Source organism: Streptomyces sp. NPDC051776, from assembly GCF_040681345.1.
Classification (GTDB): domain Bacteria; phylum Actinomycetota; class Actinomycetes; order Streptomycetales; family Streptomycetaceae; genus Streptomyces.
Map to the genome: position 1 here is coordinate 57,672 of NZ_JBFAYQ010000007.1, position 113,587 is coordinate 171,258.

Annotated in this window: 98 protein-coding genes and 8 pseudogenes (2 of these 106 only partly in view); 48 read left to right on the plus strand and 58 right to left on the minus strand. The window is 71.6% G+C overall.

Annotation, left to right across the window (positions count from 1 at the left end; all coding sequences use genetic code 11):
• Nucleotides 1-508: the 3' end of an MFS transporter gene (locus AB0M26_RS08360; protein WP_365256534.1), read on the plus strand. 878 nt of this gene lie to the left of the window's left edge; only the last 508 of its 1,386 coding nucleotides appear in the window; its start codon lies beyond the left edge, outside the window; the stop codon is at nt 506-508.
• Nucleotides 509-596: 88 nt separating this feature from the next.
• Here the strand turns inward: AB0M26_RS08360 and AB0M26_RS08365 are convergent, their stop codons facing one another.
• The 4 genes from AB0M26_RS08365 to AB0M26_RS08380 all read right to left on the minus strand — a co-directional run bounded on the left by AB0M26_RS08365 (nt 597) and on the right by AB0M26_RS08380 (nt 4,899).
• Nucleotides 597-1,325 (minus strand): CsbD family protein, encoded by a 729-nt coding sequence (locus AB0M26_RS08365; protein WP_365256537.1) that lies wholly within the window; start codon nt 1,323-1,325, stop codon nt 597-599.
• 91 nt (nt 1,326-1,416) lie between these two features.
• Nucleotides 1,417-3,330 (minus strand): helix-turn-helix domain-containing protein, encoded by a 1,914-nt coding sequence (locus tag AB0M26_RS08370; protein ID WP_365256540.1) that lies wholly within the window; start codon nt 3,328-3,330, stop codon nt 1,417-1,419.
• A gap of 188 nt (nt 3,331-3,518) precedes the next feature.
• The gene (locus AB0M26_RS08375) at nt 3,519-4,364 is read right to left on the minus strand and encodes a 3-hydroxybutyrate dehydrogenase (RefSeq protein ID WP_365256543.1); all 846 of its coding nucleotides are present in this window, start codon (nt 4,362-4,364) and stop codon (nt 3,519-3,521) included.
• Between the two features lie 55 nt (nt 4,365-4,419).
• Nucleotides 4,420-4,899, minus strand: coding sequence for an NUDIX domain-containing protein (locus tag AB0M26_RS08380; protein WP_365256546.1), 480 nt, complete (start codon nt 4,897-4,899; stop codon nt 4,420-4,422).
• 186 nt (nt 4,900-5,085) lie between these two features.
• Here AB0M26_RS08380 and AB0M26_RS08385 point away from each other — a divergent pair, with 186 nt between their 5' ends.
• Nucleotides 5,086-6,291, plus strand: a complete 1,206-nt coding sequence (locus AB0M26_RS08385) for an O-antigen ligase family protein (RefSeq protein ID WP_365256549.1) — start codon at nt 5,086-5,088, stop codon at nt 6,289-6,291.
• A 4-nt stretch (nt 6,292-6,295) separates the two neighbouring features.
• Here the strand turns inward: AB0M26_RS08385 and AB0M26_RS08390 are convergent, their stop codons facing one another.
• Both AB0M26_RS08390 and AB0M26_RS08395 read right to left on the minus strand, forming a co-directional pair.
• Nucleotides 6,296-6,859, minus strand: coding sequence for a hypothetical protein (locus tag AB0M26_RS08390; protein ID WP_365256552.1), 564 nt, complete (start codon nt 6,857-6,859; stop codon nt 6,296-6,298).
• 124 nt (nt 6,860-6,983) lie between these two features.
• On the minus strand, nt 6,984-7,772 hold the full coding sequence (locus tag AB0M26_RS08395) for an aspartate/glutamate racemase family protein (RefSeq protein ID WP_365256555.1): 789 nt from the start codon (nt 7,770-7,772) through the stop codon (nt 6,984-6,986).
• A gap of 457 nt (nt 7,773-8,229) precedes the next feature.
• On the opposite strand from AB0M26_RS08395, the gene AB0M26_RS08400 reads away from it, so the two are divergent.
• A complete protein-coding gene (locus tag AB0M26_RS08400; RefSeq protein WP_365256558.1) occupies nt 8,230-9,495 on the plus strand; it encodes a glycosyltransferase in 1,266 nt (421 codons plus the stop codon).
• A 96-nt stretch (nt 9,496-9,591) separates the two neighbouring features.
• Here AB0M26_RS08400 and AB0M26_RS08405 read toward each other — a convergent pair whose 3' ends face one another.
• Nucleotides 9,592-10,926, minus strand: coding sequence for a TerD family protein (locus AB0M26_RS08405; RefSeq protein WP_365256561.1), 1,335 nt, complete (start codon nt 10,924-10,926; stop codon nt 9,592-9,594).
• A 314-nt stretch (nt 10,927-11,240) separates the two neighbouring features.
• Between AB0M26_RS08405 and AB0M26_RS08410 the strand changes: the two genes are divergently transcribed.
• The 4 genes from AB0M26_RS08410 to AB0M26_RS08425 all read left to right on the plus strand — a co-directional run bounded on the left by AB0M26_RS08410 (nt 11,241) and on the right by AB0M26_RS08425 (nt 15,955).
• Nucleotides 11,241-11,747 carry a DUF6643 family protein gene (locus AB0M26_RS08410; protein WP_365256564.1) on the plus strand — a complete coding sequence of 169 codons (507 nt, stop codon included), beginning with the start codon at nt 11,241-11,243 and terminating at the stop codon, nt 11,745-11,747.
• A 130-nt stretch (nt 11,748-11,877) separates the two neighbouring features.
• Nucleotides 11,878-12,702, plus strand: coding sequence for an MOSC N-terminal beta barrel domain-containing protein (locus AB0M26_RS08415; RefSeq protein WP_365256567.1), 825 nt, complete (start codon nt 11,878-11,880; stop codon nt 12,700-12,702).
• A 143-nt stretch (nt 12,703-12,845) separates the two neighbouring features.
• Nucleotides 12,846-13,439 (plus strand): hypothetical protein, encoded by a 594-nt coding sequence (locus tag AB0M26_RS08420; RefSeq protein ID WP_365256570.1) that lies wholly within the window; start codon nt 12,846-12,848, stop codon nt 13,437-13,439.
• Nucleotides 13,440-13,534: 95 nt separating this feature from the next.
• Nucleotides 13,535-15,955, plus strand: coding sequence for a right-handed parallel beta-helix repeat-containing protein (locus AB0M26_RS08425; protein WP_365256573.1), 2,421 nt, complete (start codon nt 13,535-13,537; stop codon nt 15,953-15,955).
• Here AB0M26_RS08425 and AB0M26_RS08430 read toward each other — a convergent pair.
• Nucleotides 15,925-18,342, minus strand: coding sequence for a hypothetical protein (locus tag AB0M26_RS08430; protein ID WP_365256852.1), 2,418 nt, complete (start codon nt 18,340-18,342; stop codon nt 15,925-15,927). The genes AB0M26_RS08425 and AB0M26_RS08430 overlap by 31 nt on opposite strands.
• A 172-nt stretch (nt 18,343-18,514) precedes the next feature.
• Between AB0M26_RS08430 and AB0M26_RS08435 the strand changes: the two genes are divergently transcribed.
• Together AB0M26_RS08435 and AB0M26_RS08440 are read left to right on the plus strand one after the other, a co-directional pair.
• A complete protein-coding gene (locus AB0M26_RS08435) occupies nt 18,515-19,360 on the plus strand; it encodes a DeoR/GlpR family DNA-binding transcription regulator (RefSeq protein ID WP_365256576.1) in 846 nt (281 codons plus the stop codon).
• A gap of 61 nt (nt 19,361-19,421) precedes the next feature.
• Nucleotides 19,422-19,892 carry an SRPBCC family protein gene (locus tag AB0M26_RS08440; RefSeq protein WP_365256579.1) on the plus strand — a complete coding sequence of 157 codons (471 nt, stop codon included), beginning with the start codon at nt 19,422-19,424 and terminating at the stop codon, nt 19,890-19,892.
• Between the two features lie 83 nt (nt 19,893-19,975).
• Here AB0M26_RS08440 and AB0M26_RS08445 read toward each other — a convergent pair whose 3' ends face one another.
• From AB0M26_RS08445 to AB0M26_RS08480, 8 genes are all read right to left on the minus strand, one after another.
• Entirely contained in the window at nt 19,976-20,689 is a 714-nt protein-coding gene (locus tag AB0M26_RS08445; protein WP_365256582.1) for a GntR family transcriptional regulator, read from the minus strand.
• Between the two features lie 66 nt (nt 20,690-20,755).
• Nucleotides 20,756-21,430: a hypothetical protein gene (locus AB0M26_RS08450; protein ID WP_365256585.1), complete on the minus strand. Its 675-nt coding sequence runs from the start codon at nt 21,428-21,430 to the stop codon at nt 20,756-20,758.
• A gap of 66 nt (nt 21,431-21,496) precedes the next feature.
• Entirely contained in the window at nt 21,497-22,309 is an 813-nt protein-coding gene (locus AB0M26_RS08455; protein ID WP_365256588.1) for an HAD-IIA family hydrolase, read from the minus strand.
• A complete protein-coding gene (locus tag AB0M26_RS08460) occupies nt 22,306-23,712 on the minus strand; it encodes an iron-containing alcohol dehydrogenase (RefSeq protein ID WP_365256591.1) in 1,407 nt (468 codons plus the stop codon). The genes AB0M26_RS08455 and AB0M26_RS08460 overlap by 4 nt, the downstream gene beginning before the upstream one ends.
• Nucleotides 23,709-25,175: an FGGY family carbohydrate kinase gene (locus AB0M26_RS08465; RefSeq protein ID WP_365256594.1), complete on the minus strand. Its 1,467-nt coding sequence runs from the start codon at nt 25,173-25,175 to the stop codon at nt 23,709-23,711. Before AB0M26_RS08465 ends, AB0M26_RS08460 begins: the two co-directional genes overlap by 4 nt.
• Before the next feature lie 86 nt (nt 25,176-25,261).
• A complete protein-coding gene (locus AB0M26_RS08470; protein ID WP_365256855.1) occupies nt 25,262-26,806 on the minus strand; it encodes an APC family permease in 1,545 nt (514 codons plus the stop codon).
• A gap of 220 nt (nt 26,807-27,026) precedes the next feature.
• Nucleotides 27,027-27,245, minus strand: a complete 219-nt coding sequence (locus AB0M26_RS08475) for a hypothetical protein (protein WP_365256597.1) — start codon at nt 27,243-27,245, stop codon at nt 27,027-27,029.
• Nucleotides 27,246-27,289: 44 nt separating this feature from the next.
• Nucleotides 27,290-28,423, minus strand: a complete 1,134-nt coding sequence (locus tag AB0M26_RS08480) for a PLP-dependent cysteine synthase family protein (RefSeq protein WP_365256600.1) — start codon at nt 28,421-28,423, stop codon at nt 27,290-27,292.
• Between the two features lie 231 nt (nt 28,424-28,654).
• On the opposite strand from AB0M26_RS08480, the gene AB0M26_RS08485 reads away from it, so the two are divergent.
• Together AB0M26_RS08485 and AB0M26_RS08490 are read left to right on the plus strand one after the other, a co-directional pair.
• Complete coding sequence (locus tag AB0M26_RS08485) at nt 28,655-28,984, plus strand: hypothetical protein (RefSeq protein WP_365256603.1); 330 nt, start codon at nt 28,655-28,657, stop codon at nt 28,982-28,984.
• Between the two features lie 294 nt (nt 28,985-29,278).
• Nucleotides 29,279-29,860, plus strand: coding sequence for an ATP-binding protein (locus AB0M26_RS08490; RefSeq protein WP_365256606.1), 582 nt, complete (start codon nt 29,279-29,281; stop codon nt 29,858-29,860).
• A gap of 302 nt (nt 29,861-30,162) precedes the next feature.
• Here AB0M26_RS08490 and AB0M26_RS08495 read toward each other — a convergent pair.
• Nucleotides 30,163-30,305 (minus strand): annotated as a pseudogene (locus AB0M26_RS08495) (ATP-binding cassette domain-containing protein); the annotation flags it as partial.
• A gap of 66 nt (nt 30,306-30,371) precedes the next feature.
• Nucleotides 30,372-30,653 (minus strand): SHOCT domain-containing protein, encoded by a 282-nt coding sequence (locus tag AB0M26_RS08500; RefSeq protein ID WP_365256609.1) that lies wholly within the window; start codon nt 30,651-30,653, stop codon nt 30,372-30,374.
• 226 nt (nt 30,654-30,879) lie between these two features.
• Between AB0M26_RS08500 and AB0M26_RS08505 the strand changes: the two genes are divergently transcribed.
• From AB0M26_RS08505 to AB0M26_RS08525, 5 genes are all read left to right on the plus strand, one after another.
• On the plus strand, nt 30,880-31,902 hold the full coding sequence (locus tag AB0M26_RS08505; protein ID WP_365256612.1) for a LacI family DNA-binding transcriptional regulator: 1,023 nt from the start codon (nt 30,880-30,882) through the stop codon (nt 31,900-31,902).
• A gap of 259 nt (nt 31,903-32,161) precedes the next feature.
• Entirely contained in the window at nt 32,162-33,460 is a 1,299-nt protein-coding gene (locus tag AB0M26_RS08510; RefSeq protein ID WP_365256615.1) for an ABC transporter substrate-binding protein, read from the plus strand.
• A gap of 305 nt (nt 33,461-33,765) precedes the next feature.
• On the plus strand, nt 33,766-34,689 hold the full coding sequence (locus AB0M26_RS08515; RefSeq protein ID WP_365256618.1) for a sugar ABC transporter permease: 924 nt from the start codon (nt 33,766-33,768) through the stop codon (nt 34,687-34,689).
• On the plus strand, nt 34,686-35,549 hold the full coding sequence (locus tag AB0M26_RS08520) for a carbohydrate ABC transporter permease (protein WP_365256621.1): 864 nt from the start codon (nt 34,686-34,688) through the stop codon (nt 35,547-35,549). The genes AB0M26_RS08515 and AB0M26_RS08520 overlap by 4 nt, the downstream gene beginning before the upstream one ends.
• Nucleotides 35,550-35,566: 17 nt before the next feature.
• Nucleotides 35,567-37,252, plus strand: coding sequence for a glycoside hydrolase family 13 protein (locus AB0M26_RS08525; protein WP_365256858.1), 1,686 nt, complete (start codon nt 35,567-35,569; stop codon nt 37,250-37,252).
• 326 nt (nt 37,253-37,578) lie between these two features.
• On the opposite strand, the gene AB0M26_RS08530 is transcribed toward AB0M26_RS08525, so the two are convergent.
• Entirely contained in the window at nt 37,579-38,805 is a 1,227-nt protein-coding gene (locus AB0M26_RS08530; RefSeq protein ID WP_365256624.1) for an ROK family protein, read from the minus strand.
• Between the two features lie 260 nt (nt 38,806-39,065).
• Between AB0M26_RS08530 and AB0M26_RS08535 the strand changes: the two genes are divergently transcribed.
• Nucleotides 39,066-39,863 carry a maleylpyruvate isomerase family mycothiol-dependent enzyme gene (locus AB0M26_RS08535; protein ID WP_365256627.1) on the plus strand — a complete coding sequence of 266 codons (798 nt, stop codon included), beginning with the start codon at nt 39,066-39,068 and terminating at the stop codon, nt 39,861-39,863.
• 121 nt (nt 39,864-39,984) lie between these two features.
• A complete protein-coding gene (locus AB0M26_RS08540; RefSeq protein WP_365256630.1) occupies nt 39,985-40,467 on the plus strand; it encodes a DUF4442 domain-containing protein in 483 nt (160 codons plus the stop codon).
• Nucleotides 40,468-40,527: 60 nt separating this feature from the next.
• On the opposite strand, the gene AB0M26_RS08545 is transcribed toward AB0M26_RS08540, so the two are convergent.
• The 3 genes from AB0M26_RS08545 to AB0M26_RS08555 form a co-directional block, all read right to left on the minus strand.
• Nucleotides 40,528-41,193 (minus strand): response regulator transcription factor, encoded by a 666-nt coding sequence (locus AB0M26_RS08545; protein WP_365256633.1) that lies wholly within the window; start codon nt 41,191-41,193, stop codon nt 40,528-40,530.
• On the minus strand, nt 41,190-42,434 hold the full coding sequence (locus tag AB0M26_RS08550) for a sensor histidine kinase (RefSeq protein WP_365256636.1): 1,245 nt from the start codon (nt 42,432-42,434) through the stop codon (nt 41,190-41,192). The genes AB0M26_RS08545 and AB0M26_RS08550 overlap by 4 nt, the downstream gene beginning before the upstream one ends.
• A gap of 887 nt (nt 42,435-43,321) precedes the next feature.
• A complete protein-coding gene (locus AB0M26_RS08555) occupies nt 43,322-44,527 on the minus strand; it encodes a geranylgeranyl reductase family protein (RefSeq protein ID WP_365256639.1) in 1,206 nt (401 codons plus the stop codon).
• A 275-nt stretch (nt 44,528-44,802) separates the two neighbouring features.
• Here AB0M26_RS08555 and AB0M26_RS08560 point away from each other — a divergent pair, with 275 nt between their 5' ends.
• A complete protein-coding gene (locus AB0M26_RS08560) occupies nt 44,803-46,176 on the plus strand; it encodes a dipeptidase (protein WP_365256642.1) in 1,374 nt (457 codons plus the stop codon).
• Nucleotides 46,177-46,251: 75 nt separating this feature from the next.
• On the opposite strand, the gene AB0M26_RS08565 is transcribed toward AB0M26_RS08560, so the two are convergent.
• The 7 genes and pseudogenes from AB0M26_RS08565 to AB0M26_RS08595 all read right to left on the minus strand — a co-directional run bounded on the left by AB0M26_RS08565 (nt 46,252) and on the right by AB0M26_RS08595 (nt 52,830).
• Nucleotides 46,252-47,286, minus strand: coding sequence for an NUDIX domain-containing protein (locus AB0M26_RS08565; RefSeq protein WP_365256645.1), 1,035 nt, complete (start codon nt 47,284-47,286; stop codon nt 46,252-46,254).
• A 101-nt stretch (nt 47,287-47,387) separates the two neighbouring features.
• Nucleotides 47,388-47,643: pseudogene (locus AB0M26_RS08570) on the minus strand (carbohydrate ABC transporter permease); the annotation flags it as partial.
• Between the two features lie 28 nt (nt 47,644-47,671).
• Nucleotides 47,672-48,343, minus strand: coding sequence for a response regulator transcription factor (locus tag AB0M26_RS08575; RefSeq protein WP_365256861.1), 672 nt, complete (start codon nt 48,341-48,343; stop codon nt 47,672-47,674).
• Complete coding sequence (locus AB0M26_RS08580) at nt 48,340-49,515, minus strand: sensor histidine kinase (protein ID WP_365256648.1); 1,176 nt, start codon at nt 49,513-49,515, stop codon at nt 48,340-48,342. Before AB0M26_RS08580 ends, AB0M26_RS08575 begins: the two co-directional genes overlap by 4 nt.
• A 39-nt stretch (nt 49,516-49,554) precedes the next feature.
• Nucleotides 49,555-50,397, minus strand: a complete 843-nt coding sequence (locus AB0M26_RS08585; protein ID WP_365256651.1) for an ABC transporter permease — start codon at nt 50,395-50,397, stop codon at nt 49,555-49,557.
• Nucleotides 50,394-51,260, minus strand: coding sequence for an ABC transporter ATP-binding protein (locus AB0M26_RS08590; protein WP_365256864.1), 867 nt, complete (start codon nt 51,258-51,260; stop codon nt 50,394-50,396). The genes AB0M26_RS08585 and AB0M26_RS08590 overlap by 4 nt, the downstream gene beginning before the upstream one ends.
• Before the next feature lie 604 nt (nt 51,261-51,864).
• Complete coding sequence (locus AB0M26_RS08595) at nt 51,865-52,830, minus strand: ROK family protein (RefSeq protein ID WP_365256654.1); 966 nt, start codon at nt 52,828-52,830, stop codon at nt 51,865-51,867.
• A 139-nt stretch (nt 52,831-52,969) separates the two neighbouring features.
• On the opposite strand from AB0M26_RS08595, the gene AB0M26_RS08600 reads away from it, so the two are divergent.
• Nucleotides 52,970-54,022, plus strand: coding sequence for a LacI family DNA-binding transcriptional regulator (locus AB0M26_RS08600; RefSeq protein WP_365256657.1), 1,053 nt, complete (start codon nt 52,970-52,972; stop codon nt 54,020-54,022).
• A 222-nt stretch (nt 54,023-54,244) separates the two neighbouring features.
• Here the strand turns inward: AB0M26_RS08600 and AB0M26_RS08605 are convergent.
• The 6 genes and pseudogenes from AB0M26_RS08605 to AB0M26_RS08630 form a co-directional block, all read right to left on the minus strand.
• Nucleotides 54,245-54,571, minus strand: a pseudogene (locus AB0M26_RS08605) (serine/threonine protein kinase); the annotation flags it as partial.
• 232 nt (nt 54,572-54,803) lie between these two features.
• The gene (locus tag AB0M26_RS08610; protein WP_365256660.1) at nt 54,804-56,132 is read right to left on the minus strand and encodes an aldolase/citrate lyase family protein; all 1,329 of its coding nucleotides are present in this window, start codon (nt 56,130-56,132) and stop codon (nt 54,804-54,806) included.
• 171 nt (nt 56,133-56,303) lie between these two features.
• A complete protein-coding gene (locus AB0M26_RS08615; RefSeq protein ID WP_365256663.1) occupies nt 56,304-57,266 on the minus strand; it encodes an electron transfer flavoprotein subunit alpha/FixB family protein in 963 nt (320 codons plus the stop codon).
• A gap of 61 nt (nt 57,267-57,327) precedes the next feature.
• On the minus strand, nt 57,328-58,113 hold the full coding sequence (locus AB0M26_RS08620) for an electron transfer flavoprotein subunit beta/FixA family protein (protein ID WP_365256665.1): 786 nt from the start codon (nt 58,111-58,113) through the stop codon (nt 57,328-57,330).
• Between the two features lie 245 nt (nt 58,114-58,358).
• A complete protein-coding gene (locus tag AB0M26_RS08625; protein ID WP_365256668.1) occupies nt 58,359-58,880 on the minus strand; it encodes a flavin reductase family protein in 522 nt (173 codons plus the stop codon).
• Between the two features lie 230 nt (nt 58,881-59,110).
• Nucleotides 59,111-59,488, minus strand: a complete 378-nt coding sequence (locus AB0M26_RS08630; protein ID WP_365256671.1) for a thioredoxin family protein — start codon at nt 59,486-59,488, stop codon at nt 59,111-59,113.
• Between the two features lie 557 nt (nt 59,489-60,045).
• On the opposite strand from AB0M26_RS08630, the gene AB0M26_RS08635 reads away from it, so the two are divergent.
• Nucleotides 60,046-60,774: a lysophospholipid acyltransferase family protein gene (locus tag AB0M26_RS08635; RefSeq protein WP_365256674.1), complete on the plus strand. Its 729-nt coding sequence runs from the start codon at nt 60,046-60,048 to the stop codon at nt 60,772-60,774.
• A 405-nt stretch (nt 60,775-61,179) separates the two neighbouring features.
• Here the strand turns inward: AB0M26_RS08635 and AB0M26_RS08640 are convergent, their stop codons facing one another.
• Genes AB0M26_RS08640 through AB0M26_RS08650 form a run of 3 tightly spaced genes read right to left on the minus strand, consistent with a single transcriptional unit; the run spans nt 61,180 to nt 64,423 of the window.
• Entirely contained in the window at nt 61,180-62,268 is a 1,089-nt protein-coding gene (locus AB0M26_RS08640; protein ID WP_365256677.1) for a low specificity L-threonine aldolase, read from the minus strand.
• Entirely contained in the window at nt 62,247-63,002 is a 756-nt protein-coding gene (locus AB0M26_RS08645) for an SDR family NAD(P)-dependent oxidoreductase (protein ID WP_365256680.1), read from the minus strand. Before AB0M26_RS08645 ends, AB0M26_RS08640 begins: the two co-directional genes overlap by 22 nt.
• A 23-nt stretch (nt 63,003-63,025) precedes the next feature.
• Nucleotides 63,026-64,423, minus strand: a complete 1,398-nt coding sequence (locus AB0M26_RS08650) for a DUF6421 family protein (protein WP_365256683.1) — start codon at nt 64,421-64,423, stop codon at nt 63,026-63,028.
• Nucleotides 64,424-64,635: 212 nt separating this feature from the next.
• Here AB0M26_RS08650 and AB0M26_RS08655 point away from each other — a divergent pair, with 212 nt between their 5' ends.
• Nucleotides 64,636-65,319, plus strand: a complete 684-nt coding sequence (locus AB0M26_RS08655) for a glycerophosphodiester phosphodiesterase family protein (protein WP_365256686.1) — start codon at nt 64,636-64,638, stop codon at nt 65,317-65,319.
• A 103-nt stretch (nt 65,320-65,422) separates the two neighbouring features.
• On the opposite strand, the pseudogene AB0M26_RS08660 reads toward AB0M26_RS08655, so the two are convergent.
• Nucleotides 65,423-65,896 (minus strand): annotated as a pseudogene (locus tag AB0M26_RS08660) (GNAT family N-acetyltransferase); the annotation flags it as partial.
• A gap of 244 nt (nt 65,897-66,140) precedes the next feature.
• On the opposite strand from AB0M26_RS08660, the gene AB0M26_RS08665 reads away from it, so the two are divergent.
• The 6 genes from AB0M26_RS08665 to AB0M26_RS08690 all read left to right on the plus strand — a co-directional run bounded on the left by AB0M26_RS08665 (nt 66,141) and on the right by AB0M26_RS08690 (nt 70,971).
• Entirely contained in the window at nt 66,141-66,527 is a 387-nt protein-coding gene (locus AB0M26_RS08665) for a VOC family protein (RefSeq protein WP_365256688.1), read from the plus strand.
• Nucleotides 66,528-66,677: 150 nt separating this feature from the next.
• Nucleotides 66,678-67,328, plus strand: coding sequence for a DUF5134 domain-containing protein (locus tag AB0M26_RS08670; protein WP_365256691.1), 651 nt, complete (start codon nt 66,678-66,680; stop codon nt 67,326-67,328).
• Between the two features lie 204 nt (nt 67,329-67,532).
• Nucleotides 67,533-68,468 (plus strand): M56 family metallopeptidase, encoded by a 936-nt coding sequence (locus AB0M26_RS08675; protein ID WP_365256694.1) that lies wholly within the window; start codon nt 67,533-67,535, stop codon nt 68,466-68,468.
• A 165-nt stretch (nt 68,469-68,633) separates the two neighbouring features.
• A complete protein-coding gene (locus tag AB0M26_RS08680) occupies nt 68,634-69,371 on the plus strand; it encodes a phosphatase PAP2 family protein (protein WP_365256697.1) in 738 nt (245 codons plus the stop codon).
• Between the two features lie 40 nt (nt 69,372-69,411).
• Nucleotides 69,412-70,116, plus strand: coding sequence for an HAD-IA family hydrolase (locus tag AB0M26_RS08685; RefSeq protein ID WP_365256700.1), 705 nt, complete (start codon nt 69,412-69,414; stop codon nt 70,114-70,116).
• 171 nt (nt 70,117-70,287) lie between these two features.
• On the plus strand, nt 70,288-70,971 hold the full coding sequence (locus AB0M26_RS08690; protein WP_365256703.1) for a TetR family transcriptional regulator: 684 nt from the start codon (nt 70,288-70,290) through the stop codon (nt 70,969-70,971).
• Between the two features lie 209 nt (nt 70,972-71,180).
• On the opposite strand, the gene AB0M26_RS08695 is transcribed toward AB0M26_RS08690, so the two are convergent.
• Entirely contained in the window at nt 71,181-72,662 is a 1,482-nt protein-coding gene (locus AB0M26_RS08695) for a hypothetical protein (protein WP_365256706.1), read from the minus strand.
• A gap of 180 nt (nt 72,663-72,842) precedes the next feature.
• Between AB0M26_RS08695 and AB0M26_RS08700 the strand changes: the two genes are divergently transcribed.
• A complete protein-coding gene (locus AB0M26_RS08700; protein WP_365256709.1) occupies nt 72,843-73,574 on the plus strand; it encodes a DUF305 domain-containing protein in 732 nt (243 codons plus the stop codon).
• Between the two features lie 44 nt (nt 73,575-73,618).
• On the plus strand, nt 73,619-75,127 hold the full coding sequence (locus tag AB0M26_RS08705) for an FAD-dependent oxidoreductase (protein ID WP_365256712.1): 1,509 nt from the start codon (nt 73,619-73,621) through the stop codon (nt 75,125-75,127).
• 64 nt (nt 75,128-75,191) lie between these two features.
• Here AB0M26_RS08705 and AB0M26_RS08710 read toward each other — a convergent pair whose 3' ends face one another.
• The gene (locus tag AB0M26_RS08710) at nt 75,192-75,548 is read right to left on the minus strand and encodes a helix-turn-helix transcriptional regulator (RefSeq protein ID WP_365256715.1); all 357 of its coding nucleotides are present in this window, start codon (nt 75,546-75,548) and stop codon (nt 75,192-75,194) included.
• Between the two features lie 126 nt (nt 75,549-75,674).
• Between AB0M26_RS08710 and AB0M26_RS08715 the strand changes: the two genes are divergently transcribed.
• The 5 genes from AB0M26_RS08715 to AB0M26_RS08735 all read left to right on the plus strand — a co-directional run bounded on the left by AB0M26_RS08715 (nt 75,675) and on the right by AB0M26_RS08735 (nt 81,300).
• Nucleotides 75,675-76,772, plus strand: a complete 1,098-nt coding sequence (locus tag AB0M26_RS08715; RefSeq protein ID WP_365256718.1) for an NADH:flavin oxidoreductase/NADH oxidase — start codon at nt 75,675-75,677, stop codon at nt 76,770-76,772.
• A gap of 145 nt (nt 76,773-76,917) precedes the next feature.
• Nucleotides 76,918-78,003, plus strand: coding sequence for an exo-alpha-sialidase (locus tag AB0M26_RS08720; RefSeq protein ID WP_365256721.1), 1,086 nt, complete (start codon nt 76,918-76,920; stop codon nt 78,001-78,003).
• A 264-nt stretch (nt 78,004-78,267) separates the two neighbouring features.
• Nucleotides 78,268-78,948, plus strand: coding sequence for a uracil-DNA glycosylase (locus AB0M26_RS08725; protein WP_365256722.1), 681 nt, complete (start codon nt 78,268-78,270; stop codon nt 78,946-78,948).
• 148 nt (nt 78,949-79,096) lie between these two features.
• On the plus strand, nt 79,097-80,149 hold the full coding sequence (locus AB0M26_RS08730; RefSeq protein WP_365256725.1) for a BadF/BadG/BcrA/BcrD ATPase family protein: 1,053 nt from the start codon (nt 79,097-79,099) through the stop codon (nt 80,147-80,149).
• Between the two features lie 191 nt (nt 80,150-80,340).
• On the plus strand, nt 80,341-81,300 hold the full coding sequence (locus AB0M26_RS08735) for a hypothetical protein (protein WP_365256728.1): 960 nt from the start codon (nt 80,341-80,343) through the stop codon (nt 81,298-81,300).
• A 156-nt stretch (nt 81,301-81,456) separates the two neighbouring features.
• On the opposite strand, the gene AB0M26_RS08740 is transcribed toward AB0M26_RS08735, so the two are convergent.
• Together AB0M26_RS08740 and AB0M26_RS08745 are read right to left on the minus strand one after the other, a co-directional pair.
• Nucleotides 81,457-82,533, minus strand: coding sequence for a lactonase family protein (locus AB0M26_RS08740; protein WP_365256731.1), 1,077 nt, complete (start codon nt 82,531-82,533; stop codon nt 81,457-81,459).
• A 165-nt stretch (nt 82,534-82,698) separates the two neighbouring features.
• Nucleotides 82,699-84,210, minus strand: a complete 1,512-nt coding sequence (locus AB0M26_RS08745) for an FUSC family protein (RefSeq protein ID WP_365256734.1) — start codon at nt 84,208-84,210, stop codon at nt 82,699-82,701.
• A gap of 326 nt (nt 84,211-84,536) precedes the next feature.
• Between AB0M26_RS08745 and AB0M26_RS08750 the strand changes: the two genes are divergently transcribed.
• The 3 genes from AB0M26_RS08750 to AB0M26_RS08760 all read left to right on the plus strand — a co-directional run bounded on the left by AB0M26_RS08750 (nt 84,537) and on the right by AB0M26_RS08760 (nt 86,791).
• Nucleotides 84,537-85,016 carry an Lrp/AsnC family transcriptional regulator gene (locus AB0M26_RS08750; RefSeq protein WP_365256737.1) on the plus strand — a complete coding sequence of 160 codons (480 nt, stop codon included), beginning with the start codon at nt 84,537-84,539 and terminating at the stop codon, nt 85,014-85,016.
• Nucleotides 85,017-85,077: 61 nt separating this feature from the next.
• Entirely contained in the window at nt 85,078-85,773 is a 696-nt protein-coding gene (locus AB0M26_RS08755) for an HAD family phosphatase (protein WP_365256740.1), read from the plus strand.
• 97 nt (nt 85,774-85,870) lie between these two features.
• Nucleotides 85,871-86,791: a serine hydrolase gene (locus AB0M26_RS08760; protein ID WP_365256743.1), complete on the plus strand. Its 921-nt coding sequence runs from the start codon at nt 85,871-85,873 to the stop codon at nt 86,789-86,791.
• 28 nt (nt 86,792-86,819) lie between these two features.
• On the opposite strand, the gene AB0M26_RS08765 is transcribed toward AB0M26_RS08760, so the two are convergent.
• Nucleotides 86,820-87,242, minus strand: a complete 423-nt coding sequence (locus AB0M26_RS08765; RefSeq protein WP_365256746.1) for a secondary thiamine-phosphate synthase enzyme YjbQ — start codon at nt 87,240-87,242, stop codon at nt 86,820-86,822.
• A gap of 121 nt (nt 87,243-87,363) precedes the next feature.
• Entirely contained in the window at nt 87,364-87,492 is a 129-nt protein-coding gene (locus tag AB0M26_RS08770; RefSeq protein WP_365256749.1) for a hypothetical protein, read from the minus strand.
• Nucleotides 87,493-87,799: 307 nt separating this feature from the next.
• Here AB0M26_RS08770 and AB0M26_RS08775 point away from each other — a divergent pair, with 307 nt between their 5' ends.
• On the plus strand, nt 87,800-88,903 hold the full coding sequence (locus AB0M26_RS08775; protein ID WP_365256752.1) for an NAD(P)-binding domain-containing protein: 1,104 nt from the start codon (nt 87,800-87,802) through the stop codon (nt 88,901-88,903).
• A 288-nt stretch (nt 88,904-89,191) separates the two neighbouring features.
• Here the strand turns inward: AB0M26_RS08775 and AB0M26_RS08780 are convergent.
• A pseudogene (locus AB0M26_RS08780) lies at nt 89,192-89,730 on the minus strand (transposase); the annotation flags it as partial.
• A gap of 335 nt (nt 89,731-90,065) precedes the next feature.
• Between AB0M26_RS08780 and AB0M26_RS08785 the strand changes: the two are divergent.
• Nucleotides 90,066-90,362: a hypothetical protein gene (locus AB0M26_RS08785; protein WP_365256754.1), complete on the plus strand. Its 297-nt coding sequence runs from the start codon at nt 90,066-90,068 to the stop codon at nt 90,360-90,362.
• Nucleotides 90,363-91,029: 667 nt separating this feature from the next.
• Complete coding sequence (locus AB0M26_RS08790) at nt 91,030-91,302, plus strand: hypothetical protein (protein ID WP_365256757.1); 273 nt, start codon at nt 91,030-91,032, stop codon at nt 91,300-91,302.
• Between the two features lie 621 nt (nt 91,303-91,923).
• Here the strand turns inward: AB0M26_RS08790 and AB0M26_RS08795 are convergent.
• A pseudogene (locus AB0M26_RS08795) lies at nt 91,924-92,238 on the minus strand (zinc ribbon domain-containing protein); the annotation flags it as partial.
• 47 nt (nt 92,239-92,285) lie between these two features.
• Nucleotides 92,286-93,020 carry a L,D-transpeptidase family protein gene (locus AB0M26_RS08800; protein ID WP_365256760.1) on the minus strand — a complete coding sequence of 245 codons (735 nt, stop codon included), beginning with the start codon at nt 93,018-93,020 and terminating at the stop codon, nt 92,286-92,288.
• A gap of 146 nt (nt 93,021-93,166) precedes the next feature.
• On the opposite strand from AB0M26_RS08800, the gene AB0M26_RS08805 reads away from it, so the two are divergent.
• Nucleotides 93,167-95,068 (plus strand): ABC transporter ATP-binding protein, encoded by a 1,902-nt coding sequence (locus tag AB0M26_RS08805; RefSeq protein WP_365256867.1) that lies wholly within the window; start codon nt 93,167-93,169, stop codon nt 95,066-95,068.
• Entirely contained in the window at nt 95,065-96,846 is a 1,782-nt protein-coding gene (locus AB0M26_RS08810; RefSeq protein WP_365256763.1) for an ABC transporter ATP-binding protein, read from the plus strand. The genes AB0M26_RS08805 and AB0M26_RS08810 overlap by 4 nt, the downstream gene beginning before the upstream one ends.
• Nucleotides 96,847-96,958: 112 nt before the next feature.
• Here AB0M26_RS08810 and AB0M26_RS08815 read toward each other — a convergent pair.
• Nucleotides 96,959-98,024: pseudogene (locus AB0M26_RS08815) on the minus strand (MFS transporter); the annotation flags it as partial.
• 30 nt (nt 98,025-98,054) lie between these two features.
• Nucleotides 98,055-98,846, minus strand: coding sequence for a metal-dependent hydrolase (locus tag AB0M26_RS08820; RefSeq protein WP_365256766.1), 792 nt, complete (start codon nt 98,844-98,846; stop codon nt 98,055-98,057).
• Between the two features lie 168 nt (nt 98,847-99,014).
• Between AB0M26_RS08820 and AB0M26_RS08825 the strand changes: the two genes are divergently transcribed.
• Nucleotides 99,015-101,528, plus strand: a complete 2,514-nt coding sequence (locus tag AB0M26_RS08825) for a DUF3516 domain-containing protein (RefSeq protein ID WP_365256767.1) — start codon at nt 99,015-99,017, stop codon at nt 101,526-101,528.
• A 237-nt stretch (nt 101,529-101,765) separates the two neighbouring features.
• Here AB0M26_RS08825 and AB0M26_RS08830 read toward each other — a convergent pair.
• Nucleotides 101,766-102,518: pseudogene (locus AB0M26_RS08830) on the minus strand (DUF817 domain-containing protein); the annotation flags it as partial.
• Nucleotides 102,519-102,751: 233 nt separating this feature from the next.
• Between AB0M26_RS08830 and AB0M26_RS08835 the strand changes: the two are divergent.
• On the plus strand, nt 102,752-103,618 hold the full coding sequence (locus tag AB0M26_RS08835) for an acyl-CoA thioesterase II (protein ID WP_365256770.1): 867 nt from the start codon (nt 102,752-102,754) through the stop codon (nt 103,616-103,618).
• Nucleotides 103,619-103,785: 167 nt separating this feature from the next.
• Here AB0M26_RS08835 and AB0M26_RS08840 read toward each other — a convergent pair whose 3' ends face one another.
• Together AB0M26_RS08840 and AB0M26_RS08845 are read right to left on the minus strand one after the other, a co-directional pair.
• Complete coding sequence (locus AB0M26_RS08840) at nt 103,786-105,096, minus strand: DUF6397 family protein (RefSeq protein WP_365256773.1); 1,311 nt, start codon at nt 105,094-105,096, stop codon at nt 103,786-103,788.
• A gap of 161 nt (nt 105,097-105,257) precedes the next feature.
• Nucleotides 105,258-105,698, minus strand: a complete 441-nt coding sequence (locus AB0M26_RS08845) for a roadblock/LC7 domain-containing protein (RefSeq protein WP_365256776.1) — start codon at nt 105,696-105,698, stop codon at nt 105,258-105,260.
• Nucleotides 105,699-105,837: 139 nt separating this feature from the next.
• On the opposite strand from AB0M26_RS08845, the gene AB0M26_RS08850 reads away from it, so the two are divergent.
• Entirely contained in the window at nt 105,838-106,266 is a 429-nt protein-coding gene (locus AB0M26_RS08850) for a PPOX class F420-dependent oxidoreductase (RefSeq protein ID WP_365256779.1), read from the plus strand.
• A gap of 31 nt (nt 106,267-106,297) precedes the next feature.
• On the opposite strand, the gene AB0M26_RS08855 is transcribed toward AB0M26_RS08850, so the two are convergent.
• From AB0M26_RS08855 to AB0M26_RS08875, 5 genes are all read right to left on the minus strand, one after another.
• Nucleotides 106,298-106,918, minus strand: coding sequence for an ATP/GTP-binding protein (locus tag AB0M26_RS08855; RefSeq protein WP_365256782.1), 621 nt, complete (start codon nt 106,916-106,918; stop codon nt 106,298-106,300).
• Nucleotides 106,899-107,327, minus strand: a complete 429-nt coding sequence (locus tag AB0M26_RS08860; protein WP_365256785.1) for a DUF742 domain-containing protein — start codon at nt 107,325-107,327, stop codon at nt 106,899-106,901. Before AB0M26_RS08860 ends, AB0M26_RS08855 begins: the two co-directional genes overlap by 20 nt.
• A gap of 15 nt (nt 107,328-107,342) precedes the next feature.
• Complete coding sequence (locus AB0M26_RS08865; protein ID WP_365256788.1) at nt 107,343-107,783, minus strand: roadblock/LC7 domain-containing protein; 441 nt, start codon at nt 107,781-107,783, stop codon at nt 107,343-107,345.
• Nucleotides 107,780-110,650 carry a nitrate- and nitrite sensing domain-containing protein gene (locus tag AB0M26_RS08870; RefSeq protein ID WP_365256791.1) on the minus strand — a complete coding sequence of 957 codons (2,871 nt, stop codon included), beginning with the start codon at nt 110,648-110,650 and terminating at the stop codon, nt 107,780-107,782. Before AB0M26_RS08870 ends, AB0M26_RS08865 begins: the two co-directional genes overlap by 4 nt.
• 162 nt (nt 110,651-110,812) lie before the next feature.
• Entirely contained in the window at nt 110,813-111,583 is a 771-nt protein-coding gene (locus tag AB0M26_RS08875) for an MHYT domain-containing protein (RefSeq protein WP_365256794.1), read from the minus strand.
• 292 nt (nt 111,584-111,875) lie between these two features.
• On the opposite strand from AB0M26_RS08875, the gene AB0M26_RS08880 reads away from it, so the two are divergent.
• Entirely contained in the window at nt 111,876-112,481 is a 606-nt protein-coding gene (locus tag AB0M26_RS08880) for a class I SAM-dependent methyltransferase (protein WP_365256797.1), read from the plus strand.
• A 228-nt stretch (nt 112,482-112,709) separates the two neighbouring features.
• Nucleotides 112,710-113,587, plus strand: the 5' portion of a protein-coding gene (locus AB0M26_RS08885; protein ID WP_365256800.1) for a hypothetical protein. Its footprint extends 268 nt past the window's final position; only the first 878 of its 1,146 coding nucleotides appear in the window; the start codon lies at nt 112,710-112,712; its stop codon lies beyond the right edge, outside the window.

Consider the following 113,587-nt stretch of genomic DNA (forward strand, 5'->3'; position numbering starts at 1 on the left):
CCTCATCGCGTCCGCCGTGCACTTCGCGGTGATCCCGCTCTGGGGCGCACTGTCCGACCGGCTGGGACGGCGCCCCGTCTATCTGCTGGGTGCGGCGGGCGTGGGCCTATGGGCCTTCCCGTTCTTCGCGCTCATCGACACGCAGAGCTTCGGCGGTCTGCTGCTCGCGGTGACGGTGGGGCTGGTCTTCCACGGTGCGATGTACGCGCCGCAGGCGGCGTTCTTCTCGGAGATGTTCGCAACGCGGATGCGGTACTCGGGGGCCTCGATCGGCGCGCAGTTCTCCTCGGTCGCGGCCGGAGCCCCGGCCCCGCTGATCGCCACTGCCCTGCTGGCCGACTACGGCAGCGCGACGCCGATCGCGCTCTACGTCATCGCGGCTGCGCTGCTCACACTGGTCGCGGTGGGAACGGCGCGGGAGACATGGCAACGCGACCTGGCGGCGATCGAGCCCGAGGCAGCGGCCGGTGGCGTCAAGGCGGCCGTCCCACCGGCCCGTACGGTCTGAGACCGCGGCCCCCCTGCCCCCACGTTCGACGGCTGCGCGGCCGGCTCCCCGCCGGGCCGCGCAGCCGCGCATCCGCGACCGCCGGCGGTCAGCGCTTGGGGCCGCTCCGGCTCGTGCTCTGCGCCTTGCTCTTCACGGCGCTCCTGGCGCCGGAGATGCTGCGCCTGGCCTGACCGGCCGCTTGCTTGGCCTGGCCCACCGCCTGCTTGGCCTTCCCCTTGGCCTGGCCGGCCATGCCGCGGGCACGCATGCTGTCGTCCCTGGTGACCTTGCCGGCCACGCCCCGGGCCCTGCCCTTCATCTTGTCGGCGGCGCCGCTGATCTTCCGCGCGGTGCCACTGGCCTTGCTCGCGGAGCTGCGGGCGCTCCCGCTCCGGCTCGAAGAAGTCGACCGGCTCGAGGAACTCGTCCGGCTTGAGGCGGTGGGCTTCTTGCTCGAGGCGGTGGGCTTCTTGCTCGAGGCGCTGCGTGCCGTGCCCGCAGAGCTCGACCGGCTCGCCGTGCTCCGCGTCTTGGAGGCCGTACTCGACCGGCTCGCCGTACTCCGGGTCTTGGACGCCGTACTCGACCGGCTCGCCGTACTCCGTGCCTTGGACGCCGTACTCGACCGGCTCGCCGTACTCCGCGCCTTGGACGCCGTACTCGACCGGCTCGCCGTACTCCGCGCCTTGGACGCCGTACTCGACCGGCTCGCCGTACTCCGCGCCTTGGACGCCGTGCCGGTCCTGCGTGCGGTGCCGTTGGACCTTCCCACCGTGCTGCCGGCCTTGCCGGCCGGGCTCTTCCGGTTACCGCTCTGGCCTCGCATGGAGCTCATGGAGCTGCCTCCTGTCGCGTTGAATTGGGACGGATTCGTCCGCAGTCCACGCTGCCGCAGGGTGTCCGGGCACGCACGCCGGGCGACGCCGTCAGCGGTCGACGGCGGTCGCCAGCCGGTGCAGCTTGAGGGCGAGCTGCACCTCCAGGGCGCGGGCGGGGGCTTGCCAGTCGGGGCCCAAGAGCCGTCCTATGCGTTCCAGCCGCTGGGCGACGGTGTTGACGTGCACGTGGAGTTCGTCCTTCGTACGGGCCGGGCTCATGCCGCAGGCGAAGTACGCCTCCAGGGTGAGGACGAGCTCGGTGCCCCGGCGCTCGTCGTACTCGGTGACGGCGCCGATGGTGCGCTGGACGAAGGCGCCCACATCGCGGCTGTCGGCGAGCAGCAGGCCGAGAAACCCGAAGTCCTCGGCGGCGGCGCCCTGTCCCGTCCGGCCGAGCAGGCGCAGCGCCTCCAGGCAGCGCCGGGATTCCGCGTATCCGGCGGCGACGGACCCCGGCCGGGTGACGGGCTCGGGCACCGGCGCGGACGCGCCGACCGTGACGGCATGGTGCACGGCGGTGCCGAGCTGCCGGGCGGCCTGCCGCGCGGTCGCGGCCGCGCTGCCGCCCTCCCGCAGCGGCAGCAGAAGGACGATGCCGCCGTCGCGCGCCGCGGCCAGCCCGTGCCGGGTGGCGGCCAGATGGGAGGCCGCGGACCACAGGCGTCGGCGGTCGGCGGTCTCCTGGCCGGCGGGCGTCGTCTCCGACGCCTCGGCGCGGGCGGAGAGGACCACGTGCTGCACGTCCAGGTCGGCGTCGAGCCGAGCGGCGCGCTCGCGCAGCAGCCGCGGGTCGCGATCGGCCGCGTCCAGCAGGTCGTCGAGGAGTTCACCGCGCACTCGCTGCTCGGCCTCACCGGCGGAGCGGCGGGCCAGCAGCAGCAGCGAGGTGACCATCGCGGCGCGCTCCAGTGTGCGCTGGTCGACCGGGTCGAGGCCGGGGTGCCCGTGGAGCACGAGGGCGCCGAGGAGTTCACCGCCCGCGGAGACGGCGGCCACCCGGTCGTCGCGATGGCGCACGGCGTGGCCGTCGGCGCGCGAGCGGTCGACGGCCTGCGCGGGCGCGGCGCCCGCCTCGGCGAACTCGACGGCGCCGTCCAGGACTTCGGCCACCGCATCGGCGACGTCCTCCACTCCCCCGCCGCGCAGTACGAGTTCGGTGAGCCGGTCGTGCACGCCGGATGCTCGCTCGATGACGCCGCTGCGGTCCCGGATGATCTCGTTGGCGGCCTCGAGTTCGGCGAGCGCGGAGCGGGTCTCGCCGAGCAGGTTCGCGGTGTCGATGGCGACGGCTGCGTGGGCGGCGAAGGACGCGAGCAGAGCGACCTGTTCGCGCTCGAATACACGGGCGCGCCGGTCGGCCGCGAAGAGCACGCCGATGACGCCGCTGCCGAGGACCAGCGGTACGCCGAGAATCGCCACCAGTCCCTCGTCCGCCACGCCCGCGTCGATGGTCCGGGTGTGCCGGAACCGCTCGTCGTCGAAGTAGCTGTCCGTCACGTACGGGCGTGAGGTCTGGGCGACGAGTCCGCCGAGCCCGTCCCCCATGCCGAGCCGCAATTGCTGGAAGCGGGCGGAGACCGACCCGTCGGTGACCCGCATATAGGTATCACCGGCCACGGGGTCGTTCAGGGTCATATACGCGACCTCGGTTCCCAGCAGCAAACGCGCGCGCTGCACGATCGCCTGCAGCACGGCATCGAGGTCCCGCAGCCCCGCGAGATCGTGTGCCGTCTCGTACAGCGCGGACAGTTCGGCCTCGCGGCGCCGCCGCCCCTCCAGTTCGCCCCGTACCCGCAGCGCGAGCAGTTTCCCGCTCTCCAGGGCGGCCACCTTCTCGGCAGGCGCCCCGTCGGCCCGGGCCCGCAGGACGGGGTGCTCGTACTCCTCCGCCGGGGCGCCGCGGGCGAGAAGCTCCAGGTATGGGGCTTCGGCTGCAGAGTGCTGCGTGCGGGGGCGGGCCATGGTCCCAGAGATACCTGCCGGGCCGCCGGATGTGCCAGTGGCCTGCGGCGGGTGCGCCATGGAGCCGTCCGCGTGACGCGCCTGCGCGGGGCTCCCGTCCGTATGGCTCCTGTCCGTACGGCTCCCGTCCGCACCGCTCCCTTCCGCGGGTTTTGCGCGGGGCCCGGCGCCGCCCCTCCCCGAGGGGGTCAGCGCGCGGTCCATCCGCCGTCGAGCGGGATCGAGGTGCCGGTGATGAACGAAGCCTGCGGCGAGCAGAGGTACGCGACCGCCTCGGCGACCTCCTCCGTCTCCACCAGCCGCTTCATCGCCGAGCAGGCGAGCAGCACCTCGGAGACGACGCGGTCCGCGGGAATGCCGTGCGCGGCGGCCTGGTCGGCGATCTGCCGCTCGACGAGCGGGGTGCGGACGTAACCGGGGCTGACGCAGTTGGATGTGACGCCATGGGGCGCGCCTTCGAGAGCGGCCACCTTGGAGAGCCCTTCGAGGCCGTGCTTGGCGGCGACATAGGCGGACTTGAAGGCGGAGGCGCGCAGTCCGTGCACGGACGAGATGTTGACGATCCGGCCCCACCCCCGCGCGTACATGTGCGGCAGCGCGCCGCGTACGAGCCGGAATGGCGCCTCCAGCATCACCTTCAGGACCGTGGAGAACGCCTCGGGAGGGAACTCCTCGATGGGGCTGACGAGTTGGAGACCCGCGTTGTTCACGAGGACGTCGGTGCCGGCCGCGGCCTGTTCCGCGGCGTCGAGATCGGTGAGGTCCAGGGTGTGCGGTTCGAGAGCTCCGGCCAGCCCGGCCGCCCCATCTGCGAGGGCGGCGAGCCCGTCGGCGTCCCGGTCCACGGCGCGTACTTCTGCCCCGGCTGCCGCCAGGCGCAGCGCGCAGGCGCTGCCGATGCCGCTTGCGGCACCGGTGACGAGCGCGGTACGGCCGACGAGGTCGAGGCCGACGGTGCGATGGTCCGGGCCGGGGGCGGGCCCTGGGTCAAGGTCTGGAGCAAGCCCGGGGCCGGGCGGGGAGGGCGCGGTCATGTGCGGAATCCTAGGGAGCGGGCGCGTCACCACCGATGTGGCGTTTGCACACAGTTCAGTGCGCGATGGTGGGGTCGAACCACGCGGGGCCGTCCTCCAGGGCCTGCTTGATCCGCATGCGGGCGAAGTCCTCGAGGTCGGGCAGCGCGTCCAGCGGGAACCACCGCACGTCCAGCGACTCCTCGTCGTTGACGCGCGCCTCGCCGCCGACGGCGCGGCAGCGGAACGTGATGTCCATGAATTGGCAGACGTCGCCATTGGGATAGCACATGGGCTCCAGCGCCTGGACGAGGACCACCCGCTCGGGCACGCAGTGCACCGCCGTCTCCTCCAGGACCTCGCGGACGGCGGTCCGTGCGGGCTGCTCGCCGGGTTCGCCGATGCCTCCGATGATCGACCACCGGCCCGTGTCCGCGCGGCGGCCGAGCAGCACGCGGCCGTCGTCGTCGAAGACGATGGCGCTGACGCCGGGGAGCCAGAGGAGCTGGTGGCCGGCCTTCGCACGCAGCTCACGGATGAAGTCGGGTGTCGCCATACCCCGAGCGTATCCGTAAGGCGCATTCCGTCCCTGCCGTCCCGCCTCTCTCACATACCGCACGGTTTCTTCGCAATGGCTCCACACGCCCGTGCCGCAGCCGTTACGGTGTGGCCAACCACGTGCCCGCGGGCGGCGTTTCCCCCCACCGCCGCGAGCGGCGCCCGTCTCAGGGGGGTTGACGGGATGGCGTCTGCCGCGAGGCCCGCCGTAGGGGAAGCCGCAGGCGAGAGGGGGAGCACGGGCGCCGCCGACGTGACGGGCGTGCTCGTCCTCGGCTGCTGCGCCGGCTGGGCGCTGATCACCGCTGCGGGCCGGGAGGCCCGTCCCGAGGGGGTGCTCCTCGCTCTGCTCGCGGTCGCCGCGGGGTATGCCTGCGGACGGATCGGCGGAGCGGTGCTGCCGGTCGCCGTACCGGCATGCGCGGCGATCACCGGAGCGGCCCTGGCGTACGCCGCTCCGTACGGGCTTCCCGGCGTCGCCGTCGATCCACCGCCCGGGCACACCGGCGCGCACGCGGCCCTGTTCGCCCTCGCCTCCGGTGCCGCGTGCTGCTCGGCCTGGGCCGCCAGGTCCCCCGCGGCGCGGTTGTGTCTACGGCTGCCGGCCGTCGCCATCGCCGGTGCCGCCCTGGCCGCGGGCTCGCCCGCCGGGTGCGTCGCCGCGGCTGTCGTCCTGCTGTGTTCGCTGGCCGCCGCGCCGATGCGCAGGCACCGGGCGACCGGACTGGCCGGGCTCGCCCTCGCCGGGACGGTCGTCGCGGGAGTGGCCTGGGCCGTCGCACAGGACGTGCTGCCAACGGGACTCGCGGTGTCGCTGGAGGGACAGCTCACCGAGCGGCGGGTCCTGCTCTGGCACGACGCGGCAGCCCTGGCCGCGGGGAATCCGGTGCTGGGCACCGGTCCCGACCGGTTCGGGGATCTGAGCCCCGCGGCGCAGGGCATCACGAGTTCGGGCGGCAAACCGCACTCGGCCGTACTGCAGCTCGCCGCCGAACAGGGGCTGCCGGGCTTGCTCCTCCTGAGCGCGGCTTCACTGTGGCTGCTGCACTCGCTGTGGCGCTCTCCGCGGTCGACGCAGGTGGTGCTCACGGCGGGCGCGGCGTTGACGGTCGTGGCCGCAGTGGCGAGCGTCGGCAACGCGTTGAGCTTTGCGCCGGTGACGGCCGGCGCGGGATTCCTCGCGGGTCTGGCCACGGCCCGCCCGCTCGGCGCCGCCCATGGGCCCACCGATGCCGAACCCGGCGCGGACACGGAGTCGGCCGCCGGACCCGACGCAGAGCCCCGGGTCACGGCGGGGCCGTTGCATGCGGCCCCTTCGTCGCTGCCGGGCAGCAACCCCCTGAGCAGGGGGCACGTGGATTGGGAGCCTGCAGGTTCCCTGGATCCGTAAGACGTCAGGCCTGAGCCGTTGGGCGCGTCTGGGCCATTCGGACGATGCGGTCCCGGATCACGCGCACCGCGTCCTCGGCGTCGTCGACGGTCACCGTGAAGATGCGGCCGTCCCCCAGCCGTACGACCAGGCCCTCGCCACGGCGTACGACCACGGCCGTGCCCTTCTCCGGGCGCCAGCGGTAGCCCCAGCCGCCCCATTCGTGGGGAGTGACGCGGGGCGCGAAGTAGGCGCCGACCACGTTCTCCATCGGGATCCGGCGGCGCGGCAGACCGACGTGGCCGCAGCGCACCTCGACCGCATCCGCGTCGACTCGCACATGGACGTGCACAAAGGCGAGCGTTCCGAACAGGATCAGCAGGCCGGTCGCCACGCACCCGATGACGGACATCAGAAGCGGGGCGATGCTCGACGTCCAGGGGGAGTCCACGGCGAGCTCGATCCCGAGGGCCATGCAGGCGGCGCCGAGAGCGGCGAGAGGCCACTGCGCGCGGTTGATCGCACGCCCGGTCCAGACCTCCGGGACGCCCTCTGCCGCGCGGGATGCGCCGTGACGGTGGTCCCTCATGGACGTGAGAGTACCTGTGATCGCCGGGGGGAGCAGGGTGTCGTCACCGACGACTTTCCGTGCCCGGCCCTGTGCGATCAAGGTGCGGCGGCCTCTGGTCCCGGGACCCCGCGGCGCGCTCGATCTACCGGGGTGCGGGGCTCGCGGCTGTCAGCGCGCGCCCCTCGGCGTACGCCAGGGCGGCGCTGGGGAGAACGGCTTCGTCGCCGCTGAGGATCACCGTCAGCCCCTCAGAGGGTGCGGCGGCGGGGGCGGGCTCCGCGCCGATCCGGCGGAGCGCCTGTGCGGCCACGGCCCCGGCGGAGCCGTGCAGCGCGACCGTGTGCCGCCCCGGCTGCTGTACGGCGGCACGGATCCGTTCGGCGACCAGCTCGTAGTGGGTGCAGCCCAGCACCAGGGCTTGGATCCCCCCGGGCGTGCCGTCGGCGGCCGCGGCGATCGCCGCGGCGATCGCCCGCTCGTCCGCGCGCTCCACGGCGTCGGCGAGCCCGGGGCACGCGACCTCCGTGGTCACCACCCCTTCGGCGAAGTCCGCGATCAGCCCGCGCTGATAGGCGCTGCCGGTGGTCGCGGGCGTGGCCCAGATGGCGACGGGCCCTCCTGTCGCGGTCGCCGGCTTGATCGCCGGGACCGTACCGATCACCGGCAGGGCGGGCTCGAACTCCGCGCGCAGCGCGGGCAGGGCGTGCACCGAGGCGGTGTTGCAGGCGACGATCAGCGCGTCCGGCCGGTGCCCGGCCGCGGCACGCGCGCAGGCGAGCGCGTGGGCGGTGACGTCCTCTGGGGTACGCGGCCCCCACGGCATGCTGCGCGGGTCCGAGCTGAGGATCAGAGAGGCATCGGGGCGCAGCCGCCGGACAGCGGCGGCAGCAGGCAGAAGTCCGAGCCCGGAGTCAATCAGCGCGATCTTCACCCGGCAAACCCTATGCGATCGGGTCTCAGCCCCACCCCGCGGGCCGGGAACCGCCGGGATTTCCGCGATCGATTCGGACGGCGACGGGTCGACCGTTCAGGCCCGTGACCACGCAACTGTTTCAGCAGGTGCGCCGACGACCGCTGAACCGGCGACCGTACGAGGCCCTGGCGGGTGCCGGGGCTGCCACCACTGCGGGTGGCGGGGAGCCGTTCACTGCGGGTGGCCGGGGGGGCCGTTTTCGGACCGTGACCAGGCAGCCGCTCCGGCGGGGCGGCCCTTTCGGGCCCGCGCGGGGGAACCGCTCCCCCTCATCGGCCCGGGGGCCTGGCGCGCGCCCCGGTCCTGCCGCGTCGCGGCGGTGGGTGCGGGCCGACCGGGGGCCGCCGTCGTCGTTGCCCGCGAAACGCCCCTGCACAGCGGGGGCGTGGCCGGTGCCGTCCGGCAGACTGCCCGCGTGAGCGCATGGACGTGGATCGCTGCCGGATCGTTCGGCGTGTGGGTGTGGCTGCTGCTCGGGCACGGGGGCTTCTGGCGGACCGGGCTGCGCCTGCCGGAGGGGCCCACGGAGGGCGTTGCGGATGCATGGCCGTACGTCGCCGTGGTCGTACCCGCACGGGACGAGGCCGAGGTGCTCCCCCGCAGCCTGGGCTCCCTGCTCGCCCAGGACTACCCGGGCCGCGCCGCGGTGTTCCTCGTCGACGACGGCAGCACCGACGGCACCGGGCGCATCGCACGCGAACTGGCCGCCGCGTCGGGCGGTCTGCCGCTGACGGTGTCCTCCCCGGGCGAACCGGAGCCCGGCTGGACCGGCAAGCTGTGGGCCGTGCGGCACGGCATCGCGCTCGCCCGCGCACAGGACGCCGCCCCCGGCTATCTGCTGCTCACGGACGCGGACATCGCCCATGCCCCGGACAGCCTGCGGGAGTTGGTGCGTGCGGCGCGTGCGGGGGACCTCGATCTGGTGTCGCAGATGGCGCGGTTGCGCGTCGCGACCGCCTGGGAGCGGCTGATCGTCCCGGCGTTCGTGTACTTCTTCGCCCAGCTCTATCCCTTCCGGCGGGTGAACCGGCCCGGGGCGCGGACGGCCGCGGCGGCGGGCGGTTGCGTTCTGCTGCGCAACGACACGGCGGCCCGTGTCGGCGTTCCGGCGTGCATCCGTCAGGCGGTGATCGACGACGTGGCGCTTGCGCGTGCGGTCAAGCGCGGCGGCGGTCGGATCTGGCTGGGGCTGGCGGACCGGGTGGACAGCGTGCGGCCCTATCCACGGCTGGGCGAGCTGTGGCGCATGGTGTCGCGCAGCGCGTACACCCAACTCCGCCACAGTCCCCTGCTCCTGGCGGGGACCGTGGCGGGTCTGTCGCTGGTCTATCTGGCGCCCCCGGTCGCTCTGGTGGGCGGCGCACTGCACGGGAGGCCGGTCGCGGCGGTGACGGCCGGTGCGGCGTGGGCGGTGATGAGCGGCACGTATCTGCCGATGCTGCGCTACTACGGGCAGCCATGGTGGTCCGCGCCCCTGCTGCCCTTCGTCGCCGGCCTCTATCTCCTGATGGCACTCGACTCGGCCCGGCAGCACTACCGTGGCCGGGGCGCCGCCTGGAAAGGGCGGACCTACCCCCGCCCGGAGCGGCGGGGGCAGCCCGTACCGCACGAGCGGACACCAGCGGCCCGGCGTTCGCTCCGCGCCGCGGACGGCACCGCGGACGAGGGCCGGGCCCACTGATCCGTCATGGGCCGAGCGCCCCGAGCCGCCGGATCCCGAGCGGACCGCCGCAAGCCGCTGGATCCCGACCCGGCGGAGGGTGAGTGGACGGGCCCGTCACTTACGGCCGGGAGTCCAGTTCATGCCCCAGCCGTAGGCGTAGTCGACGGTCCGCTGCGGGCTGACGCCGCGCTCGGGGACCAGATAACGAGCCTCCCGCTGGACCACGAGGTCCCCGCCCCCGGCGTTGGTGATGAGCGCGAGCGCGCACACGGTGGAGGGGACCGTGCACTCGTCAAGGGAGAAGTCGACCGGTGCGCCGTGCTCGGGCTGCAGCGTGACGGTGGCGTGCAGGTCGGCGAAGCTGCGGGCGCCCTCGTAGATCGTGACGAAGATCAGGATGCGCCGGAACCAGTCCTTGTGGTCGAGGTTCACCGTGAGGTTTTCACCGGAGGCCATGGCTCCGGTGCGGTCGTCGCCGTCGAGGTGGATGAACGGCGGCTGGTGCAGGGACCCGAACGCGTTGCCGAGAGCCTGTACGACACCCTTGCTGCCGTCGGACAGCTCGTACAGCGCGCAGAGGTCGAGATCGAGGTCGGAGTGCATGGCCATGGCCCGGCCGAGCTTGCTCCCCCAGCCCTTGAACTGCTTGTGCACCTGCCAGTTGAGGTTGACGCGCAGCGCACCGGACGTGCCGCCCTGCTTGGTGAGGGACACCGACGGCGCCTGCTTGGTGAGGGTGACTTTCGACAGGCTCACCGGGGCCGCGGCGGTCGGCGGGGCCGGCGGCCGCGCGGGCACCGGGGGCTGGACGGCCGGAGCGGGAGCTGGTGCAGGTGCAGGAGCCGGTGCAGGTTCCCGTACGGTCCGCGCCGCGGGGGGCGGGGCGGTGGCCGGAGCGGGAGCAGGTGCCGGAGCGGTCTGCGGTTCGTCGACCGTGATCCCGAAGTCCGTGGCCAGCCCGGCCAGTCCGGTGTCGTACCCCTGCCCGACCGCACGGAACTTCCACGCTCCCTGCCGGCGGTACAGCTCCCCCAGCACGAAGGCCGTCTCGACCGTCGCGTCATCGCTGTCGAAGCGCGCCAGCTCCGCGCCGCCGGCCGCGTCCAGCACCCGGATGGAGAGGCCGGGCACCTGCCCGAACGTGCCCCCGTCCGCGGACGCGGCCAGGACGACCCTGTCCACCGCAGGCTCGACCCTGGCGAGGTCCACCGACAGGGTGTCCGTGACGCCGCCGCTGCCCGAGCTCTTGCCCTCGTGGCGCACGGCCCCCGACGAGTGCGCCGGCTGGTTGTAGAAGACGAAGTCCGCGTCCGAGCGGACCTTTCCGGACGCCTGGAGGAGCAGGGCGGAGGCATCGGCGTCCGGGACCCCGGCGCCGGTGTGCCAGCCCAGCTCGACGCGCACCGAAGCTGCCGGAATCGGAACGTTGGTGCCCTTGCGCATCGCCATGCTCTTCCCCCTCGCCGTCCGCCGGAAGCGGTGTCAGGTCCGCCCGGAAGTCCCGGGGCTCGATATGTCCGGGACCAACCTAGAGCCCTGCACCCGCCGTGCGGTACGGAGAGAGCGCGCGCCAAAGGGGGTGCGCCCCCCTTGCCAACCCCGGGTAACCTGCGCGGAACTCGGCCTTTACGCAATTTCCCCGCGGCGAGAAGCCCTATTTCCCCGTCTTCGTTCGCATTGGCGCGCCACCGCCACTCCGAACCCGAGAATCAACCCTCTTATCGGTCTCCCCAACCAGCACATCGTGGGCTTAACTTTGGGGCATGACCTCCCCGCGCTCCACCTATGGCGGCGGTTACTACTCCGCGCCCCCCTTCCCGGACACGCCGATCTACGACAGCCTCGTCGCCGAGCGCGGCACGCCGCAGATCGCCCCGATCCGGGTGCCGTCCGCGTACGAGACCGGCAGTCACCTGCCGGCGCTCCCGTCGGCGCTGCCTGCCCTCCCGGCCGGCCCCTCCCAGCACCCCCAGTCCTCGTACGGCTATCCGCAGGCCATGCCGCAGCCCACCCCGCTGCAGCACGCCCCGGCGCCGTACATCCCCCAGCAGGCCACGGGCCCGCGCGGGTACCCGGGGCCGCAGCAGCACCCCATACCCCCCGGCGGCACGGGCTACGACCACATGCGTCCGGCCACGCCGCGCCCCGCCCCCGTCCGTCCCGCGCCCGCGCAGCGGCCGCCGCAGGCCCAGCGTCCGGCACCGGCCGCGTACGACGACCCGTACGGGCGGCAGTACCAGAGCCGTCCCTATCCGCCCCGGGGTTACTGACCCGGTCGGCAAGGGCCGCGAACCGCGCGAACGGTCGTGAGCCGGGCCTGACGCCTGCCCGCGTCTCCCCCGGTTCGCCGAAGAGCCGTCCGCCGGTCCGGCTGTCCGACCGGACTGGCAAACTGGGTCCATGCCGAACACAGTGCTCAGCTCGGTCCATCTCTATCCGGTCAAGTCGGTGGCGGGGTGCGCCCGGAGCGAGGCGGTCGTGGAGCCGTGGGGGCTCGCCGGGGACCGCCGTTGGCTGCTGGTCGAGCCCGACGGACGGTTCGTGACCCAACGGGAGCATCCGCGGCTGGCGTTGGCCTCGGCCACGCCGCTGCCCGATGGCGGAATCGAGGTCGCCGCACCGGGCAGGGAGCCGCTGGCCGTTGACGTGCCGGAGCCCTCCGCCACCACGGTCGTGGAGATCTGGCGCGACAAGGTCGAGGCGGTGCCGGCCGGTCCGGCGGCGGGCGCGTGGTTCAGCGACTGGCTCGGCACCGAGGTGCGGCTGGTGCATCTCGACGAACCCGCGCGCCGGCGGCCGGTCGATCCGCAGTACGGGCGCCCCGGCGAGACGGTGTCGTTCGCTGACGGCTTTCCCCTGCTGGTCACCACCGCGGCGTCCCTCGACGCCCTCAATTCCCTCATAGCGCAGGGCGACCACGCCGACGAGGGCCCGCTGCCGATGAACCGATTCCGTCCCAGTGTCGTCCTTGATGGTGCGACCCCTTGGGCCGAGGACGGCTGGATCCGGCTGCGCATCGGTGAGATCTCCTTCCGGGTCGTGAAGCCCTGTGGCCGCTGCGTCATCACCACCACCGACCAGCGCACCGCCGAGCGCGGCAAGGAGCCCCTGCGGACCCTCGCCCGCCACCGGCGGTTCGACGACAAACTGGTCTTCGGTCAGAACCTGATCCCGGAAGGTACCGGTACGATCCGGGTGGGCGACCCGGTCGAGATCGAGGGCTGACCTGCAAGCCGGGTGCGGACCAGGGGGCACGGGGCGAACCGGGGACACAGGGTGACGTTGCTCTCTCATGGCGCGTTCCGGGCATGTACCGCGCTCCATGCGGTAGTCGGTCAGTCGGAAGGGGGTGCGTGACCATGCGAGCGATGGCCGGAGTCTGGCGTTGGTGGCGCAACCCCCTGCGTCGGCGGACCGACCTGTTCGAGTCCTGGGTCGCGCTCCTCGCCGCCCTGTTCATCGCCGTTGGCGCTCCGGCGGCCGTTCTGACCGTGGCCTCCCTGGTCCAGGACTCGTTGGCGCAGACCGTCCGCGCGCAGAACGAGCATCGTCATCTCGTCCCGGCGACGGTGGTCCGGCTGCTGAAGCAGCCGCCCGTCGACCCCGACCCCGAGACCTCGTCGGCCCGCGACGCCCGGCACCGCGTGGTCGCCGCCTGGACCGCACCCGACGGGAGCGTGAACACCCGCCCGGTCGGGGCCCCTCGCGCGGTGACGCCCGGCGACCGGTTCCGCATCTGGATCGACGACCACGGCCGCCCGGTGAACCGCCCCATGGACGAGTCCGCCGCCGCCTCGCACGCCGCGCTCGCCGGTGTCGGGGCCGGTGCCCTGACCGCGGGCCTGGTGGAGGGCGCGCGTCGGCTGGCCGTCTGGCGCATCCTGCACCGGCGTTACGCGGAGTGGGACCGCGCCTGGGAGCGAGCCGGTCAGGACTGGGGCAGGACGGGCACAGGCAGCTGACCCGGCAACTCTTCCCCGTCACGCGCGCTACGGTGGAGCGCCGGTACAAGCCGTACCCGGTCGACACTCGCACGAGGTGGGGGCACAGCAGCAGCATGGCACCACAGGGCACGGTCCAGGTGACGCACACCGGCACGTCGCGGTGGCGGCGCCGTACAGGCGAGTACGCCTCCCTCGCCGCGGCCCTGGAGGCCGCCGGGGACGGTGATGTGCTCACCGTCGCCCCCGGCACGTACCGCGAGAATCTGGTGATCCAGCGGGCGGTGACCCTTCGGGGCACGGACGGCACCCGCGGAGCGGTGCGCATCGCCCCTGCCGACGGCGTGGCCCTGACCGTCCGCGCCTCGGCCACCGTCCAGAGCCTGCACCTGGAGGGGCAGGACTCGGCCGCGCCCGCGCTGCTGATCGAGGACGGGACACCGGAGTTGGCGGATCTGCGGGTGGCCACGCGTTCGGCCGCCGGCATCGAGGTCCGCGGCGGCGCCCGGCCCATCGTGCGCCGCGCTTCCGTCGACAACCCCGGCGGGATCGGCATCGCCGTCGTCGACGGCTCGGGCGGTGTCTTCGAGGAGTGCGAGGTGGTCTGCGCCGGCCAGTCCGGTGTGGCCGTGCGCGGCGGCGCGCACCCGCGCCTCGAGCGCTGCCGGATCCACCACACCTCCGGTGCCGGGCTGGCGCTGACGGGCGAGGGCAGTTCGCTGGAGGCCATCGGCTGCGAGGTGTACGAGATCAAGGGCGCGGGAGTGCAGCTCGCCTCGCGGGCGGCCGGGCACCTCACCGACTGTACGGTGCACCGGACTTCGGCCGACGGCCTCACCCTCGACACCGACGCCGTGCTCACCCTCTCCGACTGCGAGATCCACGACATCCCGGAGAACGCGGTCGATCTGCGTTCCCGCTCGGTGCTCACGCTGACCCGCAGCACCGTGCGCCGTTTCGGGCGCAACGGCCTGTCCGTCTGGGACCCGGGTACGCGGGTGGACGCCAACCAGTGCGAGATACACGACAGTACGGGCGACTACCCGGCCGTCTGGGTCAGTGACGGCGCGGTCGCGGTGCTCGACAACTGCCGGGTGCACGACGTACCGGACGCGTTGTTCGTCCTCGACCGCGGCTCCCGCGCCGACGTTGTCGACAGCGACATCTCGCAGGTCCGCAACACCGCGGTGTCCGTGAGCGACGGGGCCACCGCCCAGCTCGACGACTGCCGGATCCGGGACGTGACGACCGGCGCCTGGTTCCGCGACCACGGCAGCGGCGGCACCCTCGCCGCCTGCACGATCGACGGCGCGGCCACCGGCGTCGTCGTCACCAAGGGCGCCGACCCGACGATCGAGCGCTGCACGGTCACTTCCCCGGCCGAGGCGGGCTTCTACGTCTCCGCGGGAGGCCGGGGCACCTTCCACGGCTGCCGGGTGACGGGCAGTTCGGGCTACGGCTTCCACATCATCGACGGCTGCCGCACGACGCTGGCCCGCTGCCGTACCGAGCGGTGCGCCCGCGGCGGCTACGAGTTCGCCGAGGACGGCCCGCTCCGCGATGGCTGCACGAGCGACGAGAGCACCCAGCTCACCACCACGCCGCCGGTTCCCGCTGCCGCGCCCGCCGAGACGCGTACGGCCGGGCTGCTCTCCGCGGTGCCCGAGCAGTCCGCCGCGCCCGGGGACCCCTCCGCGCGAGCCGGCGGTGAATCCGCCTCCGAGGTGCGGGAGTCGGCCGCGGTACTGACCGAACTCGACGGTCTGGTGGGCTTGGAGAGCGTCAAGCGCGAGGTCCGGGCGCTCACGGACATGATCGAGGTCGGGCGGAGGCGGCAGCGCGCGGGCCTCAAGGCGGCTTCCGTGAAGCGCCACTTGGTCTTCACCGGCTCCCCGGGCACCGGCAAGACCACGGTGGCCCGGCTCTACGGCGAGATCCTGGCCTCCCTCGGCGTGCTGGAGCGGGGGCATCTCGTCGAGGTGTCGCGTGTCGACCTGGTGGGCGAGCACATCGGTTCCACCGCGATCCGCACCCAGGAGGCGTTCGACCGGGCGCGTGGCGGGGTGCTGTTCATCGACGAGGCGTACGCCCTCTCCCCCGAGGACTCCGGACGGGACTTCGGCCGGGAGGCCATCGACACGCTGGTGAAGCTGATGGAGGACCACCGGGACTCGGTCGTGGTGATCGTCGCCGGCTACACCTCCGAGATGGAGCGTTTCCTGTCGGTCAACCCCGGTGTGGCATCCCGCTTCTCACGCACCATCAGGTTTGGGGACTACTCCCCCGAAGAGCTGCTGCACATCGTGGAGCAGCAGGCGGAGGAGCACGAGTACCGCATCGCCGAGGGTGCGGCGGAAGCGCTGCTCAAGTACTTCACGGTGCTTCCCAAGGGGCCGGCGTTCGGCAACGGCAGGACTGCCCGCCAGACCTTCGAGGCCATGGTCGAGCGACATGCCGGCCGGGTCGCCCAGGTCGTCGACCCCAGCACGGACGACCTGACGCTCCTCTACTCCGAGGACCTCCCGGAGACGTCCTGATCCGGCGCCGGCGCCGGCGGCTCGGCGGGCAGTGACGGGGAGGCCCCTGCTGCCTGCCCGGCCGGGGCGCCGGCGTCGGCCGCGGTCCCGCGCTGCTGCGGCACTTCCGGCAGCCGGGCGAGGAGCCCCGCGCGCTCCTCTCCGAAAACCGGGTCCGCCTGGTACTCGCCGTGCCCCAGGATCGGTGCGGGGAGCGGGTGCTGGGCCGTCCGGCCGTAGGCGAGCGGGTCGCGCAGCGGGCCGCGGTCCACCTGCGGCTCCTCTTCCGCCCGGGGCAGGACGGCCCCGCCGATGGGGTCGGTACGGCGCCACAGGTTGCGCCAGCAGTGCACCTCGCGGTGGAGCGCGCGCAGGGGCCGGGGGCCGAAGTAGGCCGGGAACCAGCGTCCGTAGAGCCGCTCCAGTGGCGAACCGTAGGTCAGCAGGGCGACACGGCGCCGGGTGCGCCGGTCGAGCTGCCAGACCGCCGCCGCGGCGAGGACGCTGCCCTGGGAGTGCCCGGAGATCACCAGCCGGCCGCCCGTGCTCTCGGTCCAGGTGGACATCCGCCACGAGAGATCCGGGACGGCCCGCTCGGCGTAGCAGGGAGGCGCGAACGGGTGCGCCGCGCGCGGCCAGAACGTGCCGACGTCCCAGAGGATGCCGATGGTGCGGCGGGCGCCCTGGTCGCGGTAGGCGCGCCGGCCCAGCGCGATGAGCAGTATGAACACCAGGCCCACCAGCCAGGAGCCGAGCGCCTGGGCCGTCTGGGCGGTCGCGGCGATCAGACCGGGCGCCCCCTCCCCGGCTTCCCCCGGCACCTCCCCGGTCGTCCATGCGCCGAGGACGGCGCCACCGCCGAGGACGAGCGTGATGACGGCGGTGATTCCGACGAACCAGGGCGCGCAGTCGGTGAGTTCGGCCGCGGCGAGGGTGCCGGCGATCCTGCGGCTGCGCGAGGTGTCCTCCGGTTCGCCCGGGTGACTCGCGCGGACACCGGGGAGCTCCCGCCGGGCACCCCGCCAGGTGCGTCGTACGAAGAGACCGGCCAGGACGAGCAGGGCGAGGAGAAGCACCGGGATGACGGCGGCCTGCCAGGACAGTACGACCGGCGGACCGTCGATGGGCCCGTCACCCATGCCCGGGGTGCCGTTGTCGTCCAGCCAGTCCGCGACCCGCTGGGCCACGCCCCCGGACATCAGGCTGCCGAGTGCGCAGGCGAGCATCGCGACCGCCGCGCCGCCGAGGCCGCGCAGCGCGGCCCGGTCGTCGGGGGCGCCGGACCGCAGCCGCCAGGCGGTGGCGGCGATGGCGAGGACGAGGGTGCCTTGTACGAGGGCGATGACGCCGAAGGTCTCGTCTCCCGGCAGCAGCCCGTTCGAGGTCCAGCCGGGGCGCGACCATGCGGCGTGCACGACCGCGACGCCGAGCACGCCGAGCGCGGCGCCGGGGAGGTAGCGCACGACGGCCCGGTCCAGCCGGTCGTCCGGATCGGTCTCGCTGCGCCCTCTGCTGCACACCACCCAGACGACGAAGGCCCCGGACCCGACCAGCGTGATCTCCAGGGCCCAGCCGACGGCGTCCAGCGCCGCGCTGCCGCCGGGCTTGCGGTCGAACCGGGTCGCAGCCGCGGCGAGGGCCGCGGCGACGGTCAGGAATCCGGCGGCGGTGTGGGCGGCGCGCAGCCGGGCCACGAGGCGCCGGCCGTACCAGAAACCGGGAAGGCACAGGGCCGGCCGGGCGCCGGCTTCGGGGTCGTCCTCGCGTACGGGGCGGCGCACCGGCGGCTGGGACTCGTACGCGCTCCAGGTGCGGTGCGAGAGCCACCACAGCAGCCCGGTGAGAGCGGTGGGCACGAGCGCGGCGAGTGCCAGTCTGCGGCCCGGCGCACTCCACCAGCCGCCGTGGCCGGCGGAGAGGAAGCCGAGCCAGGACTTGTCGCGCGCGCAGTCCGCGGCTCCGGCGCACTGCCAGGCGACCAGGTCGAGCGCGACCTCGCAGGCGGCCGCGACCAGCAGAACGGTGAGGCTGAGGGAGACCAGCCGGACCAGCACCCCGTAGGTGCGTAAGGAGGCGCTGCGGCCGGTGGCGGCGGGCCGCATCCAGTGGGCGAGATTGGCGACCATGAAGGGCAGCAGGACCAGCCAGAGGGCTCGGGCGCTGTTGCCGGAGGTCAGATTGCACCAGGAGTACGCCTCGGCGACCGGCCGGTCCTGGTACTCGGCGGGGCGTGCCTCGGCGTCGGCGTCCTCGCGGCGCCGGTAGATGCCGGCCGTCTCGTCGCCGGTGACCCGGACGACACTGGGGTCGTCGAGCATTTCCTGCGGCGTGGTGCCGCCGACGCCGTGAACCAGGAGTTCGAGGGCCAGCGGCGGCCCGGCTCCGCGCTGTGCAACGGCCTTGCCCATCGCCTCGGCTGTGCCCGGCTCCATGGCCGCCGCCATTGCGCCCCCCGATCGTTCCGTGTCCCCCAAGGATCCTGCCAGCGCTGCCGGATGCGCGCCAGGCCACTCGTCACCTGTGCGTGGGAGGATGAAGGCGGACGGCCTGAGGGATCGGTCGGCGAAGGGACGGGCCGGGGTGGACGACAACCAGAACCTCCTCGCGGAGCAGCGGCGGGCCCTGATCGTGGAAGAGGTCCGGCGTCGTGGCGGGGTGCGGGTCAATGAGCTGACCCGCAGGCTGCGGGTGTCGGACATGACGGTCCGTCGGGATCTGGACGCCCTGGCGCGCCAGGGCCTGATCGAGAAGGTGCACGGCGGTGCGGTCCCGGTCGCGGAGGCGAGCACCCACGAGCCGGGGTTCGAGGCGAAGTCCACGCTGGAGTTGACGGCCAAGGAGGACATCGCGCGGGCCGCGGCGCCGATGGTGGCGCCGGGCAGCGCGATCGCCCTCTCGGGCGGCACGACGACCTTCGCGCTGGCGCACCATCTGCTCGATGTGCCGGATCTGACGGTGGTGACCAACTCCGTCCGGGTGGCGGACGTCTTCCACGCGGCTCAGGGGCCGGCCGGGCGGACGGGCAAAGGACTGCGCCCCGGCCCGCCGGTGGTGGTGTTGACGGGCGGGGTGCGGACGCCGTCGGACTCCCTGGTGGGGCCGGTGGCGGACCAGGCGATCCGCTCGCTCCACTTCGACCTCCTCTTCCTCGGGGTGCACGGCATATCGGTGGAGGCCGGGCTGTCCACGCCCAACCTCGCCGAGGCGGAGACCAATCGGCGGCTGGTGCGGTCGACGCGGCGGGTGGTGGTGGTCGCGGACCACACCAAGTGGGGGACGGTGGGGCTGAGTTCGTTCGCCTCACTGGGCGAGGTGGACACGCTGGTGACGGACCGCGGGCTCCCCGACGAGGCCCGGGAAGAGGTCAAGGAGCACCTGGCGCAGCTGGTGATCGCCGGTGAATACGGACCCGGCGACGACATCTGACTTTACGTCAGCTACCGTTGGTCCGCGCACCGCGGCCTGACCCCGAGGAGGTATCGGACCCATGGCGCATCCGCTGCGCGCCGTCACACTCGACTTCGTCGACTCCGCTCCGCTGAGGCTGGTCTTCACCACGGAGGCCGTCTCACCTCCGGAGGCCGTCTTCCGCGGGCTGGCCGACATCCCGGGCTGGCCGGACTGGTTCGACGCGGTGGCGTACGCCCGGCCGACGGACGACGGTGCGGGCAGGGAGATCCGTCTCAAGGGCGGGGTCCGGTTCCTGGAGACGATCATGGCGGAGGATCGCGCGGAGCGCTACGCGTACCGCATCGACCGGTCCAACGCCCCGGGGCTGCATGCCCTGTTGGAGGAGTGGCGGCTCTCACCGTCCGGCACGGGCACGCGCGTGCGGTACACCTTCGCCGTGGACGGCACGGCCGTGCTGCGGACGGCCCTACGGCTCGGCCGCCCGGGGCTCGGGCATGCGTTCCGCCGTGCGGTCCGCGCCCTCGACCGGCGGCTTCAGGCGGGCTGACGCCCGCCCCGCCTTCACGGTCCCGCCGGCCCCCCGTCCGGGCCGCGGCGCCCCACGCCGTGGCACCTGCGGCCCGGTGGGCGTCAGGCCCGCCGGTTGATGCGCAGCTCGAAGACATCCGGTACGTGCCACTCCGCGGAGACCATCGCCGGCCGCCCGGTGGCGTCGACATCGGTCTGGTCGATGTGCTGGAGCGGTGCACCCCGCCGTACGCGGAGGATGCGGGCGAGACGGGTGTCGGCCACCACCGGCAGGAGCCGCGCCGTCGCCTGGCGCACGGTGTGGCCGTGGGCGGCGAGCATGGCGTGCAGAGACGGTTCGATGCGGTCGAGTTCCACGTCCGGCACGAAGGCGCGCGGGATCTGGTCGACCGAGTAGACGACGGGGCGGTCGTCTGCGGTGCGGACCCGCTCCACCCGCAGGACCTCCAGGCTCTCCGAGCCGGAGACCAACCGCTCCGCGATGTCCGCGGGGGCCGTGCAGAAGCGGGCGTCGAGGATCCGTACCCCCGGCTCGGCACCCGCCGCGGCGATCATCCGGGTGTAACTGAGACTGGCGTCCAGAGCGTGCTCCCGGCGCGGCACTCGGGTCACATACGTACCCGAGCCGTGCACCCGGCTCACATATCCGCTCTCGACGAGCACCCGGACCGCTTCACGGACCGTGGCCCGTGACACGTCGAAGCGGTCGGCGAGCGCGTCCTCGTTGGGCAGTTTGTCGCCCGGTACGAGCTTGCCGGTGGAGAGCTCGTGCAGGAGCTCGTCGCGTACCTGTTCCACCAGGGTCGTCCGCGACATGCGGCCTCCTGCGTCCGTCTGTGTCCATCGGTGCGGATGTGCGTGCGGTCTCCTGTGCCGGCCCGGTCACGCGCCGGCAGCCGTGGCGAGCACGGCCCGGACCTGTCCGGCGATGGTGTCACCGCCCGGCAGCCTGCGTTCGAAGATCGCTCCGCCGATGGTAAAGCCCCAGGCGCCGGCGCGGCAGAGAAGGGCGATCTGCTCTTCGGTCACGACTGATCCGGCGACGATGACCGGCCCGTACGTCGCCGTGACAACGGCCCGGGTGAGCTCCTCGGGGTCGGCGTCCGCGTGCCGGTAGGTGAGCAGATCGACGCCGTGCACCCCCTCCATCGCCGTCAACTCCTTGGCGTGGCCTGCGATCAGTTCCGGCGTCCCGGACAGCTCGCTCGGGTGCCCGGAGACCACGCCGGGGAACGGACAGTAGCGGATGCCCGAACCGGCGAGGATGTCCCGGCCCGCCTCGGGCGTGGTTCCCCCCAGCACCCAGTCGACGCCGGCGACGCGGGCGGCCACCAGCGAGGCGGTCTCGTCCTCCGGGGAGGTGGAGACGACCTCCAGCATCACCTCCATGCCCATGTCGTGGGCCGCCTCGGTGAGTTCGCGCTGGCGCTGCGGCGAGGCGCCGACGTCCTTGAGGCCGACGTAGCGCAGTCCGCTGCCGCGCAGGGACCGTAGGACCTCGGGGGCGTCATCGACGGTGCGGTCGTTGTGGGTGAGCATGAAGATGAACTCGATCATGGCTCTGCGCTTTCGCTCGGAGGGTTGGGGAGTGGGTGCGGTGGGGGCGTTTTTTGAGCCGGAGGGTCACAGGAGGTCCTTCAGCGACGACACGACGGTCTGCGGCCGGATGCCGGAGGCGGCCAGGTCGGCCGCAGAGGTGGCGCCGGTCAGCACCAGGACCCCCGCCATGCCTGCCGTCCTGGCCATGGCGACATCGGTGGCGAGCCGGTCCCCGACCATGGCGGCCTCACGCGCCGGCACACCGAGCCGGCCGAGGCAGGCCCTTGCCATGTGCCGGCTCGGCTTGCCGACGACCGCCTCGGCGCGGACCTCGGTGCACGCCTCGATGGCGGCCGTCATGGCCGCGCAGTCCGGGAGGCCGCCGTCGGCGGTGGGGCAGTACGGGTCCGCGTTCGTCGCGACGATCACCGCACCGCCGCGCACGGCGGTATAGGCCCCGTGCAGCTTCGCGTAGTCGAAGGTCCGGTCGAAGGAGACGACGACGACATCGGCCTCCGCCGGTGCCCCCACCACCGTGAACCCGGCTTCGGTGAGGACGGATTCGGCCAGCGGCTCGGCCACGGTGAGCAGCCGCGCCCCCGGGTGGCGCTCCCGCAGATAGAGCACTAGCGCGTCGAGGGCGGTGACGACGTCGTCCGCGGTCGCCGGGACGCCGAGCCGGGTGAGCTTCTCGGCGTATTCGGCGGCGCTCTCCAGCGGCTTGTTGGTGACGAACACCACGCGGGCCCCGTCGCGGCGCAGCTGGGCGATCGTCTCGTCCGCGCCGGGCAGCAGCTCGTCACCGAGGTAGACCGTGCCGTCGAGGTCCAGGGCGTATCCCGCGTAGCGGCGGGCGGCGGGACGCGGCGCGGTGCCGGGGGCACAGGTGTCGTTCATCGCCCGGCACCCAGTGCGTCGAGCTCGTCGAGGACGCTCTCCACGTCCTCGTCCCGCCACAGTCCGAGGAGTTCGGCGAGGTCGGTCACGGTGACCCGGTCGCGCATCCGGTGCCCGTTGGCGACCGCCCAGGTCACCGTCTCCCGGTCGTACTCCCGGCCCAGTTCGCTGAAGCGGACCGGCGCCCCGGCGCGGCGCATGGCGTCCACCATCTCGGCGGGACCGGCGAGCAGGCCGTCCAGCCCGGCTTGCAGCCGGGGCCACTCGGTGCGCAGCCGGGCGATCCGCAACGGGTCGGAGAGAGCGGCCAGTTTGCCGGAGTACGACCGCCAGCACTCCCTGGCCGTCGAGGCTCCCAGCGGTGCGAACGCGTCCATGGTCCGGCGCTGTGCGCAGTCCTCGTCGGGCAGTTGCAGCTGCGGCAGCGGTCCCCGGCCCGCGGCGGCGCGTACCCGGTGCCACACGGCCGCGGCCACCAGGGTGGCGATGCCCACCTGTTCGCCGTGCCAGGCCGGTGCTTGGCCGCGGGCGGTGAGCCGCATGTCGAGCAGATGGGAGATCACGTGCTCGGCCCCGGACGAGGGCGCGGTGCCGCCGGTCAGCCCCATGGTCATGCCGCTGACCGTCAGCAGCCGGGCCAGGTCGGCGAGGTCGTCGGGGTTCCGGTCGTCGAGCCGGGCCGCGATCTCCAGCAGCAGCGGGCCGTGCGGGCGCACCAGGCCGACGATGGCGGCGTCGTACCTGCGGCCGAGACCGAGAGTGTCGGCGAGCAGCCAGTCGGCCGGGGCGGTGAACATCGACATCAGGTCGCCGACGCCGGCCCGGTTGAGTTCGCGGGGCGCTGCGGCGAGCACACCGGTGTCGATGATCAGGGCGTCCGGCCAACGGCTGCCGGTGGTGCGCTTCGCGCCGGCGACCAGCAGCACGCTCTGATCGTCGGCGAACCCGTTGACGCTGGCGGCGGTCTGGACGAGTACGTGCGGGAGGTCGTTGCGCCGGGCGACCACCTTGCCGATGTCGGCGAGGGTGCCGGAGCCGACGGTGACGAGCACGGCGGCACCGTCGGCGCCGCTGGTCGCCCGGTCGAGCGTGGTGGCGTCGGCGTGTACCCGGCCGGTGCCTCCGGACAGGGTGACCCGTCGCACCGTCCGGGACTGCGCGAGGGAGCCGGTCACCACCTCGCGCACCTCTCCGTCCGGCCCGGCGTAGGGCACGTCGTCGGTGAGGAGGACGACGTCGCCCGGCCGGTCCGCGGCCAACTCGCCCACCACGGCCGCGGTTTCGCCGAGGGCGTGCGGCCCGATCACCAGATGGCGCAGCGTCAGCGAAGAGACGGGAACACCGGCGGCCGCGGCCACGTCGTCCATGCCCGGCAGCCGCCGGACCTCTCCGGGCGCGGTCATGCGAGGGCTCCTTCCACGCCGTCGAAAAGAGCGCGGTAGCGCGCATAGGACTCCGCGTACACCTCGGTCGCCGGACTGCCGGGCAGCACCGGCTCCGGTGCCAGCCGTACGGTCCGCGCGACCGCGTCGCCCACATCGCGGAACAGGCCCGATGCGATGCCGGCGAGCATCGCGGCCCCGAGCGCCGTGCCCTCCTGGGAGAGGACCGGGCGCACCGGACGACCGAGGACATCGGCCTTGATGCGGCACCACAGGGGGCTGCGGCCGCCGCCGCCGATGATGCGCACCTCACCCCCTGCGAGGCCAAGGGCGTCGAGCCGGTCCACGATGTCGCGCAGCGCGTAAGCACACCCTTCGAGGACGGCGCGTGCCAGATGGGGGCGGCTGTGGTTCATCGACAGGCCGTAGAAGCAGCCGCGCATGGCGGCATTCCAGCGCGGCGCGGTCGCTCCGGTCAGAGCGGGCAGGAAGAGCACGCCGTCGCTTGCCGGGGGCGCCTCGGCGGCGAGGTCGAAGACCGCGGCCTGGGCGACGTCGAGCACGGTGGAGAGCCACAGGGTGCTGCCGCCCGAGACGAAGCCGGGGTTCTCCACCAGATACGTACCGGGCACCGCGTGACCATGGGTCTCCACGAGCCGGCCCTCGTCGAACACCGGCTCGTCGGCCGCCGCGGTGACCGGCTCGGCCGTGCCCGTGACGTCCGCGACGTCACCCGGCGCGATCACCCCGGCGGCCAGCGACGCCGCGTGCTCGTCGCCGGTGCCCACGACGACCCGGCAGTCCGGGGACAGCCCGAGGGCCTCGGCGGCGGCCGGGGTGAGCGGTCCGGCCACCCGGGTGGCGGGGGCGACGGCGGGCAGCATCGCGGGGTCGATGCCGGCCGCCTCGCACAGTCCGGTGTCGTAGTCGCCGGTGCGGAGGTCGTAGAGCATGGTGGAGGAGGCGTTCGCCGGGTCGTTGAGCCGGACACCGGTGAGCCAGGCGAGCAGATAGCCGCCGACCGGCAGCAGGCCGTGCGTGCGCCGCCAGACCTCCGGGTCGTGCTCGCGCAGCCACATCATCTTCGGGGCGCCGTGCGAGGCGTCGGCGTTCAGACCGGTGCGGTCGAACAGCGCCCGCTCGCCGACCGCGGCCACGAGCGCGTCGGACTGGGCGGTGGCCCGGCGGTCGAGCCAGATCAGCGCTTCGCGCAGCGCCCGGCCGTCCGCGTCGACCGGTACGACACCGTCGACCTGGCTGGCCAGCCCGAGCATGTCGACCTGCGCCGCACGCCCGTCGAGCAGCCGGCGGACGACCTGGCACAGCGCCGCCGTCCAGTCATCGGGCAGTTGCTCGGCCCAGCAGCTCTCCCGGTGATGCATCCGCAGCGGCGCGCCGGCGACGGCGGTGGTGGCACCCCACTCGTCGACCAGGACGCCCTTGATGCTCTGCGAGCCGACGTCCACACCGATCACATGACCCATTCTTCGTCTCCAAAGTCAGCAGACGTCAGACGACTTTACCCAGGGGGAGGGCCGCCGACAAGACCGCGCCCTCCCCATGGGGGGAGTCAGCCGACGCTGTCCAGTGAGCCCGGCCGGCCCTGGCTGTCGTTGTTGGCCTCGTGCTCGTTCTCGCTGCTCTCGCGGTTCTCGCTGTCCCGGACGTGACCCTCCTCCCTCTCGCCGGTCGCCAGGACGGCGCCGGTGACGGCCAGCTTCTCGGGCCGGGCGTGGCCCAGCCACACCGCGCCCGCCGTCACGAGTACCACCCACACCACGATCAGCCACGGCAGCCAGGTGTACGGGGCTGTCGCCTGCTGCTGGATCTGCCCGAACAGCAGGCCGGTCATCAGCGCGATCGCGATCACCGGGAGGACCCCGTGCCGTACGACGCGGAAGCCGCCCTCCGCCCGGAAGAAGCGGATCGCCGCGACGTTGGTCAGCACATAGACGGGCAGGATGCCGAGGGTGAGCAGGAAGCCGAGGTAGCCGTAGACATTGGACCCGCCCGCCGGACTCCCCAGGCCACCGGAGGCCGCGCCGACGGCCAGGGCGACGACGATCGAGAACCCGCCCTGGACCAGCACGGCGTACGTGGGCGTCCGCCGCTTCTCGTCGACATGCGCGAAGAACCGGGGCAGCATCCCCTCGCGGCCCATCACATGCAGGATCCTGACGATCCCGGTGTTGGAGTTGACCATGACGGCGAACATCGAGGACACCGCGGCGAGGATGACGAACAGCTTCATCCACGGCGCGTAGCCGGCCGCCAGCTCGTTCCACGGGGTCGAGTCTCCGGCGAGCCTGTTGGACTCCTCCAAGCCGATGCCCACGACCTCGGCCCAGACGCAGAAGACGTAGATCGCGCCGACGGACAGCACCGACAGGCCGATCGCCCGCGGCACGTTGCGGGCCGGCCTGCGGACCTCCTCACTGAGGGTGCCCGCGGCCTCGAAGCCGACGAAACTCAGCGCGGCGAAGACGAACCCGGTGACCAGGCCGCCCATGCCGTGCGGCGAGGCGGCGGGGGTCAGCGGCTCGGCGGTCAGCCCGTCCTTGCCGCCCTGCACTACCACGATCACGGCGAGCGTCATGACGATCACGACCTCGGCGCCGAACAGCACCAGGGCCGTGCGGAGCGAGGACTGGATGCCGCCGAGCGCCAGGGCGACCATGAGGACCGCCGGGACGGCACCGATGACCCACCACGGGATCGAGAGCCGGAACTCGTCCTGCAGGGTGCTCTGCAGATACGACCCGATCAGTCCGATCTCGGCCGGCGGCAGCAGTGCGTAGGCGACGAACATCAGCCCACCCGTGACGAAGCCGGAGCGGGGCCCGATGCCACGGGTGACGTACGTGTAGAAGGCGCCGGCGCTCGGCAGCCGCGATGCCATCTCCATGATCCCGGCTGCGGTGATCAGGATCGCCACCAGGCACAGGATGTACACCAGCGGCGTGGCGGCGCCCGAGAACGGGGTCGAGAACTGCGGGTTGAAGAAGGTGGACACGGCCGGGCCCATGATGGCCGCGGACATGATCACTGCACCAACGAGTCCAACGGCGTTGCGGCGCAGGCCCGATGGCTCCTGCGGCGCGCCTTTTGCGGACATCTCACTCACGGACGATCCTCCCTTTGGGACGGGCCGCTCCGCTTGCACCACCGTCATGTGCCGGATCAACGTGAGCAGCGTCTCAATGGCCGGGGAGCATGTCGTCAGACGTCTGCTGTGTCAAGAGCTCTGTCCGCGGAATGACCGTGTGGCGGCCACATGCCGGGACGGAAAGGAAAAGCCGCTGATCAGCGAGGTGTCCGCCGCCCCGCCAATTTGGTTACGCCGGTCCGCGGCGGTGCGACGGATCAGCTTCTGCGGCACGGCCGGGCCCCTCCCCGACGGCCGTGCCGCCTTCGGAAACGGCGCCGCACTGTTCGCACGCGCCGCCGCCCGGACGCTCGCGCACCCGCCCGCACTCCTCGCACACCAGGCTGAGCCAGCAGGCCGGATCGCCGCCCTCGTCCACCGGTTCTCCCCCTGTCCGCGGTTCGGCCACGGCGCGATTGTCCCAACCCGGCCGGGTGCCGGGAACCGCACGCGTCAGTCCGGCCACACCCCGGTCGCCAGGAAGGTGTCGATGGCCCGGGCGTACGGCGTGATGTCCAGGCCCTGCTCCTCCAGCCAGGCGTCCGAGTAGTACTTGTCGAGGTAGCGGTCGCCGGGGTCGCACAGGAGGGTCACGACGCTGCCCGTACGCCCCACGGCCACCATCTCGGCGACGATCTTCAGGGCGCTCCACAGCCCGGTCCCGGTGGAGCCGCCCGACTTGCGTCCGATGGCCCGCTCCAGCGCGCGTACGGCGGCGACGCTGGCCGCGTCCGGCACCTTCATCATCCGGTCGATCGCTCCGGGCACGAAGCTCGGCTCCATGCGCGGGCGCCCGATGCCCTCTATGCGAGAGCCGCAGTCACTGGACACCTCGGGGTCATCGGTCGTCCAGCCTTCGAAGAAGCAGGAGTTCTCCGGGTCCGGGACGCAGACCAGGGTGTCGTACTGCATGTAGTGCACATAGCGCGCGATGGTCGCCGAGGTGCCGCCCGTACCGGCAGTGGCCACGATCCACGCGGGCTCGGGATACCGCTCCATGCGCAACTGCTCGTAGATCGACTCGGCGATGTTGTTGTTGCCGCGCCAGTCCGTGGCCCGCTCGGCGTAGGTGAACTGGTCCATGTAGTGGCCCCCGGTGTCCGCGGCGAGCTGAGCCGAGACCTCGTAGACCGTCCGCGGGTCGTCCACCAGATGACACCGACCGCCATGGAACTCGATGAGGCGGGTCTTCTCGCGGCTCGTCGTGCGCGGCATCACCGCGATGAAGGGCACGCCGATGAGCCCGGCGAAGTAGGCCTCCGAGACCGCCGTCGAGCCGCTGGAGGCCTCGATGACCGGCTTGCCGGGCCGGATCCAGCCGTTGCACAGCCCGTACAGGAAGAGCGAACGGGCCAGCCGGTGCTTGAGGCTGCCGGTCGGGTGGGTCGACTCGTCCTTGAGATACAGGTCGATCCCCCACTCCTCCGGGAGCGGAAAGCGCAGCAGGTGGGTGTCGGCGGAGCGGTTGGCGTCCGCCTGGACCTTGCGGACCGCTTCCTTCAGCCAGCTCCGGTACGTGAAGTCGGTGCGGTCCACGTCGATGGTCGCGGCCGCGCCGCCGGTCTTCTGCCGTTCGATGGTGCTCACCGGCGCCGCTCCTTCGGGGTGTTTCTCCATTGTGCCGAGCCCGTCCGCCCCACCCGGAATCTCGTCGGGACCGGCTCTTGACCTGCGCCCGGACACTGTTCCCGGACGTTTCGATCATACGGGGGGTACTGGTGCGCGAGCCCCGCCGCGGGCACACTGCGCAGCAAGGGGAGAATGGCAGAGCGACCGGAGCGGTTCGTCGGCGATGGGACGTCGAGGGGGCGGTGCAGGATGGCAGAGCCGGAATTCACGGCGACAGGGGTGCGGATCGAGCACGGGCTGCGATCGGTCACCCGTGCCGGGCAGGTACAGATCCGGGACGGCAGGCTGACGCTGCTGACCAGTTACGGCCGTGAGATCGACAGTGCACCGGTCCAGCAGGTGCGGGCGGGCAAGCCCTGGTTCGCGGGCCGCGGCGGGGCGTCGGCCACGGTCAACGGCACCCGCTACCACCTCTCTCCCGGCGAGAGCGACCCCGCTCCCGGCAAGCCCGGCAGGCCGTGGGCGCGGAAGTTCCTCGACGCGGTGCGCACGGCGGGCGGGCGGGCCGCTCAGTCGTGACGGGGGCCGTCGGTACGGCCGGGCTGTCCGTGGTGTCACTGGTGCTGCAGTTGCTGCGGTGGCGCGAGTTGCGCCTGCGCGCCGGTGGGTTCACTCTGGTGAAACGCAACTAACCGAGGGTTCACCGGTGGTCACGCTTCGAACGGACCGCCGGGTTGCGGCAGTGAGCACGTCGGCACCGTAGCCGGCACTGGGGGCAACGCGCCGGACCGGCATCGATGGCGGTCACTGCCGGCTGCGTTCTTCGTCTTCCGAACCGCGTTTTCGTCTTCCGAACTTTTCAGGGAGTCGGCCGTGATCAGCAAGCCCAGCAGGCACTGCACGGTGGAGCTCCAAGCCCTGCCGTCGCGGATAGGCCAGGTCCGCAGGATCGTTTCGGCGCAACTGCGCTACTGGCATCTCGATCCCTTGATCGACTCGGCGGCTCTGGGAGTCACCGAGTTGCTCACCAACGTCCACCGGCATGCCGAGCCGGACAAACGGTGCCGGGTGGAGATCGACTTCCTCCGGGACCGGCTGACCGTCTCGGTGCGCGACAACGACCCCCGGGTGCCGAGCCTGCGCTGCGCCGATCTGGCCGCCTTGGGCGGCCGGGGCCTGACGCTGGTCGCCTCGGTGAGCGAGAGCTGGGGCGTACGGCACGACGAGGGGGGCAAGGTGGTGTGGTTCACGCTCCAGGCCCACACCCACGCGCTGCCTCAGAGCGCGGTCGCGCTGCCGGCGCCGGTGCCCTCGCTCGCGGCACCCGGCGCTGTGCGCGGGTCCGGTCCCGGTCCGGCGGCCGGTTCCGGCCCGGTCGGCCCCGCGTCCCCGCCATCCCTACGCCCGGACCGGACCTGGGAGAACGCGGGAGCCCGGCCGACCGTCGTGGGGTGACCGGACGGCAGTCGTGACCGGCCGTCATCAGCCGAACCGGCCCTATTCCACCGATCACCGGGCGGCCGGGAGAGAAGCGCGGCCGCCTCGGCGAGCCGTGCACGACGGCGGTGGGAGGCCGTGACGTACGGCCCGCCCACCGTCGTCGGCGCTGACGGGCGCCCGACCAACGCCGGGTCGTGTCGGCGGGCGCCCGACCCCAACACCGGGTCGTGTTGGCGGGTGCCCGACCAACCGGGTCGTCTTGGCGGGTGCCCGACCAACGCCGACAGCCGGTGCGTCCGCGCGTCATTCCGTCGCGAGGACGCGCAGTGCATCAGTGTGGACTTGCCCGAGCCGGACGGGCCCGTGATCGCGGTGAAGCGGCCGCGCCGGAAAGTCGACGCTCGCCCCGTCCAGGGCTTGTACCGGTGTCGCTCGCGCCGTAGATCTTCACGGCGTCCACGACGCGGGCCGCGGGCTCACCGCCGCCGGGCCGGGTGCCGGCGGCGGGGACCCGGGGGCGTGGCGCTCATGCCGCGCCCCTGCCGCGGCCGAACTCCTCGTCCAGGACGGAGAGTCGGCGCCAGTACTCGTCCTCGTCGATCTCGCCGGACGCGAAGCGGCGGCCGAGCACCGAGAGGGGCGAGTTGTGGTCCCGGACCGGGCGGTGCTGCCACGGACCGCGCCCGGGGCCGCGGCCCCGCCAGACGGTGCGGCGCAGCAGCAGGACCGCGCCGGCGACGACGATGGCCCAGAAGACGGGGACCAAGAGGATCCACGGGCCGGGCCCATCGTATGCCAGGGTGTTCATCGCGGGTCACTCCTTCGGTGGCGGTGTTCTTTCTCCGCTATCGAGAGTCGTACTCGCGGGCGGCCGGGTCGTCGTACGCCCGAAGGCCGTTGTGCTGCTTCCCCCGCAGTACGTCCGGCCCCGCGGGCCCAGGCTGGAGACCCGGGGTGGAGGATCCGAGCCTGCTGCGACCAGGCCTTGCAAGATGCCTGTCAGTGATGCAAGCCCTTGCCATAGGATTGACGGCATGGCGAGTCGATTGGCGAGGGTTGCTCAGTACGCGGGCGTCAGCGAGGCGACGGTCAGCCGTGTCCTGAACGGCAAACCGGGCGTCTCGACGTCGACCCGGGCGGCCGTCCTCACGGCGCTCGACGTCCTGGGCTACGACCGGCCCGCCCATATGCGCAGCCGCCCGAACCGGTTGATCGGCCTGGTCATTCCGGAGATGAGCAATCCGGTCTTCCCGGCCTTCGCCGAGGTCATCGGCAGCGGCCTGGCGGTGCGGGGCTTCACCCCGGTGCTGTGCACCCGCACACTCGGCGGAGTGGCCGAGCCCGACTACGTGGACATGCTGCTCGAGCACCAGGTCTCGGGGGCGGTCTTCGTCTGCGGACTGCACTCGGAGGCGGCCGCCAATCATGCGCACTACGACCGGCTGACCGAGCGGGGGCTGCCCGTCGTCGCGGTCAACGGCATGGTCGAGGGACTGAAGATTCCGTGCATCTCGGCCGACGACGCCCTGGCCGTGAGGCTCGCGCTGCACCATCTGATGTCGCTGGGCCATGAGCGGATCGGCCTGGCCATCGGGGACACGGGCCATGTGCCTGCCGCACGCAAACTGGCGGCGTTCCGCGAGGCGATGAGCACGCAGTTCCCCCGGTCCGACCCCGACGCCACCGCGGTGCAGATCATGTACACGTTGGAGGGGGGCACCTCGGCGGCGATGCAGCTCTTCCAGAACGGTGTCACGGGCCTGGTCTGCGGCAGTGACGTGCAGGCGCTGGGGGCGATCAGGGCCGCGCGCCGGCTCGGCCTGGACGTGCCGGGCGATGTGTCGGTGGTCGGATACGACGACTCGACGTTCATGCCGCTCGTCGACCCACCGCTCACCACGGTCCGGCAGCCGATCGAGGCGATGGGGCAGGCTGCGGTGAACGTACTGCTGCAGCAGATCAGCGGTGGCCCACCGGACTTGCGGGAAATGCTCTTCGAACCCGAGCTCGTGGTGCGGGCCAGCACGGGCATGGCCCGCCCGCCCGCCGACGGCTGACCGTCCCGCTCGCGAGTCCCCGCCCTTGCCATCGGCCTCCGTCGGACTTCCGTCTGACTTCCGCCGGCCTCCCGCCGCGTTCGGGCAGCCCGGCGCAGTCTTCCGTCTCTCTTGCGTTCTTGTCAGGGTCATGACCCCTCACTTTCCAATCTTGCAAGAATCTTTCGCTCATCTGTGGACTTCCACGCAGCTCGTTCTTAAGGTTTTCGTCACGCACTGCCGGACGAGCCGCCACGGCGTGCGCAGGTGAGGAGAGATCATGCGTTTCAAGAGACTGACAAGCGCCAGTGCAGCGGCCATAGCGGTGACCGCAATCGCCGCCTGTGGATCGAGTCCGGACGGAACGGACTCCGCTGATGCCTCGGCCGGGGACTTCACGGGGCGCGGGCCCATCACCCTGGCCACCGGCAAGGACAACACCGGGACGCTCGACAAGGCCCTCGACGAGTGGAACCGCCGCCATCCCAAGGAGCGGGTGCGCGCCATCCAGCTCTCCGATTCCCCCGACGAGCAGCGTCAACGCATGATCCAGAACGCCGAGTTGAAGTCGGGCGAGTTCACCGTGCTCAACCTGGACGTCGTCTGGACGTCGGAGTTCGCGGCCAACCGCTGGGTGCTGCCCCTGCCCCGCAAGGCGATCGACACCTCGGACGATCTCAAACCCACCGTGGACGGCGCCTCGTACCGCGGGCAGCTCTATGCCGCCCCCTGGTCCTCGGACGGCGCGCTCCTCTACTACCGCAAGGACTTGCTGAAGAAGGCCGGTGCGAAGCCGCCCCGGACCTGGGCGGACATGACGGAGGTTTGCAAAAAGGTCCGTGAACTGCCTGAAGGCAAGGGCCTGTCCTGCTACGCCGGGCAGTTCGACAAGTACGAGGGCTTGACGGTCAACTTCGCCGAAATGGTCGACAGCGCCGGCGGCACCGTGGTCAACGGCAAGGGGCGCCCCTCCGTCGACACCCCGGAGGCCGAGAAGGGCCTGAGCTTCTTCGCCGACGCCTTCGACAGCGGGCTGATCTCGAAGAAGGCCATCACGTACAAGGAGGAGGAAGGCCGTCAGGCGTTCCAGAAGGGCAAGCTGGTCTTTCACCGGCAGTGGCCGTACCAGTGGTCGATGGCGAGCAAGACCGACGGATCCTCCGCCGTGGCGGGGAAGTTCGGCGTGGCGCCGCTGCCCGGACTCAAGGGGCCGGGCATCTCCAGCCTGGGCGGGCACAACCTCGCGATCAGTTCGTCCGCCAAGAACCGGAAAACGGCCCTCGACTTCGTGGCCTTCATGACCAGCGAGGAGATGCAGCGCAAGAATCTGCTGCTCAGCTCCAACGCCCCGACCGTCGCCGCCCTCTACGACGACAAGAAGCTCATCAAGAAGTACCCCTATCTGCCGGTGCTGAAGAAGTCCGTGCAGAACGCCAACCCCCGTCCCCAGGTGGTGCGTTACGGGGACACCACCGCCGCGATCCAGGAAGCCGCCTACGGGGCGCTGCGCGGAGAGGTCACGCCGAAGAAGGCGCTCGCCGGTCTGCAGCGCAGACTCCAGGCCATCAGCAACCCTTGATCCGCGGCCACGTCCCACGATGATCCGGCCCATGAGCTCCTTTCGGGCCTCGCCCCCGCGACCTGCCTTCAGGCACCGCCCCGCGCGCGTCCCCACCGGCCGCCGCCCCCGGGCCGTCCCTGCGTGGGGCCGGCCTCCGCGCCGGGGCCCCACCGCACCCCCGTACTCGAGGTGATCCGTACATGCCCGCCGTAGCGGCACCGCCGCCTTCCCTTGCCGAACCCCCCACGCCACCGGCCCCACGCCTGACGCGCCGCCCCCGCATACGGCGCCGCGCAGGGACCTCACGGCTCGCCGTGCTCCTGGTGTCCCCCACCCTCGCGGTGCTCGCGCTCGTCGCGGGATACCCGGTGCTCGCCGCATTCCGCGAGTCCCTCTTCGCCGAGCAGTCGGGGCTGGACAGCTCGGGCTTCGTCCGTGAGGGCGAGACCTTCGTCGGACTCCAGCACTATGCCGACATCTTCAGGGGAGAGGCCGGCGAACGCTTCTGGAACGCGTTCGCCAACACCAGCTTCTTCACCGTGACCACCGTGGCCGCCGAGACCGTGCTCGGAGTGGCCATGGCTCTGGTCATGCACCACGTCGTACGGGGCCGGGGGCTGGTGCGGGCCAGCATCCTCGTCCCGTGGGCCATTCCCACCGCGGTGTCCGCACTGCTGTGGCAGTGGATCTTCCAAGCGGACGGTGTCGCCAACGCCCTGACGGGCCGTGAGATCCTGTGGACCACGGACGGGAGTCAGGCTGCACTCGCAGTGATCATCGCCGACACCTGGAAGACGGCCCCGTTCGTGGGGCTTCTCGTCCTGGCCGGACTGCAGCTCATACCCGGCGAGGTCTACGAAGCCGCGCGGGTCGACGGGGCACGGGCCTGGCAGCAGTTCCTGCGCATCACCCTGCCGCTGATCCGGCCGGTCCTGCTCGTGGCCGTACTGTTCCGCCTGCTCGACGCGCTGCGCATGTTCGACCTGCCATACGTACTCGTCGGCGCCCGGAAGGAGTCGGTGGAGACGCTGTCGATGCTCTCCTTCGACGAGGCCGCCAACACGCGCTACGGACCCGCCGCCGCATACGCGGTGATCCTCTTCCTCTACGTGGCGGCCACGGCCTTCGTGTTCGTGAAGGTGCTCGGTGCCGACGTGCTGGCCACCGACCGCCCGGCCAAGTCCGGTGCCTTCGGGGCCCGGCTCTTGCGGCGGCGGTCCGGCTCCTCCGCGGAGGTGACCGCATGACCACGGCACTGAAGCCGCCGCGGCGCTTCCCCCTGCCCCGGGCCAGAACCGCTCTGGCTGTGGCGGGCATGGCACTGATCGTCGTGTACTGCCTGGCGCCGTTCTACTGGATGACCGTCTCCAGCCTGCGGCGCAGCTCCGACCTGTTCGCCAAGTCCCCGCTGCCCTCCCCGTGGTCCCTGGAGAACTACCGGGCCGTGCTCGAACCGGGCTCGGGCTTCGGCCGTGCGCTGCTCAACAGCCTGGTGGTCGCGGGCACGAGCACCGCACTGACCCTGCTGGTGGCCACGTTCGCCGCCTACGCGCTCGCCCGCCTGGAGTTCCGGGGCAAGAACCTCGTCCTGGCGGTCGTCATCGCCACCTCGATGTTCCCGGGCATCGCACTGCTCGTACCGATGCTGAAGCTCTTCTCCAACACCCTGCACTGGGTGAACACCTACCAGGCGATGGTGGTGCCGACCATGTCGTTCGCGCTGCCGCTGGCGGTGTGGAATCTGACGGCCTTCTTCCGGCAGTTGCCCCGCGAGCTGGAGCAGGCGGCGATGGTGGACGGCTGCACGCCCGGTCAGGCGTTCCGCAAGGTGATCCTCCCGCTGACCGCGCCGGGCGTCTTCACCACCGCGATCCTGACCTTCATCGCGGCGTGGAATGAATTCATCATCGCGCTCTCCATGGTCAACCGCCCGGACATGCAGACGGCGACCGTCGCCATCGCCCGCTTCGGCGGCACGTCCGGATTCGACGTCCCCTACGGCACGAAGATGGCGGCGGGCGTCGTCGTCACCGTGCCCCTGGTGATGCTCGTACTCGTCTTCCAGCGCCGGATCATCGCCGGCCTCACCGCAGGAGCAGTCAAGTGACGACCGTCCGCCCCGTATTGGTCCCCGACGCCGCCGCCTTCCAGGAGGTCGATGCCGATTGGTGGCGACGGGCCGTCATCTACCAGGTCTATCTCCGCAGCTTCGCCGACGGGAACGGTGACGGCATCGGCGACCTGGCCGGTCTGCGCTCGCGCCTGCCCTATCTGGCCGACCTCGGCGTCGACGCGCTCTGGCTCAACCCGTGGTACCCCTCCCCCATGGCCGACGGCGGCTACGACGTCGCCGACTACCGGGACATCGACCCGGCATTCGGGACGCTCACCGAGGCGGAGGCGCTGATCGCCGAGGCGCACGAGCTGGGTCTGCGCATGGTCATCGACCTCGTACCGAACCACACCTCCGACCGGCACGCCTGGTTCCGTGAGGCGCTCGGGGCCGGACCGGGGTCCGCGGCGCGCGACCGGTACGTCTTCCGCGACGGCCGAGGCGACGACGGCGAACTGCCGCCCAACAACTGGCGCAGCGTCTTCGGCGGCCCGGCCTGGACCCGGGTCCTGGAGGAGGACGGACGCCCCGGTCAGTGGTACCTGCACCTCTTCGCCCCCGAACAGCCGGACCTCAACTGGGACAACCCCAAGGTGCGCGAGGAGTTCGAGTCCGTCCTCCGGTTCTGGTTCGACCGTGGGATCGACGGCGTACGCATCGATGTCGCGCACTCGCTGGTGAAGGCGCCGGGCCTGCCGGACCTGAGCCCCGAGGACCTGGAGGTCACCGGCTCGGCGGCGAACACCGATCATCCGCACTGGGACCGGGACGAGGTCCACGAGATCTACCGCTCGTGGCGCCGCGTGGCCGACGCGTACGCCCACAAGCCGGTGTTCGTGGCCGAGGCGTGGACCGGTTCGCCCGAGCGCCTGGCCCGGTACGTACGCGAGGACGAGCTCCACACCGCGTTCAACTTCGACTATCTGACGTGCCCTTGGCGCCCCGCCAACCTGCGGCGGGTCATCGACGCATCCCTGGACGCGCTGGGCGGGGTCGGCGCCCCGGCGACCTGGGTGCTCTCCAACCACGATGTGGTCCGGCACCTTTCACGCTTCGCCCGGCCTCAGCCCGACCACCCGCTCCGGGCGCTCGCCGATCTGTCCCCCGGGGACCACCCCGCCGATATCGATCTGGGCACGCGGCGGGCCCGGGCGGCGGCCCTGCTGATGCTGGCCCTCCCCGGGGGTGCGTATGTCTACCAGGGCGAGGAACTCGGGCTCTGGGAGGTCGAGGACCTGCCGGAGGACGTGCTCCAGGACCCGATCTGGGCACGGTCGGAGCACACGGACCGGGGCCGGGACGGCTGCCGCGTCCCCCTCCCCTGGTCGGGCTGCAGCGCACCGTTCGGCTACAGCCCGGAGGGGACGCCGACCTCGCCCTGGCTGCCGCAGCCGGAGGAGTGGAAGAGCCTGACCGCGCAGGCGCAGGAGGGCGACGCGCAGTCCATGCTGGCGCTCTACCGTCGCGCGCTGCGCATCCGCCGGGCACACTCCGGCCTCCGCGGCGCCGGGATGACGTGGTACTCGTCGCCGGAGTCCGAGGTCCTCTCGTTCGGCCGGGCGCCCGGGTTCCGCTGCGTGGTCAACTTCTCCGAGGCTGCGGTGGCCCTGCCCGAGGAGAGCCGGGTGCTGCTGGCCAGCGGCCCCCTGACGGACGGTCTGCTCCCGACGGATACGGCGGTGTGGCTGGCCGAATGACGCGGGGAACCAGGGGGCTCCCCGCAGCCGCGTCCGTACGGCAGGGCCCGCCGTTTCTCCCCGGACGCGGCGAGAAAGGCCGCGCCCAGTGCCCAGCCGTGGGGGCGGGCCTGGGCGCGGCCGTGTTCCGATGTCCCGGGGGCGGCGGCCGGTGCGGAGGTACGGGCGGGCTGCCCGGGCGAGGGCGCAACGGCAGCGGCCCGGTGAACGGGCAGCGGGACAGCGGGCATGGGCCCCGGGTGAGCGGGCACAGGCCCCGGGTGAGCGGGCAGCAGGTTCCCCCGTGTGAGCGGGCAGCGGAGGGCGTTTCGCTGTCCGGCCACCGCCTATCCGGCCATCGCCGCCAGCGGATCGTCCAGCACCGGCTGCCAGGCCAGTTCCGCCGCGCCCACCAGGCTGTTGTGGTCCAGCGTGCAGGGCAGGATGGGCACGCCGCCGCTCTGCCCCCACAGGCTGCGCTCGGCGACGACGGCGCGCAGCCGCTCCGGGTCGGTCTCGAGTAGTTCGCGATGCAGGCCGCCGAGGATGATCCTGTCCGGATTGAGGATGTTGACGAGACCGGCGAGGCCGAGGCCGAGCCGGTCGATCAGCGTCTCTGCGGCCGTGCGTACGCGCGCGTCCTCGTACTCCGTCCGCAGCAGGTCCCGCGCCTGCTGGAGCAGGGACACCTCGGGGCCCGGCTCGCGGCCCGCCGCGTCCAGGAAGGCGAGCGGATCGGCCTCGACGTCCAGGCAGCCGCGGCTACCGCAGTGACAGGGCCGTCCTTCCGGGTTGACGGTCAGATGTCCCACCTCAAGGGCCAGGCCCGAACTCCCCGTGTGCAGCCGCCCGTCGAGGACGAGCGCTCCGCCCACACCGCGGTGGCCGGTCGCCACGCACAGCAGGTCGCGCGCCCCGCGGCCCGCGCCGTGCCGGTGCTCGGCGAGGGCGGCGAGGTTCACGTCGTTGCCGGTGAAGGCGGTGACAGCGGTGTCCGCAGGGCCGAGGACGCAGGTCTCCCGTACGCGCTCGGCGAAGATCTCGCGAACGAGCGCTCCTGCGGGCCAGGCGAGGTGCAATGGGTTGAGCGCCGTGCCGTCCGGCTCGGCGACCGCCGACGGGACGGCGAGGCCGGCGCCCAGACAGCGCCGCCCGCTGCTGCGCAGCAGATCCGCGCCCGCGTCCACGACCGCGCTCAGGACGTGCACCGGGTCGGCGGGCACGGTCATGCAGCCGGGTGCCGTGGCGACGATCCTGCCGCCGAGGCCGACGAGCGCGGCGCGGAAGCCGTCGGCGTGCACCTGCGCGGCGAGCACGACGGGTCCGGCGGGGTCGATGGACAGCCGGTGGGACGGCCTGCCCTGGGATCCGGCGGCGGCGCCGGGACGCGAGTCGACCTGGATCAGCCGGAGCGCCTCGAGCTCCGCGGCGACGGCCCCGGCGGTCGCGCGGGTCACGCCGAGCTCCGCGGTCAGCACTGCGCGCGTCGGCGCCCGGCCGGTGTGTACGAGTTCCAGGGCCGGGCCGAGGGCGCTGCGGCCTCTCTCCAAACGTGTTGTCCGAGTCAGGGTCACTCCCCCATTCTGGCTTTGTGCTGATCCTGAACAAAATACGGACGGCCCTCCCCGGAGTGCCGCACCCCACCGTCGCCGGTCCCGTTCCGCCCGGTTCCGTACGGCCCTGACCCACTTCCCCCTCGACGGCCGGATCGTCGCCACGGCTCCCGGCCGCATGTCCGCCCCGCCGCCCTCACCAGGGTCGCGCTGCTCGCGGGAGCGGCCTCATGCGTCGCGCGCCACGCGTAACGCGGGATCCCGTGGATAGCATCCCTCGCATGGAGACGGCCGATCTGATCGAATCGCTGCGCTCGGAAGGCTCGTTGCTGGCCGACACGGCCGAACGGGCGGGCAGCGCGGCGGAAGTCCCCACCTGCCCGGCGTGGCGCGTACGGGATCTGGTGCGGCACGCCGGGACGGTGCACCGGTGGGCGACGGCGTTCGTCGCCGAGGGGCTGGCCCGGCCGCGTCGCCCGGAATCCGGGCCGGACCTGGACGGGGCCCCACTGCTGGAGTGGTTCCGGGAGGGCCAGGTCCGCCTGGTGGACACGCTGCTGACGGCGCCGGACGACCTGGAGTGCTGGACGTTCCTGCCCGCGGAGTCGCCGCTCGCCTTCTGGGCGCGGCGGCAAGCGCACGAGACCACCGTGCACCGGGTGGACGCAGAGGCCGCGCTCGGCGGCCCGGGCGCGCTCGCCCACCTCGGGGAGCGGATCTCGCCGATCGGCTCCTCGTTCGCGCTCGACGGGATCGACGAGATGCTGTCCGGCTTCCATTCGCGCGAGCGCAGCACGGTCCGCAGCGCAGCGCCGCGGACCCTGCGGATCCGGACCACTGACACGGCGGACCCGACGGGCACCTGGACCGTACGGATCTCCGGCGACCCGCTGCGGGTGGAGCGGTCGACGGGTCGCGGTCCGGCGGCCGCGGACCCGGTGGACTGCGAGATCGCCGGACCGGCGGCGCACGTCCACCTCGCCCTGTGGAACCGTATTCCGCTGGAGAGTCTCGACGTCACCGGGGACGCCGAGGTGGCGCAGCTGTGGCGGGAGACGTCGGCCATCGCGTTCGGCTGAGGGACACGGCGCGGGCGGAGGCCGAAGGCCGGACGGGTCGCGCGAGGACCGGACCGAGCCGGGCGCGATCTCGGGGAGCAAGGTATTACCGGTGGGTAACATTCCGTGCTAGCGTGCCCGTATGCCTCGTCGTCAGTCCGCCGCGTCGCTCCGCCGCACCATCAACTGCTGGCCGCCCTACCTCTTCTCGGGCGTACGGGTGATGGAGATCGCCGACGACTGGAGCAGCGCCCGGGTCCGGCTCCGGCTGAGCTGGTTCAACCGCAACTACGTCGGCACGCACTTCGGAGGCTCGCTCTTCGCGATGAGCGACCCGTTCTGGATGCTGCTCACCATGAAGAGCCTGGGCCGGGACTACGTGGTCTGGGACAAGGCCGGCGAGATCGAATTCCTTGCGCCGGGGCGCGGTGATGTGTTCGCCGATTTCAGGCTGACCGAGGAACGGCTGGACGAGATCCGGCGGGCGACGGCCGACGGCGGCAAGGCACTGCCCTGGTTCGCCTGCGACATCGTGGGCGAGGACGGGACCGTCGTGGCGCGCGTGCGCAAGCAGCTCTATGTGCGCCGCAAGCAGCACAAGCAACCGGAGGCGGCGCGGAGCTGACGCGACCGGCACTGCTCACGCGGCGGCCGGTGTCCGTGGGCTCCCCGCCCGCGGGCCCGTTCAGCCGAGCCAGCCCGGACGGACCAGCCCCGACTCGTAGGCGAGGACGACGAGTTGGGCCCGGTCGCGGGCGTTCAGCTTGACCATGGCGCGGCTGACATGGGTCTTGGCGGTCAACGGACTGACCACCAGGCGGCGGGCGATCTCCTCGTTCGACAAGCCGACGCCGACCAGCGCCATGACCTCCCGTTCGCGCTCGGTCAGTCCCTCGAGACCCGCGGCGGCCGCGGGTTCCTTGGACCGGGCGGCGAACTCCGCGATGAGGCGGCGCGTCACCCCCGGGGACAGCAGGGCGTCGCCGTCGACCACGGAACGTACTGCGCGCAGCAGTTCATCCGGTTCGGTGTCCTTCACCAGAAAGCCGGAGGCGCCGGAGCGGATGGCCTCGAAGACGTACTCGTCGAGTTCGAAGGTGGTGAGCATGACCACCTTGACCCTGTCCAGGTCCGCGTCCCCCGTGATCCTCCGCGTCGCCGCCAAGCCGTCCAGTTGCGGCATCCGGATGTCCATCAGCACGACGTCCGGGCGGAGTCGGCGGACGAGGGCGAGAGCCTCGTAGCCGTCCGCCGCCTCCGCCGCGACCTCGATGTCGGGCTGCGCGTCCAGCAGCGCCCGGAAGCCGGCGCGCACCAGCACCTGGTCGTCGGCGAGCAGTACGCGGATCACGGCGCCTCCTTGTCCGGGGCACGGCCGTGGGCCTCGGACACCGTAGCCGGAGAGGCGAACGGGATCCGGGCCAGCACCCGGAATCCGCCGTCCGGCCGGCGGCCCGCCTCGACGACGCCGCCCAGCGCGGCGGCCCGTTCTCGCATGCCGACCAGGCCTCTCCCGCCTCCGCTCTCGCCGCCCTGCGCGGCCGGTCCCGTGTCGTCGATCCTGACCACGACCTCCCGTCTTGCGTAGCGCAGAAGCACCTCGGCGGTACGGGACGAGGAGTGCCGTACAACGTTGGTCAGCGCCTCCTGGACGATGCGGAAGGCGGCGAGATCGGCTCCGGCCGGCAGCGCGGTGCGCTCCCCCTCGACCCGCACCTCCACCGCGAGGCCGGCGCCGTACGCCTGGTCCGTCAGCTCCTCCAGCCGGTCCAGGCCCGGCGCGGGCGAGCGGGGGGCGTCGCCCGGCGTCCGCAGGGTGTCGAGGACCTGACGGACCTCATCGAGTGCCTCCTTGCTCGCGGCCCTGATGGTGGTGAGCGCGGTGCGCGCCTGCTCGGGATCCTGGTCCAGGAGCGCCAGCCCGACACCGGCCTGGACGTTGATGACGGAGATCGAGTGGGCGAGCACGTCGTGGAGTTCGCGGGCGATCCTCAGCCGCTCCTCGTCGGCCCGCCGCTTCTCCGCTTCCTCGCGCTCGGCCCGCTCGCGGATCATCTGCTCGCGGCGCAGCCGGACCAGCTCCGAGGCGGCGATGATGGCCACCACCCAGGCGGCGACGCCGAGTTCCTGGATCCAGGGGGGCGGGGTGTCGTCGGCTGGAGGCAACCAGTGGAAGAGCCAGAACGCGACGAGCACATGCCCCGCCCAGAGCATGCCCACGGCCGACCAGGCGGCCCAGCGGTGGCCCGTGACGATGGCGGCGAAGCAGGCCACGGCGACGCTGATGAAGACCGGGCCGTACGGATACCCGGCGGCGAAGTAGACCATCGCCACGGCGGACGTGCCGAAGACGGTCACGCGCGGATAGCGGTGGCGCACGACCAGCAGGGCGGGGCCGATGAGGAGCAGCAGGCGGGCGAAGGCGTCGAGGGACGCACGACCTGGCTGGTCGTGCGCGGCGAAATTCGTCCCCACGATCTGGAAGACGGCGACCGCGAGTGAGGACGCCCAGACCGGACGACGCGAATCGGGCGCGCCCAGCCAACGCTGCCACGCCCGTCCGTCCGGAAACCCGTCCCTCACCTCGGTCATAACGCAACGCTAGACCGGGCCGCGTCCTTCACGCGTCCGCCGCGCGTGGTGGGCGCCTCTACTCCCCGTGCAGTAGCCCATCGCCGCGGGCCGCACCACCGGAGGCCGTAGCGAAGGCGAGGAGAAGGCCCGTGGCAGAGCCGCCGCGCGGGCGACGTCGTGCGGGCGCCATCAGGCGGGCGCCGCGGCGCGGGCGCCATCACGCAGGTGATGTCGTGCGGGCGCCGCCGCGCGGGCGACGTCGTGCCGCAGCCGCCGCGACGGGCTCTGCGCGTCCCCGTGCCGCGCCCGGCGGTCGTCCAAGAGCGCATCGGCGGACCTGTCAGCCCGACGTGGGGCCGTGCAATGCGCCGCCGAGGGCGCCCCTCCCTGATGGATTCCGGACCGGACCGGTCGCGAGTCCGTTCCAGTGACCGTCGTAGGGCGTTGTGGGACCTCGTAGGGCGTCGTCCGACGCTGCCCGGCACGAGAACAGGACACCATGACGACCACACCCGGGCACGCGAGCAGCAGCCTCCCCGGCAACCCGCCAGTCGTCGGCCTGGCCCGGTTCCGCCGCGCTTACACGGCTACGAGATCCCCCAGCCACCCGCGAAGCCATGATCCGGACCGCCGCCACCTGGCAGCTCACGCGACCCAGCGGTCGGCCGGAGCGGCCGGGACCCACTCGGCGAGCGCCCGTTCTGCGGCCTCGTCCGCGGTGCGTACGCGTCGATGATCAACGCGGCCGGCAGCCCGTCGCGCCCCGGGGGAACGTAGCGGTGAGCTCAGACGAGACCATGCGGGGTTCGCGGGGCGGCGGAACGCAGGAACAGCTCCGCCGCGCCATCGGCGACGAGCTGCCCACAACGCCTAAGAGCTGAGCTCCACGGGCCCGCGGGCCGCCGTCAGGAGCGGTCCATCACGGTCAGCGCCCGCCGCGCCAGCCTGCTCGTCCGTACGATTCCGGCAAGCGTCGTCCGACCGCGTGTGATCTCCGCGAACAGGTTCCACGCGGGCCGGAAGTTCGTGATCGCCGCGTGCAGCAGACCGGGGCGACGCTCGAAGACCTTCAGCATCCGCCGCCCCACGCCCATCTCGACGCCCAGCCCCGCCTTGATGGCGTAGGCGTAGTTGAGCGCCTGGCGGCGGGCTTCGACCGCGTCCTGCGCCTCGGCGATCCGCACCGCCCACTCCCCCGCGAGCCGTCCCGAGCGAAGCGCGAACGAGATGCCCTCACGGGTCCACGGCTCCAGCAGTCCGGCCGCGTCCCCGCAGACCAGCGCCCGACCGCGGGACAGCGGCGAGTCGTCGGCCCGGCAGCGGGTCAGGTGCCCGGAGGAGATGCTCGGTTCGAACCCGGCCAGGCCCAGCCGGGCGATGAACGTCTCCAGATAGCGCTTGGTGCCCGCCCCGTCGCCGCGCGCCGAGATCACACCGACCGTGAGCGTATCCCCCTTGGGGAACACCCACCCGTAACTCCCGGGGATCGGGCCCCAGTCGATGAGCACCCGCCCCGCCCAGTCCTCGGCGACAGTCGCGGGGACGGGGATCTCCGCCTCCAGTCCGAGGTCGACCTGGTCGAGCTTCACCCCGACATGTGCACCTATCCGGCCGGCGCTTCCGTCGGCGCCCACGACCGCACGCGCCAGTACGGTCTCGCCGCCGCCGAGCACCACGGCGACGGTGCGCCGGTCGGGCACCGCGGGACCGTGCTGCTCGACACGGGAGACGGTGACGCCCGTGCGAACCCGCGCTCCCGCGGCCTGCGCCGCCTCGACCAGGCGCTGGTCGAACTCGGGCCGGTTGATGAGCCCGAAGAGCATGTACTTGGATCGGCGGGTCCGGGTGAGCCGGCCGTCCATGGAGAAAGTGACGGCGTGCACCCGGTCGCACAGCGGGAGTTCGAACCCGGGCGGCAGAGCGTCGCGCGAGGGACCGATGATCCCGCCGCCGCACGTTTTGTACCGGGGCAACTCCGCCTTCTCCAGCAGCAGGACCCGGCGTCCGGCGACCGCCGCGGCGTAGGCCGCCGAGGCCCCCGCGGGGCCGGCGCCGATCACCACGACGTCCCACACCGGCTCGCCTTCCCGCCCCGTGCTCTCGCTGCTCACGTGTGCTTCCGCTCCCGCTCGACCCTGGGTCCGCACGCCGGAGGCCATGGCTCCCGCGCTCGCCTGGCATCCTACGGCTCATGGTCACGAACGCTACGGCTCATGGTCACGAACGCCCGCTGTGGGATGATCAACAGGACGGACGCCGTACGAGATCCGGTCGGCGGACCCGCGTAGCGCCAGCCCGAAGCGTGCACGCCCGCGCACCCGCGCGAGCACGCGCGTCACCTGCCCCGACGCCCACCGCGTCCCGCACCCACAAGGAGCGTGCCCCCATGGAGCCGACCGCGCTGCCCGCACTGGCCGAAAGCGTCGCCTCGCTGATGCCTCGTGCGAGGCAGGAACTGGCCGAGCTGGTCGCGTTCCGTTCCGTCGCCGACCCCGCGCAGTTCCCGAAGAGCGAGTGCGAGGCGGCCGCGAACTGGATCGCCGAGGCACTGCGCGCAGAGGGCTTCCAGGACGTGGCCCTGCTCGACACCCCGGACGGCACCCGGTCCGTCTACGGTTTCCTCCCCGGCCCCGAGGGAGCCCCGACCGTACTGCTCTACGCGCACTACGACGTGCAGCCCCCGTTGGACGAAAACGCCTGGCACTCCCCGCCGTTCACCCTCACCGAGCGCGACGGACGGTGGTACGGGCGCGGCGCCGCCGACTGCAAGGGCGGCCTGATCATGCACCTCACCGCGCTGCGCGCCCTGAAGGAGCGCGGCGGCGTCCCCGTCCATGTGAAGATCATCGCCGAGGGTTCGGAGGAACAGGGCACCGGCGGACTCGAGCGGTACGCCGAGGCGCACCCCCAACTCCTCGCCGCCGACACCATCGTCATCGGCGACACGGGCAACTTCCGCGTCGGTCTGCCCACCGTCACGGCGACACTGCGCGGCATGACGCTCGTCCGGCTCCAGGTGGACACCCTCCAAGGCAACCTGCACTCGGGGCAGTTCGGCGGCGCGGCCCCGGACGCGCTCGCCGCGCTGATCCGCATACTCGACTCGCTGCGGGCCGAGGACGGCTCGACGACGGTCGACGGGCTCACCTCCGACGCGCGGTGGGAGGGTCTGCAGTACCCGGAGGAGGACTTCCGCAAGGACGCCAAGGTGCTCGACGGCGTCGAGCTGATCGGATCCGGTACGGTCGCCGACCGCATCTGGGCGCGCCCGGCGGTGACCGTCCTCGGCATCGACTGTCCGCCGGTCGCGGGTGCCACGCCGTCCGTCCAGGCCTCCGCCCGCGCTCTGATCAGCCTCCGCGTGCCGCCCGGCACGGACGCCGGCGATGCCGCCAAGCTGCTCTCCGCCCATCTGGAATCCCGGGCTCAGTGGGGTGCCCGGATCACGGTCGACGAGGTCGGCCGCGGCCAGCCGTTCCGCGCCGACACGGCAAGCCCCGCGTATGCGGCCATGGCGGCGGCCATGCGCGCGGCCTACCCGGGCGAGGAGATGCAGACCGCGGGCCAGGGCGGCTCGATCCCGCTGTGCAGCACCCTCGCGTCGCTCTACCCGGAGGCCGAGATCCTGCTCATCGGGCTGAGCGAGCCGGACGCACAGATCCATGCGGTCAACGAGAGCGTGTCCCCTGAGGAGTTGGAGCGTCTCTCGCTCGCCGAGGCGCTGTTCCTGCTCAACTACCGGACAGCCGCGGCCGGTTGATCCCGCGGTGTGTGCCCGGCGCCGCGAACGCCGGGCACACCCGAAGACCGCCGGATGCACAGGAGCGGCGGGCACTCACCCCACCGGGACCCCCGCCTCCAGGTTCAGGACCGTGGACCGCTCACGGGCCCGCAGCGCCCATTGCAGCCGTTTGAACCGTACGGGCGGCAGCAGTTCTGCCGCCTCGCTCTCGCTGACGAAGCGGGCGGCGCGCAGTTCCGAACAGGGCAGCAGCAGCCGGTCGGCCGCACTGTCGAGCGTGCCCCCGTCGAAGAGCAGGCGCAGGCCGCCGAACGCGGGCGGCACAGGGGGCTCCCAGTCGACGACAAGAAGGGCCGGCACGCGGTCGAGTTCTATGCCGATCTCCTCGGCGACCTCCCGCATCCCGGCCCTTGCGGGCGCCTCTCCGGATTCGACCACTCCTCCGGGGAACTCCCAGCCGGGCTTGTAGGTGGGGTCCACGAGCAGCACCCGGTCCTGCTCGTCGAAGAGCAGGACGCCAGCGGCCAGGGTCTCGGAGGTGGGTTCGGGTGTCTGGACTATTTCGCAGGATCCCGCGGCCCCGGTCCGTACGGCCTCGGCGACGTGTTCCGCCGTCTGCCGGGGGGTGAGCGCACTGGTGTCGATGGTGTAAGCGTCCTTCTCCAGCCAGGAGAGCGCCGAACGGTAGCGGGCCATGTGGTCGAGCTCCCACTGCCGTGTGCGCGCACTGTGCTCCGGATCGTCGGCGAACTCCTCCCGCCCGGCGATCCGTTGGCGCAGGATCGTTTCGTCAGGTGACAAGAGCACATGCCGTACGGGAATCCGGCGAGCGGCCAGTCCCCCGAAGATCTCATCGCGGTAGTCCTGCCGCAGCAGGGTCATCGGGACGACGAGCGTGCCGCCGAGGTCGGCCAGCATCGCCGCCGCAGTATCCACGACGAGACGCCGCCAGATGGACAGTTCCTGGAAGTCCCGGACTTCGTTCAGCCGCTTCTGCGGAAGCAGATACTGCAGAGTGCCGCCGGTCACCTCCGGGTCGTACAACGTGCTGCCCGGTATCAGATCGGTCAGTTCCCGGGCCGCGCTGGTCTTCCCCGCACTGAACGCACCGTTCAGCCAGACGATCACGGTTCCCCCTCTTCCGGTAGCCCCCAGTGGACTGCCCGCTACACCTTGCCACGGAAACCAGCGGTGGCAAGGTCGGCGAATGGCCAGTCGGCGCGCGGTCGGCCCTTGCCGGCACCTAGCGTGAGCCCGGCGATTAAGTGGCGCTGCATGAAAAAGTCCAGGATGGTGCGGGGCGAGGATCATCGAGGCGCCGACGTGACCGGCAGTTTCTTGCCGTCGGAGACGAAGACCAGCGCCCAGAGGAAGTCATGTACATCCAGGTGAACTGGAGCGTGCCCAGCGCCGCGAGTGCCGGGCGGCATAGCGCCAGGTGATGCGCCAGTACTGCGTCCACTCCCCGGCGGCGTCGACCTGCGCCCTCATCGGAGCCGTGGCCACCGCCGCGCTACTCGTCCTGAATCGTGGGCTCTTGCGGTGGCGGGAGGATGCCCCGGGCGATCGCCGCGGTGACAGCCGCGGTGCGGTCATTGACATGGAGCTTTTCGAAGGCGTGCAGGAGGTGGGTCTTTACGGTGGCTTCCCCGATGAGGAGTTCGCGGCCGATCTGCGGGTTGCTCATCCCCCGGGCGACCAGGGTCAGGACCTGGTGCTCACGAGGGGTCAGGGCCGGGGCCGGGGGGTTGCGCATACGCGTGACGAGTCTGGCCGCGACCGGCGGGGCCAGCACGGTCTCTCCCGCGGCGGCGGCGCGGACAGCGGCGAGCAGAACGTGATGAGCCGCGTCCTTGAGAAGGTACCCGGTGGCGCCGGCTGCCACCGCCCGGACTATGTCGCCATCCGTGTCGTAGGTGGTGAGCACGAGGACGCGAACGCCGGGGAATTCGGCGGTGATGCGCTCGGTGGCGGTGACACCGTCTCCGCCGGGCATCCTGAGGTCCATCAGGACGACGTCGGGCCGCAACACACGAACCCGGTCGACTGCTTGGGTCCCCGAGGATGCCTCGCCGACCACCTGGAAATCCGGTTCGGTGGCGAGGAGACCGGTCAGACCCAGGCGTACCACCGGGTGGTCATCGACGACAACGATGGTGACCGGACCATCGGGACCGGCCGTCATAGACATACCGTCACGGTGGTGCCTGATCCTGGGCTGCTGGTCACCCGAAGGGCACCACCGATCTGGCGTACACGGGTGTGCATGCCGTGGAGCCCGAATCCTCCGGTCAGCACATCCCCGCCCGGGCGATCGACCGAAGAAGTCGTGAAGCCGCGCCCGTCGTCGCCGATCTGCAGCTCGACCCGGTCATGGTGGTACGAGAGGTGGATGCGCACGTGCTGGGCACCGGCGTGCTTGCGCACATTGGCGAGGGCTTCCTGGAGGACTCGCACCATGATCACCTCTTGGTCCGCGGGCAGCACCCGTGCCATCCCACTCGTGCCGAAGGTGGTGATGGCCCCGGTCTCCTGGCCGAATCGGTCGCCGAGGCGGGCCAGGGCGTCGGGCAGGGAGCCCTGGCGCAGGGCGACGGGGCCGAGAGCAGCCACCAAGGAGCGTGCCTCCGCCAGGTTTTCCCCGGCCGTCCGTGCGGCGAGGCGGAGGCGCTCCCGCGCCTCGTCAGGGCTTGACTCCAGGGTGGCCTCGGCCCCGCGGATGAGCATGTGCACACTGGTGAAGCCCTGCGCCAAGGTGTCGTGGATCTCGTGAGCGAGCCGCTCCCGCTCGGCAAGTACCCCTTCCCTGTGATGGGCCCGAAGGAGTTCGGCACGGGTGCTGGCCAGCTCGGCGATCAACTCGGCCCGCTTGGCGCTTTCGTGGGAGATACCGCCTACCCAGGCCCCGAATGCCATGGCGACGACCGGGCCGGCCACAAGAAGGAGCAGGGCGGCCGCACTCGATCCGCGCCCCGCCGTCAGCGCTGCCGCGGAGACGCCGGAGAGTACGACAGCGCCGGCAATCCACCAGCGCCAGCCCTTCAGCATCACGAAGAGTTGCGGGTAGAGGATGGTCAACACGACGGCGGACGACGGCGCGAGCCAGACCATGGCGGCGAACAGCGCCCACGCCACCGGCAGATACCACAGACCCCGTTGTGCACTCCTCGTCCTGAGCGCGCCCGCGCCGATCAACGCGTACCAGCAGGCCATGGCGGTCGCCAGGACCGCGACCGTGACCGCGCGCCCCGATGACTCTCCCTCGACCAGGGCCAGGACGGAGGCGAGAGCGAGTAGCACGACCGTGGCCACATGCCAGCCGACGAGGTACCGCTGGTTGAAGGCCGCCTGAGCCATCCCGTCACCTCCTCGCCTTGCGACGAACGGCGCGACCGATCAGCGGCCGCGCCGCCCGTCCCAGCGGAACGTCCTGGTGCACAGTGCCAGTGCGCCGAGCGCCCAGAATCCCAGGATCAGGGCCACACGCGCCAGCTCCCAGGTCCCGGCGGGCTCGGCGCTCTGGTAGGCCGACGGCAGGAATACCGCATGCATGCCCTGGATCATCCATTTCAGCGGGAACAGGGCGGCCATCCGCTGCAGTACCTCCGGCAGGCTGCTGAAGGGGAAGAAGACGCCCGAGATGAACTGCAGCGCGATGAACGGGATCGTGATGACCGGGGCCGCGGCTTTCGCACTCCGGGCCAGGCCGGAGACCGCGATCCCCAGCAGCGAGCAGCTCGTCGAACCCAGAACGGTCACCCATGCCAGCACCATCCAGTTGCCGGCCCGGTCCGGCAGGTGCAGGCCGAAGAAGGCAGTCCCCACGGCGAGCATGACCGCAAGCTGGGCGGTGGTGATGGTCAGCACAAGAAGGATCTTGCCGACGAAGTAGGAGGACGGCGGCATGGGCAGCCCCCGCAAGCGCTTCAGCGTTCCGTCATGCCGCTCGGCGGCCACAGCCACGCCGAGTGTCTGGAAACTCGCGCCCATCACTCCACTGGCAATCATCCCGCTGACCAGCACCTGCCGGATCGGCACGCCCGCTTCCGCATCCCCGTGGAAGATCGACCCGAAGAGCACCAACATCAGCAGGGGGAAGAGCAGGGTGAAGAAGAGGGCTTCCCTGGCCCGGACGAACTGCCTGATCTCCAGGCCGCCTCGGGCCAGTCCGATGGTGATCGGTCCGTTCCGGGACCGGCGCGGTGACGTTGCCGCAGGCAGGGGGTCGAGGACGGTCACTGCTGCGCTCCGATCATGTCCAGATAGATGTCTTCGAGAGTGGGCCGGGTGACGACCAGGTCCGGGACGTCGCCCCCGAATCGTGCGGACAGTTCCTGCACCACCTGGGCCGGGCTGCCCGTCACCAATTCCTGGGTGCGATCGTCCTCACGCCAGCCCACCGTCGCCCCGGCCAGGTGTCGGCCGCCCAGACAGGCCGGGGTGTCGACGGCCACAACACGCCCGTTCACGATGACGGCGACCCGGTCCGCCAGATGCTCCGCCTCCTCCAGGTAGTGCGTGGTGAGCCAGACCGTTGTCCCGGCATTGCGCAATGCGGCGATCAGGTCCCAGAACTGCCGGCGAACCTCGGGGTCGAAGCCGGTCGTGGGCTCGTCCAGGAAGAGCAGCTCGGGCCGGCCGAGGATGCCGAGTCCCACATCGAGTCGTCGGCGCTGGCCACCGGACAGAGCGGACACCCGGGCGGTGCGCCGGTCGGCCAGGCCGACCGACTCGGCCACCTCGGCAGGGTGCAGTGGGGCGGGGTAGTACCGGGCGAAGTGCCGCAGCACCTCGTCCACCGTGAGCTCGTCGAAGTCCCCGGTCTCCTGCAGCACGATCCCGATCCGGGAGCGCCAGACCGGGCCCGCCGTGCCGGGGTCCTGGCCCAGCACCCGGACCTCGCCGGCATCACGTGGGCGGTAGCCCTCCAGAATCTCCGTGGTGGTGGTCTTGCCGGCCCCGTTCGGGCCGAGCACCGCGAAGATCTCACCCCGTTCCACTTGCAGGTCGAGATCCTTCACGGCCTGCCGATCGCCGTATCCTTTGCACAACTCCCGCGCCCAGATCGCAAGATCGGCGCCGCCATGGTCTCCGCTGCTCATGGCGCCCAGCTTCGCCCCGGCGACCACATCCGCGAACCGCGGACAGGAGGAGAGGGCCATCCACCGATCGGTGGATGCTCGCGCCCGGATGGCCGGGCCGGATCGGTGCTCGGCACCGCGACGTCCTCGGCGCCGCAAGGTGTACGTGCCGCCTGCTGCGAAGGCATGGCGGCGCTACCGCTCTTCAACCCCGACGGCGACACCGATCCCCAGCCACCCCGGGGCGCCTGTCAGCCGGGGCCGTCACCGAGGCATCCGCCATCCTGGTCTGCACCCCGCATACGCGGGCCCCATCCCGGGTCGTTCAAGAACCTGCTGGACTGGACGGTCGGCGGCACGGAAATCCGGGACAAACCCGTGGCCCGGGTGAACGCAGAGGCCCCCGGCCACGGGCAGGGCACGGAGGCGACCCTCAATTCCGTTCTGGGCTACGCGGGCGTCAAGATCGTGGACCGGGCCTGCGCAAAATCCCGTGGCCGTCGCCATGGTGGACACGGACGGTTGCTTCACCGGCGCGCGGAGTCACCAGCTCGGCAGAGTCCTTTCGCTCCGGGCAACGCCCGGAACCACATGGATCCTGATCGCCGGACAGCGCCGGCGAACGCTACGCCGTCCTTACCTCTGTCCGCTCGATGCCTGCCGAAGAAGCCGACCACACGGCCGCAGCGGCACCGATCAGCCCGGCGTCCGCCCCCGTCTGCGCCGGCGCCACCTCGAGCCCGCCCACGAACGACAGCGTCGCGTACTCCCGCAGAGCACGGCGCAGCGGGCCGAACAGCACCTCGCCCGCGGACGCCACACCACCCCCGATGACCGCGATCTCGATCTCCACGAGCGTCGCCGTCGCCGCGATTCCCGCCGCCAGTGCCTGGGCCGCCCGCGCGAAGGAGGCCAGTGCGACCGGGTCCCCCGCGCGCGCAGCCCGCGCGACGGCGGCGGCAGTCGCGTCGCCGTCCGCCGCCGGGCGCCAGCCGCCCTCCAGCGCGCGGCGGGCGATGTTCGGGCCGCTCGCTATGCGTTCCACGCATCCCCGCGCACCGCACGGGCACGGGTCGCCGTCGAGGTCCACGCTGATGTGCCCGATGTGCCCGGCGTTCCCGGTCGGGCCGGGATGCAGCCGGTTGTTGAGTACCAGCCCGCCGCCGACGCCGGTCGACACCACCATGCACAGCGCGTTCGCGTGTCCCCGGGCCGCGCCCTGCCAGTGCTCGGCGGCCGTCATGGCCACCCCGTCACCCACAAGGGTCACCGGCAGGTCACCGGTCGTCGCCCGCACACGGTCGACCAGCGGATAGTCCCTCCACCCCGGCACATTCACCGGTCGGACCGTACCCGCGGAGGCGTCGACGGGCCCGGCGCTGCCGATGCCGACGGCAGTCACCTCGGCCCATCGGGGGTCGGCAGCCAGGTCCCCGAGCACGGTCTCCACGGCGCCCATCACGGTCTCGCCGTCCTCGCGCGCCGGCGTCGGTCGTTGGGCCCGCACGAGGAGCCGTCCCTCACCGTCGACCAGCGCCCCGGCGATCTTGGTACCACCGATGTCGAGGGCGGCGACGAGGTCGTTCTGCATCGGTGTCGTATCTCCTGGTGGGCGGGGTTTTCGGCAGTTCGGTCTCAGGTTCCGCCGGTTCAGTCTCACCGGTTTTGACAACGTTGTCCAGGCTCTATGCTCATAGCGCAACCGCCCAAGGACGAAGAGGAACGCGCACGTGTCCGACACCGCCCCTCGCACCAAGCGCCGCTACGGCACCAGGCCGACCATGAAGGACGTCGCCGCACGCGCGGGCGTCGGCCTGAAGACGGTGTCGCGGGTGGTGAACGGCGAGCCCGGCGTCACACCGGACACCGTCCGCCGTGTGCAGGAGTCCATCGATGCCCTCGGCTTCCGGCGCAACGACAGCGCCCGCGTGCTGCGCAAGGGCCGCACCGCGAGCATCGGGCTCGTCCTGGAGGACCTCGCGGACCCGTTCTACGGTCCGATGAGCCGCGCGGTGGAGGAGACCGCGCGAGCGCACGGCGCCCTGCTGATCCACGGCTCCAGCGCCGAGGACGCCGGGCGCGAGCAGGAACTCGTCCTGGCACTCTGCGCCCGCCGGGTCGACGGACTGGTGATCGTGCCCGCCAGCGACGACCACCGCTACCTTGAACCGGAGATCGCCGCGGGCGTGGCCACGGTGTTCGTGGACCGCCCCGCGGGCCGGATCGAGGCCGACGCGGTCCTCACCGACAGCTTCACCGGCGCCCGCGACGGCGTCGCGCACCTCATAGCCCACGGCCACCGCAGGATCGGCTTCATCGGCGACCAGCCGCGGATCCACACCGCCTCCGAGCGGCACCGTGGCTACCGCGCCGCCATGGCGGCGGCCGGACTCCCCGTCGACGAGTCCTGGGTGGCGCTCGGCTCCACGGAACCGGAGCGCGTACGGTCGGCGGCGCAGGCGATGCTGGACGGCCCTGAGCCGGTCACCGCGCTCTTCTGCGGCAACAACCGCGTGACGGTCACCGCCGTACGCGTGCTCAACGGCCGGCTGCGGCCGGTCGCCCTGGTCGGCTTCGACGACTTCGAGCTGGCCGATCTGCTCTCCCCGGCGGTAACCGTGATCGCCCAGGATTCCGCCCAGTTGGGGCGTACGGCCGCCGAACAGCTCTTCCGCAGGCTCGAGGGCGGCGCGGCGCAGGAGCCCATGAGCTTCCTGCTGCCGACACGGCTGATTCCGCGCGGCTCCGGCGAACTGCCACCCGCCGACGAGGCCGCCGACTGAGGCGCCCGCGACACCGGCCCCGAGGGCGACACCGGCCCCGAGGGCGACACCGGCCCCGAGGGCGTCGCCGGTCCCGAGGACACCGGCCCGGACGTCACCGGCGCCTACGTCGCCGGCGCCGGTGCGACGGACGCCGACGCGCCCCTTCGAAGCACCTTCGACCCCGCCCCGGCGCACCGCTGAGTAGAAGTGGTTGGGGCCCGCGTTCAGCACCCCGCGCGGTTCCATGACGATGAGCCGACGTCCGTCGTCCTCCGTGATGTCGTGGATCGCGATGACACCAGGGTGCCCGATGCGGGCCGCCGCGCGCGCCACGCGTTGCAACCACAGCCGCAGATCGGCGAGTTCGCGCCCGGAGGCGTCGCTGTACGTGCGCAGCTCCTTGACAGCGACCTCACGGCCGAGGACCGCACCCTCGCGGCCGAGGGCCTCGTCCACCGCCTGGCACACCACGCCCGTCCCACGGCGCCCGAGCTGCCGCACCACTCGATGACGACCGGCGAGCAGGCACTCCGGCCCGGCGTCCTGTCCGTGCTCCCCCGTCGACACTGCTACTCCGATTCTCGGCTTCGGCCGGTTCCGGGGCCCAGCCTACGGGCTGACCGCCGGATCGCGTCCGGAGTCCGCACCACCGTTGCACCGGTGCGCTCCCAACACCGCTCTGGCGCCCAGGAGTTGACCGAGCAGTTCAGGTAGTTCAGGCACTCCGGGCAGTCCGGGCAGGCCGGGCAGTCCCGGCATGACGAGCGTGGACCGGTGTCGGACCCGTACGCCCTGGCCCTCAGTCCGTGACGGTCCGTCCAGCCAGACACTCGAGTTCGGTGCGGTCGAGGCCGGTGAGCCCGGTGACCTCGTCGGCGTCCACCGCACCGCAGTCGAGTCCGCGCAGCAGATAGCCGCTCAGGGCCTTGGCGGTGGCGGGTTCGTCCATCACGTCGCCGCCCGCCCTGTTGGCATAGGCGGCGAGCCGGGCCGCCGCCTGCTCAAGTCCCTCGCGGTAGAAGGCGTAGACGGCGGCGTAACGGGTGGGCAGGTGCCCCGGGTGCATGTCCCAGCCCTGGTAGTAGGCGCGCGCGAGGGAGCGGCGTACGAGCGCGTGGTGGAGCCGCCAGGCGTCGTGGACCTGTGAACTCGGGCCGACGGGAAGGACGTTGGTGGAGCCGTCGGAGAGCCGTACGCCGGTACCCGCGGCCGCGACCTGCATGACGGCCTTGGCGTGGTCGGCGGCTGGGTGGTCCATGGACTGGTACGCGGCGCTGACGCCGCAGGCGGCGCTGTAGTCGAACGTGCCGTAGTGCAGGCCGGTGACGCGCCCCTCGGCGGCGTCGATCATGCGAGCGACGGTGGCCCGGCCGTCGGGGCCGAGGATCGCCTGGGTGGTCTCGATCTGGATCTCGAAGCCGATCCGCCCGGGTTCGAGCGCGCGCGCCGTCTCGAACTCCTCGCAGAGCCGCACCATCGCGGTGACCTGCTCGGCGCAGGTCACCTTGGGCAGGGTGAGGACGAGTCCGCCGGGTAGTCCGCCGGCCCCCATCAGTCCGGTGAGGAAGATGTCGAGGGTGCGGATGCCGCGGTCGCGGACGGCGGCCTCCATGCACTTCATGCGGATGCCCATGTACGGGGCGGCGGTGCCGTTTTCGTACGCCTCGGCGACCAGGCGGGCGGCCCGGACGGCGGCGGCGTCCTCCTCGGAGTCGGGCCGCGGGCCGTAACCGTCCTCGAAATCGATGCGCAGGTCCTCGACGGGCTCGCGCTCCAACTTGGCGCGGACGCGTGCGTGGACGGGCCCGGCGAGACGGTCGTCCAGGTCGAGGACGGCGGCGAAGGCGGCCGCGTCGGGCGCGTGCTCGTCGAGGGCGGCGAGGGCCCGGTCACCCCAGGAGCGGATGGTGCCGGCGGCGAAGACGTCGGCCGGGACGTAGACGGTGTGCACGGGCTGACGTGTGCCGGGATCGCCGGGGAAGCGGCGGGCGAGGTCGGCGTCGACGGCGGCCAGCGAGGCTCCGATCTCCTCGTGCACCGCGCCTGTGAGGCTGGTGGCCACGGCCGCGTTCTGCTCCGCCCGCACGCGCTCGCCCTGTTCCGTGCGAACGGTCTCGTCCTGCCCCATGCGACAACCCTCCACGGTCCGCTGCACGTCGATCACCACAAGAATCAACAATCTGTTGAATGACGCTATCCGCGGGTCGGCTCGCAGGTCAACACCCACTCTGCACGCGTGAGGCCCTCGTACGCACGGCGTACGAGGGCCTCACGGCGGAACGGCCTCACGGCCCAGGGGTCAGCCCTTGCGGGACTTGACCTCCTCGGTGAGCTGCGGGACGACCTGGAAGAGGTCGCCGACCACGCCGTAGTCGACCAGGTCGAAGATCGGGGCCTCGGCGTCCTTGTTGATGGCCACGATGGTCTTCGAGGTCTGCATACCGGCCCGGTGCTGGATCGCACCGGAGATGCCCGCCGCGATGTAGAGCTGCGGCGAGACGGACTTGCCGGTCTGGCCGACCTGGTGGGTGTGCGGGTACCAGCCGGCGTCGACGGCCGCGCGGGAGGCACCGACGGCGGCACCGAGGCTGTCGGCCAGCGCCTCGATCAGCGGGAAGTTCTCCGCGCCGTTCAGACCGCGGCCACCGGAGACCACGATCGCGGCCTCGGTGAGCTCGGGGCGGCCGGTCGCCTCGCGCGGGGTGCGGGAGACGACCTTGGTGCCGGTCGACGTACTCCCGATGGTGACGGCGAGCTGCTCGACGGTCCCGGCGGCCGGGGCGGCCTCGGGCGCGGCCGAGTTGGGCTTGACCGTGATGACCGGAGTGCCCTTGGTGACACGGGACTTGGTGGTGAAGGCGGCGGCGAACACCGACTGGGTGGCCACCGGCCCTTCGTCGCCCGCCTCGAGGTCGACGGCGTCGGTGATGATGCCGGAGCCGATGCGGACGGCCAGGCGCGCGGCGATCTCCTTGCCCTCCGGGGAGGACGGGACGAGCACGGCGGCCGGGGAGACGGCGTCGTACGCGGCCTGCAGCGCGTCGACCTTCGGCGCGACCAGGTAGTCGGTGAACTCGGGGGCGTCGGCGGCGAGGACCTTCACCGCGCCGTACTCGGCGAGGGTGGAGGCGGCGGAGTCGGCACCGGCGCCGAGGTGGACGGCGACGGGCTCGCCGATGCGGCGGGCCAGCGTCAGCAGTTCCAGGGTCGGCTTCTTGACGGCGCCGTCCACGTGGTCGACGTAGACGAGAACTTCAGCCATGGGATTGCTCTCCTGCGGGTGCGAAGTATCTGGGGGCGGTTGGGGTGGTGGCCGAAGCTGCTCAGATGAACTTCTGGCCCGCAAGGAACTCGGCCAGCTGCTTGCCGCCCTCGCCCTCGTCCTTGACGATCGTTCCGGCGGTACGGGCCGGGCGCTGCGCCGCGTCGTCCACCGCGGTCCAGGCGCCCTCCAGGCCGAGCTCGCTCGCCTCCAGGCCCAGGTCCGACAGGTCCAGGGACTCCACCGGCTTCTTCTTGGCGGCCATGATGCCCTTGAAGGACGGGTAGCGGGCCTCGCCCGACAGGTCGGTCACGGACACGACTGCCGGGAGCGAGGCCTCCAGCTCCTCGGTCGCGGCGTCGCCGTCACGGCGGCCGGTGACCTTGCCGTCGTTCACGGAGACCTCGGACAGCAGCGTCACCTGCGGCACGCCCAGGCGCTCGGAGAGGATCGCCGGGAGCACGCCCATGGTGCCGTCGGTGGAAGCCATACCGCAGATCACCAGGTCGTAGCCGATGTGCTCGATGGCCTTGGTGAGCACGAGCGAGGTGCCGAGCGCGTCGGTGCCGTGCAGGTCGTCGTCCTCGACGTGGACGGCCTTGTCGGCACCCATGGAGAGGGCCTTGCGCAGCGCGTCGCGGGCGTCCTCCGGACCGACGGTGAGCACGGTGATCTCCGCGTCGTCGGCGTCCTCGGCGATCTGGAGGGCCTGCTCGACCGCGTACTCGTCGAGCTCGGACAGCAGACCGTCAACCGCCTCGCGGTCGGTGGTCAGGTCCTCGGCGAAGTGCCGGTCGCCGGTGGCGTCGGGCACGTACTTCACACAGACAACGATCCTCAAGCTCACGACCGGCTCTCCTACTGCATCGTCTAATTTCCGCGGGGTTCCCCACGTAAGGGCCAGGGGCCTGCCCAGTTGGCAGCATAGGCGTCTTTCGGGGCGTATCCCGGTTGGGGCGGCCCGCGCTCCGACCAGAAATATTACTCGTCAGTACAGTGTGCACCTGCCCCGTATTCAAGGCCGGTGAACTGTGACGTTGCCAACGCTCCGTAACCGGCGTGCACCCGCCACCGACCGCTCGCCTCCCGCCGTCAGTCCCGCAGACCCGTGAAGCGGCCCTGGTGGTGCAGGAGCGGGCGCCCTGGGCCGTCCGGGTCACCGGAGACCACTTCGGCCATGACGATCCGGTGATCGCCGGCGGGTATCCGGGCCACCACCCGGCACACCAGCCATGCCGGAACGCCGTCGAGGAGAGGCACTCCGTGCGGCCCCGGCCGCCAGTCGGTGGGCGGCGCGAACCGGTCGGCGCCTTTGCGGGCGAAGGTGGCGGCCAGCTCCTGCTGGTGCTCGCCCAGGACATGGACGCCCACGTGCCCGGCCTCGGCGATCACCGGCCAGCTGGACGAGCCGGTGCCGATGCCGAAGGAGATCAGCGGAGGCTCGACGGCCACGGAGGTGAGCGAGGTCGCGGTGAACCCGACCGGGCGGGTGCCCTGCGCGGTGATCACGGCGACACCCGCGGCGTGGCGGCGGAAGGCGGAGCGCAGAAGGTCGGAGGTGGCGAGGTCGCGGTCGGCGAGCGGGGACGTACCGAGATCGTGCGCGGCCGTCATGCAGTTGTCCTTCGGTCGTGGTCCGGGTGGGCGAGCGGGATGCGTGGTGCTCAGAGCCGACCGGGACAGCGGGCACCGGCGTGCCGCGCGAGATCCACGTACGAACGTCCGTAGAGAGGGAGGAGCCACTGCATCGCATCAGCGTGGCGATCCGCGAAGCACCACGTCAAGCGGCGTCGGAGAGATGGGAGATCGATCACGCCGAGGGTGCTCCGCGTCCTGACGCGGCCTCACCCGGCGGCCCCGATCGCCTCGCCCACGGCGGCGATGACGTCCGCCTTGCGCGGCTGGCCCGCGGCCCGTCGCACGATCCGGCCGTCGCCATCGAGTACCAGGACAGTCGGCGTGCGCAGGATGTGCAGGTCCCGTACGAGGCCGAGTTGTGCCTCGGCGTCGATCTCCACATGGGCGACACCGTCCACCATCCCGGACACGTCGGCGAGGACGCGCCGTGTGGCCCGACAAGGGCGGCAGAACGCGCTGGAGAACTGCACGAGCGTCGCGCGTTCGCCCAGCCGCGCCCCCAGACGGTCCTCGCCGAGCCGCACTTCGCCTTCGTGCCCGCGCACCTTCAGCCTCCCGCCGCGCCACACCATGAGTCCGGTCATCCCATCCTCAGCGTTCACCGGACTGCAAGAATTCCCGCCGCTCCGGACCACCTTTGCCCCGGCCTGCCGGGCATGAGTTCGCATACCGAAGCAGGCCAGGCCGGGGAGATCGGCGTACGGGGGTCGAGGTTCGGCGCGGCACTGACGACCGCGGTCAAGCCGCCGCGCTCGGCACCGCCGAAACTGGCTGCTGGAGTGGCAGGCACTGGCCTTCGAGGAACCGCTCTCGCGCTGATCGGATACGGCGCGGGCCGGCAGTGGCCGGCATGCGGCCACGGCGTGCCCACTCGCGGCCGCCTTCCGCAACGCCGTCCACGGCTACCGCCTGGGGTGCGAGATGTGCCCTTCGCTGCGCCGCGCCTCGAGCTGAGCGAGCGTCAGCCGGCCACGGGCCGTGCACGCCGGGGCGCTCGACGTGACGAGGATCTCCCGCGCGGGCGCGGCTGCGGGGCTGGCCCGGGACCGGACGATGGGGCACGATCGGCGCATGCGGCGACCTACGGCCGCGTAACTTCGCCGGGAGAACCCTCCCCGGGCCGCGCAGAAGGGTCCCCCACATGGCAGAACTCGTCTATCCGCCGGTCATCGGCCTCGCCCGCACGATGTTCAAGGCGCTCGACCTGCGCTTCGACATCAAGGGCATCGAGAACGTCCCGCGGCGGGGCGGGGCGGTTCTGGTGAGCAACCACATCGGGTACCTGGACTTCGTCTTCTGCGGTCTGACGGCCCTGCCCGCCAAACGCCTGGTGCGCTTCATGGCGAAGGAGTCGGTTTTCCGGCACCGGGTCTCCGGTCCGCTGATGCGGGCGATGAAGCACATTCCGGTGGACCGGGCGCAGGGCGAGCACGCGTACGCGCATGCGGTGAAGGCGCTGCGGGCGGGCGAGGTCGTGGGGGTGTTCCCGGAGGCGACCATCTCGCCGTCCTTCACCTTGAAGAACTTCAAGTCGGGTGCGGCCCGGATGGCACAGGAGGCGGGCGTTCCGCTGCTGCCGATGGCGCTGTGGGGCACGCAGCGGCTGTGGACCAAGGGTCGGCCCCGTAACCTCGGCCGGAACCACATTCCCATCACGATGCGCGTGGGGGAGCCCATCACCGCGGGCCCGTCCGAGACGGCGGTCAGTGTCTCCGAGCGGTTGCGCCACAGGGTCGAGGAGTTGCTGGAGGCCTGCCAGCGCGCCTATCCCGTACGGCCCAAGGGCCCGGACGACACCTGGTGGATCCCGGCGCACCTCGGCGGCACGGCCCCGACTCCGGCGGAGGCCGCGCACCTGGACCGGCGCTGACGCCCCGCCCTTGCCCGGCCGCGGCTACGGGACGCTGTGGATCTCGGTCGGCGCGCCCGGGCAGGCCTCGGCGAGCGACTCGACGAGTTCGGCCGCCGCGGCACGGAGTTCGCCGGGCGTCATCGGCTCCGTCCTCGCCAGCTGGAAGGCGGCGTTGACCGGCTCCTCGGTGAGGCGCGTCCTGGTCCCCTGGCGCCAGTTCCAGCGGCGGCAGGGGACGCCCTGGTCGTCGCGCTGGACGATCCCTCCGGGGCGGGTTGCCCGACGGCCGGCTCACCCCCCGCCGCCATGTTGAACGGCTCGCCGCCCACGGCCCGTACGAGGCGCACACCGCCCTGGATGCTGTCGGTGTCCTCTCCCCCGAGGGTGACGGGACGGGCGCCGCTGACGCACACCCGTACCCGATCAGGGCTGTGTTCCGCCCATCTCCTCCGTCAGGGCCTTGGCGAAGGAGTCCACGTCGTCCTCCGTGGTGTCGAAGGCGCACATCCAGCGGACCAGCCCTGCCGCCTCGTCCCAGAAGTAGAAGCGGTAGCGCTGCTGAAGGCGTTCGGAGACGTCGTGCGGCAGCTTGGCGAAGACCGCGTTGGACTGGACGGGATACACGATCTCGACGCCCTCGACATCGCTCACCGCCTGGGCGAGACGGCGGGCCATGGCGTTGGCGTGGCGGGCGTTGCGGAGCCAGAGGTCGCCGGCGAGCAGCGCCTCCAACTGCACCGAGACGAAGCGCATCTTGGACGGCAACTGCATGGACAGCTTGCGCACATGTTTCATCGCCCGGGCGGCTTCAGGGTTGATGACCACCACAGCCTCGCCGAACAGCATGCCGTTCTTCGTGCCGCCGAGGGACACGATGTCCACGCCCGCCGCATTGGTGAAGGCGCGCATCGGGCGGTCCAGCGACGCCGACGCGTTGGCCAGCCGGGCCCCGTCGAGATGGACCAGCATGCCGCGCTGGTGGGCGTGTTCGCAGATCGCCCTGATCTCGTCCGTGGTGTAGACGGTGCCCAACTCGGTGCTCTGGGTGATCGAGACGACCTGCGGCATGGCGCGGTGCTCGTCCTCCCAGCCGAAAGCCTCCCGGTCGATCAGCTCGGGCGTGAGCTTGCCGTCCGGAGTCGGTACGGGCAGCAGCTTGAGGCCGCCGACGCGCTCGGGGGCCCCGCACTCGTCGGTATGGACATGGGCGGTGGCGGAACAGATCACGGCACCCCAGCGATCGGTGACCGACTGGAGGGCGACGACATTGGCGCCCGTGCCGTTGAACACCGGAAAGGCCTCGGCGGTCGGGCCGAAGTGGCTGCGTATGACGCGCTGCAGATGCTCGGTGTACTGGTCCTCGCCGTACGCGACCTGGTGCCCACCGTTCGCCCGCGCGAGCGCCTCCAGGATCTCGGGGTGCGCACCCGCGTAGTTGTCGCTTGCGAACCCGCGCAGCTCGGGATCGTGGCGCCGCTTGGCGTCGGTGGTCACGGTTGCGGGGTCAGCCACAGGCGGTGTCCGTTCACTTCCTCGGCGGGCCGCTCCCAGACGCCGACGATGGCCTCGGCCAGGTCGCTCACGTCGGTGAAGCCCGCGAACTTCGCGTTGGGGCGCTCGGCGCGCATCGCGTCGTGCACCAGCGCCTTCACCACCAGGATCGCAGCAGCGGCCTGCGGGCCGCTTTCGCCCCCCTCCTTCTTGAAGGCGTCGGCGAGCGCGAGCGTCCAGGCCTCGGCCGCGGCCTTCGCCGCCGCGTACGCGGCATTGCCCGCGGTGGGCTTGCTGGCGCCGGCCGCGCTGATCAGGACGTAGCGCCCGCGGCCGCTGCGCCCCAGCGCGTCGTGGAAGGCCAGCGAGGTGTGCTGAACGGTCCTGATGAGCAGGTTGTGCAGGTGGTCCCAGTCGGCGAGCGGGGCGTCCGCGAACGTCTTGGAGCCGCGCCAGCCACCCACCAGGTGGACCAGGCCGTCGATCCGGCCGAACTCCTTCTCGGTGCGGTCGGCCCAGGCGCGGGTCGCCTCGGGGTCGAGTAGGTCCACGGTCTCGCCGGTGACGGTGGCGCCGCCGTGGGCATAGCGGGCCGCGTCCACGGCCTCCACCAGCCGCGCAGGGTCCGCGTCACAGGCGACGACGGTCGCACCGTGCTCGGCGAGGCGCATCAGCGCCGCTCGCCCGGCGGGCCCCGCCGCGCCGGCCACCGCGACCACCGATCCGTCGAGGGACCCCTTGCTCTTGCTCGTCATGCCTTCCGCCTCTCGCGCCTCGGTCACGCCGCCATCCGCTGGTCACTGTGAGCAGTGATGCCCTTGGTGGAGGCGATCACGCCTTTGAGCTTCTTCGCAAGCGCCTCGTAGAACATGCTCAGCGGAAACTCGTCCGGAAGCACGTCGTCGACGAGCTTGCGGGGCGGAAGCGTCAGGTCGAGCGCGTCGGGTCCCTTGGCCCAGGTGGAGCCGGGGTGCGGGGAGAGGTAGGTCGAGACCAGGTCGTAGGCGGCGAACCAGTGGACCAGCTTGGGGCGGTCGATGCCGTCGCGGTACAGCGTCTCGATCTCCGCGCACAGTTCGTTGGTGACCTGCGGGGCGCGCTCCCAGTCGATGTGCAGGGTGTTGTCCGTCCAGCGGACCACGTCGTGCTTGTGCAGGTAGGCGAAGAGGAGCTGGCCGCCGAGACCGTCGTAGTTGCGCACGCGGGCGCCGCTGACGGGGAAGCGGAACAAGCGGTCGAAGATCACCGCGTACTGCACGTCACGGGCCTGGGTGAAACCTTCCGCCTCCAGCTTCACGGCCTCCTTGAAGGCGGTGAGGTCGCAGCGCAGCTCCTCCAGGCCGTACATCCAGAACGGCTGGCGCTGCTTGATCATAAAGGGGTCGAACGGCAGGTCGCCGTGGCTGTGGGTGCGGTCGTGGACCATGTCCCAGAGCACGAACGCCTGCTGGCAGCGCTCCTGGTCACCGACCATCTCCCGGATGTCCTCGGGGAGGTCGAGCTTCAGGATGTCCACCGCGGCCTCGGTGACCCGGCGGAAGCGTGCGGCCTCGCGGTCGCAGAAGATGGCGCCCCAGGTGAAGCGCTCGGGGGCCTCCCGGACGGCGATGGTCTCGGGGAAGAGCACGGCGGAGTGAGTGTCGTAGCCGCCGGTGAAGTCCTCGAAGGTGATGCCGAGGAACATCGGGTTGTCGAAGCGGGTGCGTTCCAGCTCGGCCAGCCAGTCGGGCCAGACGACGCGCAGGACGACGGCCTCGAGGTTGCGGTCGGGGTTGCCGTTCTGGGTGTACATCGGGAAGACGACGAGGTGCTGGAGCCCGTGGGCACGGTGCCGCGCGGGGTGGAACGCGAGCAGGGAGTCGAGGAAGTCGGGCACGGTGAAGCCCGCCTCGGCCCAGCGGCACAGGTCGGCCACGAGCGCGCGGTGGTAGTCCCCGTCGTGCGGGAGCAACGGGGAAAGCTGCCCGATCGCCGATATGGCGCGATCGAGCGCGGTCTCGACCGTGGACTGGTCCGGGGCGCCCTCAGCGGCGAAGTCGATCGAACCGTCCTTGGACTGCCAGGCCCTGATCCGCTCCACGGCATCCTTGAGAACAGGCCAGGCAGGGTGGTCGATCACGCGCTGTACGTCGGCGCCCTCACCGCCCTTGCGGTCCTGCACAAGAATTTCCGTCATAGCCCACCTTCCACGGGAGAACCTAGCGTCAAGACACGGTATAGCTACGAGGATATCCCGTACAACCGGGGGTACCGAAAATTATCCTGCCGGACCCCTCCCTCGCGGGCGTTTTTCCCGTACGAAGGATTCTGGCGCGGCACGGGTCACAAATCGGTGTGAGCCATTAGGCTGCGGCACCGCCGGTCGACCCCGCCCGAACGGAGACATCCTTGACATTCCTCACCATCGGACACCGTGGCGTGATGGGCGTAGAGCCGGAGAACACCCTCCGGTCATTCGTGCGCGCGGATCGCGAGGGCATGGACGTCATCGAGCTGGACCTCCACCTCAGCAAGGACGGCGCCCTCGTCGTCATGCACGACGCCGAGGTGGACCGCACGACGGACGGCTCCGGCCAGGTCTGCGATTTCACGCTGGCGGAACTGCGGGAGCTGGACGCCGGCGACGGCGAGCGCATCCCGGTGTTCGAGGAGGTCCTCGACGCGGTGAAGGCCCCGCTGCAGGCGGAGATCAAGGACGTCGCCGCCGCGCAGGCGCTCGCGGAGATCATGCACCGCCGCGACCTCGTGGACCGGGTCGAGGTCCTCTCGTTCCACGACGCCGCGCTGGCCGAGATCACCCGGCTCGTACCGGGCGTGCGCACCGCCCTGGTCGCCAGCCGCTACGGCACGGATGTGGTCGACCGTGCGGTCGCCGTGGGAGCGGAGACCCTGGTGCTGAACATCCGGCGGCTGACCCTGGAGACCGTCGAGCGTGCCCGCGCCGCCGGCCTGCACATCGTGGGCTGGGTGGTCAACACCCAGGATCATCTGCGGCTGGTCCGCGCCCTGGGACTGGACGGCGCGACCACCGACTACCCGGAGATCAAGCGCACCAGCCGCTTCACCGCGTAGGCGGACGGGGCGCGGAGGCGTCCCGGTCGGGGCACGGGGTCGTGGAGCCCGTTGCGGCGGGACCGGTCGTCGATGGCCCGGGCCGGCGGGGCGCAGGGCCTTGAGCCAACTCCTTGACCAGCAGCTCGAACTCCAGGTCGTCGCGGCGCGGCACCCCGAAGCGCTCGTCGCCGTACGGGAACGGGTTCATCCGTCCCGTACGGCGGTAGCCCCGCCGCACGTACCAGGCGATGAGGTCCTCGCGCGCGGAGAGCACCGTCATGTGCATCTCGCGTGCACCCCAGCCGTCCCGTACGGCGCGCTCCGCTTCCGCCAGGATCACCTTCCCCAGTCCCGCGCCCTGGAGCTCGGGCCGCACCGCGAACATCCCGAAGTAGGCGTGGGCGCCGCGGCGTTCGAGCTGGCAGCAGGCGACGAGTTCACCGTCCCGCTCGACGACCAGCATGCGGCTGTCCGGGCCACCGACCACGGCCCCGACCCCCTCGGGGTCCGTCCTCCGGCCGTCGAGGAGGTCGGCCTCCGTCGTCCATCCGACGCGGCTGGCATCACCGCGATAGGCCGACTCGATGAGCGCCACGAGGTCCGGTACATCCGCTTCGGTGCCGTACCGGAAGGTCGGGACCGGACCCGCACCCGAACGGGCCGATCGGGCCGAAGGGGCGGCGGGCGGGACGGTGGGGCGGGGCGGGGCGGCGTCCATCGGCGAACGGCTCCTCTCGTACGGCTGCTCGTACGGCTGCCCGGGCAGCGCGTGGTGGACCCGAGGCTAACAAGCCTGTCGCGGGGCTCGGCGTCGAGCCCTTCTGCGTAGGGTCCCGTCCATGGTGCATGTACTGAGCAGCCGGATCCTGCTGCGGCCGACGGACCCGGAGCGGTCGCGGGCCTTCTACGGAAAGGCGCTTGGGCTCGCGGTGTTCCGCGAGTTCGGGACAGGACCCGAGCGCGGCACGGTGTACTTCCTCGGCGGGGGCCACCTCGAGGTCTCCGGACGGTCCGAGCAGCCGCCCGCGCCGGGGCTCCAGCTGTGGCTGCAGGTCGCGGACGCGACTGCGGCCCACGAGGAACTGGCGGCGCACGGCGTGGAGATCCTGCGGCCGCCGGTCAGGGAGCCGTGGGGGCTGATCGAGATGTGGATCGCTGACCCCGACGGGGTGCGCATCGCGGTCGTCGAGGTCCCCGACGACCACCCCCTGCGGTACCGGCCCTGACCGATCCGGCGGCGCGCGGGGGCGGTTCGTCGGGGCCGTGCGCGGCACCCCGAACCGGCGCGCCCCCTCCCGTGCTCCTTTGCGCTCCCGTGCGCGGCGTCGCCCCTGGGCATGTTCCGGGCGGTCTCGTCGCGTACGGGGAGGTGCGCTGTGCACGGACCGCCGCTGGTCGGCTGGTTGTTGGTCATTCTGTGCGGTGCGACCGGGGTGCTGTGCCTGCTGCGGATGCGCGGTGGCGAGCCCGGACAGCGTCACGGGGCGGGGGGCGAGGCGCTGATGGGGATCGGCATGGCCGCGATGGCCGTCCCGACCGCGGTGCGCGACCCCCAGCCGTGGTACCACCTGGTGCTCGCCGCCGTGTTCATAGCCGCGGCCCTGCACGCCCTGCTGCTCGCCCGGCGGGGCCGTCATCACCTCCACCACGTCGTAGGCGCCCTGGCGATGGTCCACATGGCGCTCGCCCCGTGGCACTCGGGTGCTGCAGCTCATGCCGGCGACGGCGCTCATGCCCCAGTCCAACCGGCCGCGGGTACGGCCTTGTTGACGGCAGCACTGCTCGTCTACTTCGCGGTGTACGTGCTGCGCACGGGCATCGCCATCGTGCCGCCGGCGGCGACCGGCGGCACCGGTACGTCCCTCGGCGTCCCTTCCCCCGGTGCCTCGTGCCCCGGTGCCTCGTGCCCCGGCGCCCCGGGGCGCCCGTCCTCACCGGGCGAGAGCTGGACGCACCACCCCGGGCTGGCCACCGCGTGCCGGGTGTCGATGGGCATGGGGATGTTCGCGATGCTCCTGGCCGTGTGAGCGGCTGTGCGCACACCATCGGGGCACCCGCACGAAGCGGCCCGGAGGCCGCCCGCACCCGCACCCGCATCCGCATCCGCATCCGCAGCCCCGCGCCCGCGCCCGCGCCCAGGCCCAGGCCCCGCCGCAGGCATGCCGTGGTGTCCGTCACTTCCGCCGTCGTTCCCATACCTGCCGGTAGCCCCCGCTCGTAGGCTGGCGGGCATGTTGCTCCCGCTCGCGCTGCTCGCTCTCGGCGGGCTCGCCGCGGCCGTCGGTCCGCGCCTCCTGGCGCGCGCCGAGTGGCCGGACCGCGAACCCGTGCTGGCGCTGTGGGTGTGGCAGTGCGTCGTCGCGGCGGTGCTGCTCTGCTGCGCACTCGCGATGGTGCTCAGCGCGGCCGCGGCCTGGGAGGCCGTACGGGGGCATGTGTTCGCGCCGGCACCGAGCGGCGTGGTCGAGGCCTACGCCCTGCAGGGGTACGGCCCGTGGGCCGGCGCCGTGGCCGCCGTGCTCGCCGGCGGCGGAGCATGGACGGCGGCGATGCTCACCCATGAGGTGCGCACGGCACGTGCACAGCGCAAGCGGCAGCGCAGGGAACTCCTCGTACGCTCCCCGCGGCTCCCCGGAGAGGTCGAGGCCGGTGACCGCCTCGTGGTCCTCGAAGGAGAGCGGCCCGGCGCCTGGTGGATGCCCGGCACGGCGCCCCGGCTGGTCATCACCACCGCGGCTCTGCGACGGCTGAACCGCCGCCAGCTCGATGCCGTCCTCGCCCACGAGCGGGGGCACGCGCGGGCGCGCCACGACTGGCTGTTGTACTGCTCCTCGGCGCTGGCGAAAGGCTTTCCCCAAGTGCCGGTGTTCGCCGGGTTCCGTGGCGAGATGCACCGGCTCGTGGAACTGGCCGCCGACGATGTCGCCTCGCGCCAGTTCGGTCGGCTGACGATCGCCCTGGCGCTGATTCAACTCAACGGGGACCGCGGGGTGTTCGGCCCCTGCCCCACGCCGCACGCGGAGCTCCCGCGCCGCGTCGACCGGCTGCTGGCCGCAACTCCCCGCCTCACTCCGGCACGGAGGCTGCGGCTGACCGCCGCGGCGGCGTTCGTTCCCGTGGTGCCACTCCTGGTCACACTGGTCCCCGCCCTCGGCGTGCTGCGCTGACCGTACGGGGCGTGCGCGTACGTGCCTAAGGCGGTTCGCCCCGGCCGTGAGCGTCCGCGTTACGCCCCGGCCGTCCGCGGTCGGCGGCAAGCACCCCCTTGCGCGCGGTACGCCCCCGGTGTCCGCGGTTGGCGGTTCGCCCCCGGTGTCCGCGAAGATCTCCGCATGGATGCGCCACCGCCTCGTCGTCCCGCCGCCTGTCTCTGGGCCTCCGGGATCACCGGCCTGCTGGGCACGCTCGTCCTGGCGCTGGTCGTGGCCGACTGGGCGCCCTTGCTCTCCTGGGACCGCACCGTCGCGGACGTCCTGCACCGCTCGGCGGTCGGCCATCCCGGCTGGACGCGCGCCAACCGCATCCTGACGGACTGGGTGTGGGATCCGTGGACGGTACGTGCCCTGCTCGTGGCCACGGCGCTCTGGTTCCTGTGGCGAGGCGACCGCGTGACAGCTCTGTGCGTGCTGATCGCAACCGCTTCCGTCTCCGCCCTGCAGCAGGGACTCAAAGTGGGGGTCGGTCGCGAACGCCCGTACTGGACGGACCCCGTGGCCACGGCGCACTTCTCGGCATTCCCGTCGGGGCACGCCATGACGGCGGCCTTCGGCTGTTCGCTGCTGTGGTGGCTGACGCTGCGCGCCGGCGCGCGGGCATGGTGGCGGTGGGCCGCGACCGCCCTCGCCGCGGTCTCGGTCGCAGCTGCCGGGTTCACCCGGCTGTATCTCGGTGTTCACTGGTTCTCGGACGTGCTCGGGGGATGGCTTTTCGGGGTCGCACTGGCCGCGCTGACGGCTGCCGCCTCCACATGGTGGGCCCCTGCGGGTTCCTGGCGAAGTCCGGCGGACGCCGGAGGAGACCCGGCGGACGCCGCGAGCGATACGCCTCCGGACCGGCCGGAAGCGCCGTAGACGACGCGCCCCGGACGGGACGCGGAAAGGACCTACAGGCATGGCGATCACAGGCGTGCTGTTCGACTTCTCCGGGACGCTCTTCCGCGTCGAACCGACCGATGTCTGGCTGCGGACCGTGCTCGACCGCGCCGCTATCACCGTCGAGGAGGATCAACTTCTCCACTGGGCCGGACGACTTGAGCGGGCCGGGGCCCTGCCGGGCGGCGCCTCGCCCCGGGTGGTGCCGGGCCATCTGGCCTCGGCGTGGGCCGTACGGGACAGCAGCGCCGCGAACCATCGCGCGGCGTACTCGGGGCTGGCGCGCGAGGCGGGCATCCCCTGGCCGGAACTGCACGGACCGCTGTACGACCGGCACATGGAACCCGCCGCGTGGTCGCCCTACCCGGACGCTGCGGAGGTGCTGAAGACGCTGTGGGACCTCGATGTGCGCATCGCGGTGGTCAGCAACATCGGCTGGGATCTGCGACCGGTCTTCCGGGCACATGGCCTCGATGCGCTCGTGGACGCGTACGTCCTGTCGTACGAGCACGGGGTGCAGAAGCCGGATCCGCGGCTGTTCCGGGTGGCCTGCGAGACGATCGGGGCGGCGCCCGAGGACGTACTGATGGTCGGGGACGACCGGCGCGCGGACGGCGGCGCGACCGAACTGGGCTGCGCGGTGCACTTGGTGGAGCATCTGCCGGTGGGCCGCCGGCCCGCGGCGCTGCGGCCCGTACTGGAACGGGTCCGTGGGGGGCAGTGAGGGAGGGCGGTGCCCGAGTCTGACAACGATGTCCGGACGGAAGTCGCCGTCTCGGGCGATCCCCCGCGTCGCCCGAGACGGCGGACGCTCCGAAAGCCCCTGCGAACAGCGGGGGTTCCGAAGCCACGCTGAGTATATTGGCTCGTAGCCAGTCAACGCAGGAGATACAGGATGTCCCCGCGGAGCGCAGCGGTCAATGAGGAGTTGCGCCGGCGTTCCCGAGAACGGCTGCTGCAGGCCACGGTCGACCTCGTCGGGGAACGCGGGTATCAGGCGACGACGCTCGCCGACATCGCCGATCGCGCGGGCGCCGCCCGCGGGCTGGTCTCGTACTACTTCCCCGGGAAGCACCAGCTCCTGCAGTCGGCCGTCCACCGGCTCATGCATCTGCAGCTGGAGGCCGCGCTGGAGCGCGAGCCGCGCGCCGACGACGGGCGCGAACGGCTGGCGCGCGCCATCGACACCCTCCTCGGTGTCGCGGCAGAGCGGCCCGTCCTGATGCGCACTCATATGGCGGGCATTCTCGCGGAGGGCGGGTTCGTCCAGTGCCCGGAGCAGCAGCGCCTCGCCGGGATGCTCCGGGACACCGTCGAGCGCTACGGCTCGGCCGATCCCGCCGCCGACTACACGATGCTGCGCGCCCTGCTCATGGGCGCGGTTTTCGCCCTCCTCATACCGGGTGCGCCGATGCCCCTGGCCCGGCTGCGCGCGGAGCTGTTCCAGCGGTACGGGCTGGCCTGGGAACTGGGCAGCCCGCCGGGCGAGGAGCCGCCCGGCGGGCTGACGGTACGTGCGGTGGAGCCGGTGCGCACCGCCGAACCGACCGGCGGCGCCGGGGCGGTCACCGGTACCTGAGCGGTCCCGGTTCCGGACCGGTCGGCGTTCCGCCGCGGTCACCGCGTTGGGAGTCGGTGACCGCGGCGGAGAGCGTGACCGCGATGCCGGGTGTCCGGCCACGTGCGTGGTGACGCCGCAGCGGGCCGACAAATCCCAAACAGGACAGTCGAAACGTCAGTCAGAGGTCGGGTCAGGCCCGCCGCCGCGTCACCAGCACATCATCACTGTCAGAGGTAGTCGGGCTGGGTCTGGACGTTGAGCTCCTTCAGCCGGATCCACTTGGCCGGATCCGTCCGCCGGTCGTCGATCCGGAGGACGTCGAAGCCCTTGGCGATGTCGTTCGAGTAGATGTAGCCGTTGTAGTAGTACGCCGACCACGATCCGCCGCCGATGAGCGTGTCCGTGGAGATCGGACCACGCTCGAAGTAGCCGATCTCCTTCGGCCGCTTCGAGTCGGTGAACTCCCAGATGGAAACGCCGCCCTGGTACCACGCCTGGACCATGATGTCGCGGCCCTTCACCGGGATCAGCGAGCCGTTGTGGGCGACGCAGTTCTCGGTGTCGGCCTGGTGGCGCGGGATCTTGTAGTAGCTGCGGAAGACGAGTTTGCGGTGGTCGCCCTTGCCAGTGATGTCGTAGATGCCGTCGGCACCGCGGTTCGGCCCGGTCGCCTCATTGCACGTGGGCGCGCCGCCGCCACCGAGTTCATCGGTGAACACGACCTTGCTGCCGCGTTCGTTGAAGGTCGCGGAGTGCCAGAAGGCGAAGTTGACGTTGTCCTGCACCTGGTCGATCACCCGTGGCCGCTCCGGCTCGGAGATGTCGAACAGGATGCCGTCCCCCATGCAGGCACCCGCCGCCAGCTTCAGCTTGGGGAAGGTGGTGATGTCGTGGCACCCGGTGGTCTGTGAGACGCCCGGGTTGGTGGGCCCGCCGGGGTTGCCGCCGTCCGGGAAGAGCACGGGGAAGTTCACGACGGCCGACTTCTCGGGCGCATTCCGCGGCACCTTGATGACCGAGATGCCGTCGTGCGGCGGTTTGCAGTCGGGGAAAGTCTCGCTCGGCGAGTACGAGGACACGTAGATGTAGACGTTGCGGCGCTCGGGAACCAGGGTGTGGGTGTGCGAACCGCAGGCGGTCTCGACAGCGGCGACGTACTCGGGGTTCCGCTTGTCGCTGATGTCGAAGATCTTCATGCCCTCCCAGGAGGACTTCTCGGTCGCGGGCTGCGTGGTACTGCTGCAGGAGTTGTCGCTGCGCGAGGAGTCGGTGGAGAGGAACAGCAGGTCGCCGGAGACCGTGACGTCGTTCTGCGACCCCGGGCACAGAACCTGGCTCACGGTTTTCGGCGACTTGGGGTTGCTGACGTCGAAGATCCGGAAGCCGTCGTAGTTGCCGGCGAAGGCGTACTTGCCCTGGAAGGCCAGGTCCGAATTGGTCCCGGGGAGCGCGTCCTTGGGGATGTTGGCCAAGTGGGAAACGTTGTCGCTGTGGACGACCGCGTCCACGGGGGGTATGTCACCGGCCTTGATGGCCGATCTCGTATCCGCGGCCTCGCTCTTGCTCACGCGCTCTCGTGTGGTGGGTGCGTCCCCCGGGTCGGGGGTCGCGACCGCTGGTGCAGCGGCAAGGAACGAGGCGATCAGGCCGAAGGCGGCCGCCGCCACGCCGAGACGTCTGCGCCGCACGCGGGTGGTGTGCAACGACATCTGCGTCCTCCCTAGTGTCCGTTCGGTGGTGAACGGTTCTCGGTCCCCGGCAGTATCGCTGCTCTCATGTACACAACAACAGGTGTCAATGAACATGTAAAAAGCGAAAGAGATCAGCGATAGTCGCTGACGTGCTCGGACAACTCCCGGCCGATCCGCACTTCTTCTCAGGAGGTCGCAGTGATCCATCGTCGTACGAGTTCGCAAGTCCGGTTCCTGACCGCCGCGGCGACCGTCGCTGCCGCCGTACTGGCCCTCGGCGGCTGCGAGTCGGGCGGCGGGGACGACGGCGCGAAGGCCGAGCGGCCCTCGGTGGTGGCCCCCGGCGAGCCGGGTGAGGCGGCGGAGACCCTGTCCGCGCGGAAGGCGGAGAAGGCCGTCGGCGACGACACCCCCAACTCGGCCGATTTCTCGTATGCGCAGCGGATGATCGAGCACCACCGGCAGGCGCTGACGATGACCGCCCTGGTGGAGGACCGGGCGAAATCGCAGCGGGTGAAGCGGCTCGCGGAGCGCATATCGGCGGCGCAGGGGCCCGAGGTCAAGGCCATGCAGGGCTGGCTCGCCCAGCACGACGGGAAGGACGAGCACGCGGGGCACGAGGGCACGGACGAGCACGCGGGGCACGAGGGCTCGGACGAGCACGCGGGGCACGGCGGCGCGGACGAGCACTGGGGCCACGCCACGATGCCGGGGATGGCCTCGGAGAAGGAGCTCGACCGGTTGCGCGCGGCGCGGGGCGCCGGCTTCGACGCACTCTTCCTGAAGCTGATGATCACCCACCACCAGGGTGCGGTCACCATGGCCACCGACCTGCTCTCCGAGGGCAACAACATCCTCGTCGAGGAGATGGCGAACGACGTCATCGCGCAGCAGACGAGTGAGATCAACCGCATGCGGGGAATGGCCTAGGGACGTGGCGGCAGGGCACCTCCCGCCGGGACCGCCCCGGTGCGATGCTGGAATCACCCTGCGGGAAGGAGCCCGCCGTGCTTCGTGTCGCCGTCGTAGGTTCAGGCCCGAGCGGGGTCTACACCGCGCAGTCCCTCGTCGAGCAGCAGGCCGTGCCGGACGTGCGCGTGCATGTGCTGGACCGGCTGCCCTGCCCGTACGGCCTGGTGAGGTACGGCGTCGCGCCCGACCACGAGAAGATCAAGTCGCTGCAGAACAACCTGCGCACCGTCCTGGACCACCCCGATGTGTCCTTCCTCGGCAATGTGCACATCGGCGAGGGTGGACTGGGCGCGGAGGAGCTGCACGAGCTGTACCACGCGGTGGTCTACTGCGTGGGCGCGGCGACCGACCGGCACCTGGGCGTCCCGGGTGAGACTCTCTGGGGCAGCTTTTCGGCCACCGACTTCGTCGCCTGGTACAGCGCCCACCCCGACGCCGCGACCCACCGGTTCCCGCTCGACGGACCCGCGGCGGTCGTCATCGGTGTGGGGAACGTGGCGGTGGACGTCACCCGGATCCTCGCCCGGTCCGTGGACGAACTGGCGCCCACCGACATGCCGCAGGGCCCGCTCGGTGCCCTTGCGGGCAGCGCGATCGAGGACGTGTACATGGTGGGCCGCCGCGGGCCCTCCCAGGCGAAGTTCACGACGAAGGAGCTGCGCGAACTCGGAGCCCTGACCGGCGCCGAGGTGGTGGTGCGTCCGGAGGAGCTGGCACTGGATCCTGCGTTCGCCGACCCGTCGGGGCTGCCCGCGGTCAACAGGCGCAATGTCGAGGTGCTGCGGAGCTGGGCGGCGGAGCCGCCCCGTGGCGCGGGCCGCCGCATCCATCTCCGGTTCTTCCTGCGCCCGGTGGCCGTGCTCGCAGGCCCGGACGGCGAACGCGTGGCGGGCGTACGGTTCGAGCGGACGCTGCCGGACGGCCACGGAGGGGTCGCCGGGACCGGCAACTATGAGGAGATCGCCGCCGGAACGGTGCTGCGTTCCGTCGGCTACCGGGGCGTTCCGCTGCCGGGGCTTCCCTTCGACGCGGAGAGCGGGACGGTCCCGCACGAGGAAGGGCGCGTCGTGCGAGACGGCGCACCCTCGCCCGGGGAGTACGTAGCCGGGTGGATCAAGCGTGGCCCGACAGGGGTCATCGGCACCAACCGTCCGTGCGCGAAGCAGACCGCGGCATCGGTGCTGGCGGACGCGGGGTCGCTCGCGGCCCGCCGTGTCCCGGGCGACCCGGTGGAAGAGCTGCGAAGACTCGGCCAGGCGCCGGTCGAGTGGCCGGGGTGGCAGGGCATCGAGGCGGCGGAGGCGGCGCTGGGCAGATCGCTCGGCCGTCCGATGGTGAAGATCCCGGATTGGGCGGGGTTGCTGGCCGCGGCCTCGGCGGGCACGTCGAACGGCGCGAGCACGGCGGTTCACGCGAAGAGCGCGGTGCGGTCCGGGACCGGTACGAACGTCCCCGGCACCGGCACGAGCATCTCCGGGACGGGGCAGGAGGCGGCGGGCGCGGGCGGCTGACAGGCACGCGGCCGGCCCGTCGGAGTGCCGACGACGGCTGAGGCCGGCCTCGGCGGGGGCGGCACTAATGCGTACCGAGCCGGTCGCCCTGACGTGCCGCGGCGTCGAGGACGCTGTCCAGCAGACCGGGGAAGAGCGCGTCGAGGTCGTCCCGGCGCAGCCCGTTCATTTTGGCCGTGCCCTGATAGGCCTGACTGATCACACCACTCTCGCGCAGCACGCGGAAGTGGTGCGTGGACGTCGACTTGGTGACGGGAAGATCGAAGACGGAACAGGACATCGGGTCCCTCCCGCCCGCGAGCGTACGGACGATGCACAGGCGCATGGGGTCGGACAGCGCGTGCAGCACGGCCTCCAGGCGGATGTCCTCCCGCGCCGGGTGGTCGAGCGTCCGGCCCGGCGTGGTGACGGTCCCGGTCATGGCGGCGGCTCCTCGTCTTCCTCGGGACGGCCATGGTACGAGAACCATCGTAGTTTGACATCCGCCGTACTACGATGCCTATCGTACGAATCCAGCCCGGCCACCCCATGCGAAACGGAGCCTGCCGTGAGCGTCCTCTTCGAGCCCTTCACCCTGCGGTCGCTGACCTTCCCCAACCGGATCTGGATGGCCCCGATGTGCCAGTACTCCGCCGAGGACTGCGGACCGGGCACCGGCGTTCCGAACGACTGGCACTTCTCGCACTACACCTCGCGTGCCGCCGGGGGCACCGGCCTGATCCTCCTCGAAGCGACGGCCGTGAGCCCCGAGGGCCGCATCAGCCCGGCCGACCTGGGGATCTGGAACGACACCCAGGCACAGGGTTTCCGCCGCATCACCGCCTTCCTCAAGGAGCAGGGCACCGTGCCCGGCATCCAGCTCGCCCATGCCGGACGCAAGGCGTCGACCGACAGGCCCTGGCTCGGCGGTGCTCCTGTGGGGCCGGAGGCCCGCGGCTGGCAGCCCGTCGCCCCGAGCCCGCTGCCCTTCGCGGAGGGGCACCCGGTGCCGGACGAGCTGACCACCGAGCAGATCCGGGAGGTCGTCGGGCAGTTCGCGGACGCCGCCCGCAGGGCGCTCGCGGCCGGGTTCGAGGTCGTGGAGGTGCACGGCGCCCACGGCTACCTGATCGGGGAGTTCCTCTCCCCGTACTCCAACCACCGCACCGACGCGTACGGCGGGTCCTACGAGAACCGGACGCGCTTCGCGCTGGAGGTCGTTGACGCGGTGCGCGCCGTGTGGCCGGACGAGCTGCCGGTCTTCTTCCGCATCTCTGCCACCGACTGGCTGACGGAGGACGCGGACGACGACCGTACGGGCTGGACGGCGGAGGACACGGTGCGCTTCGCCGAGGATCTGCGCGCCCACGGCGTCGACCTGCTGGACGTCTCCAGCGGCGGCAATGCGCCGCGCGTGCGGATCCCCACCGGGCCCGGCTACCAGGTCCCGTTCGCCGAGGCCGTCAAGGCGAAGTCAGGCCTTCCGACCGCGGCCGTCGGTGAGATCACGGATCCGCGTCAGGCCGAGAGGATCCTCGACGAGGGCCGGGCCGACGCCGTCCTGCTGGGCCGTGAGCTGCTGCGCAATCCGTATTTCGCCCGGCATGCGGCGCGGGAACTCGACGGCAAGGTAGGCAGCCCGCGGCAGTACCACCGCGCCGCCTGAGACGGGCTCCGCCCGCCCCGCCCTCCAGCGTTACGGCCGAGCACTCCGCGCGGCGGACGGGACGGCACGTTGGGGCGCCGTTGTCAGTGGCCGGGTGCAGACTGGCCCGGAACAGGAGACAACGGCGTCCCGGAGGTGGCCGGAAGTGAACGACGTACTACTCGCGGTGGGCACACGCAAAGGGCTGTTCCTCGGCAGACGGCACGGCGGGAGCTGGGAGTTCGACGGTCCGCACTTCAACGCCGAGGAGGTCTACTCCGTCGGCATCGACACCCGCGGGACGGCGCCGCGCCTGCTCGCCGGAGGGACGAACAACCACTGGGGGCCCTCGGTGTTCCACTCCGACGACCTCGGGCGGACCTGGAAGGAACCGCTGCAGCCGGCGGTGAAGTTCCCCAAGGAGACCGGAGCCTCGCTCGAGCGCGTCTGGCAACTGCACCCGGCGGGACCCGCCGCGCCCGGCGTGGTCTACGCGGGGACGGAGCCGGGCGCGCTGTTCCGCTCCGAGGACGGCGGGGAGACCTTCGAGCTCGTGCGGTCGCTGTGGGACCATCCGACGCGTGAACACTGGGTGCCGGGCGGCGGCGGACTCGCGGTGCACACCGTCGTCACGGACCCGCGGGACGCGGACGCGGTGACCGTCGCCGTCTCCACCGGCGGCGTCTACCGCTCACCCGACGGCGGGGCGAGCTGGGCCCCGTCCAACTCCGGCGTCCAAGCGGTCTTCCTGCCCGACCCCAACCCTGAGTTCGGGCAGTGCGTGCACAAGATCGCGCAGGACGCGGCGGATCCGGACCGCCTGTATCTGCAGAACCACTGGGGCGTCTACCGCAGCGATGACGCGGGAGCCACCTGGACGTCCATCGGCGAAGGGCTGCCGTCCGACTTCGGGTTCCCCGTCGCGGCCCACCCGAGCCGTGGCGGCGTGGCGTACGTCTTTCCGCTCAACGCCGACGCGGACCGCGTGCCCGCAGGGCGGGAGTGCCGCGTCTACCGCACGGAGGACGCGGGTGCGACCTGGCAGAAGCTCGGCACCGGCCTCCCCGAGGGCGCGCACTACGGCACGGTGCTGCGGGACGCCCTGTGCACGGACGACGGGGACCCGGCCGGGGTGTACTTCGGCAATCGCAACGGTGAGGTCTTCGCCAGCGCGGACGACGGCGACAGCTGGCAGATGATCGCCTCGCACCTTCCGGATGTGCTGTGCGTCCGGGCCGCGGTGACGGCCTGACGGGCCGATTGCTGCGGTCGACGGCGGAGTCCGGCTCCGGGCGCGGGTGCGGGTCCGGGCGCGGGTGCGGGTCCGGCTCCGGGCGCGGGTGCGGATGCGGCTCCGGGCGCGGGTGCGGGTGCGGGTGCGGGTGAAGGAGCGCACTGTACGGGGTTGGCGCCGGACTCTGCGGAGCCGTGGCCCGATCCGTACGAGGTCCGGCCGGAACTGGCCCGATGACGTCACGTGAGGGGGCGGTCGTCCGAGCCAGTAGAGTGGCGCCCCGTGGCTGCTGCACGACCGTTGAACGAAATCGTCGAGCCGGGATGGGCCAAGGCCCTGGAGCCGGTTGCCGAACGGGTCGCCGCGATGGGCGACTTCCTGCGTGCCGAGATCTCGGCGGGGCGGACCTATCTGCCCGCAGGAGCGAACGTGCTGCGCGCATTCCAGCAGCCGTTCGACGACGTCCGCGTGCTGATCGTCGGCCAGGATCCGTACCCCACACCCGGCCATGCCGTGGGGCTCAGCTTCTCGGTGGCCCCGGACGTCCGCCCGCTGCCCGGCAGCCTGGAGAACATCTTCCGGGAGATGCACACCGACCTCGGACTGCCCCGGCCCTCGACCGGCGATCTGACGCCGTGGACGAAGCAGGGCATCCTGCTGCTCAACAGGGCGCTGACCACGGCCCCGCGCAGGCCCGCGGCGCACCGCGGCAAGGGCTGGGAGGAGGTCACCGAGCAGGCCATCCGGGCGCTCGCGGCACGCGGCAGGCCCCTGGTGTCGATCCTCTGGGGGCGCGACGCCCGTAACCTCCGTCCCATGCTGCGCGATCTTCCGGTGGTGGAGTCCTCGCACCCCTCCCCCATGTCCGCCGACCGCGGCTTCTTCGGTTCACGGCCCTTCAGCCGCGCCAACGATCTGCTCGTCCGGCAGGGAGCCCGGCCGGTGGAATGGCGACTGCCGTGAGCACGGCGGACGCCGACCCTCGCGCGGGAGGCCCCGACCCCAACGCTCCTGTCCCTGGCTCTTGTTCGTCCCGGAACAGTTCCGGTCTCGACTCGTCCCGCAAGGGTTCCGGTCTCGACCGACGTTCGTCCCGGGCGGGGCGGTCCCGATGACCTCGGGCGCCGCCCACGCGTCCGGATGGGTGCTGGGAGTCGACTCCGGAGGTTCGGGTCTGCGGATCGCCCTTGCCCGCGCGGCCGACCCGCGACCCGTCGGGACCGTGGTGACACGCGAGCCGGTGCGCTCCGGCCCCTCCGGCATCGACGCCCGCCATCTGCTGTCGCAATTGCTGCCCGCCGCACGGGAGTTGACGGGCAGCGCATCCGAAGGTCGGATTGCCGCCGTCGCCGTCGGCGCGGCCGGTATGGCCACCCTCGGAGACGATCTGCGCGCCACTCTGCCCGGCGCCCTGGCCGCCGCCCTCGGGGTTCGGCGGCTGGCGCTCGCGGCCGATGCCGTGACCGCGTACGCCGGTGCGCTGGGCCAGCGGCCGGGCGCCGTGGTGGCCGCGGGCACCGGCCTCATCGCGCTCGGCGCGACGCTCGGCACACCGGACCGGCCGGGCACCTGGCGACGGGCCGACGGCTGGGGCCACCTCCTCGGCGACTGCGGCGGCGGCGCCTGGATCGGCCGAGCCGGGCTGGAGGCGGCGCTGCGCGCCTTCGACGGCCGTCATCGGGGGTCACCCGCGCTGCTGACCGGACTGGAGGAGGTCTTCGGGCCTGCGCCCGAGCTGCCGGGGCTGCTGTATCCGCGGACCGACCGGGCCGCCGTACTGGCCTCGTTCGCGCCGGAGGTCGGCCGCTGCGCCGCGGAGGACCCCGTCGCCGCGGGCATCCTGCGGGAGGCGGCCCACTGCATCGCGGAGACGGCGGCCGCGGTCCGCCCCCGGCCGCTGGACGACGGCGGTGACGCACCGTTCGACGTGGCACTCACCGGTGGGCTCTTCGGGATGGGCGAGCCGTTGCTCGGTCCCGTACGCGACGCGCTCGCCCGTCATCTGCCGTACGCGCGACTGGTCCCGGCCGCGGGTGATCCGCTGGACGGCGCCCTGCGCATCGCCGGCGCCCTGGCGACGGGCGCGTTGCTTCTGCCGGCCGATCCGAGGCTGCTGCACCTCCCCGCCATGCCGGAGCCCGAATCACCTGAATCCACCGCATAGCGAACAGTTGACTGCACATGGGTGGCGTCCCGCGCAGCACGCGGCGGGCGACGATCCGGAGCGGCCCCGCCACTCGACCGCATGATGATTCCCCATTCAACTGTTGTTCCAGCGGAAATTTCGGGACGGATGCCGCACAGCTTCCCCCTCCCCGAACGCATCCGACCCCAAAGGCATTAGCATGCGGCGCCATGAGCCACCCCACAGGGCCTGCATCCGGCCTGCCCGTACGAATGCCGCGTCCCCGCCAGTCTGGGCGACACCGCAGACCTGAGCCGCTGGCGGCTCCCGAGGGTGCGCCCGCGCTCGTCCTTGCCGTGCCCGGAACCCCCAGTTCCGAGACGCGCAGCCAGGCCGAGGAGGTCCTGAGCATCGCGCGCTCCGAACTGCCCGGCCTCGACGCCCGTATCGGCTATGTGGACGGGAAGGACGAGGAGTTCCCGTCGCTGGAAACGGTGCTGAGCAAGGCCGCGACCGAGCGCTCCGAGCGTGCGCAGCGCATCGCCCTGATACGTGAGCAGCTGTCCGAGGAGGAGGCTGCGGAGGCACCGCAGATGCCGGACCTCGACGGTCCGGTGGCCGTGGTCGTCCCGCTGCTCGCCGGCCCGGACAGCGCCCTGATGCGCCGGATACGCCAGGCTGTGATGGACAGCCGTACCGCGGCGGAGCTGACCGATGTCCTCGGTCCGCACCCGCTGCTGGCGGAGGCACTGCACGTCCGTCTGTCCGAGGCGGGTCTCGCACGCGCCGACCGGGCCCGCCTGTTCACCGTGGCCACTGCCGCGGACGGCATCATCCTCGCCACGGTCGGCGGCGACGAGGCCGTGCAGGCCGCCGGGATCACCGGCATGCTGCTGGCCGCGCGGCTCGCCGTGCCGGTCCTGGCCGCCGCCCTCGACGTCGACGGCGCCATCGCCAACACGGCCGAGCAGCTCCGGAACTCCGGCTCCGGGCAGCTCGCGCTCGCGCCGTACCTGGTCGGCCCGGAGGTCGCGCAGGGGCTCCTCAAGGCGGCGGCGGACGAGGCGGGTTGCGCGTCGGCCGAGCCGCTCGGCGCCTACCCGACCATCGGGCGGCTGGTCCTCGGGAAGTACGCGACCGCGCTCGGTATCTCGCACCCGCAGCTTCAGGGCACCTCGCCGATCCGCTGACGCCTCGCGCGTCCGGCGGACGGGTGGCCGTGCCCGTGGCTCCCGCCGGACGCCACCCATCGCGGCCGGGAACCGTCCTGAGCAGGTGGAGGACGCGTGGCCGGGAACGTCCGGGCACGGGGCGCGACACGTACCGGACGGATGCGCCGCGGGGAATCAGCAGAAGACGACGCAGGAGGCCGCCGGGGCGGGCACCGATCCTGCCCGCAGCGGCATCCCCGTCACCGGGTCCACGTCGAACCAGGTGACATCACCGGACCGTTCGTTCGCCGCGTAGAGACGTCCGCCCGCGGGATCGAGGGTCAGATGGCGCGGCCAGCGGCCCCCGCAGGGCACCTGACCGACGCGGTGCGGACGGTCCCCCGCCGGGTCGAGGGCGAGGACCGTAATGGAGTCGTGCCCCCGGTTCGCCGTCCATGCAAAGCGGCCATCAGGTGCGATCACCACCTCCGAGGGATGGGTGGCTTCGCCCTCCGCCTCCGGCAGAACGGCCGTCTCCGTCAGAACGGCCGTCTCCGTCACGGGCACCAGCTCGCCCGCGTCCCCGTCCCAGCGGCAGGTCGTCAAGGTCGGCGTCAGCTCGTTGATGACGTACGCGCGGTCACCGCGCGGGTGGAAGGCGAGGTGCCGCGGACCCGATCCGGGTGCCAGATGCACCTCGTGATGCAGGGCCAGCGCCCCGGCTGCCGGGTCGAGCACACAGATGCGGACGGAGTCCGTTCCCAGGTCGACGGAGAGCACCCACCGGCCCGTCGGGTCGGGCAGTACGGCGTGGGCGTGCGGCGCGCCCTGGCGCTCGGGGTGCGGCCCTTCGCCCTCGTGCCGCAGGACATGGCCGCCCCGGTCGAAGGTGCCGTCGGCGCGGAGCGGAAGCGTGGTCACGCTGCCGGAGCCGTAGTTGGCGACGAGAAGATGCCCGTCCGCCACGGCCAGGTGGGTGGGCCCGCGGCCGCGCACGGGAGCGGTGTCGCGTGGCACGGGCCGTCGCTCCGCGTCCCGGGTGAGGCCGAACGCCGCCACCGCCCCGCTCTCGGTCTCGCTCACCGCGTAGAGCACGTCGCCCCCCGGGGCGACGGCGAGGAAGGACGGGTCGGGGACGGCACCAGCGCTGTGCAGTGGGGTGAGGGCTCCGGAGCCGGGGTCGACGGCCGCGGTGGTGATGCCGTCACCACCGGCCGAGGTGAAGGAGCCGATGTACGCCCGCATGGGCCGTACCGCGCCGCTTCCGCCCACCGCGCTCCCTTCCGCCGTACCGTCCGGTCGGGCACGTCGGCTCCGCGGACGCAGGTTCGTCCGTCCCTGACCGTAGCAGTAGGTCTGGACCGGGTTGAAGGACCGAGACGTCAACCGGCCGGTCAGGACTGCGGGTTGACCGCGTCCGTAAGGCAGCAATGCGCTTCAGGATGAGGGCAGCGGAGCACTCGGGTGGCTCTTGAGGGGGGCGGCGAGACCGGCAAGAGCCCTCTCCAGGGCGTGCAGATGCGCCAGCGCCCGTTCGACGCCGTGATGGTGGTGCGCCTCGGCTGCCGGGGCAGCCGGGACGGGCGCACGCTCGGGCGCCCGCGCCAGCAGCCCTTCGACGGCTGCCTCGACCCGCCGGCAGGCAGCCGTCAACCGTTCGTCGCGCGAAGCCTCAGGGCCACCTGCCGTCTCGGTGAGCCCGCGGACCTGCCGGGCACAGTCGTCGAGCAGCTCGATGACCCGCAGAGCACGTGCCTTGCGCGCCCGAAGCGGACTGAGCGGGTGCACGAGCGGTCCGAGCGAGGTCCGTACCCGGCCGAGCAGCAGCTCGAGTTCGGCGACGGGGGCCGCCGGATCGGCATCCGCGTCCCCGGCGGACCGCCGCGTCGCCTCCTCGGTGCAGCGGCGTACGCACAGCAGGGCGCGCTGTATCCAGGCGTCGGTCGAGGCATGCGTGGTGACCGGCAGGACCACGGTCACGGCGATGGCGGCCGCGAACGCGCCCACCATCGTCTGCTGGAAACGCAGCGCGAGGAGACCGGGATCGAGCACCCCGAGGAGCCCGTAGAGCAGCCCGGCCATCACGGTCACGAAGAACATCATCCAGCTGTAAGAGAGGGCGGCCGTGTAGAAGATCCCGAAGACGCAGACGGCGGCGAGGAGAACGGAGGGCAGGGGCGCGCCGTGCAGCGGTACGGCCACCAGCAGCCCCGCCCCTATGCCCGCGACCGTGCCGAGGACCCGGCGGAACCCGCGGACCATGGTCTCGCCGCGTGACGCCGTGTTGACGAAGATCCACCAGGCGGTACCCACGGCCCAGTACCAGCGCTCGTCGGAGATCGCCTGCCCGACGCCGAGTGCCAGGGCACAGGCAACGAGGCACTGGAACGCCTGCCGCGTGGACGTACGCGCGAGACCTCTCCCGGGGAGAGGAGGTGCGGGGGCGGCGGACGGCGGAGTGCGCCGCTCCATGCACCAGCCGAAGCGCACCGCGCCGGCGGAGGCGACGGCCAGCAGCACCGCCACGTACAGCTGCGGGAGCCGATCGGGCACGGCGTGCAGGAACTGGGTGGCGAAGAACATCATGAACGCGAAGATGCCGAGCGCCGTGCCGCGTGGGCCCCAGCGCCGGGCGTAGACACCGCAGACGACCACGGCGAGGAAGGCGGCGTCGCGCAGGAGCGGCCGGTCGTGGAGCACGGTGGCCAGGGTCAGGACGGGGAGGCCCGCGACGGGGAGCAGGACGGTGGTGACCATCTGCCGGCGGACGGTGGGGTCGGCGACGTTGAAGAAGGCAAGCAGCGCCGCCAGACCACCCGTGATCGACGCGGGCAGCGCCAGACCGCAGAGCTCGGCGGCGATGACGGCGAGCCCGACGCCGATGACGGCGCGCACGGAGGTGCGCAGCCGCAGCAGTCCCGGATCCGGAGCCGCGAACATCGTCTTCATCGGGGGCCACCCCACTCCTTCCGTACGAGACCTGCGGAGACTGCTGACATATCGATGTGCCGATGTGTCGATTCATCGATGTGCCGAGGCGCCGACGCGCCTGCTCCCGGTCTTCGGCGCGCCGTCCCGGGCACCGGCGAACACGACGAATGGCGCCGCGCGAGGCCCGGAACGGCTCAATCGCCGTCCGGCGCAGCCCCGATGCAGCGCCATCTCTCCCGCAAGAAAACCATCGACAACGTCAGTGGCTCAAGCCGCATGCCTTTCACTGAGCCATTGGTACAGTCGGTCACGCATCATCCCAACCCGGAGGAGGCCGATGGCCCATGGCCACCGTCGACGCGCTGGACGCCCGGATCCTGCGGCTCATGCTGGAGCAGCCGAGGACGAGCGCCCGTGAGTACGCCCGCATCCTGGGCGTCGCGCGGGGCACGCTGCAGGCCAGGATCGACCGTCTTGAGCGGACCGGCGTGATCACGGGCTCAGGACCACGGCTGTCCCCCGCTGCCCTGGGCCGTCCGGTCCTGGCCTTCGTGCACATCGAGGTCACGCAGGGGCATCTGGACGAGGTGGGCGACGCCCTCGCCGAAGTGCCGGAAATCATCGAGGCGTTCTCGATCACGGGCGGCGGAGATCTGATGACGCGGGTGGTGGCGCGCGACCATGTGCATCTGGAGGACGTGATCCAGCGGCTCATCCGAATGCCCGCCGTGGTGCGGACACGCACCGAGGTGGCGCTGCGCGAGCGCGTACCGCACCGGATGCTGCCGCTCGTCGAGGCGGTGGGGCGGGAGGCCCCTCGCTGACCCGCACGTTTCTGCCCTCCCGCCCGTATTCGCCGGGCCAGAGGTCTTGCATGCTGGGGACATGAGTTCCACGCACCCGCCCCACACCCCTTCAGTGATCTTCGACCTCGACGGAACCCTGGTCGACAGTGAGCCGAACTACCACGAGGCGGGGCGCCGCCTCCTGGCCGAGTACGGCGTCCCCGGCTTCACCTGGGAGGAGCACGCCCGCTTCATCGGGATCGGCACACGGGAGACGCTCGAGGTGCTGAGCCGCGAGCACGGCATCGACGCCCCGGTCGAGGAACTCCTGGAGGGCAAGAACCGCCACTACCTCACGCTGGCCTCCGCCTCCACCGAGGCCTTTCCGGGGATGCGGAAGTTCGCCGGCGCGCTCCATGCCGCCGGAGTCCGTACGGCGGTGGCGTCGGGTTCGTCCCGTGAGGCCATCGAGGCGGCGCTCGGCGCGACGGGCCTGGCCCCGCTGATGGACGCGGTCGTCTCGGCGGACGAGGTCGCTCACGGCAAGCCGGAACCCGATGTCTTCCTGGAGGCGGCCCGACTGCTCGGAGCCGCTCCCGCCGACTGCGTGGTCGTGGAGGACGCCGCGCCGGGCGCCGAGGCCGCGCACCGCGCGGGAATGCGCTGCATCGCCGTTCCCTACGTGCGCGGGACGGCCGCGGATCCGGCGTTCGCCACCGCGGGTCTGCTCTTCGCGGGCGGACAGGGGGACTTCGATCCCGCAGCCGCTTTCCACTGGGTCACCGGCACCCGCTGAGAAGCCACTACTCAATCCCTGTGCCCCAGGTCCTTCTGCTGCAAAAACATGCAATTATGCCCGCGTTCACTCGAACAAAGAGGGAAGCGGAGCATAAATGACAGCAGGGGGCAGACCGGCGGTTCGCCGGTGGGGGGTGGCGGTCGTCGCATCGACGGCCGCCGTGTCGGTTCTGGTGCCGATGAGCACGGCACAGGCCGCGGCGGGCCCGTCGGGCATCACCGCCAAGGGCGCCTATCTGCTCGACAGCGGACCCAACAAGAAGCTGTGGAGCAAGAGTGCCGACACCAGGCGTCAGATGGCCAGCACCACCAAGATCATGACGGCGATGGTGGTCCTGGACACCCGGGGCGTCGACCTCGACAGGAAAGTGACCGTCAAGCAGGCCTACCGGGATTACGTGGCCCGGGAAGGCGCGAGCACGGCCGACCTGAAGACGGGGGACAAGCTCAAGGTCCGGCAGATTCTGTACGGGCTGATGCTCCCATCGGGGTGCGACGCGGCACTCGCCCTCGCCGACACCTTCGGCACGGGCAGCACGAGGAAGAAGCGGACCAAGTCGTTCATCTCCAAGATGAACAAGAAGGCCGACGAACTGGGCATGTCGAAGACCGACTTCGACTCCTTCGACGGCATCTCGCCCACGGGGAAGAACCTCTCCACACCCCGTGACATGGCGAAGCTGGCACGGCACGCCATGAAGAACAGCACCTTCAGCGGCGTCGTCAAGGCGGCGAGCACCAAGCAGAAGGCGACGAACGGCCGCACGTACACCTGGTACAACACGAACCAGCTTCTGGGCTCCTACAACGGCGCGATCGGGATAAAGACCGGGACCGGGACCGCCGCGGGACCGTGCCTGGTGTTCGCCGCACAGCGCGGTGGCCGCACCATCGTGGGCGTCGTGCTCAACGACGCCAACCGGTACACGGACGCCAGGAAGATGCTCGACTGGGCGTACGGAACCCACACCGCCATGAAGCTCCGCCAGCTCCCGAAGAGCGCGCAGCGCGACTGACGGGCGGGTAAGGGTCGGCCGGGAACGGTCAGCCAAGAAAGGACAGCCGCACCTGGCGGTCCGGATTGTCGCGGTTCGTATCCACAAGGCATACGGACTGCCAGGTGCCGAGCTGCATGCGTCCGCCGATGACGGGCACTGTCGCGTACGGCGGCACGATCGCGGGCAGCACATGGTCCCGGCCGTGGCCGGGGCTGCCGTGCCGGTGCTGCCACCGGTCGTCGGCGGGCAGGAGCGCGTGCAACGCGGCCAGCAGGTCGTCATCGCTCCCTGCGCCCGTTTCGATCAGAGCGACACCGGCCGTTGCGTGCGGCACGAACACATGGAGCAGCCCGTCGCGGCCCTGCGCCGCTTCACGCAGAAAGCTCTCGCAGGCCGGGGTCAGGTCGTGCACCGTCTCGGAGGAGCCGGTGGCGACATCGATCATGCGAGTGGTGAAGGCATCGGACATGCCTCCATCCTCGCCGACGCGTCGGCATCGCGCGTCCGCGCGTCCGCGTGTCGAGACGCCGTCGACCCGCCCGTCCGCTCTCTTGAGTTCCACTGCATGTGGGTTCCACCGCATGTCGCGTTCAGCCCGGATCGCCACGCTCGGTCGCGTCGAGCTGCTGCGGGCCTTCGCCTCCTGTTGCCACGGCTGTTGACGTTCCGTCATTCCCCTCGGCCGCTGCCCCGGCCGTGATCTCCCTTTTCTCTTCCACGCGTTGCTCCGGACGCCACTGCGACCGGTCCCACGTCATGCACCGATTTCTGGCCGTTCCGAGGCCGTACCGGCAGTGACGTCGCGGTGCGCCGACATCGGGTCGCGCTGATCGGCCGCATGGGCACCGACGCGTATCCGGTGGTCGTGTCCGCACTTTCCGCTCACCCTGCTCCTCTCCGCCTGCTCCGGTGCCCTTCCGTCGACGACCCCTCGGGGAGAGACGGACGGGGACCGTCGGGGGCGCCGAGCCGCTGGGCCCGGGCAGCTCCGGGAAGATTCGGGACCCCGACCGAGTTGGTGGAAGCGTGAACCACTCCGGGGCGTATGCCGTACGCGATGTCGAGGTCGTGGTCGTAGGCGCTGGGCAGGCGGGCCTGTCCAGCGCCTACCATCTGCAACGGGCCGGGTACGAGCCCGGCCGCGACTTCGTCGTCCTCGACCATGCTCCGCGGCCGGGCGGCGCCTGGCAGTTCCGGTGGCCCACGCTGACCTACGGCAGGGTGCACGGGATGCACGCGCTGCCCGGCATGGAGCTGGCCGGGGCAGACGCGTCGCTGCCCTCCTCCGAGGTCATCGGCGGCTACTTCGCCGGCTACGAGAGCACGTTCGGCCTGCGGGTCCATCGGCCCGTTGACGTGACGGCCGTACGGGAGGGTGAGGGCGGCCGGCTGCGCGTCGAGACCTCGTCGGGCGTCTGGACCACGCGCGCTCTGATCAATGCCACGGGCACCTGGGACCGCCCGTTCTGGCCGCGGTATCCGGGACAGGAGACCTTCCGGGGACGACAGGTCCACACCGCGCAGTACGGCGGGCCGCAGGATTTCGCGGGAGAGCACGTCATCGTCGTCGGTGGCGGCACATCGGCGGTTCAGCATCTGCTGGAGATCGCGGAGGTGGCAGCGGGGACAACGTGGGTGACACGGCGGCCGCCGGTCTTCCGCGACGGCGCCTTCGGCGAAGACCAGGGCCGGGCGGCGGTGGCCCTCGTCGACGAACGCGTGCGGGAGGGACTTCCGCCGAAGAGCGTGGTGTCGGTGACCGGGCTGCCGCTCACCGACGCGATGAGGGAGGCACGGGAGCGGGGCGTGCTGGTGCGTCGGCCAGTGTTCGAGCGCATCACTCCGGACGGCGCCGTCTGGGCGGACGGCACGGCGGTCGCGGCGGACTCGATCCTGTGGGCCACCGGCTTCCGGGCGGCAATCGGCCATCTGGCGCCTTTGCGGCTGCGCGAGCCGGGCGGCGGCATCCGCGTCGAAGGGACAAGGGCGGTGCGGGATGCGCGAGTTCACCTGGTGGGCTACGGGCCGTCGGCGAGCACGATCGGCGCCAATCGCTTCGGCTGGTCCGCGGTCCGTGAGATCCGGGCGCTGCTGGAACGGGGCGAGCGTTCGGCCGTCTCGGTCGTCTGAAGCGCGATTGTCCGTCGGCTGCGATGTGGTCTCGGTCGCCGGTGACCGAGCCGCATTCGGGCGGGCATTCGGCGGGTCGGCTTCCGGTGTGCTGCTCGGTCGGCTCCGGAGTGTCGCTGGGCCGGTTCCGGAGTGTCGCCGGGCCGGTTCCCGGGCCGCGCGATCAGTTGGCGAGCGGTGCGACGGGCGTACGCTCCGCGTCGCGCCGGACCAGGGCCGCGTACTGCCCGTTCAAGGCGAGCAGTTGGTCGTGTGTGCCGCGCTCGGCGATGCGCCCGCCGTCCAGTTGATGATCCGGACGCCCTGGCGGGCCTTCTGTGTCAACGCGTCCACCCAGACGAACGAAAACGGGCCGGAGTCCAGGGGCCTGTTACGGAAGGCGGTGACTTGCTCGTCCAGGTGCTTGACCATCCCACCGACCTGGGACTTCGACAGCTGGGTCACGCCGACGGGCTCGGCGAGTCTTCCGCTCGGCGGGTGAAAACGTCGAGCAGGTAGGCGGTGGCGACCACGCTGATAGGGGTCTGCTCGGCCCTGCGGCGGGGTTCGAGAAGCCAGTGCGGGAAGTAACTCCCGGACCCGAGTTCGGGGATGGCGAGTTCGAGGGCGCCCGCTCGCGTGTCCCACTCGCGCGGGCGGTAGCCGTTGCGGTGGTCGACTCTCTCGTCGCTGACCTGCCCGTATCGGCATTGCAGAGGGCGTCTGCTTCTGCGGACATGAGCGTGTCGGCGAACGTCTTGATCATTGCGCGCAGCAGATCGGGACTCGCCGCGGCGAGGTTGCCCTCGGCAAGCGCGTGCAGGGAACAGACTGTCTGGTCCGGTCATCGTGCTGATCTCCTTCGAGCCTTCGACATCTCGAAGATCAGCCGGTGGCCGTTCGTCCATGTGGCCTCGCCCCGACGCCGGAGCAAACCCCCGGATCAGGTCGAATCCATACACCACTTCCAAGGACGGAACCCAATCACGAGCCCTGACGAACCGAGGCTGCACGCCCAGTTCTTACAGTCCCAGGTAAATGCGGGGGACATTGGTCCGAAGAGATGGATCTTTTCCAGAAAGGCGCCACGAGTGGCCTAGGACTGGTTAGCGCTCCCCGAAGCGGAGGTAGGTGTGGCTTTGTTCGTTCTCCTACCCGAGAAGAACTGAGAATGGAGAGAGACGTGCGTACTTTCGTCAAGGCATCAGTCATGGCAGTTGCTGCGGCTGGTCTGATTGGCGCCTCAGCGACAACCGCGAGTGCCGGCGACTGGAGCAACTGGAGCAAGGGGCACCACAAGAAGCACCACCGCGGCGAAGGTGACGAGGCCCTCATCATCTGCGGTAACCAGTTCGGGGGCGACGGATTCATCGACCTTTCTGCCCTGACTACTCTCACTGGCCCCCTCCTGGGCGATCAGGAAGCGGAGAACGTAGCCTGCATCACCGGTGACCACAACAGGGTAGAAAACGAGGACTAGCCTCGATCGTTCATGAGGGTCCGTCAGCTTGCTGCCGGACCCTTGTGGCCATGCCCGTGGCTCCGGAATGATCATTCTGCGTCAGGAACGAAAATGATCACAGAAGGCCACGGGCTCTCCTGCATACGGTCACAGCCGTTCCTCCCACCGATCACGACAGGACGTCAGCGAGCCAACCGAGGCGCACCGCTCAAACTCGAAGACCCCCTAAACACCGACTTCGCGGCCGGAACTGAATCACGAGGTTCACCTAAGGGGCGGACCACCTGACTCGGGCATGCCAGTCGGTAAACGATATCGGAAAGCCGTGCGGTGCATGCACGGCTTGAAGCGGCGGGGACTGGAACGGAGCATCAGCCACCGCGCCAGTCCCCGACCTACCCAGAGAAACGGCCTGCGACGCCCGGAATGGCGAAAACCGCAGGCCATCAGGCATGCCTTTGCTCAAGAGACTCCGAACTGCACGGAACCCGGTGCACCCTTCCACGATCGGCAGTTACACCACATTCCCACAGTTCCAGCCGATCTGGAGACATTGATCCGAAGAGGTGTACTTATTCAGAAAGGCGTCACGGATGGCCTAGGACTGGTTAGTGCTCGCCGACGCGGAGGTAGGTGTGGCTTCGTTCGTTCTCCTACCCGAGAAGAACTGAGAATGGAGAGAGACGTGCGTACTTTCATCAAGGCATCAGTCATGGCAGTTGCTGTAGCTGGTGCGGTCGGCACCTCAGCGACAACTGCGAGTGCATACGACGGGGACAAGCACCACCGCCGCGAAGGTGACAAGGTCATCATGATCTGCGGCAACCAGTTCGGGGGCAGCCCCGTCATCGACCTTTCTGCCCTGACTACTCTCACTGGCCCCCTCTTGGGCGATCAGGAAGCGGAGAACGTAGCCTGCATCAGCGGTGACCACAACTGGGTGGAAAACGAGGACTAGCCTCGATCGTTCATGAGGGTCCGTCAGCTTGCTGCCGGACCCTTGTGGCAATACCCATGGCTCCTGAATGATCATTCTTGCGCCAGGAACGAAAATGATCACAGAAGGCCACGGCCTCCTGTATGCGGTCACCAGCCATTCCTGTCACCGATCCAGCGAGCCAGGCCGAGGCGCACCGCTCAAACTCGAAGACCCCTAAACACCGACTTCGAAGCCGGAACTGAATCACCCGGTTCACCTAAGGGTCGATCACCTGGTTCTGGCGGATAAGGGTCTACCGCCTCACCGGAAACACACACAAGCGACGGCGCATGCCAGTCGGTGAACAATATCGGAACGCCGTGTGCGGGCGAACCGCACGCACGGTTCGAAGCGGCGGGGACTGGAAACGGAGCATCAGCCACCGCGCCAGTCCCCGACCCTACTCAGAGAAAGGCCTGCGACGCCCGGAAGGGTGAAAGCCGCAGGCCATTAGGCATGCCTTTACTCAAGAGACTCCGAACTACACGGAACCCGGTGCACCCTTCCACGATCGGGAGTTACACCATCCCCAAAGTTCCGGTCGACCTGGAGACATAGACCCGAAGAGGCGTACTCATTCAGAAAGGCGTCACGGATGGCCTAGGACTGGTCAGTGCTCAGGTCGAGGTGGGACCCACTGTGCCCAGGTGGAGAACGGCGTCTTCTCCCGCACCTCACGGCTGTGAGCAGAGGACCAGCCCCGGCCCTGTGTACAACATTGAGCGCGCCCACTGTGTCGGCGTTCTCCGTGAACCCGCACGCGGTGCACTCGAACTTGCTTTGGGTGACGCGGTTCTCCTTGGCGACGTGTCCGCAGCCTCCGGCTGCGACCGGGCACGTGCGCGATGTGTTGCGGGCGTCCACCGGGATCACGCGGCGAGCGGCTCTCTCAGCCCTCTGCGTCAGGATTCCGAGGAACTGTCCCCAACCTTGGCCCTAGTCAGCTCGTCCAAAGTTCCCCCTCAGGCTTTCAGGTGTGCCCGGTCACCCATGACAACCACGGGGTTCAGGGCCGGGTCGAGGGTGCGCAGCAGGTACTCCATTCCGGATTTGGAGAGGCTCACGCACCCCGAGGTGCCGCTGCCGTGGTCCATGTGCAGCCAGATGCTGCCGCCCTTGGCCTGGCCCTCGGGACGGGACGGGTCGTTGGGTGCCGTGCCCTTGACCCGGTTGTAGTCGATGGCGATGACGTAGTCGAAGTCGTGCCAGTGCGACTTGGCCCAGGAGCGCGGGGCAGCGAACGACGCAGATCGGCTGTAAGGCAGACCCTTGCCCGGTCCGGGATCGGGAAGGACCCCGCCTGCGTCCGTCAGGGTGAAGACGCCCAGGGGACTGCGCTTGTCGCCCTGGCGGTGGTCGGCAGTCCAGCCGCGCTTGCCGTTGTGCCCGGTCCAGCGGCGCGTACGGTCCCAGGTGCCGCCGTTCTTCGTCCACAGCTCGACGGTGGCCTCGGCCGAGTCCTCGCCCCGGCCGTACACGGCGACGACCTGGCCGGCGCCGGCCGGGATCCGTGACCGGATCCGCTCTCCCAGGCCCGGGATGCGCTTGAGGTTCGAGACAGGCGCGGCACCCGCGCGGTGCCCGCTCGCGTCATGCCGTCCCCCGCCACGGCCGCCGTCGCTGCCGCCGCAGCCCGCCAGAAGTGCGACCCCCGCAATGGCGGCGGCCCATGCCCGCAAAGTCCCCGATATGCGCATGGACCCCATGGTCCCACTCCGTTACGCCGGGCACGGCACGCGGTGACCCTGAGCGAGGAAATTCGGTTGATGCCCGCTTGCCCCGGGGGCGAACCTTGCACGGCTCACTTCCCGCGATGCAGGAACGACGAGAACGGCCCTGGGTCATGCAGATTCGCGATCTTCCGTACACCGATCCCGGCGTTCCCGACGCCCGGTCCGGCCCGCGTTTCCTCATCTGGCTGGGCCGGCGGCAGTGGCGGGGTCAGCTCAAGGCGCTGCTGTGGGGCACCCTGCACATGTCCGGTGTCGCCCTGCTCCCCGCCGTGGTGGGCTTCGCGGTACAGGCCGTGGTCGACGGATCCGGTGCCCGGCTGACGCTGTCCGGAGTACTGATCGCCGTTCTGGGCGCACTGATCGCGCTCGGCGACACCATGCTCCACCGAGCCGCCGTCACGAACTGGATCACCGCCGCCGCCCGCGTCCAGCAGCTCCTCGCCCGCAAGACGGCGGAGATGGGGGCCGCGCTGACCCGGCGCGTGGCGGCGGGCGAGATCACCGCTGTGTCGACGGGCGACGTGGAGAAGATCGGCTGGTTCGTCGAGGCACTGTCCCGCTTCGCCGCTGCGGCCGTTACCGCGTTGGCCGTCTGCGTGGCCTTGCTGGTGTACGAGCCGGCGCTGGGCGGAGTGGTGGCGATCGGCGTACCGGTCCTGGCGCTGGCCGTGATGCCGCTGCTGCCGAGCGCCACCCGGCGCGCGGACGAACAGCGGGAGAAGGCGGGCAGGGCCACCGAGCTGGCCTCGGACACCGTCGCGGGGCTGCGGGTGCTGCGCGGCATCGGCGGCGAGGAGTTGTTCCTGACCCGCTACCGGCGGGCCTCCCAGGAGGTGCGGCGGGCGGCGGTGCGCAGCGCCCGGATGTGGTCTCTGATCAGTGCCGTCCAGGTGGTGATGCCGGGGCTGCTGCTGATCGCGGTCGTGTGGTACGGAGCCCGGCAGGCGGTGGACGGACGGATCGCGGTGGGCCAACTGGTCACCGTGTACGGGGCGGTCACCTTTCTGCTGTTCCCGATGCGCCACTTCGAGGAGATCGCCATGGCGTACTCCTTCTCGCGTCCCTCGGCGAAGCGCGCGGCGCGCGTGCTGAGTCTCCGGCGCACCACGAACGGACGCGACGGGCCACCGGAGGCGGCCGGAGGGGCCCTATCGGACCACTGCGGCGCCGAGGAGGCACTGACCGGCGATCTGTACGACCCGCTCAGCGGGCTGCTGGCCCCCGCCGGACGGCTGACGGTCGTGGTGTGCGGCGATCCGGACGCGGCCGGGCGGCTTGCCGACCGGCTCGGCGGGCACCCGTCGCTGGAACACGACGAGCAGGGCGCGCCCTCGGTGCTGCTGGGCGGCGCGGCGCTCGACGAGATGACGTTGGATGAGGCCAGGGCCGCGGTTCTGGTCCAGGACAAGGACCCGGTGCTGCTTTCGGGGACGCTCGCCGAGCTGTTCGACATCCCGTCCTCGGAGACGGTGTCGCCCGCAGCGGCCCTGGAGGCGGCCCAATGCGGGGACGTGCTGGAGGCGCTGGCCCAGTCCTCGCCCGGCGCGACCGTGTCCGCGGCGGATCCCGCGGACGGCGGCGCCCCGATGGACGCGCACATCACCGAGCGCGGCCGTTCGCTCTCCGGCGGACAGCGTCAGCGGCTCGCGCTGGCGCGGTCACTCGTCGCCGGCCCGGAGGTGCTGGTGCTGGACGAGCCGACGAGCGCCGTCGACTCGCACACCGAGGCGCGGATCGCGGACGGGCTCCGGCGCATCCGCGCGGGGCGCACGACGGTGGTGTTCACCTCCAGCCCGCTGCTGCTCGACCGGGCCGACCGGGTGGTGTTCGTCCCCGGCGGGGAGGTTGCCGCCGCCGGAGTGCACCGCGAGCTGCTCGCGCGCGACCCGGCGTACCGGGCCGTCGTCACCCGCGAGACGGAGCGGGAGCAGCGTGAACGAGCGGCCGGCGGGGCCGCATCGACCCGTCCGATGGCCATCGGCGACCGGACAGAGATCGAGGAGTCGGCATGATCGGCGTGGTGCCACCGGCGTACGACCCGGGCGCATCGGAGACGGCGGCAACCCTGCCGGTCGGCTCCCCCGCGACCGTGCGCAGCTACGTCGGGGAACTGCTGCGCCGTCACCGGCGCGCGTTCACGCTTCTGGTGGTCGTGAACGCGGTCGCGGTGATCGCGTCCATGGTCGGCCCCTACCTCCTCGGCGGACTGGTCGAGAAGGTGGCGGACGGAGCCAACGATCTCCGACTGGGCCGAACCATAGGGCTTTTCGCGGTGGCCCTCACCGTGCAGACCGTCTTCGTACGGCTGGTGAGGCTGCGCGGCGCGATGCTCGGCGAGGAGATGCTCGCGGATCTGCGCGAGGACTTTCTCGTACGGTCCGTCGGACTGCCGCCCGGTGTGCTGGAGCGGGCCGGGACCGGTGATCTGCTGTCCCGTATCACCACCGACATCGACCGGCTGGCGAACGCGATGCGCGAGGCCGTACCTCAGCTCGCCATCGGGGTGGTGTGGGCAGGGCTGCTGATCGGCGCGCTCGGGGTCACGGCGCCGCCGCTCGCGCTGGCGCTCGTGGTCGCGCTGCCCGTGCTGCTCGCCGGCTGCCGCTGGTACTTCCGGCGCGCCCCGAGCGCGTACCGCTCGGAGGCGGCCGGATACGCGGCCGTGGCGGCGGTGCTCACCGAGACCGTGGACGCGGGGCGCACCATCGAGGCGCACCGGCTGGGACGGCGCCGGGTCGCCCTGTCGGAGCGGCGGATCCGCGAGTGGACGGCGTGGGAGCGCTACACCCTGTGGCTCCGCTCTGTGCTGTTCCCGGTCATCAACGTCTTCTTTGTGCTGATCCTGGGCTCCGTGCTGGTGATCGGCGGATCGTTCGTCCTCCAGGGCTGGATGACGGTCGGTCAGCTCACGACCGGGGCGCTGCTGGCACAGATGCTGGTCGAGCCGGTCGGGATGATCCTGCGCTGGTACGACGAGTTGCAGATCGCGCAGGTGTCAATCGCCCGGCTCGTGGGTGTGCGGGAGGTCGAGGGCCGCGACGCCGACGGGCGGCTGGCGCCCGAGGGACGCCATGTGCGGGCGGACGGCGTACGGTTCGGCTATCGGGCGGACGTCGACGTGCTCCACGGGGTCTCCCTCGACGTTCGGCCCGGCACACGGCTGGCGCTGGTGGGGCCGTCCGGCGCGGGCAAGTCCACGCTGGGCCGGCTGCTGGCCGGGATCTACGCCGCACGCGCCGGTGAAGTGACGCTCGGTGGCGCGGAGTTGGCGCGCATGCCGGCGGAGCGGGTGCGCGAGCACGTGGCGCTGGTCAACCAGGAGCACCACGTGTTCGTGGGCTCCCTGCGGGACAATCTGCTGCTGGCCCGTGCCAGCGCCCGGGACTCGGACCTGTGGGCCGCGCTCACCGCGGTGGACGCGGACGGCTGGGCGAGGGCGCTGGAGGACGGTCTCGACACCGAAGTCGGCTCGGGCGGTCTGGCGCTGACCCCGGCGCAGGCGCAGCAGATCGCGCTGGCCCGGCTGGTGCTCGCCGATCCGCACACACTGGTGCTCGACGAGGCGACGTCGCTGCTCGACCCGCGGGCGGCCCGCCACTTGGAGCGCTCACTGGCCCGGGTGCTGGACGGCCGTACGGTCGTGGCCATCGCGCACCGGCTGCATACGGCGCACGACGCGGATGTCATCGCCGTGGTGGAGGACGGCCGGATCAGCGAACTCGGCAGCCATGACGCGCTGGTCGCGGAGGACGGGGCGTACGCGGCGCTGTGGCGGTCCTGGCACGGCTGACGCCCGCCGCCGCGGCGTGGTGCACGCACCTCATCCGCGGGTGCACCCCCGTGACGTGGGCGTACGGACCCGGGCAGCCCCGCAGCGGACGGGCCCGTACGCCTGTCGAGCCTCAGGTCTTCTCGCTCCGGACCGCCGGGGCGCGGCGCCTGAGGACGGCGATGGAACCGAGAGCGACCACTGCGAGGAGGATGATGTAGCCCGAGACCGCCATCGAGGTGCCGGTGCCCTGCAGCAGGAGCACCATCACGAACGGCGCGAGACCCCCGCCGAGGACGGCAGCGATCCGGTATCCCAGGGAGGCTCCCGTGCAGCGCACCTCCGCGGAGAAGAGTTCGGCGAACAGGGCGGCCTGCGGCCCGTACATGATGCTCAGGAAGAGGCTGCCGCCGAACGTCCCCACGGCGAGCCCGGCGATCGTGCCCGTGTCGATGAGCAGGAACAGCGGAATCGCCCAGACCAGTAGTCCGACCGCGCCGGCGGTGTAGATCCGCAGGCGCCCGACCTGGTCGGAGAGCGCCGCCGCGGCCTGGATCATCAGGAGCTGGAAGCAGCTCACGAGCAGGGACACGGCGAGCACCGAGCCGCGTTCCATGTGCAGATCGCGGGTGGCGTAGCCGAGGACGCCGGTGAGGATGTAGAAGGTCGCGGTGTTCACAGCGAACGGTCCTCCGGCGACGAGCACGGTCCCGCGGTGGCGGACCAGCATCTCGCGGAGCGGGGACCGCGCGCCCTGCTTGCGCTTGTCCTCGGCCGCGAGCCGGTGTTCGGCCTCCCGGAACTCCGGGGTCTCCTCGACGCGGGCATGGATGTACCAGGCGAGGACGAGCACGAGCAGACCGACGACGAAGGGCAGTCGCCACCCCCAGGAGACGATCGCGGCGTCAACGGTGGACGCTTCCGCGAGCAGGAAGGCGGAGTTGGCGGTCACCACGCCGATGGGGATGCCGAGTTGGACGGGGCTGCCGTAGAGACCGCGCTTGCCCGGCGGCGCGTACTCGATGGCCATCGGCATGGCGCCGCCCCACTGCGCGCCAACGGCAATGCCCTGCAGGATGCGCAGGACGACGAGCAGCACGGGGGCGAGGATGCCGATTCGTCTCGTACGAGGGCAGCAGCCCGAGGGCGGTGGTGGCCAGGCCCATGACCGTCAGCGCGAGGACGAGCATGGGCTTGCGTGACTGCGGCGCGGGCCCCCCGGCAGCTCCTCAGATGATGCCGAGCGCCGCCAGGCACCCGGCGCCGCCGAGCAGCATGAAGACCGGCATCATCACCTTCAGCTCCACCCAGCTCCCGGCCCGGAAGCGCATTGCCTTGGGCGGACCGACCGGGTACCAGCGCTTGCGGCCGACGACAATCGGCCACAGGACCGGGCAGCCGGAGACGGTCAACGCATCCCCGATGTCGTGGACGAGCGCACCCAGCACCACGGGCAGGCCGAGCCACAAGTACTCCTGGCCGGGAGCGCTGAACAGCCAGTCCGCCCCATTGCCCGGTTTGTTGAGAATGTCGGCAAGAATCCAGGCGCTGGTCGCGCCGAGCAGCCACACCAGGATGTCGCTGGAGACCCGGGCGGCCCGCCACAGCAGACCCTCCACCGCCAGCACCATGTGCACGAAGAGGATGCCGAGCACCGCCCAGCGGCCGCCCGCCATGCCCAGGACAGCCGTCCCGGCGCCGATCAGCACGGCCCAGAGCCACGTGTGGGTGAGCGTACGGTGACCGCCGGAACGCCGCGGGTCGCTCTGCGTCTTGGTGGCCTTGTAGACGGAGTACGAGATCTTGTCGATCACACCGCACAAGCCGCGCGAGAAGGGGCCGAAGGCCCGGGATATGGTCGCCGACTTGTGATCGAGGTCGGGGGCCAGCGCCGCGCCGGCGCAGACCAGTGCACCGACGACGAGGACGGGCCAGGGCATGGGGCGGCCGGCGGCCGCCGCAGCGGCGCCCACCCCAAGCCAAGCCGCTGCCCCGGACAGCGAGTGCGCCGGTCCCATCATGGTCTTCCCCCACCCCTGTTGCTGTTGTGCGCCGCGGTGCCATGCACGGGCGTTTCCCGTACGGCGGCGGTGTGTTGACGCCCAGTCGGCGGCACAGCGTACCGTCCGTGATCTTCCTTCCCGCGCCCGGGTTCTTCCGTGGAGCCGGGAGGCAGGCAGTATGGAGGCGTGACCCTCATCGATCATCTGCCGAACGACGCCGACCCCGATGCCCTCTTCGAAGCGTTCTCGACGTGGGCCGAGGAGCGGGGCATCTCCCTCTACCCCGCCCAGGAGGAGGCGCTGATCGAAGTGGTCTCCGGGGCGAACGTCGTCCTGTCCACGCCAACGGGGTCCGGCAAGAGCCTGGTCGCGGCCGGCGCCCACTTCACCGCGCTGGCGAACGACCAGGTCACCTTCTACACCGCGCCCATCAAGGCGCTGGTGTCGGAGAAGTTCTTCGATCTGTGCAAGCTCTTCGGCACCGAGAACGTCGGCATGCTGACCGGGGACGCGTCGGTGAACGCCGACGCGCCCGTGATCTGCTGCACGGCAGAGGTGCTGGCGTCCATCGCGCTGCGCGACGGAAGGGACGCCGACATCGGCCAGGTCGTCATGGACGAGTTCCACTTCTACGCCGAGCCTGATCGCGGCTGGGCCTGGCAGATCCCGCTCCTCGAGCTTCCGCAGGCGCAGTTCGTCCTGATGTCCGCGACGCTCGGCGACGTGACGCGTTTCGAGAAGGACCTCACGCGCCGCACCGGCCGCCCCACCGCGGTCGTACGCTCGGCGACCCGCCCGGTCCCGCTGTCGTACGAGTACCGGGCCACCACGCTCACCGAGACGCTGACGGAACTGCTGGAGACTCACCAGGCCCCGGTCTACATCGTGCACTTCACCCAGGCGTCCGCGGTGGAGCGGGCGCAGGCGCTGATGAGCATCAATATGTGCACGCGCCACGAGAAGGACGAAATCGCGAAGCTGATCGGCAACTTCCGCTTCACCACCCGGTTCGGCAAGAACCTCTCGCGGTACGTCCGGCACGGGATCGGCGTGCACCATGCCGGAATGCTCCCGAAGTACCGGCGGCTGGTCGAACGGCTCGCCCAGGCAGGTCTGTTGAAGGTCATCTGCGGTACGGACACCTTGGGCGTGGGGGTCAACGTGCCGATTCGTACGGTGCTCTTCACGGCGCTGACGAAGTACGACGGCAACCGGGTGCGCACGCTGCGGGCCCGGGAGTTCCACCAGATCGCCGGCCGGGCCGGCCGGGCGGGCTTCGACACGGCCGGATTCGTGGTCGCTCAGGCGCCCGAGCACGTCATCGAGAACGAGAAGGCGCTCGCCAAGGCGGGCGACGATCCGAAGAAGAGGCGCAAGGTGGTGCGCAAGAAGACACCCGAGGGCTTCGTCAACTGGGGTCGGAACACCTTCGAGAAGCTCATCGCGTCCGACCCCGAGCCGCTGTCCTCCCGCTTCCGCGTCACCCACGCGATGCTGCTGTCCGTGATCGCCCGGCCCGGCAACGCCTTCGACGCGATGCGGCGGCTGCTGGAGGACAATCACGAGGACCGGCGGGCCCAGCTCCGGCACATCCGACGGGCCATCGCGATCTACCGCTCCCTGCTGGACGGCGGGGTGGTCGAGCGGCTGCCGGAGCCGGACGCAGAGGGCCGTATCGTCCGGCTCACGGTCGACCTGCAGCAGGACTTCGCACTCAACCAGCCGCTGTCGACGTTCGCTCTGGCCGCCTTTGAGCTGCTGGACCCTGAATCCCCGTCCTACGCCCTGGACATGGTCTCCGTCGTGGAGTCCACGCTCGACGACCCCCGGCAGATCCTGGCCGCGCAGCAGAACAAGGCGCGGGGCGAGGCGGTCGCCGCGATGAAGGCCGACGGCGTCGAGTACGAGGAGCGGATGGAACGGCTCCAGGACGTCACCCACCCCAAACCACTGGAGGAACTGCTCTTCCACGCGTACGGCGTCTACCGCAAGAGCCACCCCTGGGTCGGCGACCACCCGCTCTCCCCCAAGTCGGTCATCCGTGACATGTACGAACGGGCCATGAGCTTCTCGGAGTTCGTCACCTTCTACGAGCTGGCCCGCACCGAGGGCATCGTGCTGCGCTATCTCGCGAACGCGTACAAGGCCCTGGAACACACCATCCCCGACGACCTGAAGACCGACGATCTCCAGGACCTGATCGCCTGGCTGGGCGAGATGGTCCGCCAGGTCGACTCCAGCCTGCTGGACGAGTGGGAGCAGCTCGCCAACCCGGAGGAGGAGACAGCGGAGGAGGCCCAGGACCGGGCCGACGAGGTCAAGCCCGTCACCTCCAACCCCCGCGCCTTCCGGGTCCTGGTGCGCAACGCGCTCTTCCGCCGCGTGGAGCTGGCGGCACTGGACAAGGTCGGCGAACTGGGCGAGATGGACGCCGACTCCGGCTGGGACGAGGATGCCTGGGCCGAGGCCCTGGACGGCTACTGGGAGGAGTACGACGACCTGGGCACCGGCCCCGACGCCCGCGGGCCGAAGCTGCTGCGGATCGAGGAGGACACCGAGCACGGGCTGTGGCGGGTACGGCAGACCTTCGCCGACCCCAGCGGGGACCACGACTGGGGCATCAGCGCGGAGGTCGACCTCGCGGCCTCGGACGAGGAGGGCCGCGCGGTCGTCCGGGTCACGGACGTGGGCAGGTTGTAGTCCGCGGCATCGGCGCCGGACGGCCGGTCATGGCGACGCCGGTTGCTCGTCGCCCTCCCCGCTCCAGGTCGGCCGGGCGTCGGCACTCCGGTTCGCCCGGGCGTCCGGACTCCGCGTCCGCCAGGCGTCCGCACTCCGGGTCGACGGGGCGTCCGGACTCCGGATCCGCCAGGCGTCCGCACTCCGGGTCGACGGGGCATCCGCACTCCGGATCCGCCAGGCGTCCGCACCCCGGGTCCGCTGGGCGCGGGCGACGAGGACGAAGGTGACCGTGATCAGCAGCGACCAAGCGGCGAACTTGTCGACGGAGACCGGCTGCCAGCCTTCCGCCTGGTACGGATAGCGCCACGCGCCCAGCCCTGTGGCGATGTTCTCCGCCAGCCACAGGAAGAAGCCGATGAGCACGAACGACAGGACGAGCGGCATCCGGTGACGGCGCTTGCCGGTGGTGAACTCCACCCACGTGCCCCATGTCGCGGCCAGCAGCAGGCCCGCCAGGAGCCAGCGAGCATCCGGCAGCCAGTGGTGGGTGAAGAAGTTCACGTAGATCGCCGCGGCGATGGCCTGGACGGTCCGCGGACGGTAGCGGATCAGAGCGAGGTCGAACAGGCGCCAGGCACGGCACACGTAGCTGCCCACCGCCGCGTAGAGGAAGCCTCCGTACAGCGGGACGCCGCCGACCTTCAGAACGGCGGGCTCCGGGTAGCTCCACGAGCCCAGGTACACCTTCAGCAGCTCGAAGGCCAGCCCGATGGCGTGGCAGACCGCTATGACCGCCAGCTCCCGCCCGGTCTCCCAGCCGCAGGCCCGGAACACCACGGTGAGCAGCAGGCCGTAGAGCAGCAGGAGGTCATAGCGCGCCACCGGGAGGTGCGGCAGCACTCCGGACACGGCCACGCCCGCGAGGATGGCGGCCGCGAAGGCGCAGCAGCGGACCTGTATCCCCGCGAAGAGCCAGAGCTGCCTGAAGGTCGTGATCACCACCGGCATGATCCCTAAGACGCAGGGGCGCGGCCGCGGGTTGCGGCCCCGGCCGCGCGGATCGCACCGGTCCGCCCCAGCGCCCTGATGCGTCGGATGCAAGGCGCCGGACCCCCTCGTCATGGGCCTGTTCGGCCGATCCGGCAACGCGGCGGACGGCTGTGCCAGGGCTGCGAGCGGGGAAGAGCCTGGCGAGGGCGGCACTAATGTGGCGCCGCGGCGGCACGACATGAGGAGACGCAATGACCAACCCGGCGGAACGCCTCGTCGACCTGCTCGACCTGGAGCAGATCGAGGTGAACATCTTCCGCGGCCGGAGCCCCGACGAGTCGCTGCAGCGGGTGTTCGGCGGGCAGGTCGCCGGACAGGCGCTGGTGGCCGCGGGGCGGACCACCGACGGTCTGCGGCCCGTGCACTCATTGCATGCATACTTCCTCCGTCCGGGCAGGCCGGGCGTGCCGATCGTCTATCAGGTCGAGCGGGTACGGGACGGGCGGTCCTTCACCACCCGCCGCGTGGTGGCCGTGCAGCAGGGCCGCACGATCTTCAATCTGACGGCGTCCTTCCATCAGCCGGAGCCGGGCATCGAGCAGCAGCTGCCCATGCCGGACGTGCCTGGGCCCGAGGAACTGCCCACGCTTCCCGACGAGATCCGGCAGCACCTGGGCGAGTTGCCGGAGGCTCTCGAGCGGATGGCGAGGCGCCAGCCGTTCGACATCCGGTATGTGGAGCGACTGCGGTGGTCGAAGGAAGAGCTGGAGGGGGCGGAGCCGCGCAGCGCGGTCTGGATGCGAGCGGTGGGACCGCTGGGCGACGCCCCGCTCGTCCACACCTGCGCTCTCACCTACGCGAGCGACATGATGCTGCTGGACGCCGTACGCGTGCCGGTCGAACCGCTCTGGGGTTCGCGCGGGTTCGACATCGCGTCGCTGGATCACGCGATGTGGTTCCACCGTCCGTTCCGCGCGGACGAGTGGTTCCTCTATCATCAGGAGTCCCCCATTGCCACCGGCGCGCGCGGGCTGGCACGCGGCCAGATCTTCGACCGGGAGGGACGGCTCCTGGTCTCCGTGATGCAGGAGGGACTGTTCCGCAGGTTGGGCGGATGACGGCTCACGCGACCACACGGGCCCGCGAACACCCGGACCGCAACGGTCGGGGGTCCATGCCCGGTAGCCCACCGGGTGCGCCGGTCCGCTCCTGGCCCACCTCGCGCCTTCCACGCGCGCGCCTGCCGGCCCGCGCGCCCCCCGTTCAGCTCGACCGACTCCCCTCATCACCCCGGCCGGCGGCGCAGCCAGGCCCTCAAGCCACGGGCACGGCCCTCTTCCTCCCTTCCGCTCGGCAGCGGGGCGCCTTCCGATGGACGGTCCTCCGGTGGACCTCCCTCGGCTGAGCCGGCCCCCGGTGGACCGTCCTCGGGCAGGTCGTCTCGTGGCGGGACATGGCTGCGGCCGGTGTTCTCCAGTGGCAGACCTCCGGATTCCGGTGAGGACTCCCCCGGCAGCGGGGCCGACCGGACAGCCCTGGCCTCGTCGAGTGCATAGGCGAGCGACAGCCGGATCCACAGGATCTCGTCCGGGTCGTCAGCTCTGATCAGTCGCTCGACCACCTCCCAAGTCGCGGTCGAGACTGCCCGGTTGGACACCAGCGCCGGGCGCAGTTTGCGCAGATACGCCCGCTCATAGGGATCCTCGACGATCTCGGCCAGTTCATCGGCGGGCAGCAGAGCGGCGGGGACCGCAGCCCGACCCCACGGGTCCTCTGTCTGCCGGGCGAGCTGCCCGACGCGGCGACTGCGCCAGTTCCGGGCGCGCCAGTCCTCCCCGGCGTCAAGCAGCGCCCTGAGGTTCTTGGGCATGATGCCGGTCAGCATGCCGGGCTCGCGCTCGGCGAACGCCCGCAACTCCACTGCCGGATAGAGCCAGACAACGGCGCGATAGCGGTTGACGTAGAACGTCGCGGGGCTCAGCAGGCCGACCCGCGCAAGGCGGCCGAAGCGCTCCTGCGTGATCCCCATCAGCCCTGCGGCTTCGGCCGTCCCGACCACCCTTACGCGCTCGCGCAGCCGGTCGGGGAAACCCTCCTCCTGCTGCAGCCGCGTCACTTCCGCGCACGGCACGCGTCGACCGGTACCAACGGGAGCGGGCACGGTCCGCACTTCCTCCTGCTGCACCGCGATCACCAGCTCCCGCGGCTTGAGGCCAAGCTCCGCCGCGGCCCTCCGGAAGGCGAAAGCAGGTGTCTCCTCGGCGACCCGGCGGCCCTCAACACCCGGCTCGCCGAAGCCCGGTTCACCGGAGGGTCCCTCGCCGATCCGCCGGTCACCGGCCAAACCGCCCACCGGATCACCGACCCGGCGATCACCCCCGCCCCGCTCGCCGGCGACCCGACGGCCGCCCTCGGTGTCGTCGAAGCCCTGCGCCGGGACACCCCCGCGCACGATCCCTCGCTCGGCAACGACGCGATGTCCGTTGCGCCCGTGCCCCCTGCCCCGATGCGTGGTCCCCCGACGCCCCACGCTCCGATGCGCGGTGCGCCGGTCGACGACGTCCTGCGCTGCGGTCCGCTTCTCCTGAACTGCCATGACGGTCTCCCCCGTACGGTTCGATCACTCTCGGTGATGACCGTAGTCCGGAAGACCGACATGCCGCTTGCCCTGTGGATAACTCAGTCGGACGCTTCAGTCGGACACGTCAATCGGACACCTCACTCGGACGGCCCCGGCGGACCGGCCGGTCGGGCACCTCAGTCCTCGCCCGCGCCTCCACCCCCGAGAGCCTCTCCTCCCACGGTTCCGCCCTGCTGCCTGGCGGCGACGGCGAGGTGTTCACCCACGCGGTTGACCAGCAGCGTCATCTCGTATGCGACTTGCCCGATATCGGCGTCCGCCGAGCCGAGCACACAGAGACAGCTGCCCTCCCCAGCCGCTGTCACGAACAGCACACCATCGTCGAACTCGATCATCGTCTGCCGCACTTGCCCGGCCCTGAAGTGCAGACCCGAGCCCTTCGCCAGACTGTGCAAGCCCGATGACACCGCCGCGAGATGCTCGGCGTCCTCACGCTCGAGCCCCTCGCTGGCCGCCGTCACCAGTCCGTCGTTCGACAGGACCAGCGCGTGGCGTACCGACCCGACGCGCCGCGTCAGATCTTCCACGAGCCAGTCGAGCCCCTTGCCCAATGCCATGTGCGTCCCTCCGCCTCCCCGTACGGCAGTTCGCTTCAACTGACGTGAAGCCTGTCCCACGTAGGCCGTACGAGCAACCCACCATGCGAGGTGGTAGCCGTACCGTGTCCGACGTCGGCATATGACAGAAGATGGACGCATGGCACACACAATGACCCAGGACGAATGGCGCGCCTTCGTCTCCGAGGGAACACGCACCGCTAAGCTGTCGACCGTGCGCTCCGACGGCAGCCCTCACGTCACCCCCGTGTGGTTCGTGCTCGACGGGGACGACCTCGTGCTCACCACGCACAAGGAGACCGCCAAGGGCCGCAACATGCTGCGCGACGACCGGGTGGCGATCTGCGTGGACGACGACCGTCCCCCCTTCTCGTTCGTCTCGATCCGGGGCCGGGCCGACGTCAGTGAGGACGCAGAGGAGCTCCTTCACTGGGCGACGCGCATCGCAGGGCGCTACATGGGAGCGGACCAGGCGGAGGCGTACGGGAAGCGCAACGCCGTTCCGGGCGAGCTCGTCGTCCGTGTGCGGGTGGACCGGGTCGTCGCCCGGGCCGCCCTCGCCGAGTAGAGCAGGACTCCTCCCGGCGGCGGGCCGGCGGCTATCCGACGGAGTCGAGCAGCCGGGCGGTGTGGACCCGCCCGGCGTACTCGACCAGCCGGATCAGCACCTCCTTTCCCGAGTCGCGGTCCCGCGCGTCACACAGCACCACGGGTGTGCCCCGCTTCAGATCGAGCGCCTGCGACACCTCGTGCGCTCCGTACGCACGCGCTCCGGCAAAGCAGTTGACGGCCACCACGAACGGGATGTCCCGGTGCTCGAAGAAGTCCACGGCCGGGAAGGAGTCCTCGAGCCGCCGCGTGTCGGCGAGGACGACCGCGCCCAGCGTGCCGGTCGCGAGTTCGTCCCACAGAAACCAGAACCGGTCCTGGCCCGGGGTGCCGAAGAGGTAGAGCGACAGCCCCTGCCGGATCGTGATCCGGCCGAAGTCCATGGCCACCGTCGTGGTGGTCTTCCGGTCGAGGCCGGCGAGGTCGTCAACGCCGCGGCCCGCCTCGCTGAGCCGTTCCTCCGTGCGCAGGGGCCGGATCTCGCTGACGGCTCCGACCAGTGTGGTCTTGCCGACCCCGAAGCCGCCGGCCACGAGGATCTTCAGCGCGAGCACGTCGGCTTCGCTTCCGCCGACGGCGGAGGGGGCGGTCTCAGAGCGCACGGAGTCCATCGATCACTTCTCTCAGGATGTTCTCGTCGGGGAGCAGGGACGGGGGTACGGGGCCGCGAACGGTGACGCAGCCGAGTTGGAGCAGGTCGCCGAGCAGGACGCGGACGACGCCCACCGGCAGGTCGGCGTCGGCGGCCAGTTCGGCGACCGACAGGGTCCTGGTGTCACAGAGGCCGAGCAGTGTCCGGTGTTCGGGTCCCAGACGGGCCGCCTCCGGGTCGATGGCGCCCGCGTCCCCGGTGACCAGAGCGATGAGGTCCAAGCGGATGCCTTGGGTGCCGGGACAGGTACGCCCGCCCGTCATCGCGTAGGGGCGGACGAGGGGCCCGGCTTCGGCGTCGTACCACTGGCTTGCCCGCCGTGCCGGCCGGCTGCCCTCGGGCCGCCGAAGGCAGTCGTCCTGTGCCATGTCGGTCGCGCGCGGTCAGCCCGCGGCAGGGGGCTGCTGGTCCGCGAAGCGGGACGGTGCCTGCAGATGCTCGCCGACCCGCTTGACCAACCGCGCCATCTCGTAGGCGATCAGGCCCACATCGGCGCTGACACCGCTGAGGAGGGCGAGGCATGAACCGTCGCCGGCGGCCGCGACGAACAGGAAGCCGCCGTCCATCTCGACCATCGTCTGCCGCACCCTTCCGAACCGGAAGTGGCGTCCGGCGCCTTTGGCCAGGCTGTGAAAGCCGGAGGCCACGGCGGCCAGGTGCTCGGCGTCCTCGCGCGTGAGCCGATCCGAAACGCCCACCGCCAGACCGTCGTTGGAGAGCACGACCGCGTGCCGCACCTCCCGGATCCGGGTGGTCAGATCGTCCAGCAGCCAGTTGAGCTCGCCCGACGCATACGGGGTTTCGGACGTGCGGTCCTCATTCATTCTCGGTCTCCTTCAGTCGCTCCGGCGGCGGAGGCACCTCCGCCGCGGATCCACCCGTTGCGAAAGGCAGTCATGCGGTCTCGGACGTCTTCCGGGGCGCGGTCCTCGGTTTGTTCGCCGGAGCCGGCCGGTGCGTGCGGTTCCTCGGGCGCCGGGGCCGTACGCAACTGGGGTGCGAGGCTGGCCTGACGGATCCGGCGCGGCAGGCCGCCCTCATTCGGCGCAGGCCCGCCGGACGCGTCCCGGCCCGCGGAACTCCGGGAACCCTCAGGACCCCGGCCCGCGGAACTCCGGGAACCTTCAGGACCCGGAAGACCCGCGGAACTCCGGAGACTTCGCGAGGGCAGGCGCGGACGGGTTACCGCCGGATCAGGGGCGGCGTCCTCGCGGCTTCCGGACTCGTGGGCCACGGGTTCGTACGGGGCGGGCCGCTCGTAGATGCCCCCTCCCGGCATCAGCGGTGCGTCCGGGCCGAACGACGCGGCGCACCGGCCGCTCGCCGAGGAGGCACGGCCCGCGACGTCCATCGCTGCGGGGCCCGGGGCTGTCCGGGGAGCGGGGACCGGAACCGAGAGGTGTCCGATGAACCCCGCCTCGACCGCTTGCCGTGAAACGTCGGCCAGTTCGAGACCGTACGACACGTGATCCGGCACAAGATCCGGCACTTGATCCGGCACATGATCGGGAACGAGGTGCGGCAGCCGGTCCGCCGGAGGGTCCGCCCCCTGTGACTTCACATGTCTCGCCGCCACCCCCGCGGGTCCCGCCGCCCCCGACGTCTCCCCGTCCCCGCGCGCGGCCGCCTGCAACAGCGACGGCGGCAGCAGGACCACGGCCGCCGTACCCCCGTAGGGCGAGGGCCGCAGAGAGACCTTCACCCCGCGCCGGGCGGCCAGCCTGCTCACCACGAAGAGTCCGAGCCTGTCGCTGTCGACCAGGTCGAACGCCTCGGATTCGGCGATACGGCGGTTGGCCGCGCGCAGCGTCTCCTCGCCCATGCCGAGTCCGCGGTCCTCGACCTCCAGCGCGAAACCGCTGCCGACGAACTCGCCGCTGACACGCACCATGGTCCGCGGCGGGGAGAACTGGGCGGCGTTCTCGACGAGTTCGGCGAGCAGGTGGGTCAGATCGGCGACGGCGGCTCCGGCGACGGAGGTCTCCGGCAGCCGGCAGACCTCGACTCGGGTGTAGTCCTCGATCTCCGACACGGCGGCGCGGACCACGGTCGTCAGCGGTACCGGCAGGCGCCATGCCCGCCCCGGTGCCGCGCCGGAAAGAATGATCAAGCTCTCCGCGTGGCGCCGCATGCGCGTGGTCAGATGGTCGAGGCGGAAGAGGTCGCCGAGTTCACCGGGGTCCTCGACGCGCCGTTCCATCCTGTCCAGCAGCGCGAGCTGGCGGTGGACGAGGACCTGGCTGCGCCGGGCGAGATGGACGAAGACCGCCGAGACACCACTGGCCAGGCGGGCGCGTTCGGCCGCGGCCACGAGGGCGGCCCGGTGGACGGAGCCGAGCGCTTCGGCGACCTGGCCGATCTCGTCCTCGGCCGGAGGGCGCCGGGGGGCCTCGGTGTCGATGTCGATCTCCTTGCCCGTACGCAGCCGCCCCATCGCCTCCGGCAGTCGGTGGCGGGCGAGTTCGAGGGCGTCGTTGCGCAGCGAGACCAGCTCGACGGCCAAGCCGCGCCCGATGCGTACGGAGATGACGAGGGACGCGATGACGGCTGCGAGACCGAGCAGCACCAGGACCCCGCCCCCGGAGAGTAGGCCGTGGGCCAGGGGGTCGGCGTCCCGGGCCGCTGAGGCGAGCGCGCCGGTCTCCAGCGAGCGCATGTCGGCCCGGAGCGTGTCGTACGGCCCGTCCCAGGCCACGGCGGAAGCGGCCATCGCGGCCTTGCGCCCGGGACCGAAGCGCAGCACGTCCTCCTCCACGGCGCGCACCCGGGCGTACGCCGGGCCCTTGGCGACGGCGCGCCACCGTGCGCGGTCCGCGCCGCGCAGGCCGGTCGCCGAGGCCTCCTCGAAGGCGCGGCGTGCCTCGACGACCCCGGCCAACTGGCGGTGCCGGCCGGCCGCGAACGTCCCCTTCAGCCGGCCGGCGGTGAGCAGGGCGTCCTCGCGCGCCAGGAGTTCGCGTGAACGGGAGGTCTCCTGCAGGACGCGCGGGTGCGTGGCCCGCCCGTCGTACCGCACCCCAGCGACCTCCGCGAGAGCGCCGGTCGCGGACAGCGCGGAACCGATGGTGCGGGTGTACGCGGCATAGGCGTCGTCCCAGTTCACCCTGCGTGCGGCGATCCGCTCACGCAGTCCGGAGAGATCCGCGGCCCGCCTGACGAAGGCGTTCGTCGCCCCGACCGCGGGCGCGGGCAGGCCCATGCCTTCGGCGATGGTGTGGCGGTCGCCGAGCCGCAGACGGTCCACGGCCCGTTCGGACCGGCGCGCAAGGAACGCAAAGTCTCCGGCGCCGTCCTCGTCCGGCTTCGCGAGGTGCCCGAGGGCTGCCTTCCGTTCCTGCTGCAGGGCGTCCACGGCGGCGGTGACGGGCGCGCGGACCTGGGCGTCGACGCGCGCCGACTGCCGAAGTCCGGCGATGTCCTGGGCCGTGGAGACGGTGGCGAAGGCCCAGAAGGAGAGAAGCGAGACGACAGGAACCGTCAGCAGGCAGACGATCTTCGCCCGTACGCTGCGGGGCCGCCATGTCCACCTCCTGCCGCGGGCGGAAAATGAGGCAGGCCGGTCGGCGGCGGCGCGCTCCCCGTCCATGGGTATCTCCTCCTCGGCGGACGTACGCGCGTGTGCGCGTCGCCCGCGCGCGGGGGGCGCGGGGTGCGGCGCGGCGCCGCCGGGTGTGCTGCGCGGGTCGGGCATGGCCTCCTCGTTCGGGTGCTGGCCGTGGCGGCCGGGAGTATGTGGGCGGTACGCGGGGCGCGGTGGCGCGCACGAGGGGCGGACGGAGTTGCCGGGGTATGGGCCGATGGCCGACATGGCGGGCCGGATTGCCCCGCGCCCCGGCCCCTGACGGGCTGCCGCTCATGCTGCTTCGGGCGGGAGCCGCTGTACGGAGGCGCTGGCGGCCCGCTCCCGAGCCGTCGGGGAGAGGGCGACGAAGGCCGACGTGAGGAAGAGATACGCGCCCAGCCCCACGGCGAGCGGGAAGATGAACTGCATTGCGGAAACCCCCGGCAGAGCGGTTCCCGACGGCGAGACGTGCACGCTGACGGCGAGCATTCCCGTGTAGTGCATGCTGCTGACGGCCCCGCCCATGACGAGGGACGCGGCGGCGACGGCGACCGGGGCGCGGAGGGTGAGGGCGGCCCAGAGCGCCGCGGTCGCCGCGACCACGGCGATGACCACGGACAGGACCACCGGCCGGAAGTCGTAGAGGACTTCGCCGTGGAGGCGGAGCGCGGCCATTCCGATGTAGTGCATGACGGCCACCCCGATGCCGGTGGTAAGTCCGCCGGTGGCGAGAGCCCGTACACGGTTGGGTCCGTAGCCGATCGCGAAGAACCCGGCGCCCACGACCACTACGGCTGTGACGAGGCTGAGCACGGTGAGGGGGACGTCGTAGCGGATCTCGGTGCCGCCGACGGCGAAGCCGAGCATCGCGGCGAAGTGCATCGTCCAGATACCTGTCCCCATCGCGGAGGCCGCGGTGACCAGCCAGTTGCGGCGCGATCTGCCCTCCGCCCCGAGCGCGCGCAGGGTGCAGCGCAGCGCGAGGGCGGCTCCGGCGCAGGCCATCACGTACGACAGCACGGGGGTCAGCCACCCGAGGGCGGCGTGGTCCAGGTGTCCCATGACTCAGGGACGCTAGTCCCGCCGGTGTTGCCCGGAAGGGGCGCATTTCGGAACCGAGCGGAATTTGACACTGACACGTTCCCGAACGATCACGCCGTGCTCGAACATGCGCGCCGTACGGGTGTTTCATCACGCCGGGCTCTTGCAGTCGCGTGTGCGCCGGTTTCCGGGGGACGCGCGCGGGTGCCGGAAGGCGCGGTCCCGCGGCCCGTACTCCACACCCGCACCAGAGGTACCGAGCCGTGGCCGCCCGCGCGTGACCGTTCGGCGCCGGGCGCGGGACCATGGAGACATGAACGCCGACCACATCCGCACACGGGAGTTCTTCGCCGCCCGCGCCGACGGCTGGGACGCCCGCTTCCCCGACGAGGGTCCGGCCTTTTCCGCCGCGGTGGCGGAGCTGGGACTGCGCCTGGGGGACGCCGTGCTCGACGCCGGCTGCGGCACCGGCCGGGCGCTGCCCGCGCTGCGCGAGGCCGTGGGCCCCGGAGGAACCGTACTGGGCGCCGACCTCACCCCCGAGATGCTGCACGCCGCCGTCCGTGCCGGCAGGGACCGCAGCGCCGCCCTCGCGCTCGCAGACGTCGTGCGGCTGCCGCTGCGGGAGGCGTCACTCGACGCGGTGTTCGCCGCGGGTCTGGTTGCGCATCTGCCGGACCCGGGCGAGGGGTTGCGCGAACTGGCCCGGGTCGTGCGCCCCGACGGGTGGCTCGCGCTCTTCCACCCCCTGGGCCGTGCCGCTCTCGCGGCCCGTCAGGGGCGCGAGGCGACCCCCCTCGATCTCCGGGCGGAACCCAACCTCGGTCCCCTGCTACGGTCGTCGGGCTGGCAGATGGTGTCGTACACGGACGAGGACAGCCGATTCCTCGCCCTCGCCGTACGGCGCTCCACCGCCTGAACACCCGCCCGTACCGGCCTCCCGGACGGGCTCGCCACACGGTCGCAGCCTCGGTGACCGAGCGTTTCCCGCGCCTGGGCCCCCAGCGTCCTGACCTGCCCGAGGAGGGTTCCCGGACCCCGAGCGGGACCGGACGACTGGTACTCCGCCTACGCCTTCCGCCGGGCTCTCGACGGAAGCGTTAGCCAATGGTTAGTGTGCGCGCACCACTGTCCATGAGAGGTGACCATGTCCGCGACAGACGAGGCCCAGGACGCCGGGGACGCCCTGTTCGTACTGACCGCGGTGCTGCTCACGCCCGCGCAATTCCCCAGCGTGCTCGGGGACGACTACCCGGAGGCGTGTTCCGTGCTCGGACTCGAGCCGTACGCCGGTGGATACGGCCTGGTCCTCGGGCAGGACGGAAGCGGCGCGCGGTGGACGGTGGTCACCGACGACGTCTCCCTCGTCGCCTGCGCCATCGCGGCCTGGGACTGCGGAATGGAGTACGACCTCTCGCCCAGCGAGCGCAGTGTCATCGCCGCCCTGCCCGGCTGGCCGCTCGCCGTCGCCGTAGCCGCTCCGGGCGTTCCGGAGCCGCACGACCCGGACCCGGACCCGGAGCTCGACGCGGACGACTGGGAGCTGCTGAGCCCGCCGGACTCCGAGAGCTGGGGCCCTGCGCAGCGGCGGCTGGGCGCCGACGAGATCGCACTCCAGTGGGCCGCCTGGCGGGAACAGATCGACGACGAGACCGAGTTCGGGAAATCGGCACAGGAACGGGAAGAGGACGGCGACGCGGCGGAAGCGCCGGGGGAAGCAGCGGAGCAGACGTCCGCACCGTCATCGCCCGCGGAGGAGCAGGAGCCTGATGAGGCGGACGAGCCGTCAGGGGCGCAGGACTCCGATCCGGAACAGGACTCCGCCCCGGAACAGGACTCCGCCCCGGAACAGGACTCCGACCCGGAACAGGACTCCGATCGGGAACGGGACACCGCCCCGGGGCGCGACGGGCTGCAGGAAGCGGGCGCTCAGCGGAAAGGCGACGCGGAGGGGAGCGACGACGCAGGGCAGGACGAGGACGGTCCGCAGAGCGGGGAGGGCACCGACGCGGCCTCCGCCTCCGC

Bases quoted from the DNA above. Each gene is read 5' to 3' on its own strand.
- AB0M26_RS08665 (WP_365256688.1), top strand. From the start codon at position 66,141: ATGGTGCATGTACTGAGCAGCCGGATCCTGCTGCGGCCGACGGACCCG.
- AB0M26_RS08505 (WP_365256612.1), top strand. From the start codon at position 30,880: ATGGCGAGTCGATTGGCGAGGGTTGCTCAGTACGCGGGCGTCAGCGAG.
- AB0M26_RS08485 (WP_365256603.1), top strand. From the start codon at position 28,655: ATGGCAGAGCCGGAATTCACGGCGACAGGGGTGCGGATCGAGCACGGG.
- AB0M26_RS08440 (WP_365256579.1), top strand. From the start codon at position 19,422: ATGGCGCATCCGCTGCGCGCCGTCACACTCGACTTCGTCGACTCCGCT.
- AB0M26_RS08445 (WP_365256582.1), bottom strand. From the start codon at position 20,689: ATGTCGCGGACGACCCTGGTGGAACAGGTACGCGACGAGCTCCTGCAC.
- AB0M26_RS08465 (WP_365256594.1), bottom strand. From the start codon at position 25,175: ATGGGTCATGTGATCGGTGTGGACGTCGGCTCGCAGAGCATCAAGGGC.
- AB0M26_RS08415 (WP_365256567.1), top strand. From the start codon at position 11,878: ATGCCGAACACAGTGCTCAGCTCGGTCCATCTCTATCCGGTCAAGTCG.
- AB0M26_RS08645 (WP_365256680.1), bottom strand. From the start codon at position 63,002: ATGACGAGCAAGAGCAAGGGGTCCCTCGACGGATCGGTGGTCGCGGTG.
- AB0M26_RS08540 (WP_365256630.1), top strand. From the start codon at position 39,985: ATGCCTCGTCGTCAGTCCGCCGCGTCGCTCCGCCGCACCATCAACTGC.
- AB0M26_RS08590 (WP_365256864.1), bottom strand. From the start codon at position 51,260: ATGAGCAGCGGAGACCATGGCGGCGCCGATCTTGCGATCTGGGCGCGG.
- AB0M26_RS08680 (WP_365256697.1), top strand. From the start codon at position 68,634: ATGGATGCGCCACCGCCTCGTCGTCCCGCCGCCTGTCTCTGGGCCTCC.
- AB0M26_RS08695 (WP_365256706.1), bottom strand. From the start codon at position 72,662: ATGTCGTTGCACACCACCCGCGTGCGGCGCAGACGTCTCGGCGTGGCG.
- AB0M26_RS08855 (WP_365256782.1), bottom strand. From the start codon at position 106,918: ATGGACTCCGTGCGCTCTGAGACCGCCCCCTCCGCCGTCGGCGGAAGC.
- AB0M26_RS08535 (WP_365256627.1), top strand. From the start codon at position 39,066: ATGGAGACGGCCGATCTGATCGAATCGCTGCGCTCGGAAGGCTCGTTG.
- AB0M26_RS08875 (WP_365256794.1), bottom strand. From the start codon at position 111,583: ATGGGACACCTGGACCACGCCGCCCTCGGGTGGCTGACCCCCGTGCTG.
- AB0M26_RS08365 (WP_365256537.1), bottom strand. From the start codon at position 1,325: ATGAGCTCCATGCGAGGCCAGAGCGGTAACCGGAAGAGCCCGGCCGGC.
- AB0M26_RS08760 (WP_365256743.1), top strand. From the start codon at position 85,871: ATGACAGCAGGGGGCAGACCGGCGGTTCGCCGGTGGGGGGTGGCGGTC.
- AB0M26_RS08460 (WP_365256591.1), bottom strand. From the start codon at position 23,712: ATGACCGCGCCCGGAGAGGTCCGGCGGCTGCCGGGCATGGACGACGTG.
- AB0M26_RS08500 (WP_365256609.1), bottom strand. From the start codon at position 30,653: ATGAACACCCTGGCATACGATGGGCCCGGCCCGTGGATCCTCTTGGTC.
- AB0M26_RS08805 (WP_365256867.1), top strand. From the start codon at position 93,167: ATGCAGATTCGCGATCTTCCGTACACCGATCCCGGCGTTCCCGACGCC.
- AB0M26_RS08455 (WP_365256588.1), bottom strand. From the start codon at position 22,309: ATGAACGACACCTGTGCCCCCGGCACCGCGCCGCGTCCCGCCGCCCGC.
- AB0M26_RS08425 (WP_365256573.1), top strand. From the start codon at position 13,535: ATGGCACCACAGGGCACGGTCCAGGTGACGCACACCGGCACGTCGCGG.
- AB0M26_RS08705 (WP_365256712.1), top strand. From the start codon at position 73,619: ATGCTGGAATCACCCTGCGGGAAGGAGCCCGCCGTGCTTCGTGTCGCC.
- AB0M26_RS08730 (WP_365256725.1), top strand. From the start codon at position 79,097: ATGACCTCGGGCGCCGCCCACGCGTCCGGATGGGTGCTGGGAGTCGAC.
- AB0M26_RS08520 (WP_365256621.1), top strand. From the start codon at position 34,686: ATGACCACGGCACTGAAGCCGCCGCGGCGCTTCCCCCTGCCCCGGGCC.
- AB0M26_RS08690 (WP_365256703.1), top strand. From the start codon at position 70,288: ATGTCCCCGCGGAGCGCAGCGGTCAATGAGGAGTTGCGCCGGCGTTCC.
- AB0M26_RS08405 (WP_365256561.1), bottom strand. From the start codon at position 10,926: ATGGCGATGCGCAAGGGCACCAACGTTCCGATTCCGGCAGCTTCGGTG.
- AB0M26_RS08635 (WP_365256674.1), top strand. From the start codon at position 60,046: ATGGCAGAACTCGTCTATCCGCCGGTCATCGGCCTCGCCCGCACGATG.
- AB0M26_RS08650 (WP_365256683.1), bottom strand. From the start codon at position 64,423: ATGACGGAAATTCTTGTGCAGGACCGCAAGGGCGGTGAGGGCGCCGAC.
- AB0M26_RS08800 (WP_365256760.1), bottom strand. From the start codon at position 93,020: ATGCGCATATCGGGGACTTTGCGGGCATGGGCCGCCGCCATTGCGGGG.
- AB0M26_RS08450 (WP_365256585.1), bottom strand. From the start codon at position 21,430: ATGATCGAGTTCATCTTCATGCTCACCCACAACGACCGCACCGTCGAT.
- AB0M26_RS08510 (WP_365256615.1), top strand. From the start codon at position 32,162: ATGCGTTTCAAGAGACTGACAAGCGCCAGTGCAGCGGCCATAGCGGTG.
- AB0M26_RS08470 (WP_365256855.1), bottom strand. From the start codon at position 26,806: ATGTCCGCAAAAGGCGCGCCGCAGGAGCCATCGGGCCTGCGCCGCAAC.
- AB0M26_RS08595 (WP_365256654.1), bottom strand. From the start codon at position 52,830: ATGCAGAACGACCTCGTCGCCGCCCTCGACATCGGTGGTACCAAGATC.
- AB0M26_RS08380 (WP_365256546.1), bottom strand. From the start codon at position 4,899: ATGGCGACACCCGACTTCATCCGTGAGCTGCGTGCGAAGGCCGGCCAC.
- AB0M26_RS08750 (WP_365256737.1), top strand. From the start codon at position 84,537: ATGGCCACCGTCGACGCGCTGGACGCCCGGATCCTGCGGCTCATGCTG.
- AB0M26_RS08810 (WP_365256763.1), top strand. From the start codon at position 95,065: ATGATCGGCGTGGTGCCACCGGCGTACGACCCGGGCGCATCGGAGACG.
- AB0M26_RS08630 (WP_365256671.1), bottom strand. From the start codon at position 59,488: ATGACCGGACTCATGGTGTGGCGCGGCGGGAGGCTGAAGGTGCGCGGG.
- AB0M26_RS08860 (WP_365256785.1), bottom strand. From the start codon at position 107,327: ATGGCACAGGACGACTGCCTTCGGCGGCCCGAGGGCAGCCGGCCGGCA.
- AB0M26_RS08820 (WP_365256766.1), bottom strand. From the start codon at position 98,846: ATGATGGGACCGGCGCACTCGCTGTCCGGGGCAGCGGCTTGGCTTGGG.
- AB0M26_RS08840 (WP_365256773.1), bottom strand. From the start codon at position 105,096: ATGGCAGTTCAGGAGAAGCGGACCGCAGCGCAGGACGTCGTCGACCGG.
- AB0M26_RS08430 (WP_365256852.1), bottom strand. From the start codon at position 18,342: ATGGGCAAGGCCGTTGCACAGCGCGGAGCCGGGCCGCCGCTGGCCCTC.
- AB0M26_RS08575 (WP_365256861.1), bottom strand. From the start codon at position 48,343: ATGACGGCCGGTCCCGATGGTCCGGTCACCATCGTTGTCGTCGATGAC.
- AB0M26_RS08865 (WP_365256788.1), bottom strand. From the start codon at position 107,783: ATGAATGAGGACCGCACGTCCGAAACCCCGTATGCGTCGGGCGAGCTC.
- AB0M26_RS08765 (WP_365256746.1), bottom strand. From the start codon at position 87,242: ATGTCCGATGCCTTCACCACTCGCATGATCGATGTCGCCACCGGCTCC.
- AB0M26_RS08745 (WP_365256734.1), bottom strand. From the start codon at position 84,210: ATGAAGACGATGTTCGCGGCTCCGGATCCGGGACTGCTGCGGCTGCGC.
- AB0M26_RS08550 (WP_365256636.1), bottom strand. From the start codon at position 42,434: ATGACCGAGGTGAGGGACGGGTTTCCGGACGGACGGGCGTGGCAGCGT.
- AB0M26_RS08675 (WP_365256694.1), top strand. From the start codon at position 67,533: ATGTTGCTCCCGCTCGCGCTGCTCGCTCTCGGCGGGCTCGCCGCGGCC.
- AB0M26_RS08735 (WP_365256728.1), top strand. From the start codon at position 80,341: ATGAGCCACCCCACAGGGCCTGCATCCGGCCTGCCCGTACGAATGCCG.
- AB0M26_RS08610 (WP_365256660.1), bottom strand. From the start codon at position 56,132: ATGGGGCAGGACGAGACCGTTCGCACGGAACAGGGCGAGCGCGTGCGG.
- AB0M26_RS08710 (WP_365256715.1), bottom strand. From the start codon at position 75,548: ATGACCGGGACCGTCACCACGCCGGGCCGGACGCTCGACCACCCGGCG.
- AB0M26_RS08625 (WP_365256668.1), bottom strand. From the start codon at position 58,880: ATGACGGCCGCGCACGATCTCGGTACGTCCCCGCTCGCCGACCGCGAC.
- AB0M26_RS08615 (WP_365256663.1), bottom strand. From the start codon at position 57,266: ATGGCTGAAGTTCTCGTCTACGTCGACCACGTGGACGGCGCCGTCAAG.
- AB0M26_RS08370 (WP_365256540.1), bottom strand. From the start codon at position 3,330: ATGGCCCGCCCCCGCACGCAGCACTCTGCAGCCGAAGCCCCATACCTG.
- AB0M26_RS08420 (WP_365256570.1), top strand. From the start codon at position 12,846: ATGGCCGGAGTCTGGCGTTGGTGGCGCAACCCCCTGCGTCGGCGGACC.
- AB0M26_RS08390 (WP_365256552.1), bottom strand. From the start codon at position 6,859: ATGAGGGACCACCGTCACGGCGCATCCCGCGCGGCAGAGGGCGTCCCG.
- AB0M26_RS08870 (WP_365256791.1), bottom strand. From the start codon at position 110,650: ATGCCCGACCCGCGCAGCACACCCGGCGGCGCCGCGCCGCACCCCGCG.
- AB0M26_RS08850 (WP_365256779.1), top strand. From the start codon at position 105,838: ATGGCACACACAATGACCCAGGACGAATGGCGCGCCTTCGTCTCCGAG.
- AB0M26_RS08685 (WP_365256700.1), top strand. From the start codon at position 69,412: ATGGCGATCACAGGCGTGCTGTTCGACTTCTCCGGGACGCTCTTCCGC.
- AB0M26_RS08755 (WP_365256740.1), top strand. From the start codon at position 85,078: ATGAGTTCCACGCACCCGCCCCACACCCCTTCAGTGATCTTCGACCTC.
- AB0M26_RS08560 (WP_365256642.1), top strand. From the start codon at position 44,803: ATGGAGCCGACCGCGCTGCCCGCACTGGCCGAAAGCGTCGCCTCGCTG.
- AB0M26_RS08835 (WP_365256770.1), top strand. From the start codon at position 102,752: ATGACCAACCCGGCGGAACGCCTCGTCGACCTGCTCGACCTGGAGCAG.
- AB0M26_RS08385 (WP_365256549.1), top strand. From the start codon at position 5,086: ATGGCGTCTGCCGCGAGGCCCGCCGTAGGGGAAGCCGCAGGCGAGAGG.
- AB0M26_RS08410 (WP_365256564.1), top strand. From the start codon at position 11,241: ATGACCTCCCCGCGCTCCACCTATGGCGGCGGTTACTACTCCGCGCCC.
- AB0M26_RS08845 (WP_365256776.1), bottom strand. From the start codon at position 105,698: ATGGCATTGGGCAAGGGGCTCGACTGGCTCGTGGAAGATCTGACGCGG.
- AB0M26_RS08880 (WP_365256797.1), top strand. From the start codon at position 111,876: ATGAACGCCGACCACATCCGCACACGGGAGTTCTTCGCCGCCCGCGCC.
- AB0M26_RS08580 (WP_365256648.1), bottom strand. From the start codon at position 49,515: ATGGCTCAGGCGGCCTTCAACCAGCGGTACCTCGTCGGCTGGCATGTG.
- AB0M26_RS08375 (WP_365256543.1), bottom strand. From the start codon at position 4,364: ATGACCGCGCCCTCCCCGCCCGGCCCCGGGCTTGCTCCAGACCTTGAC.